Below are 113,841 nucleotides of genomic sequence, written 5' to 3'. Positions count from 1 at the left end.
CGCGTTACTCGCCGAATTGCAGGCGGACGTCGCAGAGAACGCGATCCCCGCGCTCAACGCAGCGGCATTGAATTCGCCTTCACTGAACGTGAGGCTCAGGGTGTGTGGAATACGTTGCGTGGCGCTGCCATTGAGGCGCACGCCGGCCACCGACGCCAACTGGTCCAGCAGGCGCTGGCGCAGAGCCACGATCACCGCCTTTTCTTCGGCAAAAGACGCCGCCGCCAACGCAAACGCGGTGCCCATGCCGGCAATCTGATGCGTTGCCAAGGTGCCGGAGCGCAGGCCGCCTTCGTGACCGCCGCCGTGAATCTGCGCCAACACCTTCTGCTGCGCCCGCGGGCCGACATACAAAGCGCCGACACCTTTGGGGCCATACAGTTTGTGGGCCGAAAACGACATCAAGTCCACCGGCCACTGCGCCAGGTCGATCGCCACCTTGCCCGCCCCCTGCGCCGCATCCACATGCAACAACGCACCGTGCTCACGCACGCGAGCGCCGATGGCCGGGATGTCGTTGAGGGTGCCCAATTCGTTATTCACCAGCATCAGCGACACCAGGAAGGTGTCCTCGCGCAAGGCTTCACCGACAGCATCGGCGCTGATCAGGCCTTCGGCATCCGGCACCAGGTAGGTCACGGCCACGCCCGCTTCCTGCAGTTGTCGCGCGGTATCCAGGGTGGCCTTGTGTTCGATCTGGCTGGTGATGATATGCCCACCCGCCACACCTCGCGCCTGGGCCACGCCCTTGATCGCAAGGTTGTTGGATTCGGTGGCGCCGGAAGTCCAGACGATTTGTTCCGGGTTGGCACCGACCAACTCGGCCACCTGACGACGCGCCTGTTCGACCGTGTGCCGCGCCGCCTGGCCGAACGCGTGGGAACTGGACGCAGGGTTACCGAAGTTGGCATTGAAGCCCAGACACTCGACCATCACCTGGATGACCCGCTCATCCACCGGGGTGGTGGCGGCGTAGTCGAAATACAGCGGACGTTTATTCATGACATTGAAAACTCGCAGAGCAGGTTCCCGAGAGCAGCGTCTCAGGGGCACGGACCGGGACAGAGGTCGTCAGGTTTAACCGATCGAATGCCATTAAAGAAGGACCACTTTATGTAAATGTGCGTAGGAACGCTCCTGAAATTCAGCTTAACAGGCTGAAGTCGCCCCATGGAAAACAAAAAGCCCGAGGTTCCTTAAGGGAAACCTCGGGCTTTTTGCCGTCGGACGCAGGCTCAACTGGGACGACCATGCAGGGTCACACTGCGTTCGGCGTTCATTTCGCCTTGACGATCAAAGCCGAAGGGTCTCTGTGGCTGGCCGGTGAGTGCAGCGCGCTGCTGTTGATATTCATCAAATGACAAACCACGACGACTCAACGCTTCCAGGGCCAACTGTTTGGTTTCTTCGGCGGTGTAAGGGCGCATCTCTGGCGATGGATGGGTCGCACATCCAGCAAGGACAGCACTGACAATCAATAAGGAAACAGCGAGGAATCGGTTCATGGCGGTGGCCCTGCAAAGGAGGTTTCGAGTCAATGAACACAGGCTACTCCCGCCCTCGCGCAGGGAAAAATCACCTGCCGTGATAGTTGCTATCAACCGCTGAAGCACCTTCGATAGCGGCGCTTTCATATTCCTTTATGATCTATAAATATGGAAATACGTTCATTTACGGAATAAAAGTAACCCTCTATAAATGATGCTGCACGGCGACAGCACTGTTGCCCACGCAACTGTGTCGCTAGCAACAGTCATTCAACAAATCACCAGGCAGCCAACACCCGCACTTTTCAGCAGTGAGCCTGCAACCCACGCCGTTCAAGGCCTGCACCCGTTGGTACAGCTCTTGCTCAACCGGTTGTACCCCTTTGCTATGAACCACTGTTGAAAAAGGAACTGTTCATGACCCGTCCCCTGAATGTCGTCGCCCTCTCCGGCGGAACCTGGCGTCCGTCCCGCACCCTCGTACTGACCCAGGCTGTACTGGCTGAAATCGCTACGTTGCTGCCGATCGAGACCACCCTGATCGAACTGGGCGACATCGCTCGGCCTCTCGGCGGCGCGTTGTCGCGCGATGAGTTGCCCGCCGATGTCGAGGCGCAACTGTTGGCCATCGAACAGGCCGACCTGCTGATCGTCGCGGCGCCGGTCTATCGCGGTTCCTACCCAGGTTTGCTCAAGCATTTGTTCGACCTGATCGGCCTCAATGCGTTGGTCAACACACCCGTGCTCCTGGCTGCAACCGGCGGCAGTGAACGTCACGCGCTGGTCCTCGATCATCAGTTGCGTCCGCTGTTCAGCTTCTTCCAGGCGCTGACCCTGCCCGTCGGCGTGTACACCACCGAGGCGGACTTCACCGACTACCAAATAACCAGCGACCTATTAAAAGCCCGTATTCAACTGGCGGCAGAACGTGCAGCACCGTTGTTCACTGCGCACGCCCCCTCTCTGCTGAAAATCGCTTAAGGATTTGTCATGGATGTTTTCTGGTTCCTGCCCACTCACGGCGACGGTCATTACCTGGGCACCACACAAGGTGCAAGGCCGGTCACTCTCAATTACCTGAAGCAAGTCGCACAGGCGGCTGACAGCCTGGGTTACCACGGCGTGCTGATTCCTACCGGGCGCTCGTGCGAAGACTCCTGGGTCATCGCCTCGGCGCTGGTGCCGTTGACCGAACGCCTGCGTTACTTGGTGGCCATTCGTCCGGGCATCATCTCGCCCACCGTGTCGGCACGCATGGCGGCGACCCTGGACCGCCTGTCCAACGGCCGCCTGCTGATCAACGTGGTGACCGGCGGCGACCCCGACGAAAACCGCGGCGACGGCAGCTTCCTTGACCACAGCGAACGCTACGAAGTCTCCGACGAATTCCTACAGATCTGGCGCCGCGTATTGCAGGGCGAATCGGTAGATTTCGAAGGCAAACACTTGCGCGTACAGAACGCCAAAGCGCTTTATCCGCCGGTGCAGAAGCCTTATCCGCCGCTGTATTTCGGCGGTTCTTCCGATGCCGCCCACGACCTCGCCGCCGAGCAGGTCGATGTGTACCTGACCTGGGGCGAACCGCCGGCCGCCGTCGCGGAAAAACTTGCGGATGTGCGTGAGCGCGCCGCACGCCACGGGCGCACCGTGAAATTCGGCATCCGCCTGCATGTGATCGTGCGCGAGACCGAAGAGGACGCCTGGAAAGCCGCCGACAAACTGATCGAGCACATCAGCGACGAAACCATCGCCGCCGCGCAAAAATCCTTCTCGCGCTTCGATTCCGAAGGCCAGCGCCGCATGGCCGCCCTGCATGACGGGCGCCGCGACAACTTGGAAATCGCCCCCAACCTGTGGGCCGGCGTCGGCCTGGTGCGCGGTGGTGCCGGCACCGCGTTGGTCGGCAACCCGCAGCAAGTGGCCGAGCGCATCAAGGAATACGCAGACCTGGGGATCGAGAGCTTCATCTTCTCCGGCTACCCGCACCTGGAAGAAGCCTATCGCTTCGCCGAGCTGGTGTTCCCGTTGCTGCCGGAACCCTACGCCAGCCTTGCCGGGCGCGGCGTCACCAACCTCACTGGCCCGTTCGGCGAAATGATTGCCAACGATGTACTGCCGACGACAAAGGCCTGAACCGCTGCCCTTCTGTAGGCGCCGGCTTGCCAGCGCCTACAAGGCAAATAGAGGAATCCCCCGTGACAGCCAACCCCCACAGCGTCCTGCCCTCCCCTTTGCAGACCGCCAAACGGCTGGCCGCCGAATTCGCCCGCACCGCCGTCGAGCGTGACGAGCGCGGTGGCACGCCCAAAGCCGAACGCGACGCCCTGCGCCAGAGCGGCCTGCTGGCCCTGAGTATTCCCATCCAATACGGCGGCCTCGGCGCACGCTGGAGCGACACCCTCGGCATCGTGCGCGAATTCGCCAAGGTCGACAGTTCGATCGCCCATGTCTTCGGTTTTCACCACTTGATGCTCGCCACCGTGCGCCTGTTTTCACGCCCGGACCAATGGCAGCCCTGGTTCGAACAGACTGCACGCAAAAACTGGTTTTGGGGCAATGCCCTCAACCCGCTGGACACGCGCACGGTGGTCAAGGATTTCGGCGGCTGGCGCGAGTTTTCCGGCAAAAAGAGCTTCTGCTCCGGCGCCAGCGACTCGGAAATGCTGATCGCCTCGGCGGTGGATGAAACCGCCGGCGGCAAGCTGCTGATCGCCGCCATCCCCAGCGGCCGCAGCGGCATTACTTTGCACAACGATTGGAACAATATCGGCCAGCGCCAGACCGACAGCGGCAGCGCGAGCTTCGAACGGGTGCGCGTCGAAGAATCCGAACTGCTGCTCGATCCCGGCCCGCTGAGCACGCCGTTTGCCTGCCTGCGCCCGTTGATCGCGCAGTTGACCTTCACGCATATGTTCCTCGGTATAGCCGAAGGCGCTTTCGAAGAAGCGCGCAACTACACGCTCACCGAAACCCGTTCGTGGCATAAATCCAGTGCCGAAGACGTGCGCCAGGACCCTTACGTGCTGCATCACTACGGAGAATTCTGGGTCGCCCTTGAAGGTGTGCACCTGCTGGTGGAGCGCGCCGCCGAGTTGCTCGACCAAGCCTGGGCAAAGGGCCCGAACCTCAGCGAAAACGAGCGTGGCCAACTGGCTATCGCTATCGCCACCGCCAAGGTCGCCGCGACCCGCCAAGGTCTCGACTTGTGCAGCCGCCTGTTCGAAGTGACCGGCGCGCGCTCCACCCACGCATCGCTGCGCCTGGACCGCCACTGGCGCAACCTGCGCACGCAAACCCTGCACGACCCGGTGGACTACAAGCTCCACGAACTCGGGGATTGGGCATTGAACCAAGCCCTGCCGATTCCAACGTTCTATTCCTAAGAGAGGTGCCCATGCAGCTTTTGACCCTACCGCCCTCGCCCGCCCTCGCGACGTCGATCCGCGCCACGGCCCAGGTCTTCGAAGACCCTAAATCCCAGGCGTTGCTCGACCACATCCAGCAAGTGGCGCCCAGCGAAGCCAGCGTGTTGATCATCGGCGAGACCGGGACCGGTAAAGAACTGGTGGCACGGCATATCCACAACCTCAGCGCGCGGCGCAACCGGCCATTCGTGGCGGTGAACTGCGGTGCGTTCTCCGAATCCCTGGTGGAAGCCGAGCTGTTCGGCCACGAAAAAGGCGCCTTCACCGGCGCCCTCAGTGCCAAGGCCGGCTGGTTCGAAGAGGCCGACGGCGGCACGTTGTTTCTGGATGAGATCGGCGATTTGCCGATGGCGATCCAGGTCAAGCTGTTGCGCGTCCTACAGGAACGCGAAGTGGTACGCCTGGGGTCGCGCAAGAGCATTCCGATTGATGTGCGGGTCCTGGCCGCCACCAACGTGCAACTGGAAAAAGCCATCAATGCCGGGCATTTTCGCGAGGACCTCTACTACCGTCTCGACGTGGTCAGCCTGGAGCTCAGCCCCTTGCGTGACCGGCCAGGCGATATCTTGCCGCTGACCCGGCATTTTATCGAAGCCTACAGCCAGCGCCTGGGTTACGGGCCGATCACCATCAGCCGCGAGGCCGAGCACAAACTCAAGAGCTACAGTTGGCCGGGCAACATCCGTGAACTGGAAAACGTGATTCACCACACCCTGCTGATCTGCCGCGATGGCGTGATCGAACGCGACGATTTACGCCTGTCGAACATGCGCATCGAGCGTCAGGACGACAGCCAGCACGGCACTGACAACAGCGCCGAAGCGTTGCTGGCGCGGGCCTTCCAAAAGCTGTTTGAGGAACAGGCCGGGGCCCTGCATGAAAAGGTCGAGGACGCCCTGCTCCGCGCCGCCTACCGTTTCAGCCATTACAACCAGGTGCACACCGCCAACCTGCTGGGCTTGAGCCGCAACGTCACGCGCACACGCCTGATCAAGATCGGCGAGTTGGCGGTGAACAAACGCCGCCCAGGCGAAAACGTGCAGGGCGAGCGCATGCTGCACCTATCCATTTAGACGGCAGTGCAATGCGTTATCGTGGCTACGCTCGAAGCTGCGCAGCACTTGGAACGAACCGAAGGTCACGGCCGTGGCCTGGTGGGCGCGAATCAGCGTCCAGAAATCCTCCTCGCCGTGCTCGAAGCATTTGAACGCCGCCTCGCCATCCTCGCGCGAGCGCCATTGCAGGTAATTGAGCACCCGCCGGCCGTCATCGCTGACTTGCACACTTGCATTGATAAAGCCGCCATGGCCTTGGGCCAGGCGTTCGCTTTGAGTGGTCAACGCCGCCACCAGGGCCCGTTGCTGCCGGGGCTCGATCTGAAACTCGATCAATTGAGTGAAGCTGCGATTTTTCTCTAATACCTGCATGAACACTCCCCTTTCTCTGTAGGCAGAATCTTGCGATTCGATGCCACGCAGGGTAAAACCTCTAGTTAAGTCAAGGTCAAGCGCTGTTTGGGAGTTTTTTCATGCTCAACAAGGAACTCACCGTCGGCCAACTCGCCGCCCGCAGTGGCGTCGCGGTCACGGCCCTGCATTTCTATGAAGCCAAGGGGCTGATCAAGAGCAACCGCAATGCCGGCAACCAGCGCCGCTATCCACGGGATGTGCTGCGGCGTGTGGTGGTGATCAAGATCGCCCAGCGTTTGGGCATTCCGCTGGCGACGATCGGCGAGACGTTGCAGACGCTCCCGGACGGGCGCACGCCCAATGCCCAGGATTGGGAGCGTTTATCGGCGCTGTGGCGCGAAGACCTGGATGAACGCATCAACAAGCTGATGCTGCTGCGCGACAAGCTCAGTGGCTGTATTGGCTGCGGGTGTCTGTCGCTGGAGGCATGTCCGTTGCGTAATCAGGATGACAAACTCGGCGAGTGCGGGCCAGGGGCACAGCTGTTGGAGCCCACCTCCCAATCACTGAAGTGACACCCTCATAATCAGAAACCAGCGGCGATCTGGCCTTTGTAACGGGTCAGGATGAACTGGCGCACCTCATCGGCATTCGAAGCAGGCGGTTTGGCGGTAAGAACGCTGACCCGGCGCGCTTAGGGCGCAGCAATCTGCCCGCTCACTCTTGCCTGGCGGACACCTCGTCGGCTGCCCGCAGGCCACGCAATCCGTGGCCTATAGTTAAAAGGCCGTCCCTCCACCACCATCAAGGAGAACGATATGAGCGTTAAACCGATTCCCGAGGGTTATCACAGCGTCACGCCGTATATGGGCATCAACAATGCCGCTGAAGCCATCGAGTTCTACAAGAAAGCCTTCGGCGCCACCCAGGTCATGCGCCTGGACATGCCCGATGGCAAAGTCGGCCATGCCGAGCTGCGCATTGGTGACTCGGCAATCATGCTGGGCACGCCCTGCGATGAAATGGCGCTGCGCAATCCGGATGAACACACCAGTGTCGGTTTGCATCTGTATGTGAAGGATGTCGACGCGCAGTTCAAGCAAGCGGTGGCTGCGGGCGCTGTGGTCGTGTCCGAGCCGAAAGACCAGTTCTACGGCGACCGCTCCGCTAGCGTGAAGGATCCGTTCGGGCATCTGTGGTTCCTGGCCACGCATAAGGAAGATTTGACCGAAGCACAGATCCGCCAGCGTGCCATGGAGATGTTCAAGCAAGCCTGAAATAGCTGAGGCAACATCTATCAAATGTAGGTGCTGGCTTGCCGGCGATGCACACAACTCGTTCTACCAGGCGCACCGAGTCGATTTCATCGCCGGCAAGCCAGCTCCTACACACTTCATGAACAACCCCTCCACGTTTTCGCCCTTGCCCCGAACGCTGTGTGATTCCAGGATGCAAGCAATTACAAAGAGGAGTCATTCCATGTTCGCCGGATTCCAAAAAGACCAGTGCCACGTCAACGGCGTGGACATCAGTTACCGCCAAGGCGGTACAGGTCCCGGTCTGCTCCTGTTGCACGGGCACCCGCAAACCCACGTCATCTGGCATAAAGTCGCCGAACAGCTGGCTGAACACTTCACCGTGGTGGCCGCCGACCTGCGCGGCTATGGCGACAGCAGCAAGCCGCCAGCCAATGACGACCACTCCAACTATTCGAAACGCGAAATGGCCCGGGACAGCGCCGAGCTGATGAAGGCCTTGGGCTTCGCGCAGTTTTCGGTGCTGGCCCACGACCGTGGCGCCCGCGTTGCCCATCGCCTGGCCCTGGACCATCCCGCCGCCGTGCAGCGCATGGTGCTGCTGGACATCGCCCCTACCCTGTCGATGTATGCACAGACCGACGAAGCCTTCGCCCGCGCCTACTGGCACTGGTTCTTCCTGATCCGCCCGGCGCCGTTGCCGGAAGCCTTGATCGAGAGCAACCCGGAGCTGTACCTGCGCAGCGTAATGGGCAGTCGCAGCGCCGGGCTCAAGCCATTTACCGATGAGGCCTTCGCCGAGTACCTGCGCTGCCTGAAACTGCCGGGGGCCGCCACTGGCCTCTGTGAGGACTACCGTGCTGCCGCCGGTATCGACCTTGAGCACGACCAGGCGGACATCGACGCCGGTAACCACCTGAACCTGCCGTTGCTGGTGATGTGGGGTGCCGAAGGCACGGTCGGCCGCTGTTTCGAGCCGCTCAAGGAATGGCAGAAAGTCGCCACCGACGTGCGCGGCAAGGCCCTGCCGGCCGGCCATTACATCGCCGAAGAAGCCCCCGAGTTGCTGCTGGGCGAAGTCCTGACCTTCCTTCGCTGAACCACTCAGTAAACCCGTGACCTGACCCACCCGCCTCGCAGGCTGCCAATGGCCTGCGACGGGTTCGCTTTGCCCCAAGAAACGTACCGAGATAATAACAATGACAATCAGAAAACTGCTGGGAACCCTGTATATCCAGGTGCTCATCGCTATCGCGCTGGGCGTGTTGATCGGCCATCAATGGCCGCAGATCGGCATCGACCTCAAGCCCCTCGGCGATGGTTTTATCAAGCTGATCAAGATGATCATCGGCCCGATCATCTTCTGCACGGTGGTCTCCGGCATCACCAGCATGCACGACGTAAAACAGGTGGGCCGGGTCGGTGGCAAGGCGCTGCTGTACTTCGAGGTGGTCTCGACCATCGCCCTGTTGATCGGCATTCTCGCCGCACACCTGCTGCATCCGGGCGTGGGCTTCAATATCGATGTGAAGACCCTCGACAGTTCGGCCATCGCCGGTTTTGTCGGCCAGGCCGAACATGGCGAAGGCATCACCGGGTTCCTGCTGCATGTGATCCCCGCGACATTCTTCGATGCGTTTTCCAAGGGTGAAATCCTGCCGGTGCTATTCGTCTCCGTGCTGTTTGGCGTGGGCCTGGTAATGGTCGGTGAAAAGGGCCGGCCGCTGGTGGGCGTGATCAATCAGGCCAGCGAAGTGTTCTTCCGCATCGTCGGCATCATCAGCCGGGTCGCGCCGATCGGTGCCTTTGGTGCGATCGCGTTCACCATCGGTAAGTACGGTGTCGGTTCGTTGCTGCCCCTGCTGAAACTGGTGGGCACCTTCTATGTCACGGCGTTTTTCTTTATTGCCGTGGTGCTGGGCAGCATCGCCCGCTACGCCGGGTTCAGCATTTTCAAATTGATGGGCTACATCAAGTCAGAGCTGTTGATCGTGCTCGGTACCAGCTCGTCGGAGTCGGCGTTGCCTCAACTGATCCAGAAACTTGAAAGCCTGGGCGCCTCCAAGGGCGTGGTGGGCATCGTGGTGCCGACCGGCTACACCTTCAACCTCGACGGCACCAACATCTATATGACCCTGGCGGTGCTGTTCCTGGCCCAGGCCACTAACATCCACTTGCCACTGGAGCAGCAGTTGACCCTGTTGGCGGTGGCCATGCTGACCTCCAAGGGCGCGGGTGCGGTGGTCGGTGCGGGCTTCGTGGCGCTGGCCGCCAGCCTGGCGGTGGTGCCGACGGTGCCGGTGGCGGCGATGGTGTTGATCCTCGGCGTCGATCGCTTCATGGCCGAATGCCGCTCGTTGACCAATATTATCGGCAATGCCGTGGCCGCCCTGGTAGTGGCCGCCTGGGAAGGTGAGCTGGACCGCGAAAAAATGGCCCCTATCGCGCTCAAGCGCGGCCGCCATGCTCGGGCTGCCGAGGCTGCGGCCCAGGCCAAGATGGCCGCCGAGTAAGCGACAACACCCGGGCGTGCCGGAAGGCGCGTCCAAGCGGTGCTATTCTGGCGGCTCATGCCGCCACGCCTGTTTCTGATGACTAACAAGAAAGATACCGTGCCCCTACCCGAAGACCTGCGGGTGTTCCTGACCGTGATCCGCAAGGCCGGCTTCGCAGCGGCAGCCGATGAACTCGGGCTGTCGCCCGCGTATGTCAGCAAGCGTATCCAGATCCTCGAAACCACCCTGGCCACCCGCCTGCTGCACCGCACCAGCCGGCGCATCGCCCTGACCGAAGACGGCGAGCGGGTGCAGCGCTGGGCCGTGCGCATCCTGGAGGACTTCCAGCAACTCTCCGATGAACTCTCCGACGCCCACGACAGCCCCCGTGGGCGCCTGCATTTGTGCAGCAGCTTCGGCTTTGGCCGCAACCATGTGGCCCCGGCCCTGTCGCAGATGGCAGAACAATACCCGGACCTGGAAATCCGCCTGGACCTGTTCGACCGCGTGGTGGACATCGTCAGCGAAGGCTTCGACCTGGAGATCCGCGTGGGCGACGACATTCCCGGTCAACACATCGGCCGCCGGCTGGTGAGCAACCGCCGGGTACTGTGCGCCGCCCCGGCTTATCTGCAGCGCCACGGCACACCGCAACATTTGAGCGACCTGGAACAGCACGATTGCCTGGTGCTCAAAGAGCGCGATAACGCGTTTGGCATCTGGAACCTGGAACGCGACGGCGCCCAGGAAAGCGTGCGCGTGCGAGGGCCGCTGTCGTCGAACAATGGCGAGATTGTGTTGCAGTGGGCCTTGGATGGGCGCGGGGTGTTGCTGCGCTCGATGTGGGATGTGAAGCCGTTGCTGGAACAAGGCAAGCTGGTGCAGGTACTGCACGGATATACCCAGAGCGCGAATGTGTGGGCGGTGTACCCGACACGGCTGGCGTATTCCGGGAAGCTGCGCGCCTGCGTAGAGTTCTTGCAGGAGCACTTCAAAGGGCTCTCGATCTAGCCCATAGCGTTGCAAACCCAATCAAAAAAGTGAAAGCGGGCTTGCTCGCAAAAGCGGTGGGTCAGTCAGACATGTATTGGCTGACACACTGCACTCGCGAGCAAGCCCGCTCCTGCTTTTAGAGCTGGGTGTGTCAGTTGAGCCAGGGGTTGGATTGCAGGTGGCGGCGTTCAAAGGCCTTGATCTCGTCACTGCGCTGCAAGGTACTGCCGATGGCGTCCAGGCCTAGCAGCAGCGCAGTCTTACGCAACGTATCAATCTGGAACGCGATCACCTCGCCGTCCGCCAGGCGAATCTGCTGGGCTTCAAGGTCGACACTGATCTGCGCCTGGTCCGCCTGGCTGACGGTCTTGCCCAACGTCTGCAGCACCGCCTCGTCCAGGGTAATCAACAACACCCCGTTACGCTGGCAGTTGTCATAGAAAATCCCGGCAAAGCTGCTGCCGATCAAGGCGCGGATGCCCATCTGCTTCAGCCCCCACACCGCGTGTTCACGGCTGGAGCCGCAGCCGAAGTTCGGCCCTACCACCATAAAACTCGCGCCCTGCCAGGCCGGTTGGTTCAGCACAAACTCAGGGTTGGGCTCGCCGGAGGGCAAGAAGCGCAGGTCGAAGAACAGCCCACGGTCCAGGCCGCTGCGGTCGATGCCCTTGAGGAACTGCTTGGGCATGATTACGTCGGTGTCGATATTGGCCGCCAGCATCGGCGCGGCCTTGCCGGTGACCAGGGTGAACGGTTGCAGGCTCATGGGCGCGCTCCAACGTGGCGGATATCAGTGAGGCGGCCAGTAATGGCGGCGGCGGCGACCATCGCCGGGCTCATCAAGTGGGTACGTGCGCCCGCGCCCTGGCGACCTTCGAAGTTGCGGTTGGTGCTGGAGGCGCAGCGGTCGCCGGGAGCCAGCACGTCATCATTCATCGCCAGGCACATCGAGCAACCGGACTGACGCCATTCAAAGCCGGCGTCGATAAAAATCGCGGCCAGCCCTTCGGCTTCAGCCTGGTCCCGCACTTCGGTGGAGCCCGGCACGATCATCGCCCGTACGTGCTCGGCCACGTGTTTGCCGCGCACTACACTGGCGGCGTCGCGCAGGTCCTCAATGCGCGCATTGGTGCAGGAGCCGATGAATGCGTGGCTGATGACGATATCGCTCAGCCGCATGCCGGCTTCCAGGCCCATGTAATTGAGGGCGCGGCGCATGTCCTGACGCAGGATCAGGTCGCTGACGTCCTGCGGGTCGGGCACGCGGGCGCCGATGGGCGCGGCCTGGTCGGGGCTGGTGCCCCAGGTGACCATGGGCTCCAGGGTGGTGGCGTCGAGTTGCACCTCTTGGTCGAACACCGCGCCGACATCCGAGTGCAGCAAGCGCCAGCCCGCCAGCGCCTGGTCCCACAGCTCGCCTTGCGGCGCACGCGGCTTGCCCTTGAGGTAGGCGAAGACTTTTTCGTCCGGCGCCATGAACGCGCCCCGCGCACCGGCTTCCACTGCCATGTTGCAGATGGTCATGCGCGCCTCGACGCTCAACGCATCAAGGGTCGAGCCGCGAAATTCAATGGCATAGCCGGTGGCACCCGAGGCGCCGATCTTGCCGATCAGCGCCATGATCACGTCCTTGGACGTCAGGCCCGGCGCCAGGTCGCCGTCGACGCTCACGCACATCGTTTTCAGGCGCTTGTAGACCAGGGTCTGGGAAGCCAGCAGGTGTTCGATTTCCGAAGTACCGATGCCAAAACCGAAGGCACCCAGGGCCCCGTAGGTGGTGGTGTGGCTGTCACCGGCGGCAATCACCATGCCCGGCAGGATAAACCCCTGTTCCGGGGCGATCACGTGCTCAATGCCTTGACGCTTGTCGAGGATGTCCAGCAGTTCGATGCCGAAGTCCCGGCAGTTCTCGGCCAGGTAGGACACTTGCCGCGCCCCGCCGGCATCGGGCATCGCCGCGATGCGTTTGGGCGTGGTGGGGTTCACATGGTCGACCACGGCCAACGCCGTGCCGGGGCGCCATACGTTGCGCCCGGCTTCGCGCAGGCCGCTGAAGGCCTGGGGGCTGGTGTATTCGTTGATCACCTGGCGGTCTATATAAAGCAGGACATGGCCCTGGTCATCCAGGGGGCACACCGTGTGGGAATCGATGTGTTTGTCGTAAAGGGTTCTGGCAGTCATTTTTCTTAGGGCTCGCTTTGGATAGGGCTCACTCAACGGCATAAGCCCATCCTACGCAGCGGCCCCGCCCCATCAAGGGCGCCAGGGTGATGGCTTGGAACATGTTTCGTGTTCGATCGAGGCGTTAAAACGCCCTGAACGTGAACCTGAAACATTTTCTTTCATATCGGGGTTAGGGATTTCTCATTCTCATCCGTCTTAACTTAGATACAGCCTGTCGCGTCAGCAAAAGCTACGACTGGCCTTTTCCGGGCCTTCACTGCCCCTCTCCGATCAAGACCCTCATTCACATGTCGAAGAAGTCACGCTCCAAACTCTGGTTTCTCGTCCATAGCTGGCTGGCCTTGCCCATCTGGTTCTTCGTACTGATCGTCTGCGTCACCGGCACCCTGGCGGTGGTCAGCCAGGAGATCGTCTGGCTGGCCAACCCGGATATCCGCGCGAGCAAGCCGACGGATGATGCCGAACCGCTGAGCTATGACCAGGTGATCGCCGCGATCAAGCGCGATGAACCGCAGGTGTTCGTCCAGTCGATCAGTCGCCCCGACGAATCCCATTTCGCCCTCAGCGTCAATCTCAGCTACCCCGACGGGCGTTCGGTAGAGGTCTACGTCAACCCCTATACCGGTGCGATCCAGGGCATCAGCCCGTCCTTCAACTTCCAGCAGTTCACCCGCGCCCTGCACGGCTGGTGGCTGGTGCCATTCACCAATGGCTACAGCTGGGGCTGGTACCTGGTGTCGGCACTGGGCATCCCGCTGCTGGCGTCGCTGGTCACCGGGCTGGTGGTGTACAAGCGTTTCTGGAAGGGTTTCCTGCGCCCGACCCTGCGTATCCGCCACGGCGCGCGGATTTTCTGGGGCGACTTCCACCGTCTGAGCGGGATCTGGTCGATCTGGTTTATTGCGGTGATTTCCGTCACCGGCATCTGGTTCCTGATCCGGGCGATCCTGGGAGACAACCAGATCTCGATTTCCACCGAACCGGTCATCCCGGTGATTGCCCGTGAGAAGGTGCCGATGTCGGCACCCGGCGTGCCGGCCCCCATGATTCCCGTGGACGAGGCGCTCAAGATCGCCACCCAGCGCATCCCTGGCCTGGAGGCCAGTTTCATCAGCCTGCCGCTCAACGCCTACAGCCACCTGCAGATCAGCGGGCGCGGCTGGTACCCATTGATGTTCCAGACCGCACAGATCAACCCCTATGACGGCGAAGTCGCGGCGGCGCACTTGCTGTCCGACCGCTCGAAGCTGGAGTTTGTCACCGAATCCATGCGCCCCCTGCACACCGGCGACTTTGGTGGGATCTGGATCAAGCTGATCTGGGCATTCTTTGGCCTGATCATGAGCATGATGGTGTTGAGCGGCCTGCTGATCTGGACCAAGCGCACCGCCCTGGCCACCCTCAATGCCCTCAAGCGCGAAGCCAAGACTCAAAAACAGCCAGCGTCCATCCCGGCCCTGCAGGCTGAAACTTCGGAGGCCAACTCATGAGCAAGGTCGCTGCTGTACCGCCTTCGCCACTGCGGGCCTTCTGGCTGAAATGGCGCTTCCACATCAATGTGCTGCTGTTGCTGATCCCTCTGGGCTTCATGCCCAAGTACTTCGCCGACGCCGCGCTGTTTCGCGGCGACACCGGCATCGGCGAGCGCGTGGCCGGTGAAGTGCAGGTAGGCCCCTGGAGCCTGACCCTCGCGGAGTTTCGCAATGAAGGCCCGCGCCCCGACCCGGCCGGCCCGATGAAGTTTTTCAACGCCGCCCTGTGTGACACCTGCGCCAACCAGGTCAAGGCCACCTACCTGCGCATCGGCAAGCCACGCAGCCTGCGCGCCGCCGGCGTGATCTTCTTCGGCACCCCCTACCGCATGGGCGCCGGCCTGCCGATCCCGGAACGCACGCCAGCCGATGCCGAACTGTGGGTCACCATGGAAGGCTGGGACGGCAGCATGCACCAGGGCTCCATCCCGCTGAGCCAGGCCTCGCCTGCCACTATTGCCTGGCTGAACAAGCAAGGAGTTAAACCATGACTTTGATGCGCCTGACCCGCGCCTGCGGCGTTCTGTTGCTGTGCGCCGGCTTCAGTACTGTTGCCCTGGCCCACAACCCGATGTGCGAGTGCAAGGAAATCCCCGGCGAGCAGATCCAGTGCAAAGGCGGTTTCTCCGACGGCAGCGGCGCGCCCGGCGTGACCCTGGACGTGATCGGTTACGACGAAACCATCCTGATGCCCGGCAAGCTGGGTGAGGACTCGACCCTGACCTTCAAGAAACCGTCGGCCGAGTTCTATGTGCTGTTTGATGCGGGCCCAGGCCACGTGGTGGAAATCGACCAAGCGGATATCCAGCCGCAATGAGTACCACACAGGTTGTACGACCCGCCGGTGCCGGCCACGAAACCCTCTATGTGCTGTTGTTGTGCCTGATCATCCTGGCGGTGGCGGGTTCGGTGATCGCGCTGCACGGTGAAACCCAGGAAGTGGCGGCAGTACCCAGCCACCAATTGGATGCCCGTCGCGACCTGAGCGCCGCCGAGCAAGGCATCTACGCCGACCTGCGGGTGACCCTGGATGAGATCCAGCTGTTGCAGCAGGAGCAAAGTGCACTGCCCAGCCCTGCGCAACTGGCCGAAGAAGGCTTCGCACCCTTTGCCCAGGACGCCAGTTCGGTCAGCCGGGGTGATCATCGTTGGCAATTGCTGGAACCTTCGGCCTACCTGGGCTTGAGCCAGGCGCCCGGCACCAGCGGCTCGCTGTTGATGCGCGTGCACGGGGCCGAGCCGGATATCTGGCTCAATCGCCAAGCCCACCTCGCCGCTCCCTCCGACCTCACTGACCAGGCGCTGATCGCAGCCGGCTGGCAGCAAGTGGTTGCGCAATTCGATGCCGGCGTCACCCGCCAGCACCGTCACTGAACGAGAAGACCGATTGCCCATGTCCATTTCATCTCCCCTGTTGCGCCTGTTGCTGGTTGGCCTGTTCAGCCTGGTACTCGCCCCCCTCGCCAACGCCGAGGCGAACAAACGCCTGCGAATCGGCATCACCCTGCATCCTTATTACAGCTATGTGGCCAATATCGTCGGCGACAAGGCCGAGGTGGTACCGCTGATTCCGGCCGGTTTCAACCCGCATGCCTACGAGCCGCGCGCCGAAGACATCAAACGTATCGGCACCCTGGACGTGATTGTGCTCAACGGCGTCGGCCACGATGATTTCGCCGACCGCATGATTGCCACCAGCGAACGTCCGGACATCCCGGTGATCGAGGCCAACGCCAACGTGCCGCTGCTGGCCGCCACCGGTAACGCCGCGCGCGGTGCCGGCAAGGTGGTCAACCCGCATACCTTCCTGTCGATCAGTGCGTCGATTGCCCAGGTCAATAACATCGCCCGCGAACTGGGCAAGCTCGACCCGGACAACGCCAAGACCTACACCCAGAATGCCCGTGCCTACGGCAAGCGTCTGCGCCAGATGCGCGCCGATGCCCTGGCCAAGCTGACCAGCGCCCCCAACCCGGACCTGCGCGTGGCGACTGTGCACGCAGCCTATGACTACCTGCTGCGCGAATTCGGCCTGGAAGTCACCGCCGTGGTCGAACCCGCCCACGGCATCGAACCCAGCCCGAGCCAGCTGAAAAAAACCATCGATGAACTGCGCGCCCTGGACGTAAAGGTGATCTTCTCGGAGATGGATTTCCCGTCCACCTACGTCGACACCATCCAGCGCGAGTCGGGCGTCAAGCTGTACCCGCTGTCACATATTTCCTACGGCGAATACAGCGCCGAGAAGTACGAAGTGGAGATGACCGGCAACCTCAATACCGTGGTGCGGGCGATTCAGGAGTCGGGGGCATGACGGCGGCGGAACAGTTGAGTGCAGTCAGCGTCGGCCCGACGCTTGAATTCGACAAGGTATCGCTGACCCTGGGTCGCACCGTGATCCTTGATGACGTGCGTTTCCAGGTACAGCCGGGCAGTATCCATGCACTGGTCGGCCCCAACGGTGGCGGCAAAAGTTCGCTGATCAAGACGCTGCTCGGGCAAACGCCTCACCAGGGCCGCTTGAGCCTGCACTGGCCGGCCGCGCCCGGCATCATCGGTTATGTGCCCCAGGCCCTGGAATTCGACCGTGGTTTGCCGATGACCGTGGATGATTTCATGGCGGCTATGTGCCAACGGCGCCCTGCATTTCTTGGTTTGTCCAAGCATTACGCCGGCGCGATTGGGGACGCGCTGGAGCGCGTTGGCATGCAGGACAAACGCAAGCGGCGCATGGGCGCGCTGTCCGGCGGTGAACGCCAGCGCGTGTTGCTGGCCCAGGGCCTGATCCCGGCGCCGCAATTGCTGGTACTGGATGAACCCATGTCGGCCCTCGACGAAGCCGGTATCCAGGTCTTCGAGCGCCTGCTCAATGACTGGCGCCTGGCCGGGATCACGGTGCTGTGGATCGAGCATGACCTGGAGGCCGTAGGCCGTCTGGCTGATCGCGTCACCGGCCTGAACCGCCGCGTGCTGTTCGACGCCACACCCAAGGAGGCCCTGACCCCGGATCGCCTGCTCACCCTGTTCTCCACCCACCCTCGGAGCCCGGCGCAATGAGTTATGAAGCCTTTCGCTTGATGGTCCAGGGCTGGGCCTCTTCCGGTTACCTGCCGGAGGCGCTGGCCTACGGTTTTGTGGTCAACGCCCTGCTCGCCGGTCTGCTGATCGGCCCGGTGCTGGGCGGCCTGGGCACGCTGGTGGTAGTCAAGCGCTTCGCGTTTTTCTCCGAAGCGGTTGGCCACGCCGCGCTGACGGGCGTGGCCGTAGGCATCCTGCTGGGTGAGCCCTACACCGGTCCGTATGGCGCGTTGTTCGGCTACTGCCTGCTGTTCGGCATCCTGCTCAACTACCTGCGCAATCGCACCGGCCTGGCGCCGGATACGTTGATCGGCGTGTTCCTGTCGGTGTCCCTGGCGCTGGGTGCGAGCCTGTTGCTGATCCTGGCGGGCAAGATCAACGTGCACATCCTCGAGAACGTGCTGTTTGGCTCGGTGTTGACGGTCAACGGCAACGACCTGCTGGTACTGGCGGTTGTCGGTTCGCTGGTGATGGCCCTGGCGCTGCCGCTGTACAACCGCATCATGCTGGCCAGCTTCAATCCGCAACTGGCGGCGGTGCGCGGCGTCGCCGTGAAAACCCTGGACTACCTGTTCGTGATCCTGGTGACGCTGATCACCGTCGCGGCGGTCAAGGTCATCGGCGCGATCCTTGTGGGTGCATTGCTGGTGATTCCGGCAGCCGCGGCGCGTTTGTTGAGCCAGTCGCTCAAGGGTTTCTTCTGGGTTTCGGTCGCCATTGCCACCGTCAGCACCCTGTGCGGGATCCTGCTGCCGATCATCTTCGACCTGCCCGTGCCGTCCGGCGCCGCCATCATCCTGGTCGCCGGTATCGCCTTCGCCTTGGCCGCCATCGCGCGCGGCACTGTGCCCAGCCTCAAAGGGAATCTTGGATAATGCGCTCCGTTCTTCATCCTCTGGCCCTGGCCATCGCTTGTTTGTTCACCACGCCACTGATGGCGGCTGAAACGGCCACACCGGCTGCCCACGCGGCAAAGCCGGTCAAAGTGCTTGCTTCGCTTGCGATCACCTACGGCCTGGCTGAGGTGCTATTAAAAGGCACCGACGTACAGCTTGAGCGCGCCGCCCCGGCCAACCTGCCCGGTTCGCGGCAAGTGTCCTACTTCACCGGCCGTGGCGCCCCGGCCCTGAACAAATTGGCACTGGACGCCGACGCCGCCATCGGCCTGCGCTCGTTGTGGGCTGATGACCCGCTCTACCCGGTGGCGCGGCGCAGCAACATCCGCATCGTCGAAGTCGACGCTGCACGCCCGGTGGACGGCGGTTTGCCGGGCATTGCGGTGCAGCCGGGTGTCACCGACGGCTTGAACAGCCAGCCCTGGCAGTCGAGCAACAACATGGGGCGCATGGCCGATGTGCTGGCCGCCGACCTGAGCCGCCTGGCCCCTACTGCCAAGCCGAAGATCGATGCCAACCTCGCCGCCCTCAAGCAGCGCCTGCTCAAGCTCACCGCCGACAGCGAAGCGCGACTGGCCAAGGCGGACAACCTGAGCGTGGTCAGCCTGAGTGACCACTTCGCGTACCTGGTCAGCAGTTTGAACCTGGAAGTGCTCAGTACCGATGCGCGGCCCGACGCTGACTGGACACCTGAGGCGTTGCAGAAACTGAGTACCGAGTTGAAGGACAACGAGGTGGCGGTGGTGCTGCATCATCGTCAGCCGAGTGAGGCGGTCAAGGCGGCGGTTAGCGCCGGGGGCTCGAAACTGCTGGTGTTGAATGTGGACAGTGCGGAGCCGGTGACAGAGTTGGAGACCAATGTGGGTCAGCTGATCGACGCGCTCACACCCTGACAACCCACCGATCGGTCATGCCTATGGCTCGATTCAACTGTGGGTTTGTGGTGTGTCATTCAGTCCGGTGGCTACACAACATCCACGCCAACGTGGATGGCATCATGCCGCCAGAACTCCAGGTCGCAGTCGATCAAACGCTGGTGCTGGTCATAATTGACCCGGGCGATACGCAAGCCCGGGCTGCCCACCGACACACGCAATGCAGCGGCGGCTTCCACCGGCAGTGATGTCGGCACGATTTCAAAGCGCACTCGACCGTAGTGCAGGTCGTACTTTCGCGCGTACAGCTCAGTCATCGACTGATTCAAATCACACGCCAGGATCCCCGGAAAATACTGCGGGTTCAGGTAGTGCTCTACATACAGCACCAAGCGCCCGTCAATCCGCCGGCCCCGGCAGATCTGGATCACGCTGGACAGCGCCGGTAACTGCAACCACGCACACACCGCCGCCGAGGCCGGTTGGAGCCGCGCGGAAATCACTTCCGTGGACGCCACCCGCCCTTGGTCGCTGACCATCGCGTGAAAGTGGCTACGTTGCATCAGGTTGTAGGCCAGCCGTGGCGGCGAGACAAACCAGCCGCGCCGCTCCTCGCGATAGATCTGCCCCTGGGCCTCCAGTTGTAACAAGGCTTCCCGCACCGTAATCCGGGTGGTACCAAACAACTCGCTGAGCTTGCGTTCGGCGGGCAATTTGCTGGCAGGTGGCAACAGGCCGTGGTCGATCTGCTCTTGCAGCGCCAGGCCGATGGATGTCACCGCTTTGATTGCCTCATCACGCATCAACGTTACCTATCTGGACTAGACCAGCACCGACAAGGTGCACAAACCGCTCCGTAAATGGGCTTGCACGGTTGCGTGCCAGCCTAGGCATTACAGATGACCGACAGATGACAGTCCGTGTGCATCCCTCGCAGCACACCCTGCAATACATCGGCCAAGTCCAGTCACTACGGGCACTTGAGCATGGTCTACGCTAAGTCTGCGCTGAGCGACATCGAGGCTTTAAAAACGACATCGACATGAAACTGTCATCCATCGCGTCTAGATTGGCTCAGGTATTGCTCTGACCTAGACCAACAACACCGCAGAAAAAACCGCCGCGTTGAAAACGCCCAAAGGAGCTTCGGATGAAACAGCTTTTCCTGGCATCACTGTTAGGCTCGACCATTGCCATGTGCACCGCCGCCATGGCCGCTGATACCGATCTAAAAACCCTGGAAGCTGCCGCTAAGGCAGAAGGCGCTGTAAACAGTGTCGGCATGCCCGATGACTGGGCCAACTGGAAGGGCACCTGGGAAGACCTGGCCAAGACCTACGGCCTCAAGCACATCGACACCGACATGAGCTCGGCCCAGGAGATTGCCAAGTTCAAGGCCGAGAAAGACAACGCCAGCGCCGATATCGGCGACGTGGGCGCGGCGTTCGGACCGATTGCGGTGAAGCAGGAAGTCACCCAGCCATACAAACCGTCCACCTGGGCCCAGGTGCCGGATTGGGCTAAGGACAAAGACGGTCACTGGGCCCTGGCCTATACCGGCACCATCGCGTTTATCGTCAACAAAAAGCTGCTGCACGGTTCCGAGGTTCCTACCAGTTGGGCTGACCTGCAGACCGGCAAATACAAGGTCTCCGTTGGTGACGTGAGCACCGCGGCCCAGGCCTCCAACGCCGTACTCGCTGCCGCCATCGCCAACAAGGGCGACGAGAAGAACATCGCCCCAGGCCTGCAATTCTTCACCAAGATTGCCCAGCAAGGTCGTCTCGGCCTGTCCAACCCGACCATTGCCACCATGGAAAAAGGCGAAGTCGAAGTGGGTATCGTCTGGGACTTCAACGGCCTGAGCTACAAGGCCAAGATGGCCAACCCGGATGACTACGTGGTGCTGATCCCATCGGATGGCTCGGTGAAATCCGGCTACACCACCATCATCAACAAATACGCCAAACACCCGAACGCCGCCAAGCTGACCCGCGAATACATCTTCAGCGACGCCGGCCAGCTCAACCTGGCGAAAGGCAATGCGCGTCCGATCCGCGCTGAAACCGACCTGAAACTGCCGGCCGACATCGCCAAGAACCTGATCCCGGGCGAGCAGTACACCAAGGCCAACCCGCAGCCGATCAAGGATGCCGAAGCCTGGGAAGCGACGTCCAAGAAGCTGCCGCAGTTGTGGAACGAGCAGGTCATAGTAGAGATGAAGTAATCAGGCTCCCAGCCTGAAATGCAGTTAGTGTGGGAGCTGGCTTGCCTGCGATAGCGGTCTGACATTCAACCTCTGTGTCGACTGATGCACCGCCATCGCAGGCAAGCCAGCTCCCACAATTTGACCCGTTTGTGTCAGAGAAATTGAGTCAAGTCTACTGTTGCGGAGCGCCTCCCCCCATGAAGCACAATGTCATCCTTGTCGTGCTCGACGGCCTGAACTTTGAGGTGGCCCGACACGCCATGGGGCACTTGCAGGCCTATGTCGGCGCAGGACGCGCAGCCCTCTACAAACTGGAATGTGAACTGCCCGCCCTGTCCCGCCCGCTGTATGAATGCGTACTCACCGGCGTGCCTCCGATCCAGAGCGGCATCGTCCACAACAACGTCTCGCGCCTGTCCAACCAGCGCAGCATTTTCCATTACGCCACCGACGCCGGCCTGACCACGGCAGCGGCGGCTTACCACTGGGTCAGCGAGTTGTACAACCGCACGCCCTTCCTTGCCGCCCGCGACCGTCATACCGACGACAAGGCACTGGCGATCCAGCACGGGCATTTCTACTGGAATGACCACTACCCGGATTCCCACCTGTTTGCCGACGCCGAAAGCCTGCGCCTCAAGCACGCGCCGAACTTCCTGGTGGTGCACCCGATGAACATCGACGACGCCGGCCACAAGCACGGCCTCGATACGCCGCAATACCGCAACAGCGCACGGGCGGCCGACATCATCCTGGCTGACTACCTGCAAGCCTGGCTCGATGCGGGCTACCAGGTGCTGGTGACCGCCGACCATGGCATGAACAACGATCGTTCCCACAACGGCCTGCTGCCAGAAGAGCGTGAAGTGCCGCTGTTTGTCCTTGGCGATGCCTTCAGCCTGGACCCCAACGCGACGCCAAAACAGACCGAGCTGTGCGGCACCGTCTGCGAGTTGCTGGGCGTGCCCCACGACAAACCTGCATGCCGGGAGCTGCTGAAATGATCCGTGGTAAATGGCTGGCACTGCTGTGCCTGGTGCCCTTCGCGCTGTTCTTTATCGTGTTCGAAATCGCCCCGCTGGTGTGGGTGCTGATCAACAGCCTGCAAACCGAAGAGGCTGGCTGGGGCCTGGAAAACTTCACGCGGATCTTAAGCTCGAAGTTCTACCTGCAAGCCATCCAGTTCAGCCTGGAGATCAGCTTCTACTCCAGCATCTTCGGGATCATCATTGCCACGCTGGGCAGCTACTCGTTGCGCCGGGTGGATTCGCCGCTGCGCAATTTCGTCACCGCCTTCGCCAACATGACCAGCAACTTCGCCGGCGTGCCACTGGCGTTCGCATTCATCATCCTGCTGGGCTTCAACGGCAGCATCACCATCATGCTCAAGCAGGCGGGGATCATTCAGGACTTCAACCTGTATTCCAAAACCGGGTTGATCATCCTCTATACCTACTTCCAGATTCCGCTGGGCGTGCTGCTGCTGTACCCGGCTTTCGATGCGCTGCGCGAAGACTGGCGTGAGTCGGCGTCCCTGCTGGGCGCGAATGGCTGGCAGTTCTGGCGGCATATCGGCCTGCCGGTGCTCACCCCTGCCCTACTGGGCACTTTCGTGATTCTGCTGGCCAATGCCCTCGGCGCCTATGCCACGGTCTACGCCTTGACCACCGGCAACTTCAACGTGCTGCCGATCCGCATTGCGGGGCTGGTGTCCGGCGATGTGTCCCTCGACCCGTACCTGGCCAGCGCCCTGGCCGTGGTGCTGGTGGCGCTGATGACCGTAGTCACCGTGGTCCATCAACTGCTGCTCAAGAGGAGCTACCATGTCTCGCGCTGAAGCCGGCCCGGCCTCCCTCTACCATCGGGTAGTGGTGTGGTTGTTATTTGCGATCCTGGTGTTGCCGCTGGCGGGCACCTTTGTCTACTCCATTGCCAGCAGTTGGTCGGCAACCATTCTGCCTGCCGGTTTTACCGTGAAATGGTACGTGCAGCTGTGGAGCGACCCACGCTTCTTGATGGCCTTCGGGCAATCATTGCTGGTGTGTGTGGGCGCGCTGATCCTGTCGGTGGTGTTGATTCTGCCGCTGCTGTTCGTGGTGCATTACCACTTCCCCAAGCTCGATGCGCTGATGAACATCCTCATCCTGCTGCCCTTCGCGGTGCCGCCCGTGGTGTCGTCGGTGGGCTTGCTGCAACTGTATGGCTCCGGGCCGATGGCGATGGTGGGCACGCCGTGGATTTTGATCGGCTGCTACTTCACCGTCGCACTGCCGTTCATGTACCGGGCGATCACCAACAACCTGCAAGCCATTAACCTGCGCGACCTGATGGACGCGTCACAACTGCTCGGCGCCAGCACCTGGCAAGCGGCGATCCTGGTGGTGCTGCCGAACCTGCGCAAAGGCTTGATGGTGGCGTTGCTGCTGTCGTTCTCGTTCCTGTTCGGTGAGTTCGTGTTCGCCAATATCCTGGTGGGCACCCGCTACGAAACATTACAGGTGTACCTGAACAACATGCGCAACAGCAGCGGTCACTTCACCAGTGCCGTCGTGATTTCCTATTTCTTCTTTGTGCTGGTGCTGACCTGGGCCGCCAACATCTTGAACAAGGACAAAAGCCAATGAGCTTCGTCAGCGTCCAACACCTGCAAAAAAGCTACGCCGGCACCCCGGTGTTCAGTGACATCAACTGCGAAGTCGCCAAGGGCGAGTTCGTCACCCTGCTCGGCCCGTCCGGGTGCGGCAAGTCCACGCTGCTGCGCTGCATCGCCGGCCTGACGTCAGTGGACAGTGGGAAAATTCTGCTGGATGGCCAGGACATCGTCCCGCTGAGCCCGCAGAAACGCCATATCGGCATGGTGTTCCAGAGCTACGCGCTGTTTCCCAACATGACCGTGGAACAGAACGTCGCCTTCGGCCTGCGCATGCAAAAAGTCAACGCCGATGACAGTCACAAACGCGTGCAGGAAGTGCTGCAATTGGTCGAACTCAAGGACCTCGCCGGCCGCTACCCGCACCAGATGTCCGGTGGCCAATGCCAGCGCGTGGCCCTGGCCCGCTCGCTGGTCACCCGTCCGCGCCTGTTGCTGCTGGATGAGCCGCTGTCGGCGCTGGATGCGCGGATTCGCAAGCACCTGCGTGAACAGATCCGCCAGATCCAACGCGAACTGGGGCTGACCACCATCTTCGTGACCCACGACCAGGAAGAAGCGCTGACCATGTCCGACCGGATCTTCCTGATGAACCAAGGCAAGATCGTGCAAAGCGGCGATGCCGAAACGCTCTACACCGCGCCGGTGGATGTATTCGCCGCCGGGTTCATCGGTAACTACAACCTGCTCGACGCCGACAAGGCCACCCAACTGTTGCAACGCCCGATCAGCAGCCGTATCGCCATTCGCCCGGAGGCCATTGAGCTGAGCCGCACCGGCGAACTGGATGCGCTGGTGCGCAGCCACAGCCTGCTGGGCAACGTGATTCGCTACCGCATCGAAGCACGCGGTGTAGAACTGGTGGTAGATGTGCTCAACCGTTCGGCCGATGACCTGCATCCGGACGGGCAACGCCTGGCACTTTCCATCGACCCCAGTGCCCTGTGTGAAGTAGCCTGATGCAACGTTTCATTTGAGAGAGCATGACGGATGGCATTGGTAATTTTTGATCTGGACGACACCCTCATCCATGGCGACTGCGCCACCCTCTGGAGTGAGCAGATGGGCCGGCTGGGCTGGGTCGACCCTGAGTCGTTCATGCGCAAGAACAACGAGCTGATGGACGCCTACAGCCAAGGCAAGCTGCGGATGGAAGAGTTCATGGACTTCAGCCTGGAGCCGATGATCGGCCGCACGCCGGAAGAAATCGAGCACTTGGTGGAGCCCTGGGTCGAAGACGTGATCGAGCCGCTGATCTACAGCGACGCCACCAAAACCATCGCCCGCCACCGTGCCAATGGCGACCGGATCCTGGTGATCTCCGCCTCGGGCACGCACCTAGTCACGCCGATTGCGGCGCGGATCGGCATTGATGAAGTGTTGGGGATCAACCTTGACGTCAGCCATGGTGTGTACAGCGGGCGTACGGTCGATGTGCTGACGTATCGCGAGGGCAAGATCACGCGGCTGCTTGAGTGGCTTGAGCAGGCAGGCGAATCGCTGGAAGGCGCGTACTTTTATTCGGACTCGCGCAATGATTTGCCGTTGTTGCTCAAGGTGGACTACCCGCAAGTGGTGAACCCGGACCCGGTATTGCGCGAGCATGCCGAAACGGCCGGCTGGCCGATCCACCACTGGACCTGACACAGCCCCTTCAGAAATTGAAATGCGATCAACATGTGGGAGCGGGCTTGCTCGCGAAGGCGATGTGTCAGATGAAATATTCTTCACTGATACATCGCCTTCGCGGGCAAGCCCGCTCCCACATTGACTGCATTTCAATCCAGGTCAGACCAGGGTTTCGTCAATCACCAACACCAATTTCCCGGAAATCTGGTTAGTCGCCAACTCGGCGAACGCCGCTTCGGCATCCTTGATCGGGAAAGTCTTGGCCAGCTGCGGGCTCAACCGCCCTTCAACAAACAACGGCCACACATGCTGGCTCAAGTCACTGAACAGATCAGCCTTGAACTGATCACTGCGGCTGCGCAGGGTCGAACCCAATAGCTGAATCCGCTTGCCCAGCACCTGGGCCAGATCCAGCTGCGCGTCGCGACCGCCCATCAAGCCGATCAATACCCAGCGCCCATCGAGGGCCAGCAACTTGAGGTCGAGCGCCGCGTAGCTGCCACCCACCGGGTCGAGGATCACATCGAACGGCCCGAAATCCCGCAGCCCTTCGATCCCGTCGGTGCGCACCACGCCGCCTTGGGCACCCAGTTCCTCACAATAGGCCAGGCGGTCCGCCGAGCCAACGCTGACCCAGCACGGGCTGCCAAACGCCTTGCACAGCTGGATTGCGGCAGAGCCAACGCCACTGGCGCCGGCATGCAGCAGCACCTTCTCGCCGGGCTTGAGGCCCGCCAACTGGAACAAATTGAGCCACGCCGTGCTGTACACCTCAGGCAGCGCCGCCGCTTCGATCAGCGACAAGCCTTCCGGCGCAGGCAGTACGTGGCGCGCATCCACCACCACTTCTTCGGCCATGCCGCCACCGGCGAGCAGTGCGCACACGCGGTCGCCCACTTGCCAGGATGAGCCCGCCCCCACTTCGCTGATCACCCCGGAACACTCCAGGCCCAACACGTGGCTGGCACCCGGTGGCGGCGGATAGAGCCCCGCGCGCTGTAACAAATCGGCGCGATTGAGGCCCGCTGCCGCCACGCGAATGCGAACTTGCCCTACATCGCAGGTAGGACTGGGTTCGTCCAACCACTCCACATGACCGTCAACGCCTTGCAATGCTTTCACAGTGCCTCCATAGTGAGTCTGGACTGAGCCCGTAGCTGTATCGCCGGGCTTTTTGCATTATGCGACCGGACCATATGGAACCGGCTCCCTCAAAGACGGCCTAATATGCGTTATCAATTGCCCCCGCGTCGAATCAGCATGAAGCATTTGTTCCCCAGCACCGCCCTCGCTCTTTTCATTGGTCTCGGCTTCGCGTCGATGTCGACCAATACGTTCGCAGCCAACAGCTGGGACAACCTTCAGCCGGATCGCGATGAGGTGATTGCCAGCCTTAACGTCGTCGAGTTGCTCAAGCGTCATCACTACAGCAAGCCGCCGCTGGACGACGCGCGCTCGGTGATCATCTATGACAGCTACCTCAAGCTGCTGGATCCGTCGCGCAGCTACTTCCTGGCCAGCGATATTGCCGAGTTCGACAAGTGGAAGACGCAGTTTGACGACTTCCTCAAGAGCGGCGACCTGCAACCCGCCTTTACCATCTACAAGCGCTACCTGGACCGCGTCAAAGCGCGTCTGGACTTCGCCTTGGGCCAGTTGGACAAAGGCGTCGACAAGCTCGACTTCACCCAGAAGGAAACCCTTCTGGTGGACCGCAAGGACGCGCCTTGGCTGACCAGCACCGCCGCCCTCGACGACCTGTGGCGCAAACGCGTCAAGGACGAAGTGCTGCGCCTGAAGATCGCCGGCAAAGAGCCGAAGGCCATCCAGGAGCTGTTGACCAAGCGCTACAAGAATCAGCTCGCACGTCTGGACCAGACCCGTGCCGAAGATATCTTCCAGGCCTACATCAACACCTTCGCGATGTCCTACGACCCGCACACCAATTATCTGTCGCCAGATAACGCAGAAAATTTCGATATCAACATGAGTCTGTCGCTGGAAGGCATCGGTGCCGTCCTGCAAAGCGACAACGACCAGGTCAAGATCGTGCGCCTGGTGCCGGCAGGTCCGGCGGACAAGACCAAGCAGGTCGCTCCGGCCGACAAGATCATCGGTGTTGCCCAGGGCGACAAAGAGATGGTCGACGTGGTCGGCTGGCGCCTGGACGAAGTGGTCAAGCTGATCCGTGGGCCGAAAGGCAGCGTGGTGCGCCTGGAAGTGATTCCGCACACCAATGCGCCAAACGACCAGACCAGCAAGATCGTGTCCATCACCCGTGAAGCGGTGAAGCTCGAAGACCAGGCCGTGCAGAAGAAAGTCCTCAACCTCAAGCAGGATGGCAAGGACTACAAGCTGGGCGTGATTGAAATCCCGGCGTTCTACCTGGACTTCAAGGCCTTCCGCGCTGGCGATCCGGACTACAAGTCCACCACCCGCGACGTTAAGAAAATCCTGACAGAACTGCAGAAGGAAAAAGTCGACGGCGTGGTCATCGACCTGCGCAACAACGGCGGCGGTTCACTGCAGGAAGCCACCGAACTGACCAGCCTGTTCATCGACAAGGGCCCGACTGTGTTGGTGCGCAACGCTGACGGCCGTGTCGACGTGCTGGAAGACGAGAACCCAGGCGCCTTCTACAAAGGCCCTATGGCGTTGCTGGTCAACCGCCTGTCGGCCTCGGCTTCGGAGATTTTCGCCGGCGCCATGCAGGACTATCACCGCGCGATGATCATCGGCGGCCAGACCTTCGGCAAAGGCACCGTGCAGACCATCCAGCCGCTTAACCATGGCGAGCTGAAACTGACACTGGCCAAGTTCTACCGGGTTTCCGGGCAGAGCACCCAGCACCAGGGCGTACTGCCGGACATCGATTTCCCGTCGATCATCGACACCAAGGAAATCGGCGAGAGCGCTCTGCCGGAAGCCATGCCATGGGACACCATCCGCCCTGCGATCAAGCCGGCCTCTGACCCGTTCAAGCCATTCCTGGCGCAGTTGAAGGCCGACCACGACACCCGCTCCGCCAAGGATGCCGAGTTCGTGTTCATCCGCGACAAGCTGGCCCTGGCCAAGAAGCTGATGGAAGAAAAAACCGTCAGCCTCAATGAAGTGGATCGCCGCGCGCAGCACGCCGACATCGAAAACAAGCAACTTGCACTGGAAAACATCCGCCGCAAGGCCAAGGGTGAAGATCCACTCAAGGAGCTGAAGAAAGAAGACGAAGACGCGCTGCCGACCGAAGCCGAAAAAACCAAGCCGGAAGACGACGCCTACCTGGCCGAGACGGGCCGGATCCTGCTGGATTACCTGAAGATCACCAAACAGGTAGCCAAGCAGTAAATGATGGCGATTTAATGTGATGGCTCCCTGGAGTGTCATCATATAGACATCATTCTGTCGTGAAATGAAGGACCGCAGGCTGCCAGCCTGCGGTCCTTTTTTTTCGATCGAGATCGCCATGACCATGACCGAACAGCTGAATGCATTGGGCTCTATCCTGGCTCAAGGCAGTTTGCACAGCCTGTTCCAACCGATCATCAGCCTCTCTGACCGACGCATTCTCGGCTATGAAGCCCTCAGTCGTGGGCCGTCCAACAGCCCGCTGCACTCCCCCGTCGCCCTGTTCTCCGTGGCCAGCCAGGCCGGACGGCTCAGTGAACTGGAGATCGCCTGCCGCGAAAGCGCGTGCCGCCGCTTCAGTGAACAGAAGCTGCCGGGCAAGCTGTTCCTCAACGTTTCGCCGCAATCCCTGATGGAAACCGCGCATCAGCCGGGGCGCACCCTGCAACTGCTGCATGACTTCGGCATTCCACCGAGCCAAGTGGTGATCGAACTCACCGAGCAAACCCCCACCAACGATATCGACCTGCTGCAAACGGCGCTGCACCACTACCGCAACATGGGTTTCTCGATCGCCTTGGATGACCTGGGTGCCGGCTATTCCAGCCTGCGTCTATGGTCGGAGTTGCGCCCGGATTACGTGAAGATCGACCGACACTTCATCGACGGCATCCATCAGGATGCGCTTAAGCGGGAATTTGTCGGCTCCATCCTGCAAATCGCCAGGGCGTCGCGTGCCCAAGTGATTGCCGAAGGTATCGAGCTGCCTGAAGAGTTGGCGGTACTGACCGAGATGGGGGTGGACCTGGTTCAAGGCTACCTGCTCTGCCGTCCGCAGGAGCAACCGCCGCAGGAAGCACGCCTGATGCTGCCCAAGCCTGACAGCGCCAACGTGGCGCTGAACGATGAAGGCAGCGACCTCAGCGCCTTGCTCAACGAACAACCGGCGGTGGATCAGGACACCGCCACCGCCCAGGTGCTGGAAGCGTTCCGGCGCCAAGCCAACCTCAATTCCCTGGCGGTGCTGGATGGGCGCGGGCACCCGATCGGTATCGTCCACCGGCATTCGCTGTCGGACGCGCTGCTGAAACCCTTCGCCACCGACCTGTTTGCGCGCAAACCCATCAGCCGCTTGATGAGCACCGACTTCCTGGCGGTGGAGCTGAGCCAGTCTCTGCAGCAGGTCAGCCGTTTGCTCACCAGCCGTGCACGGCAACGCATCGAAGAAGACTTTATCATCACGCTCAATGGTGATTATCTGGGCCTGGGCCGGGTGATCGATGTGCTCAAGCTGATCACCGAGTTGAAGATCCAGCAAGCGCGCTACGCCAATCCGCTGACCCTACTGCCGGGCAATGTGCCGATCCAGCAATGCCTGACGCGCCTGTTGCAGCAACAGCGCGAATCGGTGATCTGCTATGTGGATATCGACAGCTTCAAGCCGTTCAACGATATCTACGGCTATGGGCGTGGGGATGAGGTCTTGTTGTGCCTGGCGCAGTGCTTGAACGACCGCGTCGACCCCAGCCGCGACTTTGTCGGGCATATCGGCGGCGATGACTTTTTGCTGGTGCTGGGCCCGCAGGATTGGCGTAAACGCCTCAATCAGCTGCTGGATGACTTCCACACCCAATGCCGACGTTTCTACCGCGCCGAACACCTGGAGGCCGGTTGTTTCGTGGCGCTCAACCGCCAGGGCGTACGCCAGGAGTTTGCGCTGCTGTCACTGTCCATCGGCGTGGTGCATTTGTATCCACAGGCCTGTGGACAACTCGATGCCAGCCAGTTGGCGGAGCTGGCATCGCAAGCCAAGCACCATGCCAAGGATATGGCCGGCTATAGCATCCATGTGATCGACAGCATGGACGCACTACCCCAGGCGCTTTAAGCCTCGGCGGATTCCGGGTACTCGTATTCGAACACCCGCACCACTTCGGAGGCGTGCCAGGACGCGGCGGCCACGCCATCGGACGGCCCACTGAAACGCCCCAGGCGCTCCACACATTCAAAAAAACCGGTACGCGGCAGGCGACTGGCGCCCTGGCTGATCACCAGCGAGCTGCGCAACGGCTGTTCGGCCTTGGCGTCCAGCGCCGCCAGGTGCTCCAGGGCGGCGGCCAGGGTTTGCATGGCGGGCGTGGGAAATTGCAGGCGCTCCAGCAGCGCGCGGTAGGTCAGCAGATGGCGCTGGCGGCGAGCCTGGTCCAGTTCGTTGAGTAATCCATCCCAGTGTTGACGGCTGATACGTAGGCTCAAGATTCATCCCTCCAACCTGCAACGCCCAATTCCCAGGCCAGGCTGCGGCGGATCGCGGCATCCGGCTGGCGTTCACCACTTTCAATCAATCCAAGATATGAGGGGCTGATCCCCACAGTGCGTGCCAGGGTTTCGATCGCCAGGCCCTTGGCCTCACGCAAGCCGCGCAGGTCTGCAAGCGGGCGCAGGTCCTGGTCAGGGGCGGCTTGGGCAGTCGATGAGAGAGGAGGTAACGTCGGTTGTTGCTGACCGGCAGCTTTTAGCAGCGCCTGGTACTGATCCCATGGCAACACCGCGTATTCGGGTTCGCCATTGCGTGAAATTATCTGAATATCCATGACCGCCCCGTAGGATAACAACACTTACTGAGTAAGCTCTTTCCTTAGGAGTGTAATCCTAACAGCCACAAAGGTCGCAGGGGGATATACCGTGTCATCCGTTTTTTTGCGGGTTTTCCTTGGCCAGCAGCGCGGGCGTCGCAGGCAGTCGCTCAACCACGGCGAGCTTTTCCGGGCGCTGGGCGTCACGCCAGGCACGAAAGGCGCTCAGTTCGCCTTCCAGGGTCTTCATGACCCATGCCAGCACGGCAATGTCGTCGAGCATGCCGAACATGGGGATAAAGTCCGGAATGGCATCAATCGGGCTGAGGAAGTACATCAACCCCGCCACCACCGAGATCAGCGCCTTGGGGCTGATCGCCCGGTACTCGCCGCGCCAGTAGGCCAGGCACAGCGCCTGGAGCAACTTGAAGTCATCCTTGAGTTTGCCCAGGCGATTGCCCTGGCTGGAGCCCTTGGCCGCCACCGCGAACAGTAACGTCGGCAAACGTCCACGCCCTAGGAGACGCGCGGCCATGGGCAGGAAACGGGTGAAATTGAAGGGTGGTTTCATCTGTCACTCCAGTTCCAGGCGACATAAAAGGTTATCCACACAAATTGTGGATAACCTTGTGAACAGAGCCTATTTTCCGCGCTGAAAGCCACGTATTACAAGGCTTTCAGTCAGATCGGGCATTTTTTGCGCACTGAAAAAAAACCCAAGATTTCATTGACTTGGCGTTGATGTGCGGCTACCCGTACTCGAGTCTTATATCAGACTGTTACCTGCCACAGACGTTCGTTTGGATCTGCGCAGCTCCCCCATTTAGAACGATGCCCCCCAGAAACAACAACGCCCCGTCTAGACGGGGCGTTGTATGTTCAGGCGCCGATTACTTCTTGGCGGCTGGTGCTGCAGGTGCTTCTGCTTTAGCTGGATCCTTGATGGCCAGCAGCTCCAGGTCGAATACCAGCACGGAGTTGGCTGGGATCGCTGGGCTTGGGCTTTGTGCGCCGTAGGCCAGGTCCGAAGGGATGTACAGCTCGACCTTCTCGCCGACGTGCATCAGTTGCAGGCCTTCGACCCAACCTGGGATCACGCCGCTGACCGGCAGGTCAATCGGGCTACCGCGATCCACGGAGCTGTCAAAGGTGGTGCCGTTGGTGAGTTTGCCGGTGTAGTGCACAGTCACCACGTCAGTCGGCTTAGGCTGTGCGCCATCGGCTTTCTTGATGATCTTGTACTGCAGACCGGAAGCGGTGGTGACGACGCCGTCTTTCTTGGCGTTGTCTTCGAGGAATTTCTTGCCGGCGGCTGCCGACTCTTCGCTCATCTTGGTCATGCGTTCTTCAGCACGCTTTTGCAGTGCGGCAAACGCTTCAACCAGCTCGTCGTCTTTGAGCTTCTGCTCTTTTTTGCCGACAGCATCTTCGATGCCTTGGGCTACTGCTTTGGAATCCAGGTCATCCATGCCTTCTTGGGCAAGGCTTTTGCCCATGTTCAGGCCGATGCCGTAGGAAGCTTTCTGCGCCGGGGTTTTCAGCTCTACGCTGGTCTGCGAATCACAACCCGCAAGTACCAGGCTAACCAGGGCCACCGCCGCCGCCAACCGATGCTGTTTCATGCTATTTCCTTGTTCATGCGCCAATAGGGCATTCGAATAAAGTCGCGAGCTTATCAGGCGGCCACGACCAATGGCTACCGGCATGTGAGCAGGAAACTTCTGATAAGTTCACGTGTTTAAAAGCATTTTCATTCATGATGGGGGCCCGCGAAGGATCGTGGGGCCGCCTGCTACCAGGCTCATGGCCACTTGCCGCCCTTGTGGCGTAGTGGCATAACAACGCGACACCTCGACAAGGCCGAGACAAGGATAGCCATCTTGCGCATTTTTTCCCGTGTTTTACTCCTGATATTAATAGCACTGGGCCTGATCCTGGCCGTGGTGCTTTATTACACCATCAACCCCAAGCTGCCGGACTATGTGCCCGTGGAGCAGGTGCACTACCAGGAACAATGGAGTGCCGCCGACCGCCAGACCTACTACTTCACGCCCCAGGGCACCCAGGTAAAAGGCCTGCACTACGACTGGTTCACTGCCCTGGAATTGCCGTTTTCCGAGCAGCGCTTTGCCACGCCAGCGTATTTGGCCCGCTTCGGTTTCCTGGTCGACCCCAAGCAACTGCCCACGGCGCAAAACCCCGGCAACCTGCCCGTGGGTTTCGCCCGGCACAAAAACGCCGGCAGCAACGTCGAGTACCTGGATATCACCTGCGCCGCCTGCCACACCGGCGAACTGCATTACAAAAACCAAGCCCTGCGGATCGACGGCGGTTCCGCCCAGCACGTGCTGCCCTCCAGCGTGCCGACCTTGCGCGGCGGCAGTTTCGGCCAGGCCCTGGTCGCGAGCCTGGCGGCCACCTATTACAACCCATGGAAGTTCGAACGCTTTGCCCGCCAGGTGCTGAAAGATCGCTACGACGCCGAGCACAAACAACTGCGCCAAGACTTCAAGCAGTCGCTGAACAAATTCCTCAAGGTGGCCTGGAACGATACCCACCGTGGCCTCTACCCCACTGAAGAAGGTCCCGGCCGCACGGACGCCTTTGGCCGCATTGCCAACGCCAGCTTTGGCGACGCCATTTCTCCCGACAACTATCGCGTCGCCAATGCGCCGGTGGACTACCCGCAGTTGTGGGATATCTGGACCTTCGACTGGGTGCAATGGAACGGCTCGGCCCAACAGCCCATGGCACGCAACATCGGCGAAGCGCTGGGTGTCGGCGCGACCCTGACCTTTTTCGACGACGCCGGCCAACCGCTCCAGGGCGATGCGCGCTACCCTTCCAGCGTAAGGGTGCGCGACCTCAACCTGATCGAAGAAACCCTGCAACGCCTCAAGGCCCCGACCTGGCCCGAGAATCTGTTCGGCACCATTGATAAGCCGCTCGCCGCCCAAGGCCGCGCACTGTTCGCCGAAAACTGCGCCGGCTGCCATGTGCCCAGCGTTACCCAGGAAAACGGCCGTCCTGTGCAACAGCTGAAAATGCTGCCAGTGGCCTACATCGGCACCGACCCCGGCACTGCCAGCAACATCGCCGATCAGCGCTACGACCTCAGCGCCCTGCAATGGGACCTGGCGGAACTGGCCAAACTCAACGTCGAACTGCACCCCACGCCGACCGAGCCACTGGACCTGAAAAAAATGTCCGTGGCCAAGGGCCTCGCCTACGTCACCGCTTTCGTCGAAGAACATGCCTACCGCGCCGCCGGCGTGACCCCGGACGAGCGCCCGCGCCTGGACGGCTACGGCCTGCCCATTGGCGTGCGTGAACTGCGAGCTTATAAGGCGCGACCATTGGCAGGCGTCTGGGCGACACCGCCGTTCCTGCATAACGGTTCGGTGCCGACGATCTATCAGTTGCTCTCGCCCCAGGACGAGCGCAGCACCACCTTCTATAAAGGCACCTTCAACTACGACCCGCGCCACCTCGGCTTTGAGACCGGTGCGTTCAAGAATGCCTTTCTGTTCGACACCAAAATCACCGGCAACCACAACAGCGGTCACGAATTCCGTGCCGGCAGTCGTGGCAATGGCGTGATCGGCCGTGGCCTGCTACCGCAGGAACGCTGGGCGCTGCTGGAATACCTCAAAGTACTGGGCGGCCCGCTGGAGCAACAACTGCCATGATGATTCGATCCCCCTACGACCGACCTTCCCTGCTCGCCCGCCTATGGCTGCGCATCGGCGCGTTTCTGGGCAAGACCCTGCTGTGGCTGGTGGGCCTCGGCCTGCTCGGCTGGCTGGCCGCTACCGCCTGGTACGCCTGGCAACACAGCGGCCCGGTGTCGCCGAATGAGCAGATTCCGCCGGGCGAAGCAGCGATGACCCAAGGCATTATCCAGACGGCCGTGCGCATCGTTGACCAGCACCGCGAAGGCACGCGCTACCTGCGCGATGCCCATGCCAAGGCCCATGGTTGCGTCAAGGCCGAAGTCAGCGTGTTGGCCGATCTCGACCCGGCGCTGCGCCAGGGCGTGTTCGCCGAGCCGGGCAAGACCTGGCAGGCGATGATGCGACTGTCCAACGGCAACGCCTACCCACAGTTCGACAGCATCCGGGATGCGCGGGGCATGGCACTCAAGCTGCTGGACGTGCCGGGCAAACAACTGCTGGCCGATCAACAGGCACGCACGGAACAGGACTTCGTGATGTTCAGCCACCCGAACTTCTTTGTCAGCGATGTAGCGGAGTATGCGCAGAACATCGGCGCACAAGCGGACGGCAAGAAAGTCCTGGCGTTCTTCCCCAAGGCAGACCCGCGGACCTGGCAGGTGCGCCACCTGTTTATCGCCCTGGCGACCCTGGCCCCCGCACCGGCCAGCCCGACGCAAACGACGTACTTTTCGGTCTCGCCCTACAAGTTCGGGGCGGCCAACGCCAAGTTCCGCGTCGCGCCCGACCCGCTCAGCTGCCCGGAATATCAACTGCCCAAGCAAAACCAGGACTTGCCGAACTTCCTGCGCAGCGCCTTGAGCCAGCAGTTGTCCACCGACCGCATACCTGCGTGTTTCGTGCTGCAGATCCAGCGGCAGAACCCGCAGACTTTCATGCCCATCGAAGACACCAGCATCGAATGGAAGGAGAGCGATGCGCCCTATGAAACGGTGGCCAAGGTGCGCATCCCGGCGCAGGATTTCGATACACCCGAGCAGAACCTGGCGTGCGACAACCAATCGTTCAACCCCTGGTTTGGTGTAGCGGAACACCGCCCTATCGGCGGTATCAACCGCTTGCGCAAGGCGGTGTACGAAGCGGTCAGCGATTACCGCCACAGCCGCAACGCCCCGTAAAGAATGCATAACATCAGGCCCGACGGCGTAAGGATTGCGTCGGGTCTATTGAGCCCTTATCACCCCTGCCTCTACCGTGAGCACCTACCCCATCACCCGTAGGAAGTCACCGTGGAAAGCTCAACCCTCGGCATGATCGTACTCACCCTGATCGCCGTGTTCGGCACCGCTTCTTTTTGCTTCGAACACTTGGCGACGCGCCAGACCAAAAAGAAAAATACCGGCCAGCACTGACACTCAGTCAGCGAGTCCAGCCTCTGCGGTACGTGCCTGCAACCATTGACGAAAACTGCGCACCGCCGCGGGCGGATTGCGATGATGCGGCTGCATCAGGTGCAGGCGGCCGCGACTGTGCATGCTGTGGGGCAAGGCCATTTGCAGGCGTCCGGACTCAAGGTCAGTCTCCAGCAAGCGCTTCCACCCCAGGGCGACGCCGTGCCCCATCACCGCCGATTGCATCAACAATTGATAGCTGTTGGTGCGCAACGCATGGCGCGGAGAGTAGTAGTCGGCACCGGCGTCGGCGAACCAGTCGGCCCAGGTCAGCCAATCGTGGTGGTGGTCCTCGACGATCAGCAAGGTGTGAGCGTGCAACAAGTGGTGCAGGTCGCGAATTGGGCCGTGGCGCTCAAGGTAGCCGGGACTGCACACGGTGATGACCTGCTCGCTGTCGAACACCGGTGACAGCTCAAGGCCGTGGGGCGCGGCCAGTTCATCCAAGTGATAGAACAAACCAAGGTCATATTCGCTGACATCCAAGTGGCTGGGGCTTTCGCTGCACAGGATGCGGATATCCAGGTCCGGATGGTCGCGCTGGAACTGCGGCAACAGGCCGGCAAGCCAGATAGAACTGATGGTGGGCGTGCTGGCCAGGGTCAACTGGCGATCGGCACCACGCCTGCGCAACTCGGCGGACTCGCGATCAAGCTCACGCAACAGGCGTTGGACGGTACGGAAGTAACGTACCCCGGCAGGGGTCAGGCTCAAGCCTTGGGCCAGCCGATAAAACAGCGGACGGGCCAAGTCTTCTTCGAGGCGTTTGACCTGGCGGCTAACCGCGCTTTGGGTCAGGTTCAGTTCATGGGCCGCCTGGGTAAAGCTCAAATGGCGTGCGGCCGCTTCGAACGTCTGCAGGCAGTTGAGGGGCGGAAGATCGACATTTCGGCGCGACATGAGCAAGTCCATTGGCAATGACGGGCCCAGGTTACCCCAGGCCCGCAGAGATCACGTTGACAGGCATCCTGCCACTTGCCTGCTTACAGTGCGACCCTGGCCACGCGCTTACTCCATTGTCGACGATGTTCCAGTTGGCCATTTTCCCAGGCGGTCTGCTCCGCTTCGATGTAGAACCACTCGGCATCGGCGTGCACGCTCAAGTGGCTTTCCACCTCCACGGCCCACTGGTCGCGGCCGACACAGTAGTGCCATTCGATGTCGGCCCGCGTCGACAGCGGATCCCAGGGCAAGGTGCGGTATTGCTCGGTGCAACGCTGGTCCACTGACAAGCCATGGTCGGTAAAACGCACCGAACCCAGGTCGTCTTCAATCTTCACACAGACTTCGCCACTGCCCACGTCTTCGATCAGTGTGCGTTTCGGCGCGGCACCGCGTAAGACTTCCATCGCTACCGGTGTAGCCGACTGCGGCGCTTCGAACGGGCACTCCACCGCCTCGCCTGTAAACACCGGCAGTTGCAGGCTTTGCAAGCCTGGCAGCAACGTCAAAGTGGTCAGCTCGCGGCTCGGCCACAGCAACGGGAAACTCGCCGTGCTGAGCGCCAGGCGCAAACGGTAGCCGGCAGGCAGGCGCATGCCGATGTGGTCGAGGTTCAACTGCACATCCATCGGTTGACCTGGGACGACAGGCGTTACCTGGGAAAAGTCCTCACGCAGTGTGAGATTAAGCACGCCGTAGCTGATTTGCGTGACCTGCCCATCCGGCGCTATCGCATTCAGCCTGGCGACCAATTGACCACAGGATGTGTCACTTGCCAGACGTAACTTAAGCCGTGCATCGCCGAGCAACGACAGCGGCTCGTTCAGCGGCTGCGAGTCGAAGCACAGCGACTGGGCGTCATCGCGACGTTGATCCGTCGGGCCATCGGGGCCAAACCAGATAGCGCAGTACTCGCCCTGGTGCAGGCCGGTGGTCAGCGGCGAACAAATGCTGCGCGGCGCCGCCAAAGGTTGTGCACCCGTACTCAGGCCATGTTCACCCAGGCTGAAATCCGTCCATTGCACTTGCGAGTCGGGCCAGCCCGCCGTCTGCACCCAGATCCCCGGCCGCTCGGCATAACTGCCCTTCGGCGGCAGAATATCCTGTAAGTAAAAGGTGCAGGATGCGTCATCCATCACCCCGTTATCGATGCCCTTGAGCCAGTGATCCCACCAGCGCTTGGCTTCTTGCAGGAAGCCGATGGCCGGGTTGGGCACGGCAAAATGCGGGTACTTGTGAATCCACGGTCCGATCATGGCCTTCTTCGGGCCGGGCAGGTTTTGCATCAGGCGCGAAACGGTGTTGCGATAGGCATCGCCCCAGCCGCCCACCGCATACACGGCCGCCTTGATCTTCGCGTAGTCCTCGCACACCGAGCCGTGGCGCCAGTAGTCATCGCGGGTCTGGTGTTGCAGCCAGGTTTCGGCGAGCAGCGGCATGGCGTCCAGGCGTTGGTGCCAGAGGTCTTTCCAGTCGTCGCCGACCAGCAAGGGATCAGGCACCGCTGCGCTGAAGTTGAGCATGGTGGCGGCCCAGCCGAAGTTTTCCATCAACAGGTTGCCGCCCTTGTAGTGGATGTCGTCGGCATAACGGTCATCGGTGGAGCACAAGGTGATGATCGCCTTCAATGCCTCGGGCTGGCGCGCCGCGACTTGCAAGCCATTGAAGCCGCCCCAGGAGATGCCCATCATGCCGACATTGCCGTCGCACCAGGGTTGCCGGCACAGCCAGTCGATCACTTCAAGGGCGTCTTCCTGTTCCTGCAGCAGGTACTCATCGGCCATCAAGCCTTGGGACTCACCGTTGCCGCGCATATCCACCCGCACACACACATAGCCCTGCCCCGCCATCCACGGGTGGGTCAGCGCATCGCGCACGGCGGTGCCGTCGCGCTTGCGGTACGGCAGGTATTCCAGGATCGCCGGAAAGGTCTGCAGGCCGGCGACTTCCGGCAACCAGATGCGTGCGGCCAGCTGGGTGCCGTCCTTCAAGGGGATCAGGCAGTGCTCGATTTCGCGCACGGTGTAAGCAAATTCAGTGACGATTTCCATCAGTAACTCCAACAGCGGTTCAATCGATCAGCGGGCGAAATCCGGCGCCGGGCTGGCGCTGTGCAGTTCCGTTGCGGGGGTCCGCTGATGGCGTTTCACATCCAGCAATGCGGGATTTTTCAACCAGAAGATCAGTGAGGTGCTGGCCAGCAACACCAGGAGCATCCCCGGCAGACCGCCGAGGTTGGAGAGCATCTTCACCCCGTCGATGCCGACGAATGAGACCATCACCCACGATACCGAGCCGATGATCACGCCCCAGACGATCTTCAACGCTGGGTTGCCATCCAGGTCGGAATCGGCGGTTACGCCTTTGCTGCACAGGTTGGCGATCACATCGGTGCTGGAGTCGGCGGCGGTGACAAAGGAGATGAACGCCACGAACAGCAGGAACGCGATCATCAGACCGCTGGCCGGCAACTGCTGGAACATCTGGTACAGCACGTGTTCCACGCCCTGCTCGTTCAGCACACGGTTGAGGCTGCCGTCGCCCAGCGCATCGAAGTACAGACTGGTGCCGGAAAAGATGCAGATCCACACCGCCGTGAACAACGCCGGGTAGAGCATGTTGATGTGGATGAATTCACGCACCGTGTAGCCACGCCCGATCTTGCCGAGGAACAACGCACTGACCGGCGCCCAGGCAAACCACACCGACCAGTAGAACACCGTCCAACTGTGTGGCCAGGTGTCGCCACTGGCGGCGCCGGTGAACAGGCTGCGGCTGAAGAAGGTGTCGAGGTACACGCCGAGGGACTCGACGCCAAGGCTGAACATGTACAGGGTCGGCCCGCACAACAGCACGAACAGCCCCAGGGCGAGCATGATCCAAGTATTGAACGAGGACAGCATCACGATCCCTTTCTGCAGGCCGCTGGCGGCCGAGGCGACAAAGGTAATAACGATGATCGCGATGATGATAGCCAGGCGCAACGGTGTGGTTTCACCGCCGATGTACTGAGCCAGGCCCCCGGCCAAGGTCAGCGCGCCGGTACCCAGGGACGAGGCCATGCCGGCCACCAGGGCGAACATCGCCAGGGTGTCGATCAGCCCTGCATAGCGCTTGACCCGCGCTTCACCGAGCAACGGTTCAAGCATGGCGCCGATGGAGAAATTGCTGCGTCGGTTGTAGAACACCAACGCAAACACCAGCGAGGGCACCAGGTAGATGGCGTAGGGGGTGATGGTCCAGTGCAGGAACATCGTCGACATGGCAAAGGTCTTCGCCGCCGAACTACCCGCCTCGATCGGCAGGCTGGTGGGCGGGCCATACAGATGATAGAGCGGTTCGGCCGTGGTCCAGAACAGCACGCCCACCGCGAGGGTGGTGCACAGCGCCACCATGAACCAGCGCCATTTGCTCAGCAACGGCTGGGCGTCTTCGCCGCCGATTCGCACCTTGCCCAGCGCGGAGAAGTAGACGATCGCGGTTAGCACCACCATGGCAAACGAGCCGGCACTGAACAGCCATGAGAAGTTTTTCAGGATCAGGTTGTTGAGCTGTTTACTGACCGCAAGGAATGCATTCAGGTCGATGTAGCTGGCGATCACCGCCGCCAGCAGGATCAGGAACGTTGGCCAGAACACCAACGGACGCAGTGGATATTTCATAGAGAGCCGTTCCCCTTGCAGACTATTTTTATGTTGGAGAGCGAGCCCCCGCAGCATCCTGCTGCCGGTCACTCGCCTGGAAGTCTTCGCGTGGCTATAGATAAACGGTTAAGCGGCCGAGGGCGCAATCAACCAATGTGCATGGGGGTATTCCCCCACGTCATGGCGCACCCACACAGTTCAGGGCGAATAGGCAGTGCACAATGGCAGAGCGCGGAGAGGATAAAACGCAGACGAAAAAAAGCCCGCTCGATGAGCGGGCTTCTTATGGTGACCTGGCGTTCAGTGTTCCAGGTTACCGAATATGGCGCAGCGGACGGGACTCGAACCCGCGACCCCCGGCGTGACAGGCCGGTATTCTAACCGACTGAACTACCGCTGCGCGTAACACTTGAAGCGAATGGTGGGTGATGACGGGATCGAACCGCCGACATTCTGCTTGTAAGGCAGACGCTCTCCCAGCTGAGCTAATCACCCTTCACTTTCGGTGTGGGCGGCATCATACACCAAAAATCCGCAATGTCTTGATTTAAATGCAATTTATTTGAAATATTTTCTCAGCTACGAGAAACCCCAGCAAAAACGGGCTTCTACGTCGTCAAATGCGAGTCTGTTGCGCTTACCCGCTGCCTGGCCGCCCTATGAGATACCATTCTCGATAATGCTTGAGCCACGCCGATTCTGTGGATGAACCGCGCACCTTCAGGGTGACTACACGCGGGGATGTCTAATCGCCCAATAAAAACGCCGCCGGTCATCGGAAATGATCGGCGGCGTTTTTTGGCTTTTTGCAAACCCCAGACAGCAAAAAGCCCGCTCATTGAGCGGGCTTCTTGTGGTGACCTGGCGTTCAGTGTTCCAGGTTACCGAATATGGCGCAGCGGACGGGACTCGAACCCGCGACCCCCGGCGTGACAGGCCGGTATTCTAACCGACTGAACTACCGCTGCGCGTAACACATGAAGCGAATGGTGGGTGATGACGGGATCGAACCGCCGACATTCTGCTTGTAAGGCAGACGCTCTCCCAGCTGAGCTAATCACCCTTCGTTTCGGTGTGGCGCGCATTCTACGGAGCGACCTTAAGTCTGGCAAGCACTTTCTGAAATCTTTTTTTTGATAGCTTCCAATGGCTTAGGCAGGGTTGGCCTGGGACGTTATCAAGAGAATAATGCCCCCCTTTGTATAAAGGAGAGACTCACCCCATGTGGTTCAAGAACCTGCTTATCTATCGCCTGACCCAAGATCTGCCTGTTGATGCCGAGGCGTTGGAAGCGGCCATGGCCACCAAACTGGCGCGCCCTTGCGCAAGCCAGGAATTGACCACTTATGGTTTCGTCGCGCCGTTTGGTAAAGGTGAAGACGCTCCCCTGGTTCACGTCAGCGGCGACTTCCTGCTGATCGCCGCGCGCAAGGAAGAACGTATCCTGCCGGGCAGCGTGGTGCGTGATGCACTCAAGGAAAAGGTCGAAGAGATCGAAGCCGAGCAGATGCGCAAGGTCTATAAAAAGGAACGCGACCAGATCAAGGATGAAATCATCCAGGCCTTCCTGCCACGCGCCTTTATCCGTCGCTCGTCGACCTTCGCCGCCATTGCGCCGAAACAGGGCCTGATCCTGGTCAACTCGGCCAGCCCGAAACGCGCCGAAGACCTGCTGTCGACCCTGCGTGAAGTGATCGGCACCCTGCCGGTTCGTCCACTCACGGTTAAAACCGCGCCAACCGCGATCATGACCGATTGGGTCACCACCCAAAAGCCGGCCGATGACTTCTTCGTCCTTGACGAATGCGAGCTGCGTGACACCCACGAAGACGGCGGGATCGTGCGCTGCAAGCGCCAGGACCTGACCGGCGAAGAGATCCAACTCCACCTGACCACCGGCAAAGTCGTGACCCAACTGTCCCTGGCCTGGCAGGACAAGCTGTCCTTCATGCTCGACGACAAGATGACCGTCAAGCGCCTGAAGTTCGAAGACCTGCTGCAGGACCAGGCGGAACAGGACGGCGGCGACGAAGCCCTGGGCCAGCTGGATGCGAGTTTTACCCTGATGATGCTGACGTTTGGGGACTTCATCCCCGCGCTGGTCGAAGCACTCGGCGGTGAAGAGACCCCACAGGGCATCTAACGCCTTGTGAAGATCAAACTGTGGGAGCGGGCTTGCTCGCGAATGCGGTGGATCAGTCAACATATTCAGCGACTGACACACCGCATTCGCGAGCAAGCCCGCTCCCACATTTGATTGGGTTCCCAGGCAGACATCAGCATTACCGAACCTAACTGACAACAAGGACACCCCCATGCGCGCACTCGCCGCCTTGAGCCGCTTCGTCGGTAATACCTTCGCCTACTGGGTGTTGGTTTTCGCCGTCGTCGCCTTCTTCGAACCCAGCTGGTTCATCGGCCTGAAAAGCGCCATCGTTCCGTTGTTGGGCCTGGTGATGTTCGGCATGGGGCTGACCCTCAAGATTGATGACTTCGCCGAAGTCGCCCGCCATCCGTGGCGCGTGGCCTTGGGCGTGGTCGCGCACTTTGTCATCATGCCCGGCATGGCCTGGTTGCTGTGCCAGGCCTTCCACCTGCCGCCGGAAATCGCCGTCGGCGTGATCCTGGTCGGTTGCTGCCCGAGCGGGACTTCGTCCAACGTGATGACTTGGTTGGCCCGTGGCGACCTGGCGTTGTCGGTCGCCATCGCCGCCGTCACCACCCTCCTCGCCCCGCTCCTCACCCCGGCGCTGATCTGGCTGCTGGCGTCGGCCTGGCTGCCGGTGTCGTTCATGGAGTTGTTCTGGTCGATCCTGCAAGTGGTGCTGCTGCCGATCGTGCTCGGTGTACTGGCGCAACGCGTGCTCGGTGAGCGGGTGCGCCATGCAGTGGATGTGTTGCCGCTGGTGTCGGTGGTGAGCATTGTGATCATCGTCGCAGCGGTGGTTGCGGCGAGTCAGGCGAAGATTGCCGAGTCGGGCCTGTTGATCATGGCGGTGGTGATGTTGCACAACAGCTTCGGTTACCTGCTGGGTTACTTCACCGGCCGGGTGTTCCAGTTGCCGCTGGCACAGCGCAAGTCGCTGGCGCTCGAAGTCGGCATGCAGAACTCAGGACTGGGCGCCGCCTTGGCCAGCGCCCATTTTTCGCCATTGGCGGCGGTGCCGAGTGCACTGTTCAGCGTCTGGCACAATATTTCCGGGGCGTTGCTGTCCACCTACTTCCGCCGCATGAGCGAAAAGGAAGACCGCCGCGTGCTGGAGAACACCCCGCAAACTTGATCAGCCGAGCACTTTTCGGCACTCTACCGAGCTTCGCGGGGACGACCCCGCGACGCTTCCAGCGCCTAATCCGGGGACGACCCCACCTAACGTTAGGAGGTCATCATGTCCTGGATCATTCTGTTTTTCGCGGGTCTGTTTGAAGTCGGCTGGGCCGTCGGCCTGAAGTACACCGACGGTTTCAGCAAACCGCTGCCGACTGCGTTGACGATTGCCGCCATGGCCGTCAGCCTCGGCCTGCTGGGCCTGGCCATGAAAGAATTGCCGCTGGGCACGGCCTACGCCATCTGGACCGGCGTAGGTGCCGTGGGCACCGTGATTGCCGGGATCATCCTGTTTGGGGAGTCCATGGCGTTGTTCCGGTTGGCCAGCGTGGCGCTGATCATTTGCGGGCTCATTGGGCTCAAGATCAGCACCTGATCCATTACCGCTGTCGAACCGCCGCTCCCACACCAGACCGCGTTCGCTAGAACAACGCGGCCTGGTGTGGGAGCTGGCTTGCCTGCGAAGAGGCCAGTAACCCAGCCCACAACTACCTGACACTCCCCCGCAACTCCCCCACCCGTTCCTGCAACTGCGCAGGCGTCGCGGCCTCTACCGCCACCGGCTCACCGGCCACCAACACCACCCGCGACCAGATGCGATGGAAGAAGCCCTTGTTCGGATCGCGGCTGAAGAAACTCCCCCACAACCCCTGCAACGCCATCGGAATCACCGGCACCGCCGTCTCTTCCAGAATCCGCGTCACACCACCGCGAAACTCGTTCATCTCGCCATCGGCGGTCAGCTTGCCCTCGGGAAAGATGCACACCAACTCGCCTTCCTTCAGGTACTGCGCAATGCGTTTGAAGGCCTTTTCGTAGATCTGGATGTCTTCGTGACGGCCGGCAATCGGAATCGCCCCGGCGGTGCGGAAGATGAAATTCAGCACCGGCAAACGGTAGATCTTGTAGTACATGACAAAGCGAATCGGCCGACGTACCGCGCCGCCGATCAACAGTGCATCGACAAACGACACGTGGTTGCACACCAGTAACGCCGCGCCTTCATCCGGGATCGCCTCCAGGTTGCGATGCTCCACCCGGTACATGGAATGGCTGAGCAGCCAGATCATGAAACGCATGGTGAACTCGGGAACGATCTTGAAGATGTAGGTGTTGACCGCGATGTTGAGCAGCGACACCACCAGGAACAACTCGGGGATCGACAGCTTGGCCACGCTCAGCAACAGGATCGACACGATGGCCGAGACCACCATGAACAGTGCGTTGAGGATGTTGTTGGCCGCGATCACCCGCGCGCGCTCGTTCTCGGCGGTACGCGACTGGATCAGTGCGTACAGTGGCACGATATAGAAGCCGCCAAACACGCCCAGGCCAAGGATATCGAACAACACCCACCAGGCCTGGCCGTAGCTGAGCACGGCGAGCCAGTCGTTGGCCTGCACGTTCTGCGGGAAGCCGCCGGAGTGCCACCACAGCAGCAGGCCAAACACCGTCAGGCCGAATGAACCGAACGGCACCAGGCCGATTTCTACCTTACGCCCGGAGAGTTTTTCGCAGAGCATCGAGCCGAGCGCGATGCCCACCGAAAATACGGTGAGGATCAGCGTCACCACGGTTTCGTCGCCGTACAACCATTCCTTGGCGTAGGCGGGAATTTGCGTGAGGTAGATCGCGCCGACAAACCAGAACCACGAGTTACCGACGATCGAACGCGAAACCGCGGGCGTCTGCCCCAGGCCCAAACGCAAGGTGGCCCAGGATTCGCTGAAAATGTTCCAGTTCAGACGCAACCCAGGGGTCGACGCCGCTGCCCTTGGGATACTGCGGCTGGCCAGATAGCCCAGCACCGCCACGCCGACGATCGCCACTGACACCACCGGCGCGTAATGGGTGGACGACATCATGATCCCGGCGCCAATGGTGCCGGCCAGGATCGCCAGGAACGTGCCCATCTCCACCAGGCCATTACCGCCCACCAATTCATCATCGTGCAAAGCCTGGGGCATGATCGAGTACTTCACCGGCCCGAACAGCGCCGAGTGGGTGCCCATGGCGAACAGCGCCAGCAGCATCATTTCCAAGTGGTTGGTGAGGAAGCCCGTCGCCCCCACGGCCATGATCACGATCTCGCCAATCTTGATCGCGCGAATCAAGGCGTCTTTGTTGAATTTCTCGCCAAACTGCCCGGCCAGCGCCGAGAACAGGAAGAACGGCAGGATAAACAGCAAGGCGCAGAGGTTGACCCAGATAGAGCGGTCACCGTCGATGGTGAGCTTGTAGAGAATGGCGAGGATCAGCGATTGCTTGAAGATGTTGTCATTGAACGCGCCCAGCAACTGGGTGATGAAAAACGGCAGGAAACGCCGTGTGCGCAGCAAAGTGAATTGCGAGGGGTGGCTCATCGTCCGTGTTCCTGCGTGGCCTGTTTTTTTGTAGAAACATTCAGGCCACGACTTTACCTAATCCGGCTTACTTATTCGCTAGTCCTGCAATGCACGGCGAAACAAAAAGCTCACCTTTATAAGCACCCTGCACCGTGCGCTTGGCCACGATCAACCACATCAGCGCCAACGCGACCACCAGCACACTGCCGAATACGCTGAAGAAACGCAGGTGCAACAGGCTCGCCAGCTTCAACGTGGCCAGGGCGTAGACCCCCAACGGAAAGGTGAAGCCCCACCACCCCAGATTGAACGGAATACCAGCGCGCAGGTAACGCAGGGTGATCAATACCGCGATCAGCATCCACCACAGGCCGAAGCCCCACAGCGTAATCCCCGCGACCACGCCGAGACCGTTGGCCATCTCACCGACGCCCGGTAAACCATTGGCCGCGAAGATCGCCGGCGCATCGCCCCCCAGCAGCAACATACCCAAGGCACCGGTGCCGATGGGCCCCAACGCCAGCCAGCTCGACGCGGCCATATTGGCGTGAGGCAGCTTATGCAGGGCCATGCGCAACATCAGGATAGTGAGGATGCTGAACGCCACCGGCAGGGAAAACGCCCACAGCACGTAGCTGGTCACCAGCATCACCAGCTGTGAATGGGCGTCCGCGATGTGCGGTGCCAGCAGCCCACCGCTGGCGGCGGCGACTTCGGCGGCCACCACGGGTAGCAGCCAGACGGCCGTCATCTGGTCGATGCTGTGTTCCTGGCGGGTGAACATCATGAACGGGATCAACACGCCGCAGGCCAGGGCCATGGCGACATCCAGCCACCATAGCGCTTCAGCCAGGGGGATCACGTCGCTGCCCCACCGCGGCAGGCCGAACAACAGCAGGCCGTTGAGAATGGTCGCGAGCCCCATGGGGATGGTGCCGAAGAACATCGACACCGTGGAGTGCCCGAATATCCGCCGCGCCTCATCGAAAAACATCACCCAACGGGCCGCGTACAACACGCTGAACAGCACAAACAAGCCGATGGTGAAAAACCACAGCGCTTCGGCAATCGCGTGCAAGCCAGGCACATCGGCCGGCAATTGGGCCAAGGCCAGCGCCAGCACGCCGGTGCCCATGGTGGCAGCAAACCAGTTGGGGGTGAATTGGCGGATCACTTCCCGTGGACGGGTCAAGTGACTGAAGGGTTTGTAGCTGATGGTATTCGAGCAGGTCATGATGGCAATCCTCTTCCTCGCATGAGGTTGAGACCATGGTAGAACCTGATCGAATATCTATATAACGGGTAATATCTCTATCTGTTATCTACTTTACCAATATAGGAGTCAAACGCTGCCTTCGCTTTCGATCACCAGGATGCGCGCCGGGCCTTGGGGATGTGCCACGTGCTCGGTGCCGACGCTGGCGTAGAAGATGTCGCCGACGGCCAACTCCGCCACCTGCTCGAAGCCATTGTCGCGATAGTGCATCTGCACCCGGCCATCCAGCACCACAAACACTTCTTCGCCGTCATTGATGTGCCAGCGGTACGGCTGGTCGGTCCAGTGCAGGCGCGTGGTGATGCCGTTCATGTTGGCGATGTCCAGCGCCTCCCAGGCCCGGCTGCCGGTGAAGTCCTTGCTGCGGATGATCTTCATGCTTGAATCTCAATCAGGCGATGCGGAAGGCGATTATTACTCATCAGCCGCCTGTCGTCGCCCTGGCGCGCGCCGAATCCTGCAACAGCAGGCCGACCAGTGCGCCGAGGGCCAGCAGGATGAGTACCGCGCCGTAGCCGTCAGTGGTGACGATCAGACCAAAGCGGCGAATCAGGTTGCCCGCCAGCAAAGACGGCAGGCAGAACGCCAGGTAACTCAGCACATAGAACGCCGACATCAAACCCGCGCGCTCATGGGGCAAGGCCAGCGGCACAACACTGCGCAGGGCACCGAGGAAGCCCGCACCAAAACCGCTGCCGGCGATCAGGGTGGCGATGAAAAACAGCAGCACGCTGGCGCTGTGCACGGCCGTGAGGATCAGCGCCGCACCCACTGCCAGCAAGCCGGCCCCCAGGCGCAGCACTTTGTCGGCTGGGCGATTGCGCAGCGTGAAGATCATCAATGCGCCGCTCACGGTCAACACCGCCACCAGGCCGCCACCGATCAGGTTGGAGGTCGAACCGGTGGCGGTTCGTACCAGTGACGGCGCCAGGGACAGGTAGAACCCGCCCATCGCCCACACCGCCACATCCACCGGCAGCGACAACCACAAGGCCCGGCGCGCTTGGGGCGGTACGTGCAAGGTCGGGCGCAGCGAAGCCAGTGCGCCAGGGATACGGCTGACGCTTTCCGGCAGGCGCCATACGTAAACGGCCTGCAGCAGCATCAGCACGAACAGCGTGCAGTAGATCAACTGGGTCGGCAGCGGCGCGAACTCCACCAGCAGACTGCTGCCCATCGCACCGCAGGCCATGCCCAGCAACGGCGCTACGCTGTTGACCAGTGGGCCTTGCTGGCGATCCGTGTCCAGCAGTGCCGCGCCCAGTACGGCAGTGGCCATGCCCGTAGCAAAGCCCTGCAGCGTACGCGCGGCAATCAACCAGGCCACGCTGCCTTCATTGATAAACAGCAGCATCGCCAGCATGTTCAAGATCAACGCGGTAAAAATCACCGGCTTGCGCCCCAGATGGTCCGACAGTGAGCCAACAGTCAGAAGCGCCACCAGGAGACTCAGCGCATAGACGCCAAAGATCAGCGTGAGCATGCCTGCGGAAAAATGCAGGCCCTCCTGATACAGGTGATACAACGGCGTCGGCGCACTGGAGGCGGCGAGAAACGTCAGCAAGGTGATCGCGAGGAACACCAGGCTGGAACGCTGAGAAATCGGGTTGGACATACGCACGCTCCGCTAAAGCTAATATTTTGCTTTTGTGCAGTGTGCTACCAGGCCAGGCTTAAAGCAAATTCTTTGTGTTAAGGTCACAATCATGGCGATAAAAGAAGGCCTCCGCCCGGGGGGCCGTAGTGCCCGGGTACAAGAATCCGTCCATTCAGCCGTGCGTGAACTGCTGGAAGCCCATGAGCGCTCCAGCGTCACTGTGCCGATGATCGCTGCGCGCGCGGGGGTTACGCCCTCGACCATCTACCGGCGTTGGGGCGATCTTTCTGTGCTACTGGCGGATGTGGCGTTGGCGCGGATGCGCCCGGACAGCGAGCCGGCGAATACCGGCAGCCTGCGCGGTGACCTGCAGGCCTGGGCCGAGCAGTATCTGGATGAGATGAGTTCGGAGCCTGGACGGAACATGATGCGGGATGTGCAGTGCAGCCAGACGCCAGGCTATTGCGTGAGCATCCTGAGCGGGCAGTTTCAGGCGATTGTCGATCGCTATCCGGACAGCAGCCCGCCGAGCGTGGATCACCTGATCAATCTGCTGGCGGCGCCAACGGTGTTTCGTATTCTATTCTCGACCACGCCGCTGACGGTTGAAGAGCTGCATAGGCTGATCGAACTGGCACTGAAGGTCTGAAGCCCTTACACAAAACCAAATGTGGGAGCGGGCTTGCTCGCGAAGGTGGTGGATCAGTCAGTACATTCTGTAACTGACATACCGCCTTCGCGAGCAAGCCCGCTCCCACATTTTTGACCGCGTTCAGGTCAGCGCTTACGTGCGCATCCCGCGTCCGCTCACCAGTAACTTCGCGCAACCGATATACAGCACAACGGTCGCCACCAACATGAACGTGATCGCCACGCTGATCTTGATGTCCGACACCCCCAGGATGCCGTAGCGGAAGGCGTTGACCATGTGCAGCACCGGGTTGGCCAACGACACGGTCTGCCAGAACGGCGGCAGCAAGCTGATGGAGTAGAACACCCCGCCCAGGTAGGTCAGCGGCGTCAGCACGAAGGTCGGAATAATCGAAATATCATCGAAGTTGCGTGCAAACACGGCGTTGATGAAACCCAGCAGCGAGAAGATCGTCGCCGTCAGTACCACCACCAGAATGGTGACCCCGAGGTGATGCACCTGCAGGTGGGTGAAGAACAGCGACAACAGGGTGACGATCACGCCCACCATCAACCCACGCAGCACACCGCCGAGGGTGTAGCCGATCAGGATGGTATGGGGCGACACCGGCGACACCATCAGTTCTTCGATGGAGCGCTGAAACTTGCTGCCGAAGAAACTGGAGACCACGTTACCGTAGGAGTTGGTGATCACCGACATCATGATCAGGCCCGGCACGATGTACTCCATGTAAGTGAAGCCACCCATGTCGCCAATCTGGCGGCCGATCAGGTTACCGAAGATCACGAAGTACAGGACCATGGTGATCGCCGGCGGCAGCAGGGTCTGCGGCCAGATCCGGGTAAAGCGCTTCACTTCGCGATAGACGATGGTTTGCAGCGCGACGAGGTTGGGTTGCAGTTCGGAACTCATACCGCCACCTTCGCCAGATTTTTCTCCACCAGGGACACGAACAACTCCTCAAGGCGATTGGTTTTGTTACGCAGGCTCAGCACTTCGATGTTCTGGGTTGCCAACTGCGTGAACAACGCGGTGATGCCCATGGCCTTGTCCACCTGCACTTCCAGGGTGTGGCTGTCCACCAGGCGGCTCGGGTAGCCGAGCAGTTGCGGCGGCGCCGACAAGTTGTTTTTCAGATCGAGCAAAAAGGTTTCCACATGCAACTGACCCAGCAGGTTTCGCATGCTGGTGTTTTCGACGATGGTGCCGTGGTCGATGATGCCGATGTTGCGGCACAGCTGCTCAGCCTCTTCCAGATAGTGGGTGGTGAGGATGATGGTGATGCCCTTCTCGTTCAGCTCGGTGAGAAAAGTCCACATCGAGCGACGCAGTTCGATGTCCACGCCGGCAGTAGGCTCGTCGAGGATCAGCAGACGCGGCTCGTGCACCAATGCGCGGGCGATCATCAGCCGGCGTTTCATGCCGCCGGACAGCGAACGCGACGGCACATCGCGCTTGTCCCACAGGCCCAGTTGGGTCAGGTACTGCTCGGCGCGTTCCTTGGCGACTTTCGCCGGGATGCCGTAGTAGCCGGCCTGGGTCACGACGATGTCGAAGGTCTTTTCGAACTGGTTGAAGTTGAATTCCTGGGGCACCACGCCGATGGAACGCTTGAGCGCCGCCGGGGATTTGTCCAGGTCATGGCCGAAGATATTCACCGTGCCGCTGGTCTTGTTGACCAGGGTCGAGAGGATACCGATGGTGGTGGATTTGCCGGCGCCATTGGGGCCGAGCAAGGCGAAGAAGTCACCTTCGGCAACGTCCAGATCGATACCACTCAGGGCCTGGAAACCGTTGCCGTAGGTTTTGGTTAGCTGCCGGATGGACAGAGCGGAACTCATATCGGATTACGCACCAAAGAAGGGAATAGAAAGAGTAGATGAGGGCGCAGCCCAGGTAGTTCAACGGCGGCGCATGACAAGCATGGTGCTTGCCCGCGCCGCACAAGTACAGTCACCTGTATTAATAGTCAGTATTAAGTCAACGCGGTCATGACCGCTTTGCGGTAAGCCGGACGCTGCTGCAGGCGCGCATACCAGGCCTCTAGATGGGGCATTGCGGGCCGTTCGATGGGCATTTCGAACCAGGCGTAGATAAAGCTGCCCAACGGGATATCGCCCATGCCGATCTCGTTGCCCGACAGATACGGCTGTGTAGCAAGCGCTTCATCAACGGTTTTGAGCACATCGATACAGGCCTGGCGACCGGCGTGGATAGTGTCCCAGTTCTGTTTTTCCGCCGGGGTGCGCAGCACGCCCCAGAACACGATCTTGAACGGTTCGGCAAAGGTCGACGTGGTCCAGTCCATCCATTTTTCCGCGTTGGCGCGGGCTTTCACGTCTGTCGGATACCAGCGGCAAGCCTGCTTGGCGCAGAGGTAGCGCACGATGGTGTTGGACTCCCACAGCACGAAGTCACCGTCTTCGATCATCGGCACCCGGCCGTTGGGGTTCAACGCCCGGTATTGCGGCGTGTCGACCACACCAAAAGCCCCGCCCGCATCAATTGCTTCATAGTCCAGGCCGAGTTCCTCGGCGCACCACAGTGCCTTCCTGACGTTTGATGAATTTTTACGACCCCAGATTTTCAGCATGACCGCGCCTTTGTTGTTGATGAACATGGCTAGATGAAGGCAGCAGCATACGCCGGTTCACACGCGGCTCAAATCGCTCTGCATGTCGCCCAGTAACGGCGGCATATCCTCGGCAAACAGATGGGGGTAACACGCTTGGATGTGGGCGAAGAAGAAGGCCTCGGGCACGTCAGGAAATTGCCCGTGGTCGACCACGTACTCCATCGATCGCTGGCCTTGGCGATTGAACGCGTGGAAGACGCTGTCGTGGAGGCCGTCGAAATCCAACGGCGGTACATCGAACACATCGCACAGTTGCTGGTTGAACGCCGGCGTGGCCTTGACCCAACGATCGTTGAGGTAAAGCTCGGTATAACCGTGCATGGCAAATACATCACTCTTGAGCAACGCGATCAGGCGTGGCGTCGACAAATGATTGCGCACATCCGCCAGGCCGATGCGCGCCGGAATGCCGCAATGGCGGGCGCAGGCGGCGAGCAAGGTGGCCTTGGGCACGCAATAACTTTCGCCGGTGGACAGGGCGAAGCTGGCATTTAATGTGTCTGGATCGCGGCTGAAGGTATAGGGGTTATAGCGAATCGCCTCACGCACGGCGTAATAGAGGCTGACTGCCTGGTCACTAAAATCCCTACGGGTTCCACGGTGTTTTTCGGCGAACTCCACCACCGCAGGGTGGTCACTATCGATGAAGCGGCTGGGACTCAGGTAGGTATCCATGAGCTTTATCTCCGAAGGAAGCCTGGAGTCTAACCACAGGCCTGTCTTGGAGATAACGACGAATCGGCCAAATCTCGTTACACCCTGATCACCCCGCTTGTTCGGATGCCGACTAAGCTCCCTGGTGGTTTCGCCCCTGTTTTCACGGAGGATTGAATATGCTGTTGTTGTGGATACTGGTGCTGGTGGTCGGCATTGCCTACCTCGCACACCGCCGCGTCGCGCCCTTGCCCGCCCTGGGCGTGGTCGCCGTCTACCTGCTGGCGATGGGCGCCTGGAGCCATGCACCGGGTTGGCTGCTGCTGATCTTCTGGGTGTTGATCGCCTTGGTGGCCGCTCCCCTGCTGCTGCCCGACCTGCGCCGCCAATACTTCACCAAGCCACTGTTCAGCTGGTTCCAGAAAGTCCTGCCGCCGATGTCCGAGACCGAGCGCGATGCCATCGACGCCGGCACCGTCTGGTGGGACGGCGAACTGTTCAGCGGTCGCCCGGACTGGGACAAGTTGCTGGCCTACCCCAAGGCGCAACTGACCGAAGAAGAACAGGCGTTTATCGATGGCCCCACCGAAGAACTCTGTGCCATGGTCAGCGACTGGGAAATCGGCCAGGCCATGGACCTGCCGCCCGCGGCCTGGGAACACATCAAGACCCACGGTTTCTTCGCCCTGATCATTCCCAAGGAATATGGCGGCAAGGGCTTCTCCGCCTATGCCCACTCCCAGGTCGCGATGAAGCTCGCCACCCGCAGCGGTGACCTGGCATCGACCGTGATGGTGCCCAACTCTCTCGGCCCGGCCGAACTGCTGCTGCACTACGGCACCGAAGAACAGCGCAACCACTACCTGCCGCGCCTGGCCCGTGGCGATGACATCCCCTGCTTCGCATTGACTGGCCCACTGGCCGGCTCCGACGCGGGCGCGATGCCGGACACTGGCGTGATCTGCAAAGGTGAATGGGAAGGCAAGGAAACACTCGGCCTGCGCCTGAACTGGGAAAAACGCTACATTACCCTCGGCCCGGTTGCGACCTTGCTCGGCCTGGCCTTCAAGGCCCACGACCCGGACCATCTGCTGGGTGAAGAGGAAGACTTGGGCATCAGCCTGGCGCTGATCCCCACCGACACCCCCGGCGTGGAAATCGGCCGTCGCCACCTGCCTTTGGGCGCCGCCTTCATGAACGGCCCCAACGCCGGCAAGGATGTGTTCATCCCCCTGGAATTCCTGATCGGTGGCCAGGAAATGCTCGGCAAAGGCTGGATGATGTTGATGAACTGCCTCTCGGTGGGCCGTTCGATCTCCCTGCCCGCCGTGGGTACCGGCGCGGCCAAGTTCACCAGCCTGGTGACCGGCCAATACGCCCAGGTGCGCGAGCAATTCAATGTGCCGCTGTCGGCCTTCGAGGGTATCCAGGAAGCCCTTGCGCGTATCGGCGGCAACGCCTGGCTGATGGACAGCGCACGCATGCTCACCGCCAATGCCGTCGACCTGGGGGAAAAACCCTCGGTGCTGTCGGCGATCCTCAAGTACCACCTCACCGAACGCGGCCGCGAGTGCATCAGCCACGCCATGGACGTGCACGGTGGCAAGGGCATCATCATGGGACCGAACAACTACCTGGGCCGCAACTGGCAAGGCGCGCCGATCTTCATCACCGTAGAAGGCGCGAATATCCTGTCGCGCAACCTGATGATCTTCGGCCAGGGCGCGATCCGCTGCCATCCGTTCGTGCTCAAGGAAATGGCTCTGGCCGGTCGCGACGACCATGACCAGGCATTGAAGGAGTTCGATGGGCTGTTGATGCAACACATCGGTTTTGCCGTGAGCAACGCCGCCAGTACCTTGGTGTTGAACCTCGGGGTGGGGCATTTCGAGAAGGCGCCGGGCAATCGTTTGAGCCAGGGCTACTTCCGTGCACTCAACCGCCAGGCTGCCGCATTCGCGCTGCTGGCTGACCTGAGCATGATGCTGCTGGGTGGCGAGTTGAAGCGTCGCGAACGCTTGTCGGCACGCCTGGGTGATGTACTGAGCCATATGTACCTGGCGTCGGCCGCACTCAAGCGTTATCACGACCTGGATTCGCCGGATCACCTGGAACCGCTGTTTGCCTGGGCCATGGAAGAAAGCCTCGGCGAATCTGAACGTGCGCTGGATGAACTGCTGAGCAATTTCCCGAACAAGGTGCTGGGCTGCCTGCTGCGCGTGATCGTGTTCCCGTTCGGCCGTCGCCATACCGGGCCGTCGGATGCGCTGGATGCCGAAGTGGCTGCGGTGATCGGCCGTGCCAAGGGCGACCCGACCCTGGAAGAGTTGCTGGCCGGCTGCTACCGACCGCAATCGGCGGAAGATCCGGTAGGCGCCTTGCAACATGCCTACGACCTGCTCGACGCCAGCCATCCGCTGCAGAAGAAACTGCACATGGCGCTCAAGAGCGGGCAGGTCAAGCCGACTGCCGGGGAACACGCCATCGACGCCGCGCTGCACGCAGGCGTGTTGCAGCCGGCCGAAGCGCACACCTTGCGTGAGGCGGAAGCGGCACGGCGCAAGGTGATCGACGTGGACGATTTCAGCAAGGAAGAGCTGACCCAGGCTGAGGGTAAAGTCCGCTGATCCCAGTGGTCATATAAATACGGGCGCGAGAGCTATATACTCTCGCGCCCGTTTTTGCTTTAGAGGACTTATCTCGTGTCCAACGTCGTTGCCGATCATCTCGTCTTGCTCGACCACCTGCGCAGCATCCTGGTTGCCGTCGGCGAAGCCGAACAGGTGCCCGAGGAAAGCCATTCACTGTTCCTGGAGCGCTTCGACGAATTGCGCGCCCTGCTGCCGATCGACCCGATCGAAAGCCAGTACCTGGGCCAGGACCTGATGAGCCAGGTCATCCTGCGTTACCCGCAGATTGCCCACTTGGTGCCGCGCGACCTGCTGTGGTTCTTTGGCGGTGACTGCCTGCACTTCATGCCCGACGAAGAACTGGACCTGTACCAGGCGCTGGAAGAACGTCGCTTCGAAGCCGAACAGAACGACGAACCGTTCGACTGGAACCAGGAAAAGCAGCTACTGGCCATGCCGGACGACCAGAGCAAGCACTGATCAGCGACCTGGAATGGGCCGACGCAACGTCGGCTCCTTCGCCATGCACGCCACCAGATAATCGATAAATACCCGTAACTTCGGCGGCAGATACCGCGTGGGCGAATGCAGCAACCACGCCTCGCCATGGTAGGACGCAATAAAGTCCCACGCCGGCAACACCTGCACCAACCGCCCCTCCTCCAACGCGTGGCGCGCCGTGAAATACGGCAAGCTGGCGATACCCACATGCTGCAACACCGCATCCAGCCGAACTCCGGTGTGGTTCGCCGCGTAACGCCCGCGCACCGCAACCGTCACGGCCTTGCCAGCCTGGCGGAATTTCCAGCGTGAATCACCGGGTGTCTCCCCCAGGTAGATGCAACTGTGCGCCAGCAGATCATGGGGATGCCCCGGCGTACCGTGTGCGGCCAAGTACTGCGGCGTCGCGCACAGCAAATGCTCGATGGGCAACAACTGCCGACCCACCAACCCCGGCGGTGGGCTGTCGGTGATGCGGATGCTCAGGTCGACATTGTCATCGATCATGTCCACCTGGCGATCCTCCAGGATCAACTGCACATCCACCTTGGGATAACGCCGCAGGAATTCCGGCATATGCGGGTGCACCACAAACCGCCCCACCGCCTTGGGCACGCTGACTCGCACCAGCCCTTCGGCTTCATGGGTGAACTGGCCGCTGATCTCCATCACCGAGCGCGCCGCGCTGACCATCTCCTGGCAGCGCTTGAACACCTCCTCCCCGCCTTCGCTGAGGCGCAACTTTCGCGTGGTGCGCTGCAGCAAGCGCGTCGCCAGGGCCTTCTCCAGGCGAGAAATGCTGCGGCTCACCGAGGAAGGCGAAGCACCCAGCTGCCGGGCGGCCTCGGAGAAGCTGCCGGTTTCCACCACTTTGACGAAAATCGCCATTTCGCCCAGCAGCGGCAAAGGAAGATTGATGCTCATGGTGCACAGGTCCATTGATAATTGAATGGATTATCACCTATCCACGCACTATTTATACTGCCCGCAGAACCCTGATGCGGATGTAGATCATGACCGAGCGCCTGTTTTTTACTCACGACCACCTGACTGCCGAGCTAGAGGTGTTGAGTTGCACACCTCACGGGGAGCAGTTTGCAGTCATCCTGCAGTCGACGATTTTTCACCCACAGGGCGGCGGGCAACCTTTCGATACCGGCTGGCTCGGTGAAAGCACTGTACTTCGCGTCACCCAGGAAGCCGACCGCGTGGTGCACTATGTCGACCGCCCATTGGAACCCGGTCCGATCACCGCTCGGGTCGATGAACAGCGCCGCACGTTACACACCCGATTGCATTCCGCCGGGCACCTGATCGGCAACGCAGGCGAGGCCCTGGGCTGGATGCCGATCAAGGCTCATCACTGGCCCGGCGAAGGCAAGATCACCTTCATCCGTGGCGAAGCGGCGCAAGCCATGGAAGCCGAGGCGCTCCAGCAACAGGTCAACCAATGGATCGCCGCGGATTACCCGCGCCACATGAACCTGGAAGACGGCACCCGCGAAGTCGGCTTCGGCGAATTGCCCGCGTATGCCTGCGGCGGCACCCACGTGCAGGCGCTGAGCGAATTGGGCCAGGTGAGCATCCTGGCCCTGTCGGAGAAAAAGGGTGCGCTGTCGGTGCGCTACGAAATCGCTTAAACCTCAATCGCCCCCGCCCACCCAGACTCCACCACAAATGACTTGAGGGTCGACACCGTGGCCGCCGGGTCGCGGGGGTCGGTAATCACACGCAGGTTCGTGAGCATCTTGTGTGCTTCCACCTCCACCGACACATACCCCCGCTGGCGGCTGTCGAAAAACTTCACATGCGGGTTGAGAGGCAGCAGCTTGCTGAACGCGTCAAAGGGCGGGCCGTCGGACGTCACTGAAGTGCCGACAAATTCCGTGGCCACCACCTGCGAGTCCGGGTTGTTGCCATCAGCCTGCAGATCCGTCACCCAGAACGAATGGATATCACCGCCCCAGAACACCGGGTTGCTGACCCGGTTACGTTCGATGGAAGCCAGCATCCGTGAGCGATTGGCCATGTAGCCATCCCAACCGTCGGTCCAACGTCCCGGTTTGTGGTTGGTCAGGTCACGCTGGGTCAACGGGGCCACCAGCAGGTCCTGGGCGATGATGTTCCATTGCGCCTTCGACTGGGCAAACCCTTGGTCCAACCAGGCCTCTTGCTGCCAACCAAGCAGGGTTCGGCCAGGGTCGCGCAAGTCGTGACAGAGGTTATCGGCAATATGCCCCTGGTGACTGCCATTGGCCAAAATGCACGGTTGTTCGGAACGATATTGCCGACCGTCCAGCACGTGGAAGCGGGCCAGTCGGCCGTAGTCCAGGCGTCGATAAATGCGCATGTCCGGCCCCTTCGGCAAGCTGCTGGCACGCAACGGCATATGCTCGTAGTAAGCCTGGTAGGCCGCCGCCCGCTGCTGCATAAATTGTGCGACAGGGACCCTGGGATCCTGGGACCAGCGGTTGGCGTAGTCGTTCTGCACTTCGTGATCATCCCAGGTCGCCACGCTCGGTGCGGCGGCGTGCAGGGCCTGTAGATCCGGATCGGTTTTGTACAGGGCATAGCGGTTGCGATAGTCGCTCAGGCTCACTGCATTGCCGCTGCCGTGGGAGCGAATGATCTTGCCCGAATCCGCCGCGTAGGAACTGTCGTAGATGTAGTCGCCGAGAAAAAACACCAGGTCGGGCTGCTCCTCTGCCAGGTGGCGATAGGCACTGAAATAACCGCGCTCCCAGTGGGAACACGAGACAAACCCAAGGCGCGCCGACGTCATGGCATGCACGCCCGGCGCCGTGCGCGACTGCCCCACCGGGCTTTGTGCCCCAAGCCCTTCGAACTGATACCAGTAAGGCCGGCCCGCCTCCAGCCCCGCGACTTCCACATGCACTGAATGCCCCCAGCGCTCGCTGGCCATGACCTCGCCCTGGCGCACCACGCGGCTCATGGCGGCATCGCTGGCGACCCGCCAACGCACCGGAACCGATCGGCTCAAGCCACCCCGGCCATCCGCGGCATTGAACAAAGGCGCCAGGCGTGTCCAGATCACAAACCCGTCGGGCAACGGGTCTCCGGACGCCACGCCGAGGGTGAACGGATAGTCCACTCCGGCGCTGCGCGCAAACGGACTGAGGATCGAAAACGTGGTGGCGACGGCCAGCCCGGCAAGCACCCGGCGCCGGCCATGATCAACCTCACCACTCACCGCCGTAACTCCCAATCCTCACGCACCGTGGCGAACACCAGCATGTCCTCATGCACGCCGTTCTTGAGGAACGCCCCGCGCATGCAGCCTTCGTACCGCAAGCCGATTTTCTCCATGACCCGCGCCGACTCTTTGTTGCGACTGAAACACTGGCTGCCCACACGGTGCAGGTCGAGTTCGGCAAAACCGTAGTCCATCAGCGCACGCGCCGCCTCTGCTGCATACCCCTGGTTGCGCGCATCCGCCGCTACCCACCCGCCCAAATGTCCATAGCGGTGGGCCGGGTTGATGCGCAGGCTGACGATGCCGATCAGTTCACCGCAGTCACGCCGATGCATGCCCAGGCTCAACAGGTGGGCCGAGTGAAATTTTTGCTGCATGCCCTCGATAAAGTTCTGCGCCGTTTCGAGGGTGTAAGGCGAGGGAATGCTCGCCGTGTTATCTGCGATGTTCGGACCGTTGGCGAGGCCCCACAACGTCTCGGCCTGATGGTTTTCCAGTGCGCGCATTAACAGTCGCGGCGTGGATATTTGTGGCAGCTCACGGCTCATTTCCAGGGGCCCTCGAAGTAAAGTTTTTGAGAGTGCTCCTGCCACATGTCAATTCTGTTACGTCACAAAAATGTCTTGAGATTCGCCTGTAAGACGCGTCCTAGAGCCCTCAAAACGTCAATTAAAGTTAACCAATCGGTCATTTTTGGTTGTTAGCGTGTCGCCCCTAATTCAATAACGGGGTAGCGGAATGAGAACCTGGGACGAACCGAAAAAACGCAAGGCGCACATCGAACTGATCCCGATGATCGACGTGATGATGTTCCTCCTGGTGTTTTTCGTACTCGTGAGCCTGAACGTGATTCCGGCCCTCGGCATGAAGACGCAACTGCCCAGCGCCAGCAGTTCGCAGCAGCTCAAACCACAGAACAAATTCATCCTGACACTGGGCCTGGAAGGCCAACTGCAACTGGATGGCAAGGACCTCACGGTCGACGCGCTGGTGCCGGCGCTGAAAGCGGCGGAAAAGCCCGACACCAAGTCGACCATCATCGTTAACAGCGACAAAGGCGTGGAGGTTTCGCGCCTGGTGGAAGTGATGGACACCCTGCGCCTGGGTGGCTTTACCTCCGTGTCCATTGCTACGCGTAAGTCCTGATCATGTACGTATTGTTTCGTGCGCGTCAGCTGCTGGGCAGCGTTCCGGCCCTGATCGCCCTGGTCCTGATTGCAGTGGGTATCCAGTCCCAGACGTTGAAGGTCGAGCCGGTTTATGACGAGTCGGCGGTCGAGTTGGCGTTGGTCGAGCCGGAGCCGGAAGTGATCCCGGAGCCGGTGGTGGAACAAGCGCCGCCACCGCCGGTGATCGAGGATGAAGAGGCCGAGCCAGCCCCGCCGCCACCGCCGCCAAAACCGCTGCCCAAACCCAAGCATGAGCCCAAGCCGAAACCTGTGCCCAAGCCCGTAGTCGCCCAACCGACACCTGCACCGGCTCCGCCACCGGTCACTGCCAAACCGGCACCGGCGGCTGTGGCACAGGTCGCGCCGACGCCCGCGCCGCCTGCGCCACCTAAGGTCGATGGCCAAGCACTGGAAGGCGGCTATCTCAAGGGGCTGCGCAACGAGTTGGACACCTACAAGCAGTATCCCACCGGGCGTCAGGCCTCCCTCGAACGCCCGACCGGCGAAGTGGTGGTCTGGTTGCTGGTCGATCGCCAGGGCCGGGTTCTCGACTCCGGCTTGCAAACCCAGGCCTCGAGCATGTTGCTCAACCGGGCCGCCACCAACAGCTTGCGTCGCATCAAGCAAGTCAAGCCGTTCCCCGAGCAAGCCTTCGGGGGCCGCAATGAGCAGCGCTTCACCGCCACCTTCAACTACAGCGTGCAATAAGCACCCGACACCAGGACGACAGAGATGAGGTTCACACGGATTCATCTGGCACTCGTTGCCGCAAGCATGGGCCAGGGAATGGTCATGGCCGACACCAACAACAGCGACGTCGGGACTATTGGGGTTCAGGGCAAAGCCACGGCAGGTGGCGGCTACATGGTGCAGGAGGAAAGCATCAAGGGCCGCTCCACCGTAACCAAGGAAGCGCTGGATAAACAGACCGCCACCGGCAACGCCGTGGACAAGCTCAAGTACACCCCAGGCTTGAACATTTCCAGCGAAGACAACACTGGCCTGTCCGGCTTTCGTTTCACCATGCGCGGGCTCAACTCCGACCAGGTGGGAATGTCGGTGGACGGCATGCCGATCAACGACTCGGGCAACTACGCGCTGTACTCCAACCTGTTGGGCGACCCGGAAAACATTGAGCAGATTTTCGTCACCCAGGGTTCCTCGGAAGCCGACGGTCCGCACATCGGTTCCAGCGGCGGCAACATCGGCATCGTGACCATTCGCCCGACCAAGGAAACCGGGGCATTCGTCAAACAGGTGATGGGCAGCAACGCCACGCGCAAGACCTTTGCCCGTCTCAATACCGGCGAGATCAACGGCCTGAGCAACTGGTTGTCGGCGTCGCATACCGAAGGCCAGATGTGGCGCGGTTCCGGCGCCGTGCGCGCGGACAAGGTCGAATGGAACAGCTTCTTCGACGCCGGCGATGGCAACACCGCCAACCTGATCCTCAAGTACCACGAGCAGGACAACAACAGCTACAGCCAACTGACCAAGGCCCAGTACCAGCAGAACGGCCGCAAGTACGACCCCTACCCCGCCACACCTACCGTGGGCAGCAACGGCAAGTACAACAGCTACTACGCGCTGGCGCAAAACCCGTTCCAGACGTTCACCGCCGTGCTCAATACCCAGTTCAAACTGGCGGACAACCTCGCGCTGTCGGTGATCCCGTATTACTACTGGGGTAACGGCAGCGGTGTCGGCTCGTCCAGCTATGCGCTGAACCGCGGCTCGAACCAGGGTGGCGTATTCGACCTGGGCAACCTGCCCACCGGCGCCCAATACAACGCCGACGGCACCCCGAACAGCGGTGTGTACTACCGCCCTTCGCGCACCCAGACCTGGCGTCCGGGCATCACCACCAAACTGAACTGGGACCTGGGCGACCACAGCCTGCAAGTCGGCTACTGGTACGAACGCGCACGCCAAAGCCAGACCCAGCCGTTCATTCCGCTCAAGTCCAATGGCAAGCCGGTGGACACCTGGCCGGATTCCAACGACGCCGTGGCCGATGCCAACGGCAACACCATCCAGGGTCGCGACCGCTTCACCATCACCCCGGCGCAGAAGGTCTGGGCCCAAGACACCTGGTACATCAACTCGGACTGGACCCTCATCGCGGGCCTGGCCTACATGAACGTCAAGCGCGACGGCACCAACCACGGCAGCCTCACCGAACAGCCGGAAAAACGTAACCAGACCTACAACAAGTTGCTGCCCAACGCCGGCCTGAAATACCAGTTGGACGAACGCGACCAGTTGTTCTACAGCCTGTCGCGCAACATGCGCATCCCGCAGAACTACGTGCTGTACGACAAAGGCGTCGGCTCCATCGACTCCAAGCCGGAAACCAGCTGGAACCATGAGTTGGGCTGGCGCTACACCGATGAAGACATGACCGTGGCCGCCACCTTGTTCTACATGCAGTTCAAGGATCGCCAGGTGTCGTCGCGCGACATCAACGGCGACTTCGCCGACATCAACGCCGGCTCCGTCAACAACAGCGGCCTGGAGCTGGAGTGGAGCGGCCTGTTGCCGAATCACTTCAACTACTACACCTCCTACACCTACACCAAGGCCGAGCAGCAAGACGACCTGACCGTCTACAACGCCGGCAAAGCCATCGTGTTGCCCACCAGCGGCAAGCAGTTCGCCAACGTGCCGAAAAACATGCTGGCCGCCAACATCGGCTACGACGACGGTCGTTTCTACGGCACCTTCGGCGGCAAGTACACCAGCAAGCTCTACGGCGACCTGACCAACGACGAAGCCATCTCCGGCCGCACCGTGTTCAACGCCGGCGCGGGTATTTACCTGCCGGTGGACAAAAAGGTGGTCAAGGACGCGACCCTGCGCCTGAACGTCGACAACCTGTTCGACAAGAAATACCTGGACGGCGTCTACACCACCAAGACCAACGCGGCCAGCTACAGCGGTTTCCGCGACGGCGACCCTGCCTACATCGTAGGCCTGGAACGCACCGTGACGGTTTCCCTGGAAGCCAACTTCTAATTGCGAGGTAAGTGAACATGGACATGAACCTGCTCCACGACATCACCTTTTATGTGATGTATGCCGCGATGGCCATCGCGATCTTTATCACCATCGAACGCGGGATTTACTTCGCCTATGTACGCAGGCAAGCCCGTGCGCTGACCGAGGTGCTGGGCGCCAATGTGCACAGCGAGCGCGACCTGCCGGAAAGCCTGATCCGCCGTGACAGCCTGCCGCTGAGCATGGTGTTGCCGGTCCTGGCACAGAAAGCCTCGCAAGGTTCGCGCAAGGACCTGGATGACGTGATCGAAACCCAATACCTGACCACTCGTGCGCCACTGGCCCGCAGCCTGTGGATCATCGAAACCATCACCACCGCCGCCCCGCTGTTGGGTTTGCTGGGCACCATCCTCGGCATTATCGACACCTTCAAGGCGCTGGCCACGGCGGGTGTGTCTGATCCAGGGCAGATTTCCGGTGGTATCGGGACGGCCTTGTTCGCCACCGGCCTGGGGATCGCCATCGCGCTGTTCTGCGTGGTGTTCCACAACTTCTTCCAGGACAGCCTGGAGCGTATCAACGATCAGCTGAAAATCCTGCTGATCCGCGCCGCCACCGGCGCCCGCGTGCAGAGTGACGTGCCGCACCTGGTGCCGACGCCGCTGCACAGCCGCACGGCGTAACCGTAACAGCGGGCGCGCAATGCGCCCGCTTTTCTTTTCCGATGGGAATCCCTATGTCCGTTTCCTTGAAATTGCGCATTGCAGGCCTGGCAGGCTTGCTCATGAGTCCGCTGGTCCAGGCGGACTTTTCGATTCCGGGGTTTGAACTGGTGCACACCGTGCCGGTGGACACCGCCCTCGGCACCGACGACTTGCGTCAACCGGGCCCGGTATGGAGCGAACTGTTCGACGGTGCAAAAAGCAGCATCGATATCGGCCAATTCTACGCCGTCGATCATCCGGGCTCGGTGATGGACCGCGTGATTGAACGCCTGGAAGCCGCCGGTAAACGCGGTGTGAAGATTCGCTTTCTGCTGGAAGAAAAAGGCATCAAGTTGTCGGAAGCCTCCACTCTGGAACGCTTGCGGGCGATCCCCAACCTGACCTTTCGTGTGTTGCCCTACGCGCGCGTGAGCGGCGGCATCATCCACGCCAAATACTTGGTAGTGGACGGCAAGCAGGCCTTCGTGGGCAGCCAGAATTTCGATTGGCGCTCACTGGAACACATCCACGAAACCGGGCTGCGCATCACCGACTCGACCGTGGTAAGCCAGGTGCAAGCGATCTTCGAGCAGGACTGGAAAGCCCAGCAGGCCTTGACCGACAACCAACCGGTGCCGCTGCCTGTCACAGGCAATGCACCACCGCGCACCGGCAACTACCTGGTCGCCAGCCCGCAACGCTACAACCCACCGGGAGTGGGCGACTCACAGTTGGAACTTCCACGCCTGCTGAACGAAGCGAAGCACGACGTGCGCGTGCAACTGTTGGACTACGCGCCACTGTCCTACGGACCCGACAAGACGCGTCCGTACTACGCGGTGATCGACAACGCCGTGCGCGCGGCAGCGGCACGTGGGGTGTCGATCAAGCTGATGGTGTCCAACTGGAACACCGACGCGCTGGAACTGCCCTACCTCAAAAGCCTGGCGGTGTTGCCTAACGTCCAAGTCAAGATCGTCACCCTGCCGCAAGCCAAGCAAGGCTTTATCCCGTATGCGCGGGTGATCCACAGCAAGACCATGGAGATCGACGGCCAGGTTGCCTGGATCGGCACCAGCAACTGGTTGGGCGGGTATCTGGATAATTCGCGCAACCTGGAAGTGGTGATGCGCAGCGAAGCGATGGCCAAGCGTGTCGGGGAATTGCATGCGCAATTGTGGGATGGGCCCTACGCTAGAGCCTTGAACGTGACCGAGGAGTACCCCGAGCCCCACCCTGGCCAGCATTGACCAGTGGCACCTGAGTAGTGGTAGTGTGTGGAAATGTTTCTGACAGATTGATCAGAAACTTCCCACTCACTACCTGCAAAGGAATGCGTCTCTCCATGCACTTCCCACTCAAGCAATTGGCGGCTGCCACCCTGTTCGCCGCGAGCCTCTCGGCCCTATCCAGCCCCGCGTTCGCTAACATCACTCCAGACCAGAGCACGGCGATTCTCAAGAGTTTCAGCGAAACGTCCGTCACCGATTTTCGCGGTTTCCTCGGCACACTGGCCAAGGGCGACATGGGCAAAACCAGCGACGTGGGCCCGGCGATCAATGCCTTCCTCGACAATAAAACCCTGAGCGCCGACCAGCAGAACGAAATCAATCGCCTGCTCGGCATCTACACCCGTGTGAAATACGGCAAGGCCGCCACCGAAACCCTGCGCGAGCTGGTGGAAATCCCGACCTTTAATGTCGACGGTCTGCCGCAATACAAGAACCCGGAATTCATCAAGATTGCCGGCAAGATCCAGGACCTGGCCAAGGCCTTTAACCTGAACTTTCGCAACATCGACAACCGTGTGTACGAAATATCCCTGGAAGGCAGCGGTGATGAAGTGGTCGGCATCCACGCCCACGCCGATGTGGTGCCGGTGACGCCGGAAAATTGGGTGCTGAAAGACGGCACCAAGCTCGATCCGTTCAAGGTCACGCTGATCGGCGACCGCATGTACGGACGTGGCACCGAGGATGACAAGAACGGCATCGTGGTAGCGATGTATGCCATGAAGGTGATCAAGGAAGAAAAACTGCCGCTGGCGCGCAATTTCAAGCTGCTGGTGGACACCACCGAAGAAACTTCCGGCGACGCGATTCCGTATTACTTCGAAAAGAACCCGACACCGCAGTACAACCTGGCGCTGGACGGCGGCTACCCGGTGGTGATTGCCGAGAAAGGCTACGGCACGGTGATGGCTACCTTCCCGCGTCGCAAGGGTGAAGGCAAAGGCGCGGAAATCATCGCGATGACCGGTGGCATGGCCACCAACCAGATTCCGTCGGCCTCGGTGGCAACGTTCGTCAGCGACAAGCCTGCCGAATTGGCCGCCAGCCTGCAGAAGGCCGGCACCGAATACGCCAAGCGCAACGGTGGTGATTTTGAAGTGGCCACCAAGGTCGATGGCAAAGACGTCAAGCTGACCGTCACCGGCGTGTCCGCGCACTCGTCCGAGCCGGAATCCGGGGTCAACCCAGTGGCGCGCATGCTGGAGCTGATTCACAGCGTCGATGGCAAGATCGCCCTCAAGCACAACCACATCACTGACGCCGCCCGTTATGCATCCGACAACTGGGGCCTGGACTACCTGGGCGGCAAGCTGGGCGTGGGCTTCTCCGATGAATTCATGGGTCCGCTGACCACTTCGCTGACCTTTGTCGGCCTGGATGACAAGGCCTTCAAGTTGGCGGTGAACCTGCGCGTGCCGAAGGGCAAGTCGCCGGAAAAACTCAAGGCCGAGATCGCCGACAAGCTGAGCGCCTGGGACAAGAAAACCAAGGTCAAGGTGGACTTCACCTACTCGGTGGCCGAACCGATGTACCGCAACCCTGAAGGTGAGTGGGTCAAAGCGCTGTTGGCGGTGGCCAGCGAAAACCTGGGCATGGATCACACGTTCGGCACATCGGCCGGCGCGACCTCCGTGCATGAACTGCCCAACGGCGTGCAATTCGGCCTGGCGCGTCCGGAAGTGAAGTACACCGGGCACACCGACAACGAATTCAAGACCGTCGACCAGTTCCTGCTGGACCTGCAGATCGTGACTGAAATGATGGGCCGTATCGGCCAATTGCCGAAGCTCTGAGCCAAGCGCTGATGTAAAGCAGCCCGCCGCAAAGGCGGGCTCTTCACGCTTGCAGCATCAATATATCCTCGAAAAAACCACCGACCGGTTCCGTGGGATGGCACAGCTGGATTTCCAGCACCCAGGCCATTTCGCTCGGTGGGATCTCCAGATCGGCCAGGTCCTTGCACTCGAACAATGCGTGAGGAAAATCCGCAAGACGATGCCCCGCGAGATTGCGCGCCAGCCTCCAGCCTTTTGACACCGCGCTTTGCTCGGCAAAGTCATAGAGTTCGCGCCCGGTGAGGCCGCGCAACCAGGCTTCGCGGGTCTCGTCGAAGACCTCGTGCAGTGCCGCGCGGCATGCCAGGTGCAACGGCGAATCACCGAACACAAAGGTATCGCCATAATCGCCTTCATAGCCGTCCCACACCGGGCCCAGGTCGACCACGGCGATATCGGAGGCGCGCAGCCTGCGCTGACGGTCAATCCCTTCGCGGGGGGGCCGGACCGTGTCGTCGCCAAAGCGGATATAGGTCGGATGCCAGGTGTGGGATGCGCCCATGGCCTGCAGCTGTTCGGCGGCCATGTCGAGGGCTTCGCCGGTGGTCATGCCAACCTTGAGGCGGCTCGCAATCGCCGCCAGGGCACGGATGGATTGGTCACGTGCCGCCAGCATGCCGTCAAACGAGTAGCGGGGGCCGACTTTTTCCCAGATCGGGTCAAACGCGGGCAAGGGCGTTTGCGCGCCTGAGCAACCACTGGGCACAAAGGCTTCGGCAACAAACCGGTGCGCCGGCAAGCCCGCGTCGAGACACTGCTCGCGGGCCTGGCGGATCATTGCGGCGTTACCGCACGCGTACACCTGCGCTTGCTCCCAGGCATGCCCGTGACTCAACGCAACCTCCTGCACCCTACCCTGCGACGCCAGCACCGGATGCCAGCAAAAACCCGGGTGCGCGGCGCTCGCGTCAGCCAGGAATGCACGGTCATAAAAATCCGCAGGTTGCGCCCCTCCCCAGTACAGCGTGACCTCGACGTTGCGCGCCAACGCTGTCAGCAGGATCGGCTTGATGCCCGCATAACCGGTGCCGGTGGCGAACAGGACGACAGGGCTGTCATCCGTTTCCTGCCAGGTACAGGCACCAAACGGCCCTTCCAATTGCAACAGATCACCGGCATCGAGGTCGCTGAGGAGCGTCTCGGAAAACAGCCCACCGCTTACCTGACGAATCTGAAACACCAGGCGCCCATCGTCTTCGGCCGGCAGGTTAGCGATCGAGAAGCACCGCGAGTCGCCATCGACCAGGCAGAACTTGAGATACTGGCCCGCCCGCACCACCAGCGGCCTGTCCGGCATCATCACCAGTTCAATGATGTCGGGGCTCAGTGCGCGCTTGCTCACGACCTGCGCCTCGACCACCCGCACGGGCGTGTCCAGCGACCATCCGGGGATTTCCAGGCGCATGTCGCCGCAGGCGTGGCTCTGGCACAACAGCATCTCATTGGCTGCCAACGGATAACACGGCGCGGGTGCATCCGGCGCCAGGTATTTGGCCCGGTATGTCCCTTCTGCGACCACCACCTTGCATGAGCCACAGGCCCCGCGTCGGCAGGAAAACGGCACCGACAAACCGTTGGCGAGCATCGCATCCAGCAACAGTTCGTCACCGGCCTCAAAGGTTTTCCCCGAGGGGGACAGTTCGACGATATGGCGTGTATTCATAACAACCTCGGGGTGAGTGAGGCTTGATTGTTGCGTTAGACTAGGCCCATTAAAACCTCCAGTTTTGGATACTTCAGATGGTCCAGATGCGAAAATGGCGCCCGCTGCTCAAGCTGGACGACACTGCCAGGCAGGCGTCCTACCGCAAGATTGCCGAAGGCCTGGTGGCCGCAATCGTGGAAGGACGATTGGCGCCCGGCACCTTGCTACCGGGCACACGGGAGATGGCGCAGTTGCTCGACGTCAACCGCAAGACCGTGATCCTGGCCTACGAAGAGGTCTTGACCAAGGGTTGGCTGGTCAGCGAGCCGCGGCGCGGAACGTTCGTCAATGCGCAGTTGACGTCCAAACAACTGCCGAGTCGCGCGCAAGCGTCCTTCGCTCCGCCCATCCTGGCGCAGACCACCGCTGCGTATTTCACCCAGAACGCCCAGGTGACCGCGCTGAATCATCGGCATGACGCGCTGTTTTTCGATAACGGCACCAGCGACCACCGCTTGCTGCCCCAAGCCGTGTTGCACCGCTATTACCGCAACGCCCTACGCAACAGCTTCGCGTCCAACACCCTGCGCTACGGCAGCGAGGGCACCGGCTACCATTTGCGCTGCGCCCTGGCCGAGATGCTGCGCAACAACCGTGGGTTGACGGTCAGCGCCGAAAACATCTGCCTGACCCAAGGCACCCAGATGTCGCTGTACCTGACCGCCAGCCTGTTGCTCAGACCCGGCGACGTGGTCCTGGTGGAGCGCCTGAGTTACCCACCGGCGTGGGAAATCTTCCGCAAGCTGGGCGCGCAACTGGTCACGGTGGACATCGACGAAGAAGGCTGCCGCACGGACCAGATCGACCGCCTGTGCCGCGAACATCAGGTACGGATGATCTATCTCACGCCGCACCACCAGTTCCCCACCACCGTGAGCCTGCACGCAGCACGGCGGCAACAGTTGCTGGCATTGGCGGCGCTGCACGACTTCTGCATCATCGAAGAAGATTACGACCACGAGTATCACTTCAATGGGCGGCCCTACTTGCCCCTGGCAAGCGATCGGGCCCAGCGCCATGTGATCTATATCGGCTCCTTATCCAAGGCCCTCGGCTCGACGTTTCGCTGCAGTTATGTGGTGGCTCCCGCGCAGGTGGTCGACGCCCTGCACAGCAACGCCGCATTGATGCTGGGCGATGCCGATGCAGTCGCGCAAACCATGCTCGCAGACCTGATCAACGACGGCGAACTCAAGAAACATCTGCGCCGGGTATCGAAGGAATACCGCGCCCGCCGTGAAACCTTGCAGACGTGCCTGCATGAGGCGTTCGGCGAGCGGATCAGTGTACGGGAGCCAGAAGGCGGGCTGGCGCTATGGGTGCGGTTCGACGCTCAGATAAACGTCGACCGGATGGTAGCAAGCGCATTGGACCACGGGCTGGTCGTCCGCAGCGGCCGACAGTTCTCACCGATGGACCAGGCGGAAAATGCGCTGCGCCTGGGCTTCGCATCGCTGAACCAGGAAGAAATCCGCGAGGCCACGTTGCGCTTGGCCAAAGCGGCGAACGCACGATAAAACGCGCACAAACAAAAACGCCGATCATTGCTGATCGGCGTTTTTGTTGAATATGGAGCGGGAAACGAGACTCGAACTCGCGACCCCGACCTTGGCAAGGTCGTGCTCTACCAACTGAGCTATTCCCGCAAATGGCGTCCCCTAGGGGACTCGAACCCCTGTTACCGCCGTGAAAGGGCGGTGTCCTAGGCCACTAGACGAAGGGGACACGCTACTGAAACACATGGTGTGTATTTCAGTGCCCAGAGGTTAGATCCGAAGATCATGCCCTGGTTTCACTCAGTGCCACCCGAAGGCCACACTGCTTAAATTGGAGCGGGAAACGAGACTCGAACTCGCGACCCCGACCTTGGCAAGGTCGTGCTCTACCAACTGAGCTATTCCCGCAAATGGCGTCCCCTAGGGGACTCGAACCCCTGTTACCGCCGTGAAAGGGCGGTGTCCTAGGCCACTAGACGAAGGGGACACACAACTGAAACACATGGTGTGTATTTCAGTGCCCAGAGGTTAGATCCGAAGATCATGCCCTGGTTTCACTCAGTGCCGCCCGAGAGCCACACTGCTTAAACTTGGAGCGGGAAACGAGACTCGAACTCGCGACCCCGACCTTGGCAAGGTCGTGCTCTACCAACTGAGCTATTCCCGCAAATTGGCGTCCCCTAGGGGACTCGAACCCCTGTTACCGCCGTGAAAGGGCGGTGTCCTAGGCCACTAGACGAAGGGGACACACGTACAACATTCACTACCTAGCCGCGTTTCGCTGTGTGCTTTACGCGTTAAGTGGCGCGCATTCTATGGATGGATTGAAAGGTCGTCAACCCCCAAGGATAAATTTATTAAAATCAATGACTTCGACCTGCTTTGCGGGCTTGCGGGCAGATTGTGCGCGGCCGGGCTTTGACGCCTATATTCTGGCGCCCGACAAGACGCTATAGTTCACGCTGGCAAATGATGGCAATGTGCATCCATGCAGGGAGCGCCTATCTATATAGAAGCAAACTACCCGGGCAACTGGTCGATCAGTCCTATCCGCCGGATGGCCCAGTCACTACACTCTACTGTAAACCCTATAAAGAGGTCACACCGGTGACACCACTCATGATCACCCTGCTGGTAATAGCCGGGATCGCAATACTGATCGCCATTGGCTACATGAACCACGTGGTGGAAAACAACAAGCTTGAAAAGAAGCGCACCGAGATCGAGCTTAATGATCGTCTGCGCCGTTGCGGTGAAATCACCGAGACCTTCCCCGGCCAGTTGATGACCCCGGCACTCAAACTGTTGATCACCCGCCTGGAGCTCAACGTCAACCAGCGCCTGCTGAACCTCAACAAAGGCAGCGCAGCGCTGAAAGCCCGCATCGCCGAGCTGAATGCGCTGGTGGCCCAGGGCGAATCGATCCCGGTGAACAACCCGCCTGCGCCGATCCAGACCGAAGCCAAGGCCAAGGACGTGCGTTTCCTGCTCGAAGCCCTGCACGGCCAGGTCACCCGCGCCGCCCAGGACGGTTTCCTGCCGGCCAACGAGGCCAAGCACTGGATCCGGGAAATCCGCCATATCCTGGTGTTGCTGCATATCGAGTTCTTCAACAACCTTGGCCAGCATGCCCTGCAACAGGCTCAGCCAGGCCAGGCACGCCTGGCATTCGAGCGTGGCGTGCAGTACCTGCGTAAACAGCCGGAGCCGGCGATCTACAGCGCGCAGCTGCAACACCTGGAAGCCCAGCTGGTCCGCGCGAACTCGACGGTGCTGACCAACAGCAAGCCCGCCGAAGACGAAATCAACGAACTTACCGAAGGCCTCAAAGTGGTGGACGCCGACGCCGAGTGGAAGAAAAAAGTCATCTACGACTGATTGTGCGGTCGTGGGGCGAGCCTGTGTTGAGCGGGCTTGCCCGGCTCACTACAACCTCATGGCTTCACAAGATGCCATCACTTTGCATCTATCCTCACGCGCCCGACTAGCGTAAAAAAGTGCCCCTTACTCCGTGAAGTCAGAGGCCCGTTATGCCCGTCGCCGTCATTGATGGACAACCGCTGCACTACGTAGACCAGGGCACCGGCCCAGTCGTCCTGCTCGGTTCAAGCTACCTGTGGGACGCCGACATGTGGTCGCCACAGATCGAGGCCCTGTCGCAACAGTACCGGGTGATCGTGCCCGAACTGTGGGGCCATGGTGAATCCGCTTCGTTGCCGGCGCAAACCCGCTCCCTTGATGACTTGGCACGCCAGGCCCTGACCCTGATTGACCAGTTGGATATTGCACAGATCAACCTGGTGGGGCTCTCGGTCGGCGGTATGTGGGGCGCACGCCTGGCGCTGGGGGCTCCCGAGCGAATTAACAGCCTGGTGCTGATGGACACCTACCTGGGCGCCGAGCCCGAGGCCACGCGCCAGTACTATTTCTCACTCTTCAAGATGATCGAAGACGCCGGCGCGATCCCCGAGCCGTTGCTGGATGTGGTGGCGCCGATCTTCTTCCGCCCGGGCATCGACCGCGAATCAGCGCTGTACCAGGATTTCCGCAAGCAATTGCAGGGTTACTCCAAGGAGCGCCTGTTGCAGAGCATCGTGCCCCTGGGTCGGTTGATCTTCAGTCGCGAAGACATACTGGAGCAGCTCCCACGCCTGGACGCCGATACCACGCTGGTGATGTGCGGCGAGCAGGACAAACCACGCCCTCCCGCCGAGTCCGAGGAAATGGCCGGGCTGATCGGCTGCAGCCTGATCCTGATTCCGGAAGCAGGCCATATCAGCGCAAGGGAAAACCCGGACTTCGTCAACGAAGCCCTGTTGACTTTCCTCGCCAACAACGCCTGACCGCCCTTCCCCTGCGGTCGCTGCCAACGTGCAGCGATCACAGGCGGAAGTGTCCCACCATGCCCTTGAGTTCCGCCCCCAACTGCGCCAGCTGAATGCTCGACGCGGCGTTGCCTTGCATACTCAACGCCGACTGATCGGCACTGGCGCGGATACTGGTGACGCTGCGGTTGATCTCTTCGGCCACCGAGCTTTGCTCCTCGGCCGCCGCGGCAATCTGCTGGTTCATCTGCTGGATCAACGACACCGCCACCGCGATGCTGCCCAAGGCACTTTCGGTTTCCAGGGCATCGCTCACCGCCAGCTTCACCAACTCCCCGCTTTGCTGGATCTGCTGCACCGAGGACTGTGCCGCGCTGCGCAAGGTGCTGACCAGTCGTTCGATTTCTTCGGTGGAGTGTTGAGTGCGCTTTGCCAAGGCCCGTACTTCATCGGCAACCACCGCAAAACCACGACCCTGCTCGCCAGCGCGGGCGGCCTCGATGGCGGCGTTGAGCGCCAGCAGGTTGGTCTGTTCGGCCACACTTTTGATCACACTCAACACGCTGCCAATATGCTGGATCTCCGCGCTCAGGCTCTCGATGCTGGCGCTCGCACTGGAGCTGGAAGTGGCCAACAACTCGATGCGCTGCAAACTCTGGCGCACGACCCGCTGACCGCTATCGACTTTTTCATCGGCGGTCTGTGCGGCTTGCGCGGCCTCTTCGGCGTTGCGTGCCACGTCATGCACGGTGGCGGTCATCTGGTTCATCGCCGTGGCGACCTGTTCGGTTTCTTCTTTCTGGCTGCTGACCTCGACATTGGTCTGCTCGGTGACGCTGGACAAGGAATGCGCCGAACTGGCCAGTTGCTCGATACCGGCTTGCAGGCCGCTGACCATCTGGCTAAGCCCGTTGCCCATCTGTTGCATGGCCTGCATCAACTGCCCGATTTCATCACGGCGGTTGACCTCCATGCGCCCGCTCAAATCGCCGGCGGCGATCTGCTGCGCCACGGCAATCACGCTGCGCAGCGGTGCGACGATCAAACGGGTGATCACCCACGCCGCTATCAACCCCACCAGCAAGGCCAGGGCCGAAGAACCGAGGATCAGCATTGAGCTTTTCTTCAACTGCGCCTGCATGGACTGGTCTTCGGCGTCGTATGCCTGGTTGACCCGGCTGACCACTTGGTCCGCCCGATCATGCAACTGTTTGTAGACCACCTTCTCTTGAGCCAGTAGCCCGGTGTACTCACCGAGTTTTTCACTGAAGGCGGCGATATGCCCGGCCACTTCGTTGAGCACGGTCTGGTAGCCAGAGTCCTTGACCGAGGTCTTCAGTTGCTCGACCTGGGCCAGGGCCTGGTCGGCTTGCTCGATCTTGCCTTGTTCGCTGGTGTCTTCATCGACTTTACGGCTCTGGTTCAGGCGTACATGGGCTTCATTCATGGCCTGCAGCATCAGGCGCGACACCTGGCTGACCTGCCCCGCCTGCTCGATAAACTCAGCGCCTTCCTTACCCTGGCTTTCCTTCAGGCCATAGGCGCCGTCATCCGCCAGCCCGGCCTGCAGCACATCCAGATTGTTCGCCACGCTGGACACCGACCAACTGGCCATTTCCAACGCCAGGTCCTTGGTCTGGGTCAATTCGACAAACTCATCGAACGCCTTGCGGTAGGCGGCCAAGGCTTCCTCGACATCGGTCATCACCGGCACGTTGGCCGCCGACTGGGCCTTGAGACTGGCCGCAAGAGCCGCCAAGGCATCGACACTTTCATGCAGGGCGTCGACGGCCTTGGGGTCGGCGTGCAACGCGTAGTCCTGCTCGATCAGGCGCACCTTGAGTAAACCGCTGTTCAGCGACGACATGGCCTTGAGCCCTTCGAAACGCTGACCAATGGTTTGCAGGGACCACACCCCGATCGCTGCGATCAACGCCGTCAGCAGCAGTACCAGGGTGAAGCCCAGGCCCAGTTTTTTTGCCATACCGAGGTTGGCGAATTGTCGTTGCACGGCCGAAATCATTGCACTTGAATCCTCTTGCAATGGCGGTTGCCATCGAGCCCTGTTTACACAGGCGAGAGTCGCAACCACAGGGCACTGAACACAAGTCGTTGGCGCCACAATAATGGCAAAAAGCTACACACTCGTCGTTTTCAGAATGGTCGAGGTCGATCTGGCGGGCCCCATGGCGCGGAACAACGCCAACGCCCGTTGATCAGCGGCATAGGCCACGTTGATGCGCAGCCACTCACTGGGCTCGCTGGTTGGGCTGAACAGCGCCCCCGGCGACAACAGAACGCCGAGCCGTCGGGCACATGCCTGCAACTGTGACCAGTCCCCTACTCCCGGACGAGCCCACAGGAACATACCGCCTGCAGGTATGGCGAACACCTCCCACTCCTCGTCCTCCAGCACCTGTAGCGTAGCTGCCATTTGCGTGTTCAGCCGCTTGCGCAAGCGCTGTACCCATTTGCGGTAGGTGCCATTTGCGAGCAGCGTGACCACCACCGCTTCGGCAAAGCGTGAAGTGCCGAAACCGGTCAGGGTCTTGAGGCTGGCCAACTGCGCGATGATCGCGGCGCTGGCACTCAGGTAACCCACGCGCAAGGCACTGCTCAAGGTTTTGGAAAAGCTGGCGACGTAGATCACCCGATCATCATGGGGCAGTGCTGAAAGGCGTGTGCAACTGGCGTGTTGCAGGTCACCGAAAACATCCTCTTCAACGATCAGGAAATTGTCGCGCCGCGCCAGCTCCAGCAAACGCTCTGCCACCGTGCGGCACAGGCTGGAGCCGGTGGGATTGTGGTACAGGCTGTTGATGAACAGGCACTTGGGCCGATGCCGCTGCAGCAGCGCTTCCAGCGCCGGAATATCCGGGCCTCCGGGGGTTCGCGGGACTTGCAGGAGTTGCACGCCGTGAAAAGCCAATTGCCGATAGAGGTTGCCGTACCCGGGCGTTTCGACCACCACGCAGTCGCCGGCCTTGAGCAGGGTGCGTATCAGCAAGTCCTGGGCATGGCTTGCGCCCGCCGTGGTGAGGATACGGTCCTGGTGGGTGGCAATGTGGATTCGGCTCAGGCGCTTGAACAGTTGTTCACGCAGCGCCGGCAACCCCAATGGCGTGCTGTAGTTGAACAGGCCGGCGGTGTCGATTCGAGTGACCTCACGAATCGCGTAACTGATGTCATCGCTTTCACGCCAGGCATCCGGCAACCAGCCGCAGCCCAACTTCAGTTCGCCCAGTGGGCTATCAACGAAGGTGCCCCATCCCCGCTCCGCACCTTCGTACCAAAGGTCCTCAGGCAAAGCGGGCGGCTGGGCCACGCTGAAACCCGAACCGGGCCTGGAAACCAGCACACCCTGGGCAACCATCCGCTCGAACGCCTCGATCACGCTGGATTGGCTGAGCAAATTATCGAGGGCCACCTGTCGAATGGACGGTAAGCGCGTGCCGGGGCTCGCGCCACTCGAGCGAATCCATTGCGTCACTGCGCTGATGATTTGCTGCACCACCGGTACAAGGGCTTGTCGATCGATCCCTAAATCCATGCGCCACTCACTTCAACTGTCTGTTATTCAACCCAGAACAGTTAAGCACAGAAGCCCATTTCGACCGCCTGCCAATACTTATTAAATCATTGATTTTGTTGGATTATTTACCTAATGATACACATTCTGACGGGGCACTCCGCCATCTATGGAAACGCCCCACAGCCCCCCAAACCTTTTCGAATGGAGGGCGGCGTGAGGTCCTAGATTGCGGTCGCACCACCGTCCACCGCCAAGGCTTGACCCGTGGTAAACGCCGCACCGTCGCTGCACAGATAAAGCACCGCACTGGCAATTTCCTCGACCTTGCCGATGCGACCCACCGGGTGCATGGCAGCGGCAAATTCAGCTTTGCGTGGGTCGGCTTCATAGGCTCGCCGGAACATATCGGTATCGATCACGGCCGGGCAGACCGCGTTGACGCGGATTTTCTTCTTCGCATACTCGATGGCCGCCGATTTGGTCAGGCCGATCACCGCATGTTTGGATGCCGCATAAATACTCATCTTCGGCGCCGCGCCCAACCCCGCGACTGACGCGGTGTTGACGATCGCCCCGCCGCCCTGGGCCAACAGCAGCGGCAACTGGTGCTTCATGCACAACCACACGCCCTTGACGTTGACACCCATGATCGCGTCGAACTCATCCAGGCTGCCGTCGGCCAGCTTGCCCTTTTCGATTTCGATCCCGGCATTATTGAAGGCGTAGTCCAGGCGACCATAGGCGGCAAGGGTCTGGGCCATCAATTGCTGGACGTCCGCCTCCAGCGTGACGTTGCAGCGCACAAACAGCGCTTCGCCGCCGGCCTGATGGATCAGGGCGACGGTGTTTTCACCGCCCGTTGCATCCAAATCGGCAACCACGACCTTCAAACCTTCGGCGGCGAACGCCAGCGCGGTGGCGCGGCCAATACCGGCAGCGGCGCCGGTCACCAGAGCGACCTGGCCGGAAAACGTCATGCTCATAGAAGATGTCCTGTGGGAGAAAAAGCGGTGGGTCGAGTCTAGCCAACGCCGCGCCGGACGCGTCAGCACTATCAAACCGCCGGTTGGGGCTGCATGGATCGCAGTGATAAGGGCCACCTGGCGACTATCAGCAACACCTATCGACCGGCATTCGCGCCCTCGGTGAACCTTGCTCCCTGCCCATTGAAGGGCTATCACTTCAGGTTCATTTCCAGAAGAGTCGCCACCATGACCGCCCAGACCAACCGCCAATTCCTGCTCGCCAAGCGCCCGGTCGGCGCGGCTACCCGGGACACCTTCACTTACCAGGAAGTCCCGGTGGGCACGCCCCAGGACGGCCAAGTGCTGGTGCATAACGAATACCTGTCCCTCGACCCGGCCATGCGCGGCTGGATGAATGAAGGCAAGTCCTATATTGCGCCGGTCGGCATCGGCGAGGTGATGCGCGCGCTGGGTGTGGGCAAGGTGATTGCCTCGAACAACCCGAAGTTCGCCGTCGGCGACTACGTCAACGGTGCGCTGGGCGTGCAGGATTATTTCCTGGGCGAGCCGCGTGGCTTCTACAAGGTTGACCCGAAACTGGCGCCTTTGCCGCGCTACCTGTCTGCCTTGGGCATGACGGGCATGACCGCCTACTTTGCACTGTTGGACACCGGTGCGCCAAAGGCCGGCGAAACCGTGGTGATCTCCGGCGCGGCCGGTGCCGTGGGCAGCATTGCCGGGCAGATTGCCAAACTCAAGGGCTGCCGTGTGGTGGGCATTGCCGGTGGCGCCGACAAGTGCAAATTCCTGGTGGATGAGCTGGGCTTCGATGCCGCCATCGATTACAAAAGCGAAGACGTGCCCGCTGCACTCAAACGCGAGTGCCCCAAAGGCGTGGATGTGTATTTCGATAACGTCGGCGGCGATATTCTCGATGCCGTCCTCAGCCGCCTGGCACTGAAAGCCCGCGTGGTGATCTGCGGCGCCATCAGCCAGTACAACAACAAGGAAGCCGTGAAAGGTCCGGCCAATTACTTGTCACTGCTGGTCAATCGCGCGCGCATGGAAGGGTTTGTGGTGATGGATCACGCTGCAGGCTTTGCCGCTGCCGGGCAGGAAATGGCCGGCTGGATGGCCCAGGGCAAGCTCAAGAGCAAGGAAGATATCGTGGAGGGGCTGGAGACGTTCCCGGAGACGTTGATGAAGCTGTTCAACGGGGAGAACTTCGGGAAGTTGGTGCTCAAGGTCAGCTGACGCAGCTGAACCCAATGTAACCACTCCCCCAAAAACGCTGGCCGCAATTCGACAGGGATTGGGCGGCTAAACCGGCAGGGATGCCGGTTTAGCCGCCAGCGGTAGCAAGCGCCCCATCGCTGGCAAGGCCTACCCGTTGTTTAGGCGATTTCAGCGACAACTGCCGCCAACGCCTTGGCCGGATCCGCCGCCTGACTGATCGGACGACCGATCACCAAATAATCGGAACCCGCGTCCAGTGCCTGGCGCGGCGTCAGGATGCGGCGCTGATCGTCCTGGGCGCTGCCCGCCGGACGAATCCCCGGGGTCACCAATTGCAGCGACGGGTGCGCGGTTTTCAGCGCCTGGGCTTCCAGCGCCGAGCACACCAGGCCGTCGAGGCCGGCTTTCTGCGCCAGGGCAGCCAGGCGCAGCACTTGCTCCTGGGGTTCGATGTCCAGGCCGATGCCAGCCAGGTCTTCGCGTTCCATGCTGGTGAGTACGGTCACACCGATCAGCAAAGGTTTAGGACCGCTGCGCTGCTCCAACACCTCACGGCAGGCGCTCATCATGCGCAGGCCACCGGAGCAGTGCACGTTGACCATCCACACGCCCATTTCGGCGGCGGCCTTGACCGCCATAGCGGTGGTGTTCGGGATATCGTGGAATTTCAGGTCGAGGAACACCTCGAAGCCTTTATCACGCAGGGTGCCGACGATTTCCGCGGCGCAACTGGTGAACAGTTCCTTGCCGACCTTGACCCGGCAAAGCTTCGGGTCCAACTGGTCAGCCAGCTTCAGTGCGGCGTCACGAGTGGGGTAATCCAGGGCGACGATGATAGGAGTCTGGCAGACGGACATTGGAATGGGCTCTCAGGCAAGTCGAAATCGGCGCGGATTGTAGCGCAAGCGGCGCCGTTGCGGGATCCGATGATCGGTAAATACTGACCAACCGCCATCGGGCGGGCATTTTCTGCAATTATTTCAAAGTTGATACATTCACGACACGCCCCCAACACGCCCCTCGGCTAGCCTCGCTCGCACGACCCACCGACCAGCACTTCCAGCCATGGGGCTGGGCGCCTATGCTGACCGCAACGACCAGGCAGATGATCGCATTATGCAGACCCCTTCCGTCTCTTTGAACGACGAGCAAAAAGGCGCAGTGATCGCCGATGACACACGCTGGAACACCCGCGCGCTGATCGTTGACGACGATGTGCCGATCCGTGAACTGCTGATCGATTACCTCGCGCGCTTCGGCATCCTGGCCACCGGCGTCACCGACGGCACCGCGATGCGCCAGGCCATGCAAGCAGAAACCTTCGATGTGGTGGTGCTTGACCTGATGTTGCCGGGTGAAGACGGCCTGTCGCTGTGCCGCTGGCTGCGCGCGGAGTCGGACATCCCGATCCTGATGCTCACCGCCCGCTGCGAACCCACCGACCGGATCATCGGCCTGGAACTGGGCGCCGACGACTATATGTCCAAGCCATTCGAGCCGCGTGAGCTGGTAGCGCGGATCCAGACCATCCTGCGCCGAGTGCGCGATGATCGCACCGAACAGCGCGCCAACATCCGCTTCGACAACTGGCGCCTCAACAGCGTGTTACGCCAACTGGTCGCCGATAATGGCCTGGTGGTGCCGCTGTCCAACGCAGAATTCCGCCTGCTGTGGGTGTTCATCGAGCGCCCGCGCCGGGTATTGAGCCGTGAGCAGTTGCTGGATGCAGCCCGAGGCCGCTCCATTGAGGCCTTTGATCGCAGCATCGACTTGCTGGTGTCGCGCCTGCGGCAAAAACTCGGGGATGACCCCAAGGCCCCGCACCTGATCAAGACCGTGCGTGGCGAAGGCTACCTGTTCGATGCACGGGATATCGGTTAATGCGTAACGGCTTCAACACGTTATTCGGTCGACTGTTTGGCGTGTTGCTGGTAGCGATTATCCTGGCCCACGTGCTGGCGTTCTCCTGGTTTCGCTATTACGGCCCGCCCCCGCCGCCTCAGGAAACCTTTGTCGAACAGCCCGACGGCACGATGAAGCCTCTGCCCAAGCACAAGCGCCCGTGGTTTGGCGGCCCGGTGGTGCCGCTGACGTTCCAATTCATCTCGCTGATCATTGCGGCCTGGTACGGTGCCAAGTTGCTGAGCCGTCCGATTCAGCGCCTGAGCGAAGCCGCCGAGCGCTTGAGCCTGGACCTCGACAGCCCGCCCCTCGACGAGTCGGGACCGCGTGAGGCACAGCAGGCCGCGTCGACTTTTAACCTGATGCAACGGCGTATCCGCGAACAGGTCAGCCAGCGTGCGCGCATGCTTGGCGCGGTCTCCCATGACCTGCGCACCCCGCTGTCACGCCTCAAGCTGCGCCTGGAACAGATCGACGACACCAAGCTGCAGGGCCAGATGCGCCAGGACCTCGACGACATGATCGGCATGCTCGACGCCACCCTGAGCTACCTGCACGAGCAACGCACCAGCGAAGCCCGGCATTGGCTGGACGTGCAGGCGCTGGTGGAGTCGATGAGCGAAAACGCCCAGGACCAGGGCGCCGACGTGCAGTTCGCCGGCACCTGCGCGCCGCTACAGGTGCAGCCGATGGCCTTGCGTTCGTGCCTCAACAACCTGATCGACAATGCCCTGCGCTATGCCGGTACGGCGCGCATCGAACTGACGGACAGCCGCGAGGCCTTGGTGATCCGTGTGATCGACCACGGCCCCGGCATCGCCGCTGACAAGCGTGAGGCGGTGTTCGAGCCGTTCTATCGCCTGGAGGGCTCACGCAATCGCAACTCCGGCGGTGTCGGCCTGGGCATGACGATTTCCAAGGAGGCGGCGGAACGCCTCGGCGGTCGGCTGGACCTGGAGGAAACACCGGGTGGTGGGCTGACCGCTGTGATGTGGTTGCCCAGGGTCTGAAGGGCCAACACGGACTCATGCAGGAGCAGGCAAGCCAGCTCCCACAATGATCTCTACCGGTCAGTTACAGGGGTTTATCTTCCCGCCGTCCTTGGGCATGGGTTGCGCTCCAATCCATCAACAGGCTGTAGGCCACCGCCAGCAGGGTCGGACCAATAAACAGGCCGATGAACCCAAACGCAATCAAGCCGCCGAACACGCCAAGCAGCACGATCACCAGCGGCAGGTTGCCACCACGGCTGATCAGGTACGGCTTGAGCACGTTGTCCACGCCGCTGATGATGAAGGTGCCCCACACGCCGAGGAACACCGCGTAGGTGTAGTCGCCCTTCCAGGCCAGCCAGGCCGTGGCCGGGATCCATACCAGCGGCGGGCCCATGGGGATGAGGCTGAGCAGGAAGGTGACGATACCCAGCACCAGCGCGCCCGGTACGCCAGCAATCAAGAAGCCGATCAACGCCAACAGCGCTTGCGCGGCGGCGGTGCCGATCACGCCGTTGACCACCCGCTGTACGGTGCCGGCCACCAGTTCGATGTAGTAGCCAGCGCGATCGCCGATCAAGCGTTCCAACAGGCGGTGAACGAACATCGCCAGGCGCGGCCCATCACGGTAGAAAAAGAACACGAATACCAGGCTAAGGGTCAGTTCCAGAATCCCCCCACCGATTTGCGCGCTGCGCGCCAGCAACCAGTTGCCGACCTGCCCCAGGTAAGGCTTGATGCTGACCATCAAGGCTGCGCCCTGCTGATCAATGCTGTCCCACATCGCCACCAGCCGTTCGCCGACAAAGGGGATCGAGCCGAGCCAGGTAGGCGCCTCCGGCAAGCCGTCGACCTGGATATCCTTGATCAACGCCGTTGCATCGCGCACGTGATCCGCGAGGTTGAAACCCAGCCACACCAGCGGCAGCGCCACCAGCAGCATCCAACCCAACGTGAGGATGCCGGCGGCCAAGGATTCCCGCCCCCCCAGCCAGCGGGTGAGCAGGACCATCAACGGCCAGCTGGCAAACGCCAGCACCGCGCCCCAGAACAGCGCCGACCAGAACGGCGCCATCACCCAGAAACTGGCACCGAACAGCACCAGCAGCAGGATTTGCACCAGTAGGCGATCGTTATTGAGCATGTAGGATCTCGAAAGGAAGACTGTAGGAAGACAGCTTAGGCGAACGGCACGGGTCCGTTCGCCCTGTTACGCCTAGCGTATCAGATGCAGGTGCAGGCCCTTGGCGTCACCCGTGCCGATTTCCATGCGCGCAGCGCGCACGCCCTTGTCAACCAGCGCCTGGCGCCAGGCCTCAGCGGTCGGGCCGGTCAGGCTGACGCGCAACGTGGCATCCAGGTTCAGGCCACGGGAAATCAGGGTCAGCCAGGTGTCGTCAGGGTCGCCGCCCAGTGCGGGAAAATCCAGCTCGCCGGTGCTTTTCAACTCACGCAGTAGGGTCGCAGAGGTGGGCAACAGGTCGGCCAACGGCGCGCTGGCATCCAACTGCTCTACATGCAGATAGGCGCGGCGATTACCACGGGTGATGCCGTACAGCGCCACCAGGGAGTTTTCCTGGGGAGCCGCCAGGCGCAGCAGCAGGTATTCCTGCTGGCCGTCGGCACCCACCAGCTTGGCGTTGCCGAACACTTCATTGGCCCACAGGCTGCTTTCACCGCAATCCCGGGCCTGGCACCAGAACAACAACTGCGCGCCCTTTTCCTGCAACGCTTCACGCGTTGCCGTAAACGCGGCGCTGGAGCTGTGTTCGGGGGGCAGTTCATAGGTGATGGCGGAGGTCTGGCCGCGGGCGGTGGCCTGGCCTTCATAACGCAGTTGGCCGCTGATCTTGCGGATCGCGCCCATGGGGTAGATACGTTCTTTTTCTTCGGCGGGACGGTAGTCGACAATTTGCGAATCGACCTGACGGGCCACGGTGGGCAGGTCCTGGCTGCCCGGTACGTCGGCGGCGAATACCAGTGGGCTCAAAAGGCTCAAGCCCAGGATACGGATACATCCGTTACGCACGCTCATAAGATCAACGAGCCCTGGCCATCGGAGGTCACAGCGGTGTTGAAGTAGTTCATGGTTGACTCCCTATCAATCCGCCCAGCCTCGGCAGTTGACCGCCCCAAGTCAAGGCGCGGAGAAGAACCGATTGAAACAGTCTGCAACAAGGACCGCGCCGGACTCCTCATTCAAGTGCAAATGATGGCCGCCTGGCAGCGTGCTGACTGCAAAGGGTAGCTGGGAAAGCAATTCGGAATGTTTCGCCAGCATGCCATCCGCAGCGACCACCAATTGAGTAGGACAAGCTACGCGCCGCACGAAGGCCATCGCTTGTTCGTCGGTCAGGCGCATCGGCGAAGCCAGGGTCAGACGGCTGTCGGTGCGCCAGGTGTAACCGCCCGGCACTGGCATCAAACCGCGCTGGGCCAGCAGTTCGGCGGCTTCGCGGCTGACCGCCACTACCCCTTTCATGCGCGCTTCGACCGCTCGATCCAGGGTGGTATAGACCGGCTTGCGCTTTTCCTGCAGGTTCAATTGCGCCTGCAAAGCCATACCCAGCCGCTCGGCGGCGTTCTCACCGCTGGCGGTCGGTGGGATCACGCCGTCGATCAATCCCAGGTGGGTCACACGCTCCGGCAACGCGCCGGCCAGCACCAGGGACACGATCGCGCCGAGAGAGTGACCAAGTAATGCAAAACGTTTCCACCCGAGTTGCTCAGCGACTTGCAGCACGTCATAGACGTAATCCCACAAGGCATAACCGGCACCTGTAGGACGATGCGCCGAATGCCCATGCCCGGCCATATCCAGTGCAACGACGCGCAAGCCCTGAAGTTTCGGCGCCAGTCGCGCAAAGCTGTTGGCATTGTCCAGCCAGCCATGCAGGGCGATCACCGGCAAACCGTCCTCGGGGCCAAACAGATGGGCCGCCAGTTCGATATGCGGCAGGCTCAGGCGGACTTCTTCGACCGGCGTGCTCATGCGCAGCTGCGCTCGCGGGCTTCCCAGCGGGAAAACAGGTTCTTGATCAAGGCCGCGGTGTCTTGCGGGCGTTCAAGGGGAAACATGTGGCCACCAGGCATTGTGAGCATCTCGCCCATGGGCAGGCGCCCGACGCCATTGGCGTGGTGACGCATCACCACCCGGCTTTGCCGACCGCGCACCACCGCCAGCGGCACCTTCAACTGGCGCACCTGGCCGGGGCTGGTGTGGGGCACGCCCCGGTAGATGCTGATTTCGGTGGCCGGGTCGAAGCGCAGGCGCAGGCGATCGCCCACCTGATACAGGCCATGTTGCAGGTAAGCGTCGAAGCATTCCGGGTCAAAGCCACGGAACAGGGTTTTGCCGGCGAAGTAACTGCGCGCCGCCTCCAGGTCGGTAAATTCCTCGCGACGGCCCAGGGTGCGTCCGGCCGGGGTCAAGCGGTCGATGAAACCCAAGCGCTTGGCCGCACGAATCACCCAGCGGTCCGCGCGGGTCAGCACGGGCGAATCCAGCATCACCACCCCGCGATACAACTGTGGGCACCGCATGGCCGCGTGCAGGTGCAACACGCCACCGAGGGAATGGCCCACGCCCCACACCGGCTCAGGTTGCTGTTCCAGGTGATGGATCAGCTCGTCCACCAGGTTCTGCCAGTTATCGTCCACCGGAAATCGGGGGTCGTGACCGTGCTGCGGCAGGTGGGCCACCGTATATTCCGGGGCCAGGGCGGCGAACAACTTGCCGTAGGTAGCCGAGGGGAAGCCATTGGCGTGAGCAAAAAACACGTGCTGCGACATACCGGATCCATCTACAAAAACAGAGATTGATTGTCACCATGCCCAGCCGGCACAGCAATGACTGTAACTGCCAGGAATGATGACACTCACGCCACACCTATCGCGCCGGCGGGTTCTCGCCCAGCGGCACCACCGCCATGGTCAGGCGCGACACGCAACTGGCCTTGCCCTCATCGCTTGTCAGGCGGATGTCCCAGACCTGGGTGGTGCGACCGATATGGATCGCCTTGGCCACCGCCGTCACCCGCCCGCTACGCACACCGCGCAGGTGGTTGGCGTTGACCTCCAGGCCGACGCAATAAAACTTGCTCGGGTCGATACACAGATAGGCCGCCATAGAGCCGACGCTCTCGGCCAACACCACCGACGCGCCGCCGTGCAACAGGCCGTAGGGCTGATGGGTGCGATGGTCGACTACCATGCTGGCGGTCAGGGAATCGTCGTCGAAGCTTTCAAAGCGGATATCGAGCAGTTCACCGATGGTGTTTTTCTGGATCGCGTTGAGTTGTTCGATATTCGGTTGGGTGCGCCACAGGCTCATGGAATTGTCCTTATTGGTTTTATTACGGCCCTAATCCTGCCACAGAACCGTTTCGGAACGCTCGCTCCACCGCTGGAAATATTCACCGTAAGTCGATTCGATCGCGTTGCGTTTGATCTTCAAGGTCGGCGTCAAAAAGCCGTTTTCCACTGCCCAACTGTCTTTCACCACCACCAGTTGGCGCAGGCGCTCATGCTTGTCCAGCGTCTGGTTGACCTGTACCAACCAACGTTCAAGACTGCTGCGCAGCGCTTGCGGGTCCTGTTCCACCGCCGACAATACGCACAAACCAATAGGCGCGCTCAACCCATCCCCCACCACACACACCTGCTCGATACGCGCATGTTCGGCCAGGCGGTTTTCGATCGGCGCCGGGGCCACGTATTTGCCCTTGCTGGTCTTGAAGATCTCCTTCAGCCGTCCGGTCAGGCGCAGGCGGCCCTCGGTGTCCTGCTCGCCTTTGTCCCCCGTGCGCAGGAAGCCATCGGCGGTGATCGTCTCGGCGGTTTTCTGCGGGTCCTTGTAGTAGCCGAGCATGGTCGCACCGCTCCGCACCTGCACTTCCCCCGCAGGATCGATACGCACTTCAACACCGGGGCACGGCAGGCCGATCCAGCCGAGGGTTTGCTGGCCGGGGCGGCAAACATGGGAGTAGCCGCAACTCTCGGTCATGCCATACACCTCAAGCACGTCCAGGCCCAGCCGCCGATACCAGCGCAGCAGCGCTTCAGGCACAGGCGCTGCCCCCGAAAGCGCGATACGCAACGCGTCCAAGCCCAGGCCGGCGAGCACCTTGTGGCCCACACGCTTGCCGATGAACGGCAGGCGCAGCAAGGTGTCCAGGCGTTTTGCCGGAACCTTGGCGTAGACGCCCATCTGGAATTTGGTCCAGATGCGCGGCACGCCAAACAGTGCGGTCGGACGCGCCCTGCGTAGGTCCACCAGAAACGTCTCCAGGCTTTCGGCGAAAAACACTGTTTGCCCGGTGTAGATCGAGGCCATTTCCACAAACATCCGCTCCGCCACGTGGCACAGCGGCAGGTAGGACAACAAGCGGTCGCCCTCACCCAAGCCAAACAACGCCGTACCACGGGTCGCGGCAAACCCCAGCGCGCCGAAGCTGTGCATCACGCCTTTGGGCAGGCCCGTGGTACCGGAGGTATAAATGATGGTGGCCAGGTCCGAGGCGGCCGGCGCCGGGTCATCCTGAATCGGCGAGGAGGCCTGCAGATCGGCCCAACTGAAATCGAACTCGCCCGACGGGCACAACGGCAGGCTGATGGTCGGCACATCCTTAGGCACACCGGGCGCCATGGCTGGCCAATCATCAAGCTTGCCGATCAACACCAGCGCCGCCTCGGAATGAGTCAGCACATGGGCAACGGAATCAGCGGTGAGGTTGGGGTAGAGCGGCACCGAGACATGCCCAGCCATCCAGATCGCCAGGTCGGCAATGATCCAGTGGGCGCAGTTTTTCGAGATCAACGCAATGTGCGAGCCCTGGGGCAACTCCCGGGCGCGCAGCCAGTTCGCGGCGCAGCGAGCCTGGTGGCCAACGTCGCCCCAGGTAAGGCTTTGCACCTCGCCATCACCGACGGGCTGCACCAGAAAGGTTTGGCGCGGATGTCGCGCTTCACGTTCGAAGAAGACCTGCAACGGCAAACGAAAAGCGACGGGCATGGGACGCGCTCCTTTGTGGTCCGACGATAGCCAACCAAGCACTTGCTTGGTTGACTATATAGCACACACAAAGCCGCGATAAAGCCTACGGATTCTTCACGTTGACCAGGTTCATCAGCCCCGCCAGCGGGAAATCCCCTTCCAGTTCAGCCAGGCTGGCGGTGTGCATCGGCTGTGGCTGCCGCAGGTGACCGTGCTGCAAAAAGCTGATCAGGCTGCCCACCAACGGTTGATGGCTGACCAGCAGCACGTTGTCATCGGTGTCGAGCTTCTCCAGCACCTGCAGCGGGTTGCCCTCGGGGGTCAGCCACGGCACCGTGCGGATTTCCGGTTCGAAACCTAATGCATCGCGCACCAGGTGCGCAGTTTGCTGCGCCCGCACATAGGGGCTGGCGATGATCGCGCTCAGGGGCTGGTCGATCAGGTGCGCGGCACTGCGCAACACTTCTCCACGGCCGTGCTCGGTGAGGTTGCGCTCGGCATCGGTGCGGGCATGCCCTTCGGCCTCACCGTGGCGCAGTATCCACAGCTTCACAGCTTTGGCTCTTCATCACGCACCGGATGCGGCGCCGGCGGCACGCTGTGGGCGGCTTCGCCCTCGGGCGCGCGCGGGGTCGGCCAGTCGGCGAAAGGCCACGGCTTCTGTTCGGTGTGGAAGCTGCCGAAGCGGCCGATCTGCGCCAGGAACTGGCTGAGGCTGTCGCCGAAGTTCATCAGGCCCAGGTTCGGGGCGCTGTAGACCAGGCGGTAGATCAGTTGCACCACCACCAGTGCGCCGAGCAGGAACTGCGCCACCTGCCACACCAGGGCAAACACCAGCATCCACAGGATGCGCAGGGCAATGGATTCGTACTTGGGGGCTGCTTTCGGATCGTTCATGACGCGTTCCTCAGTTGAAACCACTGGTGGAAATGAAGTCGACATCGGTCTTGGGCTCGGCGCGCATCAGCAACTCGATGACCTGGTTCAGGGTGCGGCCTTCAAACAGGATCGCGTGCAGCCCAGCGACCAGCGGCATATAGACGCCCACTTCCTGGGCCTTGGCCTTGAGTACTTTGAGGGTGTTGACCCCTTCGGCCACTTCACCCAGACGCGTGACTGCGTCTTCCAGGCTCAGGCCCTGGCCAAGCGCAAACCCGACCTGGTAATTGCGACTTTTCGGCGAGGAGCAGGTGACGATCAAGTCGCCCACGCCCGCCAGCCCCAGGAAGGTCATCGGATTGGCACCCTGGTTCACCGCAAAACGGGTCATCTCGGCGAGGGCGCGGGTGATCAGCATGCTCTTGGTGTTTTCGCCCATGCCCAGCGCGACGGCCATGCCTGCAATGATCGCGTAGACGTTTTTCAGCGCACCGCCCAGCTCGACGCCAAAGCGGTCGCCGCTGGCGTAGACGCGGAAAGTACGGCCATGCAACACGGCCTGGACGCGTTCGCACAGTTCCTCATCTTCACTGGCGACAACCGTGGCGGTCAGCGCGTGTTCGGCAACTTCCCTTGCCAGGTTCGGCCCGGACAGCACGCCAATGCGCGCCTGGGGAGCGATCTCTTCGAGGATTTCGCTCATCAGCTTGAAGGTCTGCGCCTCGATGCCCTTGGTCAGGCTGACCAGCAGCTTGCCGGCCAGACGCTCGGCGTGGGGTGCCAGCACCGAGCGCAAGGCGCTGGACGGCAGTGCGACGAAGCACAGGTCGCACGCCGTAAGGGTTTCCAGCAGGTCGGTGACAGGCTCGACCGCCGGATGAATCTTGATGCCTTTAAGGTAACGCGGATTTTCCCGGTGCACCCGAATGGCCTCGGCCTGTTCGGGATCGCGCATCCACTGGCGCACGGCGTGGCCGTTCTCGGCCAGCAGGTTTGCCACGGCGGTACCAAAACTTCCGCCTCCCAGGACCGCAATAGGGCGCTGTTCAGTCATATGCAATCCGTTAATCCATACCAGTGGCGATGGCGGCATTATACGGGCCGACCCGCTGGCGGCCAGCCCCCGTATCAATTCGTGCGTTTGTCGGAAAATGCCACATTTTCATGACGCAATTGCAAGTCCGACGACTGGCAAAAGGCCCCACCTCAGTTAACATGGGCGGCTATCCGTAATTATCAAGGCCGTGCCGTGTATTTGGCCCCTCCTCCCCGTTCATCTCTGTGGCTGATGCTGCTGTGCAGCGCGCCAGCCATGGCCGACGATCTGTTCCTCGACAGCCAGCCGCTGCCCCAGGTGTTGACGGCCACGCGCCTCAAGCAGTCGGCCGCCGCGGTGCCCGGCAGCATGACCGTGATCGACCGCGAGCTGATCAAGGCCAGCGGCGCGCGGGATATCAGCGAGTTGCTGCGGCTGGTGCCGGGGATGATGGTCGGTTACACCACCGGCAACCAGGCCGCGGTGAACTACCACGGCACCAGTGCCAGCGATGCGCGGCGCATGCAGGTGTTGATCGACGGCCGCTCGGTGTATCGCGCGGGCCTGGCCACCGTGGACTGGAGCGATATTCCGGTGGCCATGGAAGATATCGAGCGCATTGAAGTGTTCCGTGGCCCCAACACCGTCAGCTACGGCGCCAATGCGCTGATGGCGGTGGTCAACATTCTTACGCGCTCGCCGGCCAACAGCCACGGCACGCGGGTAAAAGTGGTGCGTGGCGAACGCGGTATCAATGATTTCTATGCCAGCCAGGGCGCGGGCTGGGAAACCGGTGACTTGCGCCTGTCCCTCTCCGGGCAACAGGACGACGGCTTCGACAGCGATGCCACCGGCGCAGACCGTCGTGACAGCCGCCGTCTCAACCGCTTCAGCCTGGCCATCAGCCAAACGCTGAACACGCAACAAAGCATCGACCTGCAGCTGGACGCGAAGGAAGGCACCAACCAGCGGCCGTATACCTACAGCCCGGTCTTCGCAGGGATTACCGAAGGCGGCAACAATTCCGACGTCACCGCCAAGGATTACGCCGGCTCCCTGCGCTGGAACTTCGACTTCAACCCGGATCACAGCCTGTACATCCAGGGCTCCGCCCAACAGTGGGACCGCCGCCAGATCTGGAAAGCCTGTGACGCCAAAGTCTCATTCAGCCCCGAACTGACCCAGTTGTGGCAGATGAACCCCAATTACGCCGAACTGCTGGCCCGGCACATGGACACCTACAGCCAGGGCAGCGCACCACCGGGCAACGCCGCCGAGCAGGCGTTGGCCAACCAAGTGCTGCAGCAGTGGCGCGACGGTGCCAGCCAAAGCGTGTGCGGTGACATCGACCAGAGCACCCGCGAAAGCCGCTACGACCTGGAGATTCAGGACACGCTCAGCCTGTCCGACAGCCTGCGTCTGGTCAGCGGCATGAACTACCGCTACGACCGCGCCGACTCCGACACCTACTTCAACGGCACCCTGGACGACACCACCTGGCGCCTGTTCGGCCAGTTGGAATGGCGCGCCAGCGAGCACTGGCTGCTGCAAGGCGGCGCCATGTATGAAGACACCCACCTGAGCGGCAACTCGCTGACGCCACGGGTGGCGGTCAACTACCTGATCAACCCGCGCCACGGCTTGCGCGCGGTGTATTCCGAGGCGATCCGCTCCCCGGACATGTTCGAGAACAACGTCAACTGGAGTTATCGCGTCACCAACCTCAGCTCCCCGGCCTATGGGCAGACCACCGGGCAATACTTCGTAAAAACCCGGGGCCCGGGCAACCTCGATAAAGAGATGATGAAGTCACGGGAACTGGGGTACAACGGCTTCTTTGCCGACATCGGGCTGAACATGGACGTGAAACTGTTCTACGACGAGATCACCGACATGATCAGCTCGCCGCTGCGCAATAACCAGTACATTGCCAGCAACGCCAACAGCGCTCGGTTTACCGGCGCCGAGTCGCAGTTCGACTGGCGCGTGAGCAATGCCGACCGCCTGCGCCTTACCTACGCTTACGTCGACGCCAGCACCAGCAACCCGCTGGACAAAGCACAGACCGCCCGCAACAGCGGCTCCGCCGGCTGGTTGCGTGAATGGGGCCAGGGTTGGTCCAGTGCGCTGTTCTACTATGGCGATGACGCACTCAACCAATATCGCTTCGAACGGGTCGACCTGCGGGTGGCCAAGCGCATTGCCCTGGGCAAAGCCAATGTGGAGCTGGCCGGCATGCTGCAAGAACGCCTCGACAACCAGCCCACGACCTGGGCCGACAACAACTATGACCATCGCCACGTGCTCTACTTCAGTGCCGAGTTAGAGTTCTGACATGGGCGACTCGTCACGGATGACCGGCCTGTTTATCACTCGACTCTGGCGGCGAGCGGTGCTGCTCGCCTGCCTTCTGATGGCCGCGCCGGCGTGGAGCGCCGACATCCTGCTGACCGCCGCCGAAGACGGCGCCGGGGTGCAGGCCTTTGCCCAGGCCCTGGCCCAGCAACGCCCGGAAGACCGTATCACCTTTACCGCCCTCAAAGACTTGCCGGCACCCGGCCGCCTACCGGCAACCACACGCTTGATCCTGTTGGACCTGCCCGGCCTCGACTGGCGCCTGCAAGAGCCCCAGGGCCCACCGACCCTGGTGCTGCGCATCAGCCGCCTGCAAGCCCATCAGCGCCTGGGCGCCATGCCGCACCCACGCATTAGCCTGCTGTGGAGCGACCCACCGCTCGATCGCCAACTACGCCTGATCGCGAGCATCCTGCCGCAGGCCCGGCGTATCGGCGTGCTCTATGGCGCCGGCAGCGAGTTCCTGCTGCCTGAACTGCGCCAGCACGCAACGCTACTGGGCCTGGAAATCGTGCCGCAGCTCTGGGACAACATTACTGACAGTCGGCCGCTGCAGACCCTGTTCCGCAACAGTGACGTACTGCTCGGCCTCGACGACCCGCAGTTGTACAACCCGAAGACCGCGAAGAACCTGTTGCTGAGCAGTTACGCCCAGCAGTTGCCGCTGATAGGCCCGAACGCGGGCTTCGTGCGGGCCGGCAGCCTGGCCAGCACTTACAGCGACCAGGCCGACTGGCTTGCCGTGCTCGACCGCCTGCTCGACCACTCGCCGGCCAACTGGCCGCACTCGCTGTACCCGGAACGCTTCAAAGTCGTGGGCAACCCGCAAGTCGCGCGCTCACTGGGGATCGAACAGGTGGACGAAGCCAGTGTCGCCACCCGATTGGCCGAAGGAGAAAAACGCCCATGACCTTGCGTCGTCGTTGGGACATCAACACCCGCACCCAGCTCATTACCCTGGGCCCGGCGCTGTTGCTGACGTTGCTGTTGATCAGCTTCTTCACCTTCGTGCGTATCCAGGACCTGCGCCAGGAACTGGACCACACCGGCCAGTTGATCGCCAACCAACTGGCGCCCGCCACCGAGTACGGGGTGATTTCCGGCAACAATGACGTGCTCGACAGCCTGTTGCGCGCCACGCTGGCCACGCCCCATGTGCGCTTTCTGGAAATCCAGGACAGCAGCGAGAATATCCTCGTGTATGTCGAGCAACCGTCGGAGAAACATGACCGGTCGCTGTCAGTCAAAGTGTTCCAGGCGCCGATCCGCCTGCAACACATTCAGCTCGGCAATGATTTCTTCCAGGATAACCTCAACGAATCCAAGGCCCCGCGCGCTGACTACCTGGGCCGCGTGATCGTCGGCATGTCCAACGATGCCTTCAGCCAGCGCCAGCAGGAGATCCTCTTCAAGGCCGGCATCCTCGCACTGTTCGCCCTCCTGTTTACCTTCCTGCTCGCACGGCGCCTGGCCGCCAGCCTGTCGCAGCCGATCAGCGCCATGGGCCATGCGGTGAAGGCGATCCAGCAAGGCGACTACAAGACGCCGCTGCCGATCGTGGACGACTCCGAACTGGGCGACCTGTCTCGGCATATCAACAACCTCGCCGAAGGCCTCAACCAGGCCAGCCGCGAACAGCAACAGGCCATGGCCCAGTTGATCCAGACTCGCGAAGAGGCCGAGCGGGCCAACAACGCGAAATCGGATTTCCTGGCGATGATGAGCCATGAGTTGCGCACACCCATGAACGGCGTGCTGGGCATGTTGCAGTTGTTGGAAACCACCGAGATGACCGAAGAACAGACCGAGTACGCGGCGCTGGCGTCGGAGTCCACCGAGCATTTGCTCAAGGTGATCAACGATATCCTCGACTTCTCGCGTATCGAGCGCGCGGCGCTGGAGCTGGAGCACATTCCGTTCAACCTGGCGGACCTGATCAACAGCTGCGCCCAGGCGTTTCAGCACAGCGCCCAGCAGCGCGGGCTGGCGCTGGAGCTGTCGATTCCGCCAGGGATGGATACCTTGCGGGTGCAGGGCGACCCGACGCGGATCCGTCAGATTCTGGTGAACCTGATCGGCAACGCGCTGAAGTTCACCGAGAACGGCAACGTCAGCATCGAGCCACACTGGCAGACCCTCGACCATGAACTGGTGTGGTTCACCTGCACCGTGCGCGACAGTGGCATCGGGATTTCCGCCGAACGCCTGGAATTGATGTTCGATGCGTTCCAGCAGGCCGACAGTTCCATTTCAAGACGTTACGGCGGCACCGGCCTGGGCCTGCCCATCGCCCGAACCCTGGCCGAACGCATGGGCGGCACCCTGCGCGCCCAGAGCGAAGAAGCCCGCGGCTCGGTGTTCACCCTGGAAATTCCGCTGGCCATTGACCAGCACAGCGTGCCGGCCATCGCCAGCGACGCCGACGGCAAAACCGGCGCAGGCGATGGTCGCCATGTGCTGTTGGTGGAAGACAACCCGGTCAACCGCGCAGTGGTCGAAGCCATGCTGCGCAGCCTGGGCTTTGAAGTGAGCCTGGCCACCGACGGTGCCGAGGCGATCCGCAGCGCCGAGAGCCTGATTTTCACCGCCATCCTGATGGATTGCCGGCTGCCGGTGATCGACGGCTACGAAGCCACCCGGCAGATTCGGCAGTTGCCGGGTTGCGCCGACCTGCCGATCATCGCCCTGACTGCCAACGCCTTGCAGGGCGACCGTGAAGCCTGTCTGGCAGCGGGAATGAACGATTACCTGGCCAAGCCGTTCAAACGCACGGATTTGCAGCAAATCCTACAACGTTGGGTGCAATAGCGCCGCGCCATCAGCCAAGTCCGACTGGCGTGAAAGACGAAAGTGCGGCAGTCTTAGGCACCCGAACGGGCCCATAAACAGGCCCGGTTTAAAATTTCAGTGAACAAGTGTACATTCAGTACCTTGCCGCTGTGACTTTCACTACAACGCAATAGTCTATGTGTAGGCTGCCGACATGAGGCATGAACGCTTCATTCGGTTCGGGAAGATTTACCCTACCCTGCCGCATGGGATTATTGAGGAGCTCGCATGACCAAACAAAACGCCTTTACTCGGGAAGACCTGCTGCGCTGCAGTCGCGGTGAGCTGTTCGGCCCAGGTAACGCGCAACTGCCCGCCCCGAACATGCTGATGGTGGATCGCATCACCCATATCAGCGAAGAGGGTGGCAAGTACGGCAAAGGTGAATTGGTCGCCGAGCTGGATATCACCCCGGACCTGTGGTTCTTCGCCTGCCATTTCGAAGGCGACCCAGTGATGCCAGGTTGCCTGGGCCTTGACGCCATGTGGCAGCTGGTCGGTTTCTTCCTCGGCTGGCAAGGTTTGCCTGGCCGCGGCCGCGCCCTGGGTTCGGGCGAAGTGAAGTTCTTTGGCCAGGTTCTGCCGACCGCCAAGAAAGTCACCTATAACATTCAAATCAAGCGCGTCCTCAAGGGCAAGCTGAACCTGGCCATCGCCGATGGTTCGGTGAGCGTCGACGGTCGCGAGATCTATACTGCCGAAGGCCTTCGGGTCGGCGTATTCACTTCCACTGACAACTTTTAAGGGTTATCCGCATGCGCCGCGTCGTTATCACTGGTCTGGGCATTGTTTCTTGCCTGGGCAATGACAAAGAGACCGTCACCGCTAACCTGCGTGCAAGTCGCCCTGGCATCCGCTTCAACCCGGAATATGCCGAAATGGGTCTGCGTAGCCAGGTTTCCGGCTCCATCGACCTGCCCCTCGAAGAGCTGATTGATCGCAAGATCTATCGCTTCGTCGGCCACGCTGCCGCCTATGCCTACCTGGCCATGAAAGACGCGATCGCCGACTCCGGCCTGAGCGACGACCAGGTATCGAACGTACGCACCGGCCTGATCGCCGGCTCCGGCGGCGCATCGACCCTCAACCAGATGGAAGCGCTGGACATCCTGCGCGAAAAAGGCGTGAAGCGCGTTGGCCCTTACCGTGTCACGCGGACCATGGGCAGCACCGTTTCGGCCTGCCTGGCCACGCCGTTCCAGATCAAGGGCGTGAACTACTCGATCTCCTCCGCCTGCGCCACCAGTGCACACTGCATCGGTACTGCGGTTGAGCAGATCCAGCTGGGCAAGCAGGACATCGTATTCGCCGGCGGCGGTGAAGAAGAGCATTGGAGCCAGTCGTTCCTGTTCGACGCCATGGGCGCGCTGTCCACTCAATACAACGAAACCCCGGAAAAGGCCTCCCGCGCCTACGACGCCAAGCGTGACGGTTTCGTCATCGCCGGCGGTGGCGGCATGGTGGTGGTCGAGGAGCTGGAACACGCTCTGGCCCGTGGTGCCAAGATCTACGCGGAAATCGTCGGCTACGGCGCCACTTCCGACGGCTACGACATGGTTGCCCCGAGCGGTGAAGGCGCCATCCGTTGCATGCAGATGGCCATGTCCACTGTAGATACCCCAATCGACTACCTGAACACCCACGGCACCTCGACTCCGGTCGGCGACGCCAAGGAAATGGAAGGCGTGCGTGCGGTCTTCGGCGACAAGGCGCCAGCCATCAGCTCCACCAAGAGCCTGTCGGGTCACTCCCTGGGCGCCGCCGGCGTTCACGAAGCGATCTACTGCCTGCTGATGATGGAAGGCAACTTCATGGCCGGCTCGGCCAACATCGACGAGATTGATCCGGTGGTGGCTGACATGCCGATCCTGACCAAAACCGTTGAGAATGCAAAAATCGACACCGTGATGAGCAACAGCTTCGGCTTTGGTGGCACTAACGCCACCCTGGTGCTGAAACGCTGGCAAGGTAAGTAGGCCTGTCGCTTGATCGCATGAAAAAGCCCCGACTGGTTCGGGGCTTTTTTGTGGGCAATCAACTCAGGACCGAGTCGCCTGCTTCGCGAGCAAGCCCGCTCCCACACTGACCGCATTTCTTTAGAAGGTACTCGGTCAAGTGTGGGAGCGGGCTTGCTCGCGAAGGGGCCCCCTCGGCTTCCCGCCCTACACCGAAAACCGCGCCACCAGAGTGTTCAGGTCCACCGCCAGCCGCGACAAATCGTGACTCGCGGCACTGGTCTGATTCGCCCTCGTTGACGTCTGGTGCGCCAAGGCACTAACGCCACCCTGGTGCTGAAACGCTGGCAGGGTAAGTAAGGCCTGTCGCTTGATCGCATGAAAAAGTCCCGACTGGTTCGGGGCTTTTTTGTGGGTGATTACAGGTAAGAACGCGCCGCCTCTATCGCAGGCAAGCCAGCTCCCACAGTTTGAATTGTAAACACAGTCAAATGTGGGAGCTGGCTTGCCTGCGATGGCGCCATCTCGGTCTCCCGCCCTACACCGAAAACCGCGCCACCAGCGTGTTCAGGTCCACCGCCAGCCGCGACAAATCGTGACTCGCGGCACTGGTCTGACTCGCCCCCGTTGACGTCTGGTGCGCCAAGGCACTAACGCCACCCTGGTGCTGAAACGCTGGTAGGGTAAGTAAGGCCTGTCGCTTGATCGCATGAAAAAGTCCCGACTGGTTCGGGGCTTTTTTGTGGGCAATCAACTCAGGACCGAGTCGCCTGCTTCGCGAGCAAGCCCGCTCCCACACTGACCGCATTTCTTTAGAAGGTACTCGGTCAAGTGTGGGAGCGGGCTTGCTCGCGAAGGGGCCCCCTCGGCTTCCCGCCCTACACCGAAAACCGCGCCACCAGCGTGTTCAGGTCCACCGCCAGCCGCGACAAATCGTGACTCGCGGCACTGGTCTGATTCGCCCCCGTTGACGTCTGGTGCGCCAAGGCACTAACGCCACCCTGGTGCTGAAACGCTGGCAGGGTAAGTAAGGCCTGTCGCTTGATCGCATGAAAAAGTCCCGACTGGTTCGGGGCTTTTTTGTGGGCAATCAACTCAGGACCGAGTCGCCTGCTTCGCGAGCAAGCCCGCTCCCACACTGACCGCATTTCTTTAGCAGGTACTCGGTCAAGTGTGGGAGCGGGCTTGCTCGCGAAGGGGCCCACTCGGCTTCCTGCCCTACACCGAAAACCGCGCCACCAGAGTGTTCAGGTCCACCGCCAGCCGCGACAAATCGTGACTCGCGGCACTGGTCTGATTCGCCCCCGTTGACGTCTGGTGCGCCAAATCGCGAATGTTCATCAGATTGCGATCCACCTCACGCGCCACTGCCGCCTGTTGCTCAGACGCGCTGGCAATCACCAGGTTACGCTCATTGATCAGGGTAAATGCCGAGGCAATTTCCTCCAACGCCGTGCCTGCCGACTTGGCGATATCCAGCGTGGAGCGCGCCCGTGTATTGCTCTGCTGCATCGAGCTGACCGCCTGATCGGTACCCTGCTGGATCCCGCTGATCATCTGTTCGATTTCCTGGGTCGACTGCTGGGTGCGGTGGGCCAAGGCGCGCACCTCGTCCGCAACTACCGCAAAACCACGTCCGGCATCCCCGGCACGTGCCGCTTCGATCGCCGCATTCAGCGCCAGCAGGTTGGTCTGTTCGGCAATCGAGCGGATGACGTCCAGCACCTTGCTGATGCCATAGACCTTCTGCGCCAAGTCCTCGACCTGCGTCACATTGTCGGTCACATCGGTGGCCAGCGCTTCAATCGACACCACCGTCTGCTGCACCTGCTCACGCCCACGCTGGGCGATGCGGTCGGATTCGCGCGACGCCTGCGACGTGGCCACTGCATTGCTTGCCACCTCTTCGACCGCGGCGGTCATCTGGTTGACGGCCGTGGCGGCCTGCTCGATTTCCTGGCTCTGTTGATGCAAGCCACGCGTCGCGTCCTCCGTGACGCAACTCAGCTCTTCGGAAGCCGACGCCAGTTGGTTCGACGATTCGGATATGCGCCGGATGGTGTCACGCAGATTTTCCTGCATGCTCTTGAGCGCCTGCTGCAAGCGCGCCGGTTCGTCGCGGCCACGGACACTGATCTCACCGGTTAAATCGCCGCTCGCGACGCCCTGGGCCACTTTCAACGACTGTGCCAGCGGCAGCACGATACTGCGCGTCAGCAATACCGCCAGGCCAATGGTGACCAGCGCCGTGAGCACAATCATGCCGATCACCCAAATGCGCGACTGGCTGAATACGCTTTGTGCCAGGCTTGCGGCCTGGTTGGCACTGGTCTTGTTCAAGGTCACCAGTTCGCGCAGCGTCGCCGCCATTTCGTCAGCCAGTTGGTTCATTTCGCCGTTGACCACCCGGATCGCATCCTCCAGTTGATTGGCCTTGGACAAGGTCACCACCTGCTCCTGACGTTCGAGGTAGCGCGCCTCTTCGGCCTTGAAGCGATCAAATAACACTTGTTCGGCGGGCAATACGATCAAGCCCTGATACAACGTTCGAGCGCGATGCAGGTTGGCTTTGATTTCAGTGAGTTTCTGTTCATTCTGCGCCAGCGCCTGGGGGTCGCGGTTGACCAGCAGGCGCAACGTCAGCGCACGGATGCGAAGCAGGTCCTGACTCATATCCCCCACCGCCATCACGCTGGGCAGCCAGTTGTTTTCCACCTGATCCGACTGCTGGCGCATATTGGCCATCTGCAACAGGGCAAAGCCGCCCAGGGCAAACACCATCAACGCCAACACGCCAAACCCCAATCCCGCGCGCGGGGCGATATTCAGACTTCTGATACTCATGCCTTGGCTCCTTCCAAACGCGCTGCATCCATTTGCAGCTGGCTCTTGAAAGTTATCGGCCCGTTACGGCCGTTGCGTAAGACCAAAACGCGATATCAACGGGCTGCACCCTCTTGGTTCGCTTTAGGCAGGACGGAAAGAAAGTTATCCCGCGCAACTTTTTGCGCCACATCCTCAGGCAAGGCATCGAGAAAAGGGTCAAAGCGGCGCATCTCCTTACCCAGCTTGTTGAACCGCCCTACGACATCCGAGCCCAGCATAAAGCGCTCCGGGAAGCGTTCCACCAGCTTTACCCACTCCGGGCGAGGCTGGCCTGCGTCATCGAGCAGATACGGCGTGAGCATGCTCCAGGACAGGTCAACATACAGGTTGGGATAAGCCTCCAGCAGGCGGCTCAAGGTGGGCAGCAAAAAGTCCATCTGCACCTGGTGGCGGTGGATTTCCTTGCTGGTGCCGGCATGGGCCCAGATAAAGCGCGTGTGGGGATGGTTGCGCAGCGGCTCCTCCACTTCGGCGAGGTACAGCGGGTTACGCTCGCGTTTGGAGGTGATGTTGGAGTGCAGCATCACCGGCAGGTCGTTTTCCGCTGCGAGGTGATAGATGCGGGTCATGGCTTCGTTGTTCGCGCGCGGCGTGTCGCCCGCCGTGATGGCCGTGAGGTCGTCATGGCGCGTGAAGACTTCGCCGATGCCCTGCCACAGCCCTGGGTTGAGGTCGAGCATGCGCTGGATATGGGCATCCGAGTTCTTGTCGTTAGGATTGAAGCCCGACAGGAACGGATGAAAGTGCTGGCGCTGTTCAGGGGTCAGCTTGTTGACCGCTGCCGCAACGATCACGTCGGTGGCGCTGTACCAATAAGCATCGGCGTCATCACCGGCGTAATAGCGTGGACGCTTGGGTTCGTCTTCGTGCCACTTCTTCGCGACCGGAATGCCGGAAATCATCACATGCTCAACGCGGTTGTCGGCCATCGCCTTGAGCAGCTTGTCCATGCCAGCGGTTTCCTGAAAGAAATCGACGTAATGCAGGTGCGCATCGCTGTAGGCATAGTCGCGGGCCTGCGCAACAAGGCTGCCGGCGGTGAGCAACAGGGCAAGCGTCAGACGGGTCCAGGGCACGGTAACACCTCGATAAGGGCTGATACGGGTAGACCTTGCGCGCCCCACCGGGGTTCATCCGGCAAAAAAACGCGGAACACCGAAGTGCCAGCATGCTCTATAACTGCATGACCTTCATCCTGTCACCCTGTGAGGTTTACCATGCCTGTTACCGTAAATACCCTGAACCAGGACAACTTCCGCCATAGCGTCAATATCAACAACCATGAGTTGTTTACCGACCTGCCCAAAAGCCTGGGCGGCGATGATTCGGCGCCCTCCCCCCACGACTACTTCGACGCCGCGCTGGCGTCGTGCAAAGCATTGACCGTCAAGCTTTACGCACAGAAGAAAGACATCCCGCTTTCCGGCGTAACTGTAGAAGTCACCCATGACGCCGCTGAAGAACAAAAGGGTAAATACAAACTCAACGTCACGCTGACGCTCAAGGGCGTCCTCACCGACGAACAACGCGACGAGCTGCACCGTGTGGCGGATCGCTGCCCGGTGCACAAGCTGATGACCACCGCCGACGTCAGCATTGAGACGAAGCTGTCGGAAGGTGCCTTCAGCCAATAGCGGCAACATCCTACCGAGCGGGTTATGCTCAGCAGCATCCAACCCGCTCAGATTGGGACGCACCATGACCACCCTCACCGTGATCCGCCCTCGCCCCGAAGAGGTCGAAGGCCAACCGATCCTGCGCCCGCTGCCGTCGCGAGAATGCCGCAGCGTCGGGCCTTTCGTGTTTTTCGACCATATGCTGCTCACCCGTTATGCACCGGGCGAGGGCATGAATATCCGCCAACACCCGCATATTGGTCTGTCCACGCTCACTTATCTGTTCGAAGGCGCTTTGCAGCACAAAGACAGCCTGGGTTCGGACCAGGTGGTGCACGCCGGCGATGTCAGCTGGATGACCGCCGGCAGCGCGATTGCCCACGTCGAGCGTACACCTGAGGCGCTCAAGGCCAGAGGTTTCAGCCTGCATGGGCTGCAAGTCTGGCTGGCATCACCAAAGGACCACGAAACGGGGCCGGGGCATTACAGCCATCACCCGGCCGCGAGCCTGCCGGTGAGTGACAACCTCGGCGTGCAGATCCGCCTGATCGCGGGTGATGGTTTCTGCCTCAAATCGCCGGTGCCGGTGCTATCGCCCACGTTGTATGCCGAGGTACGCATGCAAACGGCCACGACCCTGCTGATTCCTGATGAGCATGAGGAACGGGCGGTGTATGTGCTGGAGGGCGAGGCGCAGTTGGAGGGGGGAGCATTGGAGGTGCACAGCTTGGTGGTACTGCCGGCCGGGCAGGAAATGACACTGTTCGCCGAGAGCGATTGCCACCTGATGGTGTTTGGCGGCGCGTCACTGGATGGGCCACGGCGGATTAATTGGAATTTTGTCGCGAGTGATCCGGCGGTGATCGAACAGGCCAGGCAGCGCTGGGCGGCTGGGGATTGGCCGACGGTGCCGGGTGAGTCCGAAAGAATTGAATTGCCTGTGAGATAGCATTCGCGAGCAAGCCCGCTCCCACACTCGGCCGCGTTTACCCTGTAGGAGTGCGGTCTATTGTGGGAGCGGGCTTGCTCGCGAAGAGGTCCGAACAAGCGCTAGAGATTTAGCCCTTGAACACTTCATCCAACAGGTTATGCATCGACTGGAACGCCCGCTTGGCAGTCTTCGCGTCGTACATCATTTTGCCCGGCACGTTTGCATGCGGGTCGGTGAAGGAATGCACCGCGCCGCCGTAGCTCAGCAATTGCCAATCCACGCCCGCCGCGTTCATTTCATCTTCGAACGCCGGCAGTTGCTCTTTGGGCACCAACGGGTCGCAAGCGCCATGCAGGACCAGCACAGAGCCTTTGATGTTCTTCGCGTCCGCCGGGTTCGGCGTGTCGAGGGTGCCGTGGAACGAGATGGCAGCCTTGACCGGCACACCGGTACGCGCCAGTTCCAGGGAGCAGCAACCGCCGAAACAGAAACCAAAGGTCGCCAGTTTCGACGTATCAACGGCGGCCTCGGTCTGGCCCTGCAGTTGCTCGAATGCCGCCTGCATGCGCTTGTTCAACAACGCACGGTCGTTCTTCAGCGGCATCATCGCAGCGCCGGCCTCATCACCATTCGAAGGGCGCACAGTCTGGCCGTAGAGGTCGGCGATCAGTACCACGTAGCCCTTGCCGGCCACGCTTTTGGCGATCTCCTCAGCCCCCGCACTCACGCCCATCCAGTTAGGCGCCATCAGCAGGCCCGGCAGCGGGCCCTTGTGGCTGGCATCGAACGCCAGGCGGCTTTCATAGGACTGGCCATCAATCTGATAGACCACGGAACGTACAGTGACTTGGCTCATCGTTTACTCCAGTTGAGGTGAATTAACCATTCGGCGCAACGTGCTCCCTGTTGGAGCGCCAGAACGAAAAAACCCGCCGAAGCGGGTTTTTTTACTTCAGGGTCAAACCGACAGTTCAACCAACAGCTTGTTCAGGCGGCGCACATAGGCGGCCGGGTCTTTCAAGCTGTCGCCAGCGGCCAGGGCCGCCTGGTCGAAGAGGATGTGCGACAGGTCGCCAAACCGCTCTTCGCTTTGCTCGCCGTCGAGTTTCTCGATCAGCGGGTGTGCCGGGTTGAATTCGAAGATCGGCTTGGAATCCGGAACCTTCTGGCCACTGGCTTCGAGGATCTGGCGCATCTGCATGCCCAGGTCCTGCTCGCCGATCGCCAGGATCGCCGGGGAATCGGTCAGACGGTGCGACACGCGCACTTCGCTGACGGCATCGCCCAGGGACGCCTTGATCCGCTCAACCAGGCCTTCTTTGGACTTGGCGACTTCTTCGGCTTCTTTCTTCTCTTCTTCGGAGTCGAGGTTACCCAGGTCCAGGTCACCACGGGCCACGTCGACAAAGGACTTGCCATCGAATTCGTTGAGGTAGCTCATCAGCCACTCATCGATACGGTCGGTCAGCAGCAACACTTCGATGCCTTTCTTGCGGAAGACTTCCAGGTGCGGGCTGTTCTTGACCTGGGCGTAGGTTTCGCCAGTCAGGTAGTAGATCTTGTCCTGACCTTCCTTGGCGCGTGCCAGGTACTCGGCCAGGGACACAACCTGCTCGCCGCCCTCTTCATGCGTCGAGGCAAAGCGCAGCAGGCCGGCGATTTTTTCCTTGTTGGCGAAATCTTCCGCCGGGCCTTCTTTCATGACCTGGCCGAAGTTTTTCCAGAAGCCTTTGTATTGCTCAGGCTCGTTCTTCGCCAGTTTTTCCAGCATGTCGAGTACGCGCTTGGTCAGCGCCGACTTCATAGAGTCGATGATCGGATCTTTCTGCAGGATTTCCCGCGAAACGTTCAGCGACAAATCGTTGGAGTCGACCACGCCCTTGATGAAGCGCAGGTACAACGGCAGGAAGGATTCCGCCTGGTCCATCACGAACACACGCTGCACGTAGAGCTTCAGGCCTTTCGGCGCTTCACGCTGGTACAGGTCGAACGGAGCACGCGCCGGTACGTAGAGCAGCGAGCTGTATTCCAGCTTGCCTTCGACCTTGTTGTGGCTCCAGCTCAGCGGGTTTTCGTAATCGTGACCGATGTGCTTGTAGAACTCCTGGTATTCCTCGTCCTTGATCTCGGTACGCGGACGGGTCCACAGCGCGCTGGCGCGGTTGACCACTTCCCATTCCTGGGCTGGAGCCTCTTCGCCTTCAGCGGCAGCCTGTTCTTTCGGCAGTTCGATCGGCAGGGCGATGTGATCGGAATACTTCTTGACGATGTTACGCAGGCGCCAGCCATCGGCGAATTCGTCTTCACCCGATTTAAGGTGCAGGACGATACGGGTGCCACGGTCGGCCTTGTCGATAGTGGCGATTTCGAATTCGCCCTCACCTTTGGACGACCAGTGCACGCCTTCGCTGGCGTCGAGGCCGGCACGGCGGCTGAACACTTCTACTTTGTCGGCCACGATGAAGGCCGAGTAGAAGCCCACGCCGAACTGGCCGATCAGGTGCGAATCTTTCTTCTGGTCGCCCGACAGGTTTTTCATGAAGTCGGCAGTACCGGATTTGGCGATGGTGCCCAAGTGGGTAATCGCGTCTTCGCGGCTCATGCCGATGCCGTTGTCTTCGAGGGTGACGGTCTTGGCGTCCTTGTCGAAGCTCACACGGATTTTCAGTTCGGCGCCACCTTCCAGCAACTCAGGCTTGGACAGGGCTTCGAAACGTAATTTGTCGACAGCGTCAGAGGCGTTCGAGATCAATTCGCGAAGGAAGATTTCCTTGTTGGAATACAGCGAATGGATCATGAGGTGCAGCAGTTGCTTCACCTCGGTCTGGAAGCCCAGGGTTTCCTTTTGAGTTTCCACACTCATGGTCATCAAACTCCAATTGGATGGCAGTGGCCGCGCCCTTGAGGGTTGGCGGCGGGTTGTCATCAAAGTTGGGGGCTAAGACCAGGATTTCAAGGGCGGCTCGATTCCTCGATCTTGAAATGCGCGCGGGCGGTGGCAATGGGTTCTGCGGCAGTGCTTTGCCAGGCAGTGATCGCGACGTTTGCCACCCGTCGGCCTTGACGCCAGACCTGGCATTTGGCGTAGGTGTCGCGAAACTGCCCGGCGCGCAGGTAATCCAGGGAGAAGTCGATGATTTTCGGAATGCCCGGCGCACCGGTGAAGACCAGCAGGTGCAGCGCGGCGGACAGCTCCATGAAGCCGGCGATCACGCCGCCGTGCAGTGCCGGCAATATGGGGTTACCAATATTGTCCTTGTTGGCGGGCAGCCGGAACAGCAGCTCATCCCCCAGCCGAGTGCATTCGATACCGATGAGCTTGGCGTAGGGGATCAGGTTGAGCAACGCCTCATAATCGCCGCGCTCATGGGCCTGTTCCAGGCGGGTCTTGAATCGGTGCGTCATGCCTGCGCTCCCTTGATCGTGTTGCCCAACCCTTGCGCACCCTTTAGGCGCTTGCCCATGCGCATAAACGTGCCCACCACATGGGCGATGGGTTGTTGCGGATCATCCTGATAGGCAAAGCCACGGGTGAAGATCACGTCGGTGGTCACCCGGTAGCATTGGGCGAAGCCGTACACCGGCTGATGCGGCGCAGCGGGATGCATGTAGTCAACACGCAAGTCGAGGGTCGGGCACACCTCGAATTCCGGCAATACGCAAAGGGTGGCCATGCCACAGGCGGTGTCCATCAGAGAGGTCAGCGCGCCGCCGTGGATCACGCCCGACCGGGGATCGCCCACCAAATGCGGGGCGTAGGGCATGATCAAGGTAATGCCCTCCTCGCTGGCCTGATGAGCGGTAATGCCCAGCACCTGGCAATGGCGCAAGGCCGAAACAAAGCGCGCCGCGCGCGCCAACAGGGGATTTTCGGTCATTCGTTAAAGACTCTTATTAATGTTGATCCACGAAATCGAGGGTCCGGACAAAAGTTCCGGTTAGGCAGCGATTTATATATCTATGGAATAAAAGGAACTAATGCCGAACCGCCATGCTCGAAAGGCCAGTAGATATCTTCAATAAGGAGAAACACCCATGCGCAAGACTTTAGCTATTTCCATGATGCTCGCCGCTGCCCTCGGTCTCGCTGCCTGCGACAAGAAATCCGAAGACAAAGCCCAAGACGCCGCCGCGCATTCTGAGCAAGCTCAGAAAGACATGGCGAAGGCTCAGGATAAAGTGAACGACGCTGCGAAAGAAAACGCCGATGCTGCCAAAGCTCAGGCTGAATCGAACGAAGCCGCCGCAAAAGAAGCAGCACCTGCTACCCCTGCCACCGGTTCTTGAGACCGCGGCTTGAAATAGCTTGGCTGCAAAAAGAAAGCCCGCTTAGATAGCGGGCTTTACTTTGTCTGGGGTTTTTATCTGAAGGTTTAGTTAAGCAGCTTCTTTAACCGCTTCCGGCGGCGGTGTGTCCGTCTGCGTATACACCATCACTTGCAGCACGTCGGAATGAAACTCCCGACGGTACAGCACCAACACCACCCCACTGCTCATCAACATGAACAACCAGGGGCTGACAAACCACGCCAGCATGGTCATGCCGAAGTAGTAAGAGCGCAGGCCGAAGTTGAACTGGTTGGCAGCCATGGAGATCACCCGCGCCGCGCGCAGGGCAAACGCATTGCGCTCCTGCTCCGACACATGCCGCTCACCGATCATCGGCGCCGACCCCACCAGCACCGCCGCGAAATTGTACTGTCGGATGCACCAGCTGAATGTGAAAAACGCATAGACGAACACCAGCGCCAGGCACAGCAGCTTGATCTCCGACATGCCCTGGGAAGCCTGCTGCACCATGGGAATATCCGCCAGCAACGACACCGCGCGCTCGGAAGCGCCGAGCACGGTGAGAATGCCGGCGAGGATAATCAAGGTGCTGGAGGCGAAGAACGAGGCGTTGCGCTCCAGGTTACCGATCACGCTGGCGTCGGCGATGCGGTTGTCGCGCAGCAGCATGCGGCGCATCCAGTCTTCGCGATACAGATGCAACACACTGGCCAGGCAGGCTGTGTCGCGGGCTTTCCAGGCGGCGTAACGGGTATAGCCGCCCCAGCACAGGACGAACCAGAGGGCGGCGAGCAGGTGGATCTGATTGGCTTCGACGAACGACATGTGGGTCCTGTTACACATAAAATGGAGTGGCGGGCGCGGTCCAAATGTGGGAGCAAGCCCGCTCCCCATTTACCGAGCTCCAACTTTAGAAGGTTGTTGTCTCATAAGCATAAAAAATGCCCCGTATCGATTGATACGAGGCATTTCAGTACAGCGGAAAACGTGACTTAAGCGATCGCTTCGCTGCGCTTGCCCAGCATACGATCAACCGCAAACGCCACAGCCAGCGTCATCACCGACGGCACCAACCACGCCAGGCCCTGCTCGCTCAGCGGCAGGTTGGCCAACTGTGCAGGCATCCAATCCGCCAGGCCAGCGCCCTTGAGCGCATCGATGCAGCCAAAGATGAACGACACCAGCATCACCGGGCCGACAATACGACCCTGCTCTAGCCAGAAGTCTTTGCAGAAGCTCAACGCCACCAGCACGATGCACGGTGGGTAGATCGCGGTCAGTACCGGGATCGAGAAGGCAATCAGCTTGGTCAGACCCAGGTTGGACACGAACAGCGAGAACAGCGCCAGGATCACCACCAGGGTCTTGTAGGACAACGGCAGGATACGGCTGAAGTACTCGGCGCAGGCACAGGTTAGGCCGACCGCCGTGACCAGGCACGCCAGGGAAATCAGCACAGCCAGGAAGCCGCTGCCCAGCGAGCCAAACGTGTGTTGCACATAGGCGTGCAATACCGCGGCGCCATTGGCAGCACCGGCGGCGACTTCATGGCTGCCCGAGCCAAGGCGGAACAGGCTGATATACACCAGTGCCAGGCCCACACCAGCGATCAGGCCGGCAATGATGGCGTAGCGGGTAATCAGCTTCGGCGACTCGACGCCACGGGAGCGAATGGCATTGACGATCACGATGCCGAAAACCAGGGCGCCCAGGGTATCCATGGTCAGGTAACCATTGATGAAACCTTGGGAGAACGGTGCAGCCACGTATTCCTGGGTAGCGACGCCCACGTCGCCGGCCGGCAAGGCAAATGCGGCGATACCGAGGATGGCCAGCGCGATGATCTTCAGCGGCGCCAGGAAGCGACCTACGGTGTCCAGCAGTCGACCTGGGTAGAGGGAGACAAAAAACACCACCAGGAAATACACCGAGCTGTAGAGGAACAGTGCCAGCGGGCTTTCGCCGGTCAGCGGCGCCAGGCCCACCTCGAAGGATACGGTCGCAGTACGCGGGGTGGCGAACAGCGGCCCTACCGCCAGATACGCCGCCGCCGCCAGCAGGCCGCCGGCGATCTTGCCGATCGGGCTGCTCAGCGCGTCCATACCGCCACCCACCTTGGCCAGGGCGATCACGGTGACCACCGGCAAACCCACTGCGGTGACCAAAAAGCCCAGCGCTGCCATCCAGACATGAGGCCCGGACTGCAAACCAACGATAGGCGGGAAGATGATGTTGCCGGCGCCCACGAACAGGGCAAAAGTCATAAAGCCCAACGCCAGGACATCCTGGCTTTTCAACACTTTCATTTGAGGAAATACCACACTACTGAATCGGAATTTAGAGAGGGATTCCCTATGGATGAGGGAAATACTGTCGGCCCTTATGGGAGCCGACCGGTCTAGCGCGGGGCTTCCTTTTGGGATGCGCACGCATAAAGAGGCGGCTAGCCTAACGAATTTGCGGGTCAAACGCACTGTTGGGGGGCGAACTGTCCGATAAGCGACATTTTTATGTCGCGTTTTCATATCTAAATTTTGAAATGCGACCGGATGTGGGGGCGGGCTTGCTCGCGAAAGCGGTGTATCAGCCACTCGTAAGCTGACTGACACGCCACTTTCGCGAGCAAGCCCGCTCCCCCACCTAGATCTTCACCAACTTCAGAATGCACAAAGGCCACCCGAAGGTGGCCTTTGTGTGGTGAAGCGTCAGTTAAGCGCGAGGCTTACTTGACAGCCCAACCGGTCAGCTCGGCCAGGGCCTTGCCGATGTCTGCCAGCGAACGCACGGTTTTAACGCCTGCGTCTTGCAGCGCAGCGAATTTCTCGTCTGCAGTGCCTTTGCCGCCAGAGATGATTGCGCCAGCATGGCCCATGCGCTTGCCCGCAGGGGCAGTCACACCAGCGATGTAGGAAACAACCGGCTTGGTCACGTGTGCCTTGATGTAGGCAGCCGCTTCTTCTTCAGCCGAACCGCCGATCTCACCGATCATCACGATCGCTTCGGTCTTCGGGTCTTCCTGGAACAGCTTCAGGATGTCGATGAAGTTCGAGCCTGGGATCGGGTCACCACCGATGCCGACGCAAGTCGACTGGCCGAAACCGGCGTCAGTCGTTTGCTTGACAGCTTCGTAGGTCAGGGTGCCGGAACGGGAAACGATACCGACTTTACCTGGCAAGTGAATGTGACCTGGCATGATGCCGATCTTGCATTCGCCTGGAGTGATCACGCCTGGGCAGTTAGGGCCGATCAGGACTACGCCCAGCTCGTCGCACTTAACTTTAGCGTCCAGCATGTCCAGGGTAGGAATGCCTTCGGTGATGCAAACGATCAGCTTGATGCCGCCGAATGCTGCTTCCAGGATCGAGTCCTTGCAGAAAGGAGCTGGAACGTAGATCACGCTGGCGGTGGCGCCAGTGGCAGCTACAGCGTCTTTCACAGTGTTGAACACTGGCAGGCCCAGGTGCTCGGTGCCGCCTTTACCAGGCGTTACACCACCGACCATCTTGGTGCCGTATTCGATGGCTTGCTGGGTGTGGAAACTACCTTGCGAACCGGTAATACCCTGGCAGATAACTTTGGTGTCTTTATTGATCAGGACGCTCATTATTTGCCCTCCGCAGCTTTGACAACTTGTTGAGCAGCGTCGGTCAGGCTGGTAGCCGCGATGATGTTCAAACCGCTTTCTGCCAGTACTTTAGCGCCCAGTTCAGCGTTGTTGCCTTCAAGGCGAACAACAACCGGGATTTTAACGCCGACTTCTTTCACTGCACCGATGATGCCTTCGGCAATCATGTCGCAACGAACGATGCCGCCGAAGATGTTGACCAGTACTGCGGCGACGTTGGAGTCGGACAGGATGATCTTGAAGGCTTCGGTTACGCGTTCCTTGGTAGCACCACCGCCCACGTCGAGGAAGTTGGCTGGTTTGCCGCCATGCAGGTTGACGATGTCCATGGTACCCATGGCCAGGCCAGCACCGTTGACCATGCAACCGATGTTGCCTTCCAGTGCTACGTAGTTCAGTTCGAACTTGGCGGCGTGCGCTTCGCGCGGATCGTCTTGCGACGGATCGTGGAAAGTCTTCAGCTTAGGCTGACGGTACATGGCGTTGGCGTCGATGTTGATCTTGGCGTCGAGGCAGTGCAGATCGCCGTCAGCCTTGATCACCAGCGGGTTCACTTCCAGCAGGGCCAGATCGTGATCCTGGAACAGTTTGGCCAGACCTACGAAGATCTTGGCGAACTGGGCAACTTGCTTGCCTTCCAGACCCAACTGGAAAGCCAGCTCGCGACCCTGGAATGGCTGAGCGCCCACCAGTGGATCGATAGTGGCTTTCAGAATTTTTTCTGGGGTTTCGTGAGCGATTTTCTCGATGTCCACGCCACCTTCGGTGGAAGCCATGAACACGATGCGACGGCTCGAACGGTCAACGACAGCGCCCAAGTACAGCTCTTTAGCGATATCAGTGCACGATTCAACCAGGATCTTGGTGACTGGCTGGCCATTGGCATCAGTCTGGTAAGTCACCAGACGCTTGCCCAGCCACTGCTGTGCGAAGGCTTTGGCGTCTTCTTTGCTGCGAACCAGCTTAACGCCGCCCGCTTTACCGCGACCACCAGCGTGGACCTGGGCTTTGACAACCCACTCGGTGCCGCCGATTTTGTCGCAAGCTTCTGCTGCTGCTTCCGGGGTGTCTACTGCGTAGCCCTTGGAAACTGGCAGGCCGTATTCAGCGAACAGCTGCTTACCCTGATACTCGTGAAGATTCATGCTTTTTACCGTCTTCGTTAGGTACTGCGCATTCGGCGCTGCGCTCATTATGAGTGCCGCGCCACCTGTGACTGCTGCTTGCGCAACTTGCGGGGCTCAAGGCCCGTAAAGCTGCGCAAGACTGCGTCCAGCGGATATTCCGCGGTGAGTCTTGCGCGCAAGGCTCACGACGGGCAACTCCGCCGTGGTTTCTTATTATCTCGCTTAGCGCTTCTTCTTGTTGGCGATGTGGATGGCGCCGCCATTCACTGCCAACGCGGCTTCGTGCAGCGCTTCGGACAACGTCGGATGGGAGAAGACCATCATGCCGATGTCCTCGGCACTGGTGCCGAATTCCATACCGATCGCGCCCTGCTGAACCAGTTCTGCTGCGCCTGGGCCAATCACGTGGACGCCCAATACGCGGTCAGTCTTGGCATCAGCAATGACTTTGACAAAACCACCGGTGTCGTTGGCTGCCATGGCACGGCCAGAAGCGGCAAACGGGAAGGTGCCGACGTTAACTTCAACGCCTTCAGCTTTCAACTGCTGTTCGTTCTTGCCGACCCATGCAATTTCCGGGTGGGTGTAGATAACCGATGGGATCAGGTCGTAGTTCATCTGGGTTTTGTGGCCCTTGATGCGCTCGACAACCATGATGCCTTCTTCGGAAGCCTTGTGCGCCAGCATCATGCCACGCACCACGTCGCCGATGGCGTAGACGCCCGGAACGGTGGTCGCGCAGTGATCGTCAACGTGCACGTAACCGCGCTCGTCGAGGGTCACGCCGCTGTCGGCTGCCAGCAGGTCGGTGGTCACTGGACGGCGACCAACGGCTACGATCAGCTTGTCGAAAGTGATGGTCTTTTCGCCATCCTTGTCGGTGTAGTTGACGACAACTTCTTCACCATTGACTTTCGAACCGGTCACGCGAGCGCCCAGCTTGATGTCCAGACCTTGTTTGGTCAGGGTTTTCAGGGCTTCTTTCGATACAGCGGTGTCGGCAGCCAGCAGGAACGTGTCCAGGGCTTCCAGCACGGTGACTTCGGAACCCAGGCGGGACCACACCGAACCCAGTTCCAGGCCGATCACGC

105 protein-coding genes, 10 tRNA genes and 1 pseudogene (2 of these 116 running past the window's edge) are annotated in these 113,841 nt (G+C 61.0%); 55 read left to right on the top strand and 61 right to left on the bottom strand.

The window, feature by feature from the left end; genetic code table 11:
• Both PF1751_RS09505 and PF1751_RS09500 read right to left on the bottom strand, forming a co-directional pair.
• Positions 1–1,002: the 5' portion of a cysteine desulfurase family protein gene (locus tag PF1751_RS09505; RefSeq protein WP_044286929.1), read on the bottom strand. 159 nt of this gene lie to the left of the window's left edge; only the first 1,002 of its 1,161 coding nucleotides appear in the window; it begins with the start codon at positions 1,000–1,002; its stop codon lies beyond the left edge, outside the window.
• A gap of 233 nt (positions 1,003–1,235) precedes the next feature.
• The gene (locus PF1751_RS09500) at positions 1,236–1,505 is read right to left on the bottom strand and encodes a hypothetical protein (RefSeq protein ID WP_021492092.1); all 270 of its coding nucleotides are present in this window, start codon (positions 1,503–1,505) and stop codon (positions 1,236–1,238) included.
• Between the two features lie 399 nt (positions 1,506–1,904).
• Between PF1751_RS09500 and msuE the strand changes: the two genes are divergently transcribed.
• The 4 genes from msuE (at position 1,905) to PF1751_RS09480 (ending at position 5,985) form a co-directional block, all read left to right on the top strand.
• A complete protein-coding gene (gene msuE / locus PF1751_RS09495) occupies positions 1,905–2,468 on the top strand; it encodes an FMN reductase (protein ID WP_044286928.1) in 564 nt (187 codons plus the stop codon).
• 9 nt (positions 2,469–2,477) lie between these two features.
• A complete protein-coding gene (gene ssuD / locus PF1751_RS09490) occupies positions 2,478–3,620 on the top strand; it encodes an FMNH2-dependent alkanesulfonate monooxygenase (protein ID WP_010211585.1) in 1,143 nt (380 codons plus the stop codon).
• A gap of 62 nt (positions 3,621–3,682) precedes the next feature.
• Positions 3,683–4,870 carry an acyl-CoA dehydrogenase family protein gene (locus tag PF1751_RS09485; protein ID WP_021492094.1) on the top strand — a complete coding sequence of 396 codons (1,188 nt, stop codon included), beginning with the start codon at positions 3,683–3,685 and terminating at the stop codon, positions 4,868–4,870.
• Positions 4,871–4,881: 11 nt separating this feature from the next.
• A complete protein-coding gene (locus tag PF1751_RS09480; protein WP_010211587.1) occupies positions 4,882–5,985 on the top strand; it encodes a sigma-54 interaction domain-containing protein in 1,104 nt (367 codons plus the stop codon).
• On the opposite strand, the gene PF1751_RS09475 is transcribed toward PF1751_RS09480, so the two are convergent.
• Entirely contained in the window at positions 5,974–6,339 is a 366-nt protein-coding gene (locus tag PF1751_RS09475; RefSeq protein WP_010211589.1) for an antibiotic biosynthesis monooxygenase, read from the bottom strand. The two genes, PF1751_RS09480 and PF1751_RS09475, sit on opposite strands and share 12 nt — an antisense overlap.
• 101 nt (positions 6,340–6,440) lie before the next feature.
• On the opposite strand from PF1751_RS09475, the gene soxR reads away from it, so the two are divergent.
• The 5 genes from soxR to PF1751_RS09450 all read left to right on the top strand — a co-directional run bounded on the left by soxR (position 6,441) and on the right by PF1751_RS09450 (position 11,083).
• Positions 6,441–6,896 carry a redox-sensitive transcriptional activator SoxR gene (gene soxR / locus PF1751_RS09470; protein ID WP_010211590.1) on the top strand — a complete coding sequence of 152 codons (456 nt, stop codon included), beginning with the start codon at positions 6,441–6,443 and terminating at the stop codon, positions 6,894–6,896.
• Positions 6,897–7,139: 243 nt separating this feature from the next.
• Positions 7,140–7,598: a VOC family protein gene (locus tag PF1751_RS09465; protein WP_021492097.1), complete on the top strand. Its 459-nt coding sequence runs from the start codon at positions 7,140–7,142 to the stop codon at positions 7,596–7,598.
• A gap of 202 nt (positions 7,599–7,800) precedes the next feature.
• Complete coding sequence (locus tag PF1751_RS09460; RefSeq protein ID WP_010211592.1) at positions 7,801–8,676, top strand: alpha/beta fold hydrolase; 876 nt, start codon at positions 7,801–7,803, stop codon at positions 8,674–8,676.
• 100 nt (positions 8,677–8,776) lie between these two features.
• Positions 8,777–10,090 carry a dicarboxylate/amino acid:cation symporter gene (locus PF1751_RS09455; RefSeq protein ID WP_010211593.1) on the top strand — a complete coding sequence of 438 codons (1,314 nt, stop codon included), beginning with the start codon at positions 8,777–8,779 and terminating at the stop codon, positions 10,088–10,090.
• 78 nt (positions 10,091–10,168) lie between these two features.
• Positions 10,169–11,083: a LysR substrate-binding domain-containing protein gene (locus PF1751_RS09450; RefSeq protein WP_198729970.1), complete on the top strand. Its 915-nt coding sequence runs from the start codon at positions 10,169–10,171 to the stop codon at positions 11,081–11,083.
• 133 nt (positions 11,084–11,216) lie between these two features.
• Here PF1751_RS09450 and leuD read toward each other — a convergent pair whose 3' ends face one another.
• Together leuD and leuC are read right to left on the bottom strand one after the other, a co-directional pair.
• Positions 11,217–11,831 carry a 3-isopropylmalate dehydratase small subunit gene (gene leuD / locus PF1751_RS09445; RefSeq protein WP_042571650.1) on the bottom strand — a complete coding sequence of 205 codons (615 nt, stop codon included), beginning with the start codon at positions 11,829–11,831 and terminating at the stop codon, positions 11,217–11,219.
• Positions 11,828–13,246, bottom strand: a complete 1,419-nt coding sequence (leuC, locus tag PF1751_RS09440) for a 3-isopropylmalate dehydratase large subunit (RefSeq protein ID WP_010211596.1) — start codon at positions 13,244–13,246, stop codon at positions 11,828–11,830. The genes leuD and leuC overlap by 4 nt, the downstream gene beginning before the upstream one ends.
• A gap of 290 nt (positions 13,247–13,536) precedes the next feature.
• Between leuC and PF1751_RS09435 the strand changes: the two genes are divergently transcribed.
• Genes PF1751_RS09435 through PF1751_RS09400 form a run of 8 tightly spaced genes read left to right on the top strand, consistent with a single transcriptional unit; the run spans position 13,537 to position 19,648 of the window.
• Positions 13,537–14,739, top strand: a complete 1,203-nt coding sequence (locus PF1751_RS09435) for a PepSY-associated TM helix domain-containing protein (RefSeq protein WP_021492102.1) — start codon at positions 13,537–13,539, stop codon at positions 14,737–14,739.
• Entirely contained in the window at positions 14,736–15,272 is a 537-nt protein-coding gene (locus PF1751_RS09430) for a hypothetical protein (RefSeq protein ID WP_010211598.1), read from the top strand. The genes PF1751_RS09435 and PF1751_RS09430 overlap by 4 nt, the downstream gene beginning before the upstream one ends.
• Complete coding sequence (locus PF1751_RS09425) at positions 15,269–15,598, top strand: hypothetical protein (RefSeq protein WP_010211599.1); 330 nt, start codon at positions 15,269–15,271, stop codon at positions 15,596–15,598. The genes PF1751_RS09430 and PF1751_RS09425 overlap by 4 nt, the downstream gene beginning before the upstream one ends.
• Positions 15,595–16,155, top strand: coding sequence for a DUF6162 family protein (locus PF1751_RS09420; RefSeq protein ID WP_010211600.1), 561 nt, complete (start codon positions 15,595–15,597; stop codon positions 16,153–16,155). Before PF1751_RS09425 ends, PF1751_RS09420 begins: the two co-directional genes overlap by 4 nt.
• 19 nt (positions 16,156–16,174) lie before the next feature.
• The gene (locus PF1751_RS09415) at positions 16,175–17,095 is read left to right on the top strand and encodes a metal ABC transporter substrate-binding protein (protein WP_042571651.1); all 921 of its coding nucleotides are present in this window, start codon (positions 16,175–16,177) and stop codon (positions 17,093–17,095) included.
• The gene (locus PF1751_RS09410) at positions 17,092–17,838 is read left to right on the top strand and encodes a metal ABC transporter ATP-binding protein (protein WP_044286926.1); all 747 of its coding nucleotides are present in this window, start codon (positions 17,092–17,094) and stop codon (positions 17,836–17,838) included. The genes PF1751_RS09415 and PF1751_RS09410 overlap by 4 nt, the downstream gene beginning before the upstream one ends.
• A complete protein-coding gene (locus tag PF1751_RS09405) occupies positions 17,835–18,734 on the top strand; it encodes a metal ABC transporter permease (RefSeq protein WP_010211603.1) in 900 nt (299 codons plus the stop codon). The genes PF1751_RS09410 and PF1751_RS09405 overlap by 4 nt, the downstream gene beginning before the upstream one ends.
• Positions 18,734–19,648 carry a metal ABC transporter substrate-binding protein gene (locus PF1751_RS09400; protein WP_021492103.1) on the top strand — a complete coding sequence of 305 codons (915 nt, stop codon included), beginning with the start codon at positions 18,734–18,736 and terminating at the stop codon, positions 19,646–19,648. Before PF1751_RS09405 ends, PF1751_RS09400 begins: the two co-directional genes overlap by 1 nt.
• Before the next feature lie 71 nt (positions 19,649–19,719).
• Here PF1751_RS09400 and PF1751_RS09395 read toward each other — a convergent pair whose 3' ends face one another.
• On the bottom strand, positions 19,720–20,433 hold the full coding sequence (locus PF1751_RS09395) for a UTRA domain-containing protein (protein ID WP_010211607.1): 714 nt from the start codon (positions 20,431–20,433) through the stop codon (positions 19,720–19,722).
• A 347-nt stretch (positions 20,434–20,780) separates the two neighbouring features.
• Here PF1751_RS09395 and PF1751_RS09390 point away from each other — a divergent pair, with 347 nt between their 5' ends.
• The 6 genes from PF1751_RS09390 to PF1751_RS09365 all read left to right on the top strand — a co-directional run bounded on the left by PF1751_RS09390 (position 20,781) and on the right by PF1751_RS09365 (position 26,133).
• Positions 20,781–21,857 carry an ABC transporter substrate-binding protein gene (locus tag PF1751_RS09390; RefSeq protein ID WP_010211608.1) on the top strand — a complete coding sequence of 359 codons (1,077 nt, stop codon included), beginning with the start codon at positions 20,781–20,783 and terminating at the stop codon, positions 21,855–21,857.
• Positions 21,858–22,036: 179 nt separating this feature from the next.
• The gene (locus PF1751_RS09385) at positions 22,037–22,843 is read left to right on the top strand and encodes an alkaline phosphatase family protein (RefSeq protein ID WP_010211609.1); all 807 of its coding nucleotides are present in this window, start codon (positions 22,037–22,039) and stop codon (positions 22,841–22,843) included.
• A complete protein-coding gene (locus tag PF1751_RS09380; RefSeq protein WP_044286925.1) occupies positions 22,840–23,676 on the top strand; it encodes an ABC transporter permease in 837 nt (278 codons plus the stop codon). The genes PF1751_RS09385 and PF1751_RS09380 overlap by 4 nt, the downstream gene beginning before the upstream one ends.
• Positions 23,663–24,463, top strand: coding sequence for an ABC transporter permease (locus tag PF1751_RS09375; RefSeq protein ID WP_044286923.1), 801 nt, complete (start codon positions 23,663–23,665; stop codon positions 24,461–24,463). Before PF1751_RS09380 ends, PF1751_RS09375 begins: the two co-directional genes overlap by 14 nt.
• Positions 24,460–25,449: an ABC transporter ATP-binding protein gene (locus tag PF1751_RS09370; protein WP_021492106.1), complete on the top strand. Its 990-nt coding sequence runs from the start codon at positions 24,460–24,462 to the stop codon at positions 25,447–25,449. The genes PF1751_RS09375 and PF1751_RS09370 overlap by 4 nt, the downstream gene beginning before the upstream one ends.
• A 30-nt stretch (positions 25,450–25,479) precedes the next feature.
• The gene (locus tag PF1751_RS09365) at positions 25,480–26,133 is read left to right on the top strand and encodes an HAD family hydrolase (protein WP_010211613.1); all 654 of its coding nucleotides are present in this window, start codon (positions 25,480–25,482) and stop codon (positions 26,131–26,133) included.
• Positions 26,134–26,277: 144 nt separating this feature from the next.
• On the opposite strand, the gene PF1751_RS09360 is transcribed toward PF1751_RS09365, so the two are convergent.
• Positions 26,278–27,240: a zinc-binding dehydrogenase gene (locus PF1751_RS09360; protein WP_010211614.1), complete on the bottom strand. Its 963-nt coding sequence runs from the start codon at positions 27,238–27,240 to the stop codon at positions 26,278–26,280.
• A gap of 138 nt (positions 27,241–27,378) precedes the next feature.
• Here PF1751_RS09360 and PF1751_RS09355 point away from each other — a divergent pair, with 138 nt between their 5' ends.
• Positions 27,379–29,460, top strand: coding sequence for a carboxy terminal-processing peptidase (locus PF1751_RS09355; protein ID WP_175439673.1), 2,082 nt, complete (start codon positions 27,379–27,381; stop codon positions 29,458–29,460).
• A 118-nt stretch (positions 29,461–29,578) separates the two neighbouring features.
• Complete coding sequence (locus PF1751_RS09350; protein WP_042571656.1) at positions 29,579–31,348, top strand: bifunctional diguanylate cyclase/phosphodiesterase; 1,770 nt, start codon at positions 29,579–29,581, stop codon at positions 31,346–31,348.
• Here PF1751_RS09350 and PF1751_RS09345 read toward each other — a convergent pair.
• The 4 genes from PF1751_RS09345 to PF1751_RS09330 all read right to left on the bottom strand — a co-directional run bounded on the left by PF1751_RS09345 (position 31,345) and on the right by PF1751_RS09330 (position 33,658).
• Complete coding sequence (locus PF1751_RS09345; protein ID WP_005786715.1) at positions 31,345–31,716, bottom strand: hypothetical protein; 372 nt, start codon at positions 31,714–31,716, stop codon at positions 31,345–31,347. The two genes, PF1751_RS09350 and PF1751_RS09345, sit on opposite strands and share 4 nt — an antisense overlap.
• Complete coding sequence (locus PF1751_RS09340; RefSeq protein WP_010211618.1) at positions 31,713–32,054, bottom strand: helix-turn-helix domain-containing protein; 342 nt, start codon at positions 32,052–32,054, stop codon at positions 31,713–31,715. Before PF1751_RS09340 ends, PF1751_RS09345 begins: the two co-directional genes overlap by 4 nt.
• 94 nt (positions 32,055–32,148) lie before the next feature.
• Positions 32,149–32,607 carry a YkvA family protein gene (locus PF1751_RS09335; RefSeq protein WP_010211619.1) on the bottom strand — a complete coding sequence of 153 codons (459 nt, stop codon included), beginning with the start codon at positions 32,605–32,607 and terminating at the stop codon, positions 32,149–32,151.
• 319 nt (positions 32,608–32,926) lie between these two features.
• Positions 32,927–33,658 (bottom strand): BamJ family beta-barrel-assembly machinery protein, encoded by a 732-nt coding sequence (locus tag PF1751_RS09330; protein ID WP_010211620.1) that lies wholly within the window; start codon positions 33,656–33,658, stop codon positions 32,927–32,929.
• A 258-nt stretch (positions 33,659–33,916) separates the two neighbouring features.
• Here PF1751_RS09330 and PF1751_RS09325 point away from each other — a divergent pair, with 258 nt between their 5' ends.
• The 3 genes from PF1751_RS09325 to PF1751_RS29635 all read left to right on the top strand — a co-directional run bounded on the left by PF1751_RS09325 (position 33,917) and on the right by PF1751_RS29635 (position 37,122).
• A complete protein-coding gene (locus tag PF1751_RS09325) occupies positions 33,917–35,725 on the top strand; it encodes a di-heme-cytochrome C peroxidase (protein ID WP_042572438.1) in 1,809 nt (602 codons plus the stop codon).
• The gene (locus tag PF1751_RS09320) at positions 35,722–36,888 is read left to right on the top strand and encodes a catalase family protein (protein WP_044286921.1); all 1,167 of its coding nucleotides are present in this window, start codon (positions 35,722–35,724) and stop codon (positions 36,886–36,888) included. Before PF1751_RS09325 ends, PF1751_RS09320 begins: the two co-directional genes overlap by 4 nt.
• Before the next feature lie 111 nt (positions 36,889–36,999).
• Positions 37,000–37,122 (top strand): hypothetical protein, encoded by a 123-nt coding sequence (locus PF1751_RS29635; protein ID WP_010211625.1) that lies wholly within the window; start codon positions 37,000–37,002, stop codon positions 37,120–37,122.
• Positions 37,123–37,125: 3 nt separating this feature from the next.
• On the opposite strand, the gene PF1751_RS09315 is transcribed toward PF1751_RS29635, so the two are convergent.
• From PF1751_RS09315 to PF1751_RS09285, 7 genes are all read right to left on the bottom strand, one after another.
• Entirely contained in the window at positions 37,126–38,061 is a 936-nt protein-coding gene (locus PF1751_RS09315) for a LysR substrate-binding domain-containing protein (protein ID WP_010211627.1), read from the bottom strand.
• Between the two features lie 83 nt (positions 38,062–38,144).
• A complete protein-coding gene (locus PF1751_RS09310) occupies positions 38,145–40,154 on the bottom strand; it encodes a CocE/NonD family hydrolase (RefSeq protein WP_044286920.1) in 2,010 nt (669 codons plus the stop codon).
• A 27-nt stretch (positions 40,155–40,181) separates the two neighbouring features.
• Entirely contained in the window at positions 40,182–41,765 is a 1,584-nt protein-coding gene (locus tag PF1751_RS09305; protein ID WP_010211631.1) for a BCCT family transporter, read from the bottom strand.
• A gap of 305 nt (positions 41,766–42,070) precedes the next feature.
• A tRNA-Asp gene (locus PF1751_RS09300) sits at positions 42,071–42,147 on the bottom strand.
• Between the two features lie 19 nt (positions 42,148–42,166).
• Positions 42,167–42,242 (bottom strand) — tRNA-Val (locus tag PF1751_RS09295).
• A gap of 396 nt (positions 42,243–42,638) precedes the next feature.
• A tRNA-Asp gene (locus tag PF1751_RS09290) sits at positions 42,639–42,715 on the bottom strand.
• A 19-nt stretch (positions 42,716–42,734) separates the two neighbouring features.
• Positions 42,735–42,810, bottom strand: a tRNA-Val gene (locus tag PF1751_RS09285).
• A gap of 159 nt (positions 42,811–42,969) precedes the next feature.
• Between PF1751_RS09285 and rdgC the strand changes: the two genes are divergently transcribed.
• From rdgC to sugE, 3 genes are all read left to right on the top strand, one after another.
• Complete coding sequence (rdgC, locus tag PF1751_RS09280) at positions 42,970–43,890, top strand: recombination-associated protein RdgC (RefSeq protein WP_010211632.1); 921 nt, start codon at positions 42,970–42,972, stop codon at positions 43,888–43,890.
• Positions 43,891–44,062: 172 nt separating this feature from the next.
• Positions 44,063–45,028 carry a bile acid:sodium symporter family protein gene (locus PF1751_RS09275; RefSeq protein ID WP_044286919.1) on the top strand — a complete coding sequence of 322 codons (966 nt, stop codon included), beginning with the start codon at positions 44,063–44,065 and terminating at the stop codon, positions 45,026–45,028.
• Positions 45,029–45,133: 105 nt separating this feature from the next.
• Entirely contained in the window at positions 45,134–45,448 is a 315-nt protein-coding gene (gene sugE / locus PF1751_RS09270; RefSeq protein WP_010211634.1) for a quaternary ammonium compound efflux SMR transporter SugE, read from the top strand.
• 112 nt (positions 45,449–45,560) lie between these two features.
• Here sugE and PF1751_RS09265 read toward each other — a convergent pair whose 3' ends face one another.
• From PF1751_RS09265 to PF1751_RS09250, 4 genes are all read right to left on the bottom strand, one after another.
• The gene (locus PF1751_RS09265; protein WP_044286917.1) at positions 45,561–47,435 is read right to left on the bottom strand and encodes an MFS transporter; all 1,875 of its coding nucleotides are present in this window, start codon (positions 47,433–47,435) and stop codon (positions 45,561–45,563) included.
• 67 nt (positions 47,436–47,502) lie between these two features.
• Positions 47,503–48,651: a TDT family transporter gene (locus tag PF1751_RS09260; RefSeq protein ID WP_010211642.1), complete on the bottom strand. Its 1,149-nt coding sequence runs from the start codon at positions 48,649–48,651 to the stop codon at positions 47,503–47,505.
• A 108-nt stretch (positions 48,652–48,759) separates the two neighbouring features.
• Complete coding sequence (locus PF1751_RS09255; protein WP_044286915.1) at positions 48,760–49,071, bottom strand: cupin domain-containing protein; 312 nt, start codon at positions 49,069–49,071, stop codon at positions 48,760–48,762.
• Between the two features lie 43 nt (positions 49,072–49,114).
• Positions 49,115–50,308: an MFS transporter gene (locus tag PF1751_RS09250; protein WP_044286914.1), complete on the bottom strand. Its 1,194-nt coding sequence runs from the start codon at positions 50,306–50,308 to the stop codon at positions 49,115–49,117.
• A 91-nt stretch (positions 50,309–50,399) separates the two neighbouring features.
• Between PF1751_RS09250 and PF1751_RS09245 the strand changes: the two genes are divergently transcribed.
• Entirely contained in the window at positions 50,400–50,939 is a 540-nt protein-coding gene (locus tag PF1751_RS09245; RefSeq protein WP_021492115.1) for a TetR/AcrR family transcriptional regulator, read from the top strand.
• A gap of 135 nt (positions 50,940–51,074) precedes the next feature.
• Here the strand turns inward: PF1751_RS09245 and PF1751_RS09240 are convergent, their stop codons facing one another.
• From PF1751_RS09240 to PF1751_RS09225, 4 genes are all read right to left on the bottom strand, one after another.
• Positions 51,075–51,854, bottom strand: a complete 780-nt coding sequence (locus tag PF1751_RS09240) for an ABC transporter permease (protein ID WP_010211648.1) — start codon at positions 51,852–51,854, stop codon at positions 51,075–51,077.
• Positions 51,851–52,783, bottom strand: coding sequence for an ABC transporter ATP-binding protein (locus PF1751_RS09235; RefSeq protein WP_010211649.1), 933 nt, complete (start codon positions 52,781–52,783; stop codon positions 51,851–51,853). Before PF1751_RS09235 ends, PF1751_RS09240 begins: the two co-directional genes overlap by 4 nt.
• Before the next feature lie 134 nt (positions 52,784–52,917).
• Positions 52,918–53,535: a glutathione S-transferase family protein gene (locus PF1751_RS09230; RefSeq protein WP_010211650.1), complete on the bottom strand. Its 618-nt coding sequence runs from the start codon at positions 53,533–53,535 to the stop codon at positions 52,918–52,920.
• Positions 53,536–53,592: 57 nt separating this feature from the next.
• Positions 53,593–54,252, bottom strand: a complete 660-nt coding sequence (locus PF1751_RS09225) for a transglutaminase-like domain-containing protein (protein ID WP_010211651.1) — start codon at positions 54,250–54,252, stop codon at positions 53,593–53,595.
• Positions 54,253–54,410: 158 nt separating this feature from the next.
• Between PF1751_RS09225 and PF1751_RS09220 the strand changes: the two genes are divergently transcribed.
• Positions 54,411–56,858 (top strand): acyl-CoA dehydrogenase, encoded by a 2,448-nt coding sequence (locus tag PF1751_RS09220; protein WP_044286912.1) that lies wholly within the window; start codon positions 54,411–54,413, stop codon positions 56,856–56,858.
• A 75-nt stretch (positions 56,859–56,933) separates the two neighbouring features.
• Positions 56,934–57,341, top strand: a complete 408-nt coding sequence (locus tag PF1751_RS09215) for a PA2817 family protein (RefSeq protein ID WP_010211653.1) — start codon at positions 56,934–56,936, stop codon at positions 57,339–57,341.
• Here PF1751_RS09215 and PF1751_RS09210 read toward each other — a convergent pair whose 3' ends face one another.
• On the bottom strand, positions 57,342–58,286 hold the full coding sequence (locus PF1751_RS09210; RefSeq protein WP_010211654.1) for a LysR family transcriptional regulator: 945 nt from the start codon (positions 58,284–58,286) through the stop codon (positions 57,342–57,344).
• Positions 58,287–58,375: 89 nt separating this feature from the next.
• On the opposite strand from PF1751_RS09210, the gene PF1751_RS09205 reads away from it, so the two are divergent.
• Positions 58,376–59,002, top strand: coding sequence for a serine-tRNA(Ala) deacylase AlaX (locus tag PF1751_RS09205; protein WP_021492118.1), 627 nt, complete (start codon positions 58,376–58,378; stop codon positions 59,000–59,002).
• Here PF1751_RS09205 and PF1751_RS09200 read toward each other — a convergent pair.
• Together PF1751_RS09200 and PF1751_RS09195 are read right to left on the bottom strand one after the other, a co-directional pair.
• A complete protein-coding gene (locus PF1751_RS09200) occupies positions 58,999–60,573 on the bottom strand; it encodes an alkaline phosphatase D family protein (protein ID WP_044286910.1) in 1,575 nt (524 codons plus the stop codon). The two genes, PF1751_RS09205 and PF1751_RS09200, sit on opposite strands and share 4 nt — an antisense overlap.
• Positions 60,570–61,124: a GNAT family N-acetyltransferase gene (locus PF1751_RS09195; protein ID WP_031290853.1), complete on the bottom strand. Its 555-nt coding sequence runs from the start codon at positions 61,122–61,124 to the stop codon at positions 60,570–60,572. The genes PF1751_RS09200 and PF1751_RS09195 overlap by 4 nt, the downstream gene beginning before the upstream one ends.
• Before the next feature lie 190 nt (positions 61,125–61,314).
• Between PF1751_RS09195 and PF1751_RS09190 the strand changes: the two genes are divergently transcribed.
• From PF1751_RS09190 to PF1751_RS09165, 6 genes are all read left to right on the top strand, one after another.
• A complete protein-coding gene (locus PF1751_RS09190; protein WP_005786670.1) occupies positions 61,315–61,722 on the top strand; it encodes an ExbD/TolR family protein in 408 nt (135 codons plus the stop codon).
• A 2-nt stretch (positions 61,723–61,724) separates the two neighbouring features.
• Positions 61,725–62,453 carry an energy transducer TonB family protein gene (locus tag PF1751_RS09185; protein ID WP_010211659.1) on the top strand — a complete coding sequence of 243 codons (729 nt, stop codon included), beginning with the start codon at positions 61,725–61,727 and terminating at the stop codon, positions 62,451–62,453.
• Positions 62,454–62,477: 24 nt separating this feature from the next.
• Entirely contained in the window at positions 62,478–64,760 is a 2,283-nt protein-coding gene (locus PF1751_RS09180; protein ID WP_021492120.1) for a TonB-dependent receptor, read from the top strand.
• A gap of 17 nt (positions 64,761–64,777) precedes the next feature.
• The gene (locus PF1751_RS09175) at positions 64,778–65,425 is read left to right on the top strand and encodes a MotA/TolQ/ExbB proton channel family protein (protein ID WP_021492121.1); all 648 of its coding nucleotides are present in this window, start codon (positions 64,778–64,780) and stop codon (positions 65,423–65,425) included.
• A 53-nt stretch (positions 65,426–65,478) separates the two neighbouring features.
• On the top strand, positions 65,479–66,696 hold the full coding sequence (locus PF1751_RS09170) for a phospholipase D-like domain-containing protein (protein WP_044286908.1): 1,218 nt from the start codon (positions 65,479–65,481) through the stop codon (positions 66,694–66,696).
• A 95-nt stretch (positions 66,697–66,791) separates the two neighbouring features.
• The gene (locus tag PF1751_RS09165; RefSeq protein ID WP_021492123.1) at positions 66,792–68,531 is read left to right on the top strand and encodes a dipeptidase; all 1,740 of its coding nucleotides are present in this window, start codon (positions 66,792–66,794) and stop codon (positions 68,529–68,531) included.
• Between the two features lie 43 nt (positions 68,532–68,574).
• Here the strand turns inward: PF1751_RS09165 and PF1751_RS09160 are convergent, their stop codons facing one another.
• Complete coding sequence (locus tag PF1751_RS09160) at positions 68,575–70,236, bottom strand: M24 family metallopeptidase (RefSeq protein ID WP_042572451.1); 1,662 nt, start codon at positions 70,234–70,236, stop codon at positions 68,575–68,577.
• 77 nt (positions 70,237–70,313) lie between these two features.
• On the opposite strand from PF1751_RS09160, the gene pdxR reads away from it, so the two are divergent.
• A complete protein-coding gene (gene pdxR / locus PF1751_RS09155) occupies positions 70,314–71,795 on the top strand; it encodes a MocR-like pyridoxine biosynthesis transcription factor PdxR (protein WP_044286907.1) in 1,482 nt (493 codons plus the stop codon).
• 53 nt (positions 71,796–71,848) lie between these two features.
• Here pdxR and PF1751_RS09150 read toward each other — a convergent pair.
• The 6 genes from PF1751_RS09150 to PF1751_RS09125 all read right to left on the bottom strand — a co-directional run bounded on the left by PF1751_RS09150 (position 71,849) and on the right by PF1751_RS09125 (position 72,521).
• Positions 71,849–71,924: transfer RNA gene (locus tag PF1751_RS09150), tRNA-Gly, on the bottom strand.
• 3 nt (positions 71,925–71,927) lie between these two features.
• A tRNA-Glu gene (locus PF1751_RS09145) sits at positions 71,928–72,003 on the bottom strand.
• A gap of 103 nt (positions 72,004–72,106) precedes the next feature.
• Positions 72,107–72,182 (bottom strand) — tRNA-Gly (locus PF1751_RS09140).
• A 3-nt stretch (positions 72,183–72,185) separates the two neighbouring features.
• Positions 72,186–72,261: transfer RNA gene (locus PF1751_RS09135), tRNA-Glu, on the bottom strand.
• 104 nt (positions 72,262–72,365) lie between these two features.
• A tRNA-Gly gene (locus PF1751_RS09130) sits at positions 72,366–72,441 on the bottom strand.
• 4 nt (positions 72,442–72,445) lie between these two features.
• Positions 72,446–72,521 (bottom strand) — tRNA-Glu (locus PF1751_RS09125).
• 360 nt (positions 72,522–72,881) lie between these two features.
• On the opposite strand from PF1751_RS09125, the gene PF1751_RS09120 reads away from it, so the two are divergent.
• Together PF1751_RS09120 and PF1751_RS09115 are read left to right on the top strand one after the other, a co-directional pair.
• Positions 72,882–73,652 (top strand): hypothetical protein, encoded by a 771-nt coding sequence (locus PF1751_RS09120; protein WP_010211670.1) that lies wholly within the window; start codon positions 72,882–72,884, stop codon positions 73,650–73,652.
• Between the two features lie 152 nt (positions 73,653–73,804).
• Positions 73,805–74,617: an alpha/beta fold hydrolase gene (locus PF1751_RS09115; protein WP_044286906.1), complete on the top strand. Its 813-nt coding sequence runs from the start codon at positions 73,805–73,807 to the stop codon at positions 74,615–74,617.
• Between the two features lie 37 nt (positions 74,618–74,654).
• Here the strand turns inward: PF1751_RS09115 and PF1751_RS29805 are convergent, their stop codons facing one another.
• The 4 genes and pseudogenes from PF1751_RS29805 to PF1751_RS09100 form a co-directional block, all read right to left on the bottom strand.
• On the bottom strand, positions 74,655–75,497 hold the full coding sequence (locus PF1751_RS29805; protein WP_392397732.1) for a methyl-accepting chemotaxis protein: 843 nt from the start codon (positions 75,495–75,497) through the stop codon (positions 74,655–74,657).
• Between the two features lie 15 nt (positions 75,498–75,512).
• Positions 75,513–75,713, bottom strand: a pseudogene (locus PF1751_RS29800) (HAMP domain-containing protein); the annotation flags it as partial.
• A 1,023-nt stretch (positions 75,714–76,736) separates the two neighbouring features.
• On the bottom strand, positions 76,737–78,149 hold the full coding sequence (locus tag PF1751_RS09105; RefSeq protein ID WP_021492127.1) for an aminotransferase-like domain-containing protein: 1,413 nt from the start codon (positions 78,147–78,149) through the stop codon (positions 76,737–76,739).
• A gap of 203 nt (positions 78,150–78,352) precedes the next feature.
• Positions 78,353–79,114 carry an SDR family oxidoreductase gene (locus tag PF1751_RS09100; protein WP_010211676.1) on the bottom strand — a complete coding sequence of 254 codons (762 nt, stop codon included), beginning with the start codon at positions 79,112–79,114 and terminating at the stop codon, positions 78,353–78,355.
• Positions 79,115–79,342: 228 nt separating this feature from the next.
• Between PF1751_RS09100 and PF1751_RS09095 the strand changes: the two genes are divergently transcribed.
• Complete coding sequence (locus PF1751_RS09095; RefSeq protein WP_010211680.1) at positions 79,343–80,350, top strand: NADP-dependent oxidoreductase; 1,008 nt, start codon at positions 79,343–79,345, stop codon at positions 80,348–80,350.
• Between the two features lie 140 nt (positions 80,351–80,490).
• On the opposite strand, the gene pyrF is transcribed toward PF1751_RS09095, so the two are convergent.
• Positions 80,491–81,189, bottom strand: a complete 699-nt coding sequence (gene pyrF / locus PF1751_RS09090; RefSeq protein ID WP_010211681.1) for an orotidine-5'-phosphate decarboxylase — start codon at positions 81,187–81,189, stop codon at positions 80,491–80,493.
• A 259-nt stretch (positions 81,190–81,448) separates the two neighbouring features.
• Here pyrF and PF1751_RS09085 point away from each other — a divergent pair, with 259 nt between their 5' ends.
• Both PF1751_RS09085 and PF1751_RS09080 read left to right on the top strand, forming a co-directional pair.
• Positions 81,449–82,213, top strand: a complete 765-nt coding sequence (locus PF1751_RS09085; protein ID WP_031290855.1) for a response regulator — start codon at positions 81,449–81,451, stop codon at positions 82,211–82,213.
• Entirely contained in the window at positions 82,213–83,244 is a 1,032-nt protein-coding gene (locus tag PF1751_RS09080) for a sensor histidine kinase (protein WP_010211683.1), read from the top strand. The genes PF1751_RS09085 and PF1751_RS09080 overlap by 1 nt, the downstream gene beginning before the upstream one ends.
• Before the next feature lie 64 nt (positions 83,245–83,308).
• On the opposite strand, the gene PF1751_RS09075 is transcribed toward PF1751_RS09080, so the two are convergent.
• The 9 genes from PF1751_RS09075 to PF1751_RS09035 all read right to left on the bottom strand — a co-directional run bounded on the left by PF1751_RS09075 (position 83,309) and on the right by PF1751_RS09035 (position 91,154).
• Complete coding sequence (locus PF1751_RS09075; RefSeq protein WP_010211684.1) at positions 83,309–84,370, bottom strand: AI-2E family transporter; 1,062 nt, start codon at positions 84,368–84,370, stop codon at positions 83,309–83,311.
• Positions 84,371–84,442: 72 nt separating this feature from the next.
• Positions 84,443–85,261 (bottom strand): DUF4892 domain-containing protein, encoded by an 819-nt coding sequence (locus PF1751_RS09070; RefSeq protein ID WP_010211685.1) that lies wholly within the window; start codon positions 85,259–85,261, stop codon positions 84,443–84,445.
• A 102-nt stretch (positions 85,262–85,363) separates the two neighbouring features.
• Positions 85,364–86,218 carry an alpha/beta hydrolase gene (locus PF1751_RS09065; RefSeq protein ID WP_010211686.1) on the bottom strand — a complete coding sequence of 285 codons (855 nt, stop codon included), beginning with the start codon at positions 86,216–86,218 and terminating at the stop codon, positions 85,364–85,366.
• A complete protein-coding gene (locus PF1751_RS09060) occupies positions 86,215–87,018 on the bottom strand; it encodes an alpha/beta fold hydrolase (RefSeq protein ID WP_010211687.1) in 804 nt (267 codons plus the stop codon). Before PF1751_RS09060 ends, PF1751_RS09065 begins: the two co-directional genes overlap by 4 nt.
• 97 nt (positions 87,019–87,115) lie before the next feature.
• Complete coding sequence (locus PF1751_RS09055) at positions 87,116–87,559, bottom strand: hotdog fold thioesterase (RefSeq protein ID WP_010211688.1); 444 nt, start codon at positions 87,557–87,559, stop codon at positions 87,116–87,118.
• 30 nt (positions 87,560–87,589) lie between these two features.
• The gene (locus PF1751_RS09050) at positions 87,590–89,239 is read right to left on the bottom strand and encodes an AMP-binding protein (RefSeq protein ID WP_044286902.1); all 1,650 of its coding nucleotides are present in this window, start codon (positions 89,237–89,239) and stop codon (positions 87,590–87,592) included.
• A gap of 85 nt (positions 89,240–89,324) precedes the next feature.
• Positions 89,325–89,774 (bottom strand): phosphohistidine phosphatase SixA, encoded by a 450-nt coding sequence (gene sixA / locus PF1751_RS09045; protein ID WP_010211692.1) that lies wholly within the window; start codon positions 89,772–89,774, stop codon positions 89,325–89,327.
• The gene (locus PF1751_RS09040) at positions 89,771–90,118 is read right to left on the bottom strand and encodes a DUF4389 domain-containing protein (RefSeq protein ID WP_010211694.1); all 348 of its coding nucleotides are present in this window, start codon (positions 90,116–90,118) and stop codon (positions 89,771–89,773) included. The genes sixA and PF1751_RS09040 overlap by 4 nt, the downstream gene beginning before the upstream one ends.
• Positions 90,119–90,128: 10 nt before the next feature.
• On the bottom strand, positions 90,129–91,154 hold the full coding sequence (locus PF1751_RS09035) for an NAD(P)H-dependent glycerol-3-phosphate dehydrogenase (RefSeq protein WP_010211695.1): 1,026 nt from the start codon (positions 91,152–91,154) through the stop codon (positions 90,129–90,131).
• 195 nt (positions 91,155–91,349) lie between these two features.
• Between PF1751_RS09035 and PF1751_RS09030 the strand changes: the two genes are divergently transcribed.
• The 5 genes from PF1751_RS09030 to fabB all read left to right on the top strand — a co-directional run bounded on the left by PF1751_RS09030 (position 91,350) and on the right by fabB (position 98,296).
• Entirely contained in the window at positions 91,350–93,470 is a 2,121-nt protein-coding gene (locus PF1751_RS09030) for a TonB-dependent receptor plug domain-containing protein (RefSeq protein ID WP_338052259.1), read from the top strand.
• Position 93,471: 1 nt separating this feature from the next.
• Positions 93,472–94,401: an ABC transporter substrate-binding protein gene (locus PF1751_RS09025; RefSeq protein ID WP_029529195.1), complete on the top strand. Its 930-nt coding sequence runs from the start codon at positions 93,472–93,474 to the stop codon at positions 94,399–94,401.
• Positions 94,398–96,299 (top strand): ATP-binding protein, encoded by a 1,902-nt coding sequence (locus tag PF1751_RS09020; protein ID WP_044286897.1) that lies wholly within the window; start codon positions 94,398–94,400, stop codon positions 96,297–96,299. The genes PF1751_RS09025 and PF1751_RS09020 overlap by 4 nt, the downstream gene beginning before the upstream one ends.
• Positions 96,300–96,548: 249 nt before the next feature.
• On the top strand, positions 96,549–97,064 hold the full coding sequence (gene fabA, locus PF1751_RS09015; RefSeq protein ID WP_010211704.1) for a 3-hydroxyacyl-[acyl-carrier-protein] dehydratase FabA: 516 nt from the start codon (positions 96,549–96,551) through the stop codon (positions 97,062–97,064).
• Positions 97,065–97,075: 11 nt separating this feature from the next.
• Positions 97,076–98,296 (top strand): beta-ketoacyl-ACP synthase I, encoded by a 1,221-nt coding sequence (gene fabB, locus PF1751_RS09010; protein ID WP_010211706.1) that lies wholly within the window; start codon positions 97,076–97,078, stop codon positions 98,294–98,296.
• Between the two features lie 1,197 nt (positions 98,297–99,493).
• On the opposite strand, the gene PF1751_RS09000 is transcribed toward fabB, so the two are convergent.
• Entirely contained in the window at positions 99,494–101,119 is a 1,626-nt protein-coding gene (locus PF1751_RS09000) for a methyl-accepting chemotaxis protein (protein WP_042572461.1), read from the bottom strand.
• 95 nt (positions 101,120–101,214) lie between these two features.
• Positions 101,215–102,237: an amidohydrolase family protein gene (locus tag PF1751_RS08995; RefSeq protein ID WP_044286895.1), complete on the bottom strand. Its 1,023-nt coding sequence runs from the start codon at positions 102,235–102,237 to the stop codon at positions 101,215–101,217.
• 141 nt (positions 102,238–102,378) lie between these two features.
• Here PF1751_RS08995 and PF1751_RS08990 point away from each other — a divergent pair, with 141 nt between their 5' ends.
• Complete coding sequence (locus PF1751_RS08990) at positions 102,379–102,795, top strand: OsmC family protein (RefSeq protein ID WP_021492563.1); 417 nt, start codon at positions 102,379–102,381, stop codon at positions 102,793–102,795.
• A gap of 64 nt (positions 102,796–102,859) precedes the next feature.
• Positions 102,860–103,726 carry a pirin family protein gene (locus PF1751_RS08985; RefSeq protein WP_044286894.1) on the top strand — a complete coding sequence of 289 codons (867 nt, stop codon included), beginning with the start codon at positions 102,860–102,862 and terminating at the stop codon, positions 103,724–103,726.
• A gap of 109 nt (positions 103,727–103,835) precedes the next feature.
• Here the strand turns inward: PF1751_RS08985 and PF1751_RS08980 are convergent, their stop codons facing one another.
• The 4 genes from PF1751_RS08980 to PF1751_RS08965 form a co-directional block, all read right to left on the bottom strand.
• The gene (locus PF1751_RS08980; RefSeq protein WP_021492553.1) at positions 103,836–104,564 is read right to left on the bottom strand and encodes a dienelactone hydrolase family protein; all 729 of its coding nucleotides are present in this window, start codon (positions 104,562–104,564) and stop codon (positions 103,836–103,838) included.
• A gap of 102 nt (positions 104,565–104,666) precedes the next feature.
• Positions 104,667–106,571, bottom strand: a complete 1,905-nt coding sequence (gene htpG / locus PF1751_RS08975; RefSeq protein ID WP_010211718.1) for a molecular chaperone HtpG — start codon at positions 106,569–106,571, stop codon at positions 104,667–104,669.
• A gap of 89 nt (positions 106,572–106,660) precedes the next feature.
• The gene (locus PF1751_RS08970; RefSeq protein ID WP_010211720.1) at positions 106,661–107,113 is read right to left on the bottom strand and encodes a PaaI family thioesterase; all 453 of its coding nucleotides are present in this window, start codon (positions 107,111–107,113) and stop codon (positions 106,661–106,663) included.
• Positions 107,110–107,586, bottom strand: a complete 477-nt coding sequence (locus tag PF1751_RS08965) for a PaaI family thioesterase (RefSeq protein ID WP_044286893.1) — start codon at positions 107,584–107,586, stop codon at positions 107,110–107,112. The genes PF1751_RS08970 and PF1751_RS08965 overlap by 4 nt, the downstream gene beginning before the upstream one ends.
• A 157-nt stretch (positions 107,587–107,743) precedes the next feature.
• Between PF1751_RS08965 and PF1751_RS08960 the strand changes: the two genes are divergently transcribed.
• Positions 107,744–107,995 carry a hypothetical protein gene (locus PF1751_RS08960; protein ID WP_010211724.1) on the top strand — a complete coding sequence of 84 codons (252 nt, stop codon included), beginning with the start codon at positions 107,744–107,746 and terminating at the stop codon, positions 107,993–107,995.
• 90 nt (positions 107,996–108,085) lie between these two features.
• Here PF1751_RS08960 and PF1751_RS08955 read toward each other — a convergent pair whose 3' ends face one another.
• The 5 genes from PF1751_RS08955 to lpdA form a co-directional block, all read right to left on the bottom strand.
• A complete protein-coding gene (locus PF1751_RS08955; RefSeq protein WP_044286892.1) occupies positions 108,086–108,823 on the bottom strand; it encodes a DUF599 domain-containing protein in 738 nt (245 codons plus the stop codon).
• Between the two features lie 167 nt (positions 108,824–108,990).
• Entirely contained in the window at positions 108,991–110,304 is a 1,314-nt protein-coding gene (gene brnQ / locus PF1751_RS08950) for a branched-chain amino acid transport system II carrier protein (protein WP_010211728.1), read from the bottom strand.
• Between the two features lie 416 nt (positions 110,305–110,720).
• Positions 110,721–111,602: a succinate--CoA ligase subunit alpha gene (gene sucD / locus PF1751_RS08945; RefSeq protein WP_003172813.1), complete on the bottom strand. Its 882-nt coding sequence runs from the start codon at positions 111,600–111,602 to the stop codon at positions 110,721–110,723.
• On the bottom strand, positions 111,602–112,768 hold the full coding sequence (gene sucC / locus PF1751_RS08940; RefSeq protein WP_003233235.1) for an ADP-forming succinate--CoA ligase subunit beta: 1,167 nt from the start codon (positions 112,766–112,768) through the stop codon (positions 111,602–111,604). The genes sucD and sucC overlap by 1 nt, the downstream gene beginning before the upstream one ends.
• A 204-nt stretch (positions 112,769–112,972) precedes the next feature.
• On the bottom strand, positions 112,973–113,841 hold the 3' portion of the coding sequence (lpdA, locus tag PF1751_RS08935; RefSeq protein ID WP_010211733.1) for a dihydrolipoyl dehydrogenase. Its footprint extends 568 nt past the window's final position; the window shows 869 of its 1,437 coding nt (coding positions 569–1,437); the start codon falls outside the window, past its right edge — the gene reads right to left on this strand; it ends in the stop codon at positions 112,973–112,975.

Origin of the sequence: Pseudomonas simiae, assembly GCF_000934565.1 — a bacterium.
GTDB classification, from domain to species: Bacteria; Pseudomonadota; Gammaproteobacteria; order Pseudomonadales; family Pseudomonadaceae; genus Aquipseudomonas; species Aquipseudomonas simiae.
This window is presented reverse-complemented; position numbering and strand designations above follow the sequence as displayed.

Bases quoted from the DNA above. Each gene is read 5' to 3' on its own strand.
- PF1751_RS09500 (WP_021492092.1), bottom strand. From the start codon at position 1,505: ATGAACCGATTCCTCGCTGTTTCCTTATTGATTGTCAGTGCTGTCCTT.
- msuE (WP_044286928.1), top strand. From the start codon at position 1,905: ATGACCCGTCCCCTGAATGTCGTCGCCCTCTCCGGCGGAACCTGGCGT.
- ssuD (WP_010211585.1), top strand. From the start codon at position 2,478: ATGGATGTTTTCTGGTTCCTGCCCACTCACGGCGACGGTCATTACCTG.
- PF1751_RS09480 (WP_010211587.1), top strand. From the start codon at position 4,882: ATGCAGCTTTTGACCCTACCGCCCTCGCCCGCCCTCGCGACGTCGATC.
- PF1751_RS09475 (WP_010211589.1), bottom strand. From the start codon at position 6,339: ATGCAGGTATTAGAGAAAAATCGCAGCTTCACTCAATTGATCGAGTTT.
- soxR (WP_010211590.1), top strand. From the start codon at position 6,441: ATGCTCAACAAGGAACTCACCGTCGGCCAACTCGCCGCCCGCAGTGGC.
- PF1751_RS09465 (WP_021492097.1), top strand. From the start codon at position 7,140: ATGAGCGTTAAACCGATTCCCGAGGGTTATCACAGCGTCACGCCGTAT.
- PF1751_RS09460 (WP_010211592.1), top strand. From the start codon at position 7,801: ATGTTCGCCGGATTCCAAAAAGACCAGTGCCACGTCAACGGCGTGGAC.
- PF1751_RS09455 (WP_010211593.1), top strand. From the start codon at position 8,777: ATGACAATCAGAAAACTGCTGGGAACCCTGTATATCCAGGTGCTCATC.
- PF1751_RS09450 (WP_198729970.1), top strand. From the start codon at position 10,169: ATGACTAACAAGAAAGATACCGTGCCCCTACCCGAAGACCTGCGGGTG.
- leuD (WP_042571650.1), bottom strand. From the start codon at position 11,831: ATGAGCCTGCAACCGTTCACCCTGGTCACCGGCAAGGCCGCGCCGATG.
- leuC (WP_010211596.1), bottom strand. From the start codon at position 13,246: ATGACTGCCAGAACCCTTTACGACAAACACATCGATTCCCACACGGTG.
- PF1751_RS09435 (WP_021492102.1), top strand. From the start codon at position 13,537: ATGTCGAAGAAGTCACGCTCCAAACTCTGGTTTCTCGTCCATAGCTGG.
- PF1751_RS09430 (WP_010211598.1), top strand. From the start codon at position 14,736: ATGAGCAAGGTCGCTGCTGTACCGCCTTCGCCACTGCGGGCCTTCTGG.
- PF1751_RS09425 (WP_010211599.1), top strand. From the start codon at position 15,269: ATGACTTTGATGCGCCTGACCCGCGCCTGCGGCGTTCTGTTGCTGTGC.
- PF1751_RS09420 (WP_010211600.1), top strand. From the start codon at position 15,595: ATGAGTACCACACAGGTTGTACGACCCGCCGGTGCCGGCCACGAAACC.
- PF1751_RS09415 (WP_042571651.1), top strand. From the start codon at position 16,175: ATGTCCATTTCATCTCCCCTGTTGCGCCTGTTGCTGGTTGGCCTGTTC.
- PF1751_RS09410 (WP_044286926.1), top strand. From the start codon at position 17,092: ATGACGGCGGCGGAACAGTTGAGTGCAGTCAGCGTCGGCCCGACGCTT.
- PF1751_RS09405 (WP_010211603.1), top strand. From the start codon at position 17,835: ATGAGTTATGAAGCCTTTCGCTTGATGGTCCAGGGCTGGGCCTCTTCC.
- PF1751_RS09400 (WP_021492103.1), top strand. From the start codon at position 18,734: ATGCGCTCCGTTCTTCATCCTCTGGCCCTGGCCATCGCTTGTTTGTTC.
- PF1751_RS09395 (WP_010211607.1), bottom strand. From the start codon at position 20,433: ATGCGTGATGAGGCAATCAAAGCGGTGACATCCATCGGCCTGGCGCTG.
- PF1751_RS09390 (WP_010211608.1), top strand. From the start codon at position 20,781: ATGAAACAGCTTTTCCTGGCATCACTGTTAGGCTCGACCATTGCCATG.
- PF1751_RS09385 (WP_010211609.1), top strand. From the start codon at position 22,037: ATGAAGCACAATGTCATCCTTGTCGTGCTCGACGGCCTGAACTTTGAG.
- PF1751_RS09380 (WP_044286925.1), top strand. From the start codon at position 22,840: ATGATCCGTGGTAAATGGCTGGCACTGCTGTGCCTGGTGCCCTTCGCG.
- PF1751_RS09375 (WP_044286923.1), top strand. From the start codon at position 23,663: ATGTCTCGCGCTGAAGCCGGCCCGGCCTCCCTCTACCATCGGGTAGTG.
- PF1751_RS09370 (WP_021492106.1), top strand. From the start codon at position 24,460: ATGAGCTTCGTCAGCGTCCAACACCTGCAAAAAAGCTACGCCGGCACC.
- PF1751_RS09365 (WP_010211613.1), top strand. From the start codon at position 25,480: ATGGCATTGGTAATTTTTGATCTGGACGACACCCTCATCCATGGCGAC.
- PF1751_RS09355 (WP_175439673.1), top strand. From the start codon at position 27,379: ATGAAGCATTTGTTCCCCAGCACCGCCCTCGCTCTTTTCATTGGTCTC.
- PF1751_RS09350 (WP_042571656.1), top strand. From the start codon at position 29,579: ATGACCATGACCGAACAGCTGAATGCATTGGGCTCTATCCTGGCTCAA.
- PF1751_RS09340 (WP_010211618.1), bottom strand. From the start codon at position 32,054: ATGGATATTCAGATAATTTCACGCAATGGCGAACCCGAATACGCGGTG.
- PF1751_RS09335 (WP_010211619.1), bottom strand. From the start codon at position 32,607: ATGAAACCACCCTTCAATTTCACCCGTTTCCTGCCCATGGCCGCGCGT.
- PF1751_RS09330 (WP_010211620.1), bottom strand. From the start codon at position 33,658: ATGAAACAGCATCGGTTGGCGGCGGCGGTGGCCCTGGTTAGCCTGGTA.
- PF1751_RS09320 (WP_044286921.1), top strand. From the start codon at position 35,722: ATGATGATTCGATCCCCCTACGACCGACCTTCCCTGCTCGCCCGCCTA.
- PF1751_RS09315 (WP_010211627.1), bottom strand. From the start codon at position 38,061: ATGTCGCGCCGAAATGTCGATCTTCCGCCCCTCAACTGCCTGCAGACG.
- PF1751_RS09310 (WP_044286920.1), bottom strand. From the start codon at position 40,154: ATGGAAATCGTCACTGAATTTGCTTACACCGTGCGCGAAATCGAGCAC.
- PF1751_RS09305 (WP_010211631.1), bottom strand. From the start codon at position 41,765: ATGAAATATCCACTGCGTCCGTTGGTGTTCTGGCCAACGTTCCTGATC.
- rdgC (WP_010211632.1), top strand. From the start codon at position 42,970: ATGTGGTTCAAGAACCTGCTTATCTATCGCCTGACCCAAGATCTGCCT.
- PF1751_RS09275 (WP_044286919.1), top strand. From the start codon at position 44,063: ATGCGCGCACTCGCCGCCTTGAGCCGCTTCGTCGGTAATACCTTCGCC.
- sugE (WP_010211634.1), top strand. From the start codon at position 45,134: ATGTCCTGGATCATTCTGTTTTTCGCGGGTCTGTTTGAAGTCGGCTGG.
- PF1751_RS09265 (WP_044286917.1), bottom strand. From the start codon at position 47,435: ATGAGCCACCCCTCGCAATTCACTTTGCTGCGCACACGGCGTTTCCTG.
- PF1751_RS09260 (WP_010211642.1), bottom strand. From the start codon at position 48,651: ATGACCTGCTCGAATACCATCAGCTACAAACCCTTCAGTCACTTGACC.
- PF1751_RS09255 (WP_044286915.1), bottom strand. From the start codon at position 49,071: ATGAAGATCATCCGCAGCAAGGACTTCACCGGCAGCCGGGCCTGGGAG.
- PF1751_RS09250 (WP_044286914.1), bottom strand. From the start codon at position 50,308: ATGTCCAACCCGATTTCTCAGCGTTCCAGCCTGGTGTTCCTCGCGATC.
- PF1751_RS09245 (WP_021492115.1), top strand. From the start codon at position 50,400: ATGGCGATAAAAGAAGGCCTCCGCCCGGGGGGCCGTAGTGCCCGGGTA.
- PF1751_RS09240 (WP_010211648.1), bottom strand. From the start codon at position 51,854: ATGAGTTCCGAACTGCAACCCAACCTCGTCGCGCTGCAAACCATCGTC.
- PF1751_RS09235 (WP_010211649.1), bottom strand. From the start codon at position 52,783: ATGAGTTCCGCTCTGTCCATCCGGCAGCTAACCAAAACCTACGGCAAC.
- PF1751_RS09230 (WP_010211650.1), bottom strand. From the start codon at position 53,535: ATGCTGAAAATCTGGGGTCGTAAAAATTCATCAAACGTCAGGAAGGCA.
- PF1751_RS09225 (WP_010211651.1), bottom strand. From the start codon at position 54,252: ATGGATACCTACCTGAGTCCCAGCCGCTTCATCGATAGTGACCACCCT.
- PF1751_RS09220 (WP_044286912.1), top strand. From the start codon at position 54,411: ATGCTGTTGTTGTGGATACTGGTGCTGGTGGTCGGCATTGCCTACCTC.
- PF1751_RS09210 (WP_010211654.1), bottom strand. From the start codon at position 58,286: ATGAGCATCAATCTTCCTTTGCCGCTGCTGGGCGAAATGGCGATTTTC.
- PF1751_RS09205 (WP_021492118.1), top strand. From the start codon at position 58,376: ATGACCGAGCGCCTGTTTTTTACTCACGACCACCTGACTGCCGAGCTA.
- PF1751_RS09195 (WP_031290853.1), bottom strand. From the start codon at position 61,124: ATGAGCCGTGAGCTGCCACAAATATCCACGCCGCGACTGTTAATGCGC.
- PF1751_RS09190 (WP_005786670.1), top strand. From the start codon at position 61,315: ATGAGAACCTGGGACGAACCGAAAAAACGCAAGGCGCACATCGAACTG.
- PF1751_RS09185 (WP_010211659.1), top strand. From the start codon at position 61,725: ATGTACGTATTGTTTCGTGCGCGTCAGCTGCTGGGCAGCGTTCCGGCC.
- PF1751_RS09180 (WP_021492120.1), top strand. From the start codon at position 62,478: ATGAGGTTCACACGGATTCATCTGGCACTCGTTGCCGCAAGCATGGGC.
- PF1751_RS09175 (WP_021492121.1), top strand. From the start codon at position 64,778: ATGGACATGAACCTGCTCCACGACATCACCTTTTATGTGATGTATGCC.
- PF1751_RS09170 (WP_044286908.1), top strand. From the start codon at position 65,479: ATGTCCGTTTCCTTGAAATTGCGCATTGCAGGCCTGGCAGGCTTGCTC.
- PF1751_RS09165 (WP_021492123.1), top strand. From the start codon at position 66,792: ATGCACTTCCCACTCAAGCAATTGGCGGCTGCCACCCTGTTCGCCGCG.
- PF1751_RS09160 (WP_042572451.1), bottom strand. From the start codon at position 70,236: ATGAATACACGCCATATCGTCGAACTGTCCCCCTCGGGGAAAACCTTT.
- pdxR (WP_044286907.1), top strand. From the start codon at position 70,314: ATGGTCCAGATGCGAAAATGGCGCCCGCTGCTCAAGCTGGACGACACT.
- PF1751_RS09115 (WP_044286906.1), top strand. From the start codon at position 73,805: ATGCCCGTCGCCGTCATTGATGGACAACCGCTGCACTACGTAGACCAG.
- PF1751_RS29805 (WP_392397732.1), bottom strand. From the start codon at position 75,497: ATGGTCAGCGGCCTGCAAGCCGGTATCGAGCAACTGGCCAGTTCGGCG.
- PF1751_RS09105 (WP_021492127.1), bottom strand. From the start codon at position 78,149: ATGGATTTAGGGATCGATCGACAAGCCCTTGTACCGGTGGTGCAGCAA.
- PF1751_RS09100 (WP_010211676.1), bottom strand. From the start codon at position 79,114: ATGAGCATGACGTTTTCCGGCCAGGTCGCTCTGGTGACCGGCGCCGCT.
- PF1751_RS09095 (WP_010211680.1), top strand. From the start codon at position 79,343: ATGACCGCCCAGACCAACCGCCAATTCCTGCTCGCCAAGCGCCCGGTC.
- pyrF (WP_010211681.1), bottom strand. From the start codon at position 81,189: ATGTCCGTCTGCCAGACTCCTATCATCGTCGCCCTGGATTACCCCACT.
- PF1751_RS09085 (WP_031290855.1), top strand. From the start codon at position 81,449: ATGCAGACCCCTTCCGTCTCTTTGAACGACGAGCAAAAAGGCGCAGTG.
- PF1751_RS09080 (WP_010211683.1), top strand. From the start codon at position 82,213: ATGCGTAACGGCTTCAACACGTTATTCGGTCGACTGTTTGGCGTGTTG.
- PF1751_RS09075 (WP_010211684.1), bottom strand. From the start codon at position 84,370: ATGCTCAATAACGATCGCCTACTGGTGCAAATCCTGCTGCTGGTGCTG.
- PF1751_RS09070 (WP_010211685.1), bottom strand. From the start codon at position 85,261: ATGAGCGTGCGTAACGGATGTATCCGTATCCTGGGCTTGAGCCTTTTG.
- PF1751_RS09065 (WP_010211686.1), bottom strand. From the start codon at position 86,218: ATGAGCACGCCGGTCGAAGAAGTCCGCCTGAGCCTGCCGCATATCGAA.
- PF1751_RS09060 (WP_010211687.1), bottom strand. From the start codon at position 87,018: ATGTCGCAGCACGTGTTTTTTGCTCACGCCAATGGCTTCCCCTCGGCT.
- PF1751_RS09055 (WP_010211688.1), bottom strand. From the start codon at position 87,559: ATGAGCCTGTGGCGCACCCAACCGAATATCGAACAACTCAACGCGATC.
- PF1751_RS09050 (WP_044286902.1), bottom strand. From the start codon at position 89,239: ATGCCCGTCGCTTTTCGTTTGCCGTTGCAGGTCTTCTTCGAACGTGAA.
- PF1751_RS09040 (WP_010211694.1), bottom strand. From the start codon at position 90,118: ATGAACGATCCGAAAGCAGCCCCCAAGTACGAATCCATTGCCCTGCGC.
- PF1751_RS09035 (WP_010211695.1), bottom strand. From the start codon at position 91,154: ATGACTGAACAGCGCCCTATTGCGGTCCTGGGAGGCGGAAGTTTTGGT.
- PF1751_RS09025 (WP_029529195.1), top strand. From the start codon at position 93,472: ATGGGCGACTCGTCACGGATGACCGGCCTGTTTATCACTCGACTCTGG.
- PF1751_RS09020 (WP_044286897.1), top strand. From the start codon at position 94,398: ATGACCTTGCGTCGTCGTTGGGACATCAACACCCGCACCCAGCTCATT.
- fabA (WP_010211704.1), top strand. From the start codon at position 96,549: ATGACCAAACAAAACGCCTTTACTCGGGAAGACCTGCTGCGCTGCAGT.
- fabB (WP_010211706.1), top strand. From the start codon at position 97,076: ATGCGCCGCGTCGTTATCACTGGTCTGGGCATTGTTTCTTGCCTGGGC.
- PF1751_RS09000 (WP_042572461.1), bottom strand. From the start codon at position 101,119: ATGAGTATCAGAAGTCTGAATATCGCCCCGCGCGCGGGATTGGGGTTT.
- PF1751_RS08990 (WP_021492563.1), top strand. From the start codon at position 102,379: ATGCCTGTTACCGTAAATACCCTGAACCAGGACAACTTCCGCCATAGC.
- PF1751_RS08985 (WP_044286894.1), top strand. From the start codon at position 102,860: ATGACCACCCTCACCGTGATCCGCCCTCGCCCCGAAGAGGTCGAAGGC.
- PF1751_RS08980 (WP_021492553.1), bottom strand. From the start codon at position 104,564: ATGAGCCAAGTCACTGTACGTTCCGTGGTCTATCAGATTGATGGCCAG.
- htpG (WP_010211718.1), bottom strand. From the start codon at position 106,571: ATGAGTGTGGAAACTCAAAAGGAAACCCTGGGCTTCCAGACCGAGGTG.
- PF1751_RS08970 (WP_010211720.1), bottom strand. From the start codon at position 107,113: ATGACGCACCGATTCAAGACCCGCCTGGAACAGGCCCATGAGCGCGGC.
- PF1751_RS08965 (WP_044286893.1), bottom strand. From the start codon at position 107,586: ATGACCGAAAATCCCCTGTTGGCGCGCGCGGCGCGCTTTGTTTCGGCC.
- PF1751_RS08960 (WP_010211724.1), top strand. From the start codon at position 107,744: ATGCGCAAGACTTTAGCTATTTCCATGATGCTCGCCGCTGCCCTCGGT.
- PF1751_RS08955 (WP_044286892.1), bottom strand. From the start codon at position 108,823: ATGTCGTTCGTCGAAGCCAATCAGATCCACCTGCTCGCCGCCCTCTGG.
- brnQ (WP_010211728.1), bottom strand. From the start codon at position 110,304: ATGAAAGTGTTGAAAAGCCAGGATGTCCTGGCGTTGGGCTTTATGACT.
- sucD (WP_003172813.1), bottom strand. From the start codon at position 111,602: ATGAGCGTCCTGATCAATAAAGACACCAAAGTTATCTGCCAGGGTATT.
- sucC (WP_003233235.1), bottom strand. From the start codon at position 112,768: ATGAATCTTCACGAGTATCAGGGTAAGCAGCTGTTCGCTGAATACGGC.